General features: G+C 44.9%; 88 protein-coding genes, 1 pseudogene and 2 other annotated features. Of the genes and pseudogenes, 54 read left to right on the top strand and 35 right to left on the bottom strand.

Features of this window, described 5'->3' with window-relative positions; translation table 11 throughout:
• Positions 1 to 54 precede the first annotated feature (54 nt).
• The 10 genes from AB4503_RS21140 to AB4503_RS21095 all read left to right on the top strand — a co-directional run bounded on the left by AB4503_RS21140 (position 55) and on the right by AB4503_RS21095 (position 14,944).
• Positions 55 to 747 (top strand): cell division protein FtsQ/DivIB, encoded by a 693-nt coding sequence (locus AB4503_RS21140; RefSeq protein WP_017059290.1) that lies wholly within the window; start codon positions 55 to 57, stop codon positions 745 to 747.
• The gene (gene ftsA, locus AB4503_RS21135) at positions 740 to 2,008 is read left to right on the top strand and encodes a cell division protein FtsA (protein WP_010434747.1); all 1,269 of its coding nucleotides are present in this window, start codon (positions 740 to 742) and stop codon (positions 2,006 to 2,008) included. The genes AB4503_RS21140 and ftsA overlap by 8 nt, the downstream gene beginning before the upstream one ends.
• Positions 2,009 to 2,039: 31 nt before the next feature.
• Positions 2,040 to 3,269 (top strand): cell division protein FtsZ, encoded by a 1,230-nt coding sequence (gene ftsZ, locus AB4503_RS21130; RefSeq protein ID WP_017059291.1) that lies wholly within the window; start codon positions 2,040 to 2,042, stop codon positions 3,267 to 3,269.
• A gap of 96 nt (positions 3,270 to 3,365) precedes the next feature.
• Positions 3,366 to 4,283: a UDP-3-O-acyl-N-acetylglucosamine deacetylase gene (gene lpxC / locus AB4503_RS21125; RefSeq protein ID WP_010434751.1), complete on the top strand. Its 918-nt coding sequence runs from the start codon at positions 3,366 to 3,368 to the stop codon at positions 4,281 to 4,283.
• 390 nt (positions 4,284 to 4,673) lie between these two features.
• The gene (gene secA, locus AB4503_RS21120) at positions 4,674 to 7,400 is read left to right on the top strand and encodes a preprotein translocase subunit SecA (RefSeq protein ID WP_372057793.1); all 2,727 of its coding nucleotides are present in this window, start codon (positions 4,674 to 4,676) and stop codon (positions 7,398 to 7,400) included.
• Between the two features lie 348 nt (positions 7,401 to 7,748).
• A complete protein-coding gene (gene mutT / locus AB4503_RS21115; protein ID WP_017062897.1) occupies positions 7,749 to 8,147 on the top strand; it encodes an 8-oxo-dGTP diphosphatase MutT in 399 nt (132 codons plus the stop codon).
• Between the two features lie 92 nt (positions 8,148 to 8,239).
• Positions 8,240 to 9,064, top strand: a complete 825-nt coding sequence (dapB, locus tag AB4503_RS21110) for a 4-hydroxy-tetrahydrodipicolinate reductase (RefSeq protein ID WP_020628676.1) — start codon at positions 8,240 to 8,242, stop codon at positions 9,062 to 9,064.
• Between the two features lie 503 nt (positions 9,065 to 9,567).
• Entirely contained in the window at positions 9,568 to 10,722 is a 1,155-nt protein-coding gene (gene carA / locus AB4503_RS21105; RefSeq protein ID WP_010434758.1) for a glutamine-hydrolyzing carbamoyl-phosphate synthase small subunit, read from the top strand.
• Between the two features lie 16 nt (positions 10,723 to 10,738).
• Positions 10,739 to 13,969 (top strand): carbamoyl-phosphate synthase large subunit, encoded by a 3,231-nt coding sequence (carB, locus tag AB4503_RS21100; protein WP_017059294.1) that lies wholly within the window; start codon positions 10,739 to 10,741, stop codon positions 13,967 to 13,969.
• 195 nt (positions 13,970 to 14,164) lie between these two features.
• Positions 14,165 to 14,944, top strand: coding sequence for a TSUP family transporter (locus tag AB4503_RS21095; RefSeq protein WP_012603222.1), 780 nt, complete (start codon positions 14,165 to 14,167; stop codon positions 14,942 to 14,944).
• Here AB4503_RS21095 and AB4503_RS21090 read toward each other — a convergent pair.
• From AB4503_RS21090 to gltB (AB4503_RS21045), 10 genes are all read right to left on the bottom strand, one after another.
• Positions 14,895 to 15,740, bottom strand: a complete 846-nt coding sequence (locus AB4503_RS21090; protein ID WP_017059296.1) for a LysR family transcriptional regulator — start codon at positions 15,738 to 15,740, stop codon at positions 14,895 to 14,897. The two genes, AB4503_RS21095 and AB4503_RS21090, sit on opposite strands and share 50 nt — an antisense overlap.
• A 204-nt stretch (positions 15,741 to 15,944) precedes the next feature.
• Positions 15,945 to 16,562 (bottom strand): TRIC cation channel family protein, encoded by a 618-nt coding sequence (locus AB4503_RS21085; protein ID WP_017062893.1) that lies wholly within the window; start codon positions 16,560 to 16,562, stop codon positions 15,945 to 15,947.
• A gap of 74 nt (positions 16,563 to 16,636) precedes the next feature.
• Positions 16,637 to 17,506 (bottom strand): vitamin B12 ABC transporter substrate-binding protein BtuF, encoded by an 870-nt coding sequence (btuF, locus tag AB4503_RS21080; RefSeq protein ID WP_372115690.1) that lies wholly within the window; start codon positions 17,504 to 17,506, stop codon positions 16,637 to 16,639.
• Between the two features lies 1 nt (position 17,507).
• Entirely contained in the window at positions 17,508 to 18,461 is a 954-nt protein-coding gene (locus AB4503_RS21075) for a cobalamin biosynthesis family protein (protein ID WP_229647462.1), read from the bottom strand.
• A 10-nt stretch (positions 18,462 to 18,471) separates the two neighbouring features.
• Complete coding sequence (mtnN, locus tag AB4503_RS21070) at positions 18,472 to 19,167, bottom strand: 5'-methylthioadenosine/S-adenosylhomocysteine nucleosidase (protein ID WP_017059300.1); 696 nt, start codon at positions 19,165 to 19,167, stop codon at positions 18,472 to 18,474.
• 127 nt (positions 19,168 to 19,294) lie between these two features.
• Positions 19,295 to 19,723, bottom strand: a complete 429-nt coding sequence (locus tag AB4503_RS21065; RefSeq protein WP_017059301.1) for a DUF1499 domain-containing protein — start codon at positions 19,721 to 19,723, stop codon at positions 19,295 to 19,297.
• A gap of 172 nt (positions 19,724 to 19,895) precedes the next feature.
• Positions 19,896 to 21,308, bottom strand: coding sequence for an FAD-dependent oxidoreductase (locus AB4503_RS21060; protein WP_372100350.1), 1,413 nt, complete (start codon positions 21,306 to 21,308; stop codon positions 19,896 to 19,898).
• A gap of 16 nt (positions 21,309 to 21,324) precedes the next feature.
• Entirely contained in the window at positions 21,325 to 25,788 is a 4,464-nt protein-coding gene (gltB, locus tag AB4503_RS21055; protein WP_017072315.1) for a glutamate synthase large subunit, read from the bottom strand.
• Positions 25,789 to 26,216: 428 nt separating this feature from the next.
• Positions 26,217 to 27,686: a glutamate synthase subunit beta gene (locus tag AB4503_RS21050; RefSeq protein ID WP_136973921.1), complete on the bottom strand. Its 1,470-nt coding sequence runs from the start codon at positions 27,684 to 27,686 to the stop codon at positions 26,217 to 26,219.
• The gene (gene gltB / locus AB4503_RS21045) at positions 27,686 to 32,233 is read right to left on the bottom strand and encodes a glutamate synthase large subunit (protein ID WP_136981994.1); all 4,548 of its coding nucleotides are present in this window, start codon (positions 32,231 to 32,233) and stop codon (positions 27,686 to 27,688) included. The genes AB4503_RS21050 and gltB (AB4503_RS21045) overlap by 1 nt, the downstream gene beginning before the upstream one ends.
• Before the next feature lie 528 nt (positions 32,234 to 32,761).
• On the opposite strand from gltB (AB4503_RS21045), the gene AB4503_RS21040 reads away from it, so the two are divergent.
• From AB4503_RS21040 to AB4503_RS21025, 4 genes are all read left to right on the top strand, one after another.
• Positions 32,762 to 33,715 (top strand): TIGR01212 family radical SAM protein, encoded by a 954-nt coding sequence (locus AB4503_RS21040; RefSeq protein ID WP_017059306.1) that lies wholly within the window; start codon positions 32,762 to 32,764, stop codon positions 33,713 to 33,715.
• A 91-nt stretch (positions 33,716 to 33,806) separates the two neighbouring features.
• Positions 33,807 to 35,558 carry a diguanylate cyclase domain-containing protein gene (locus tag AB4503_RS21035; RefSeq protein WP_372115689.1) on the top strand — a complete coding sequence of 584 codons (1,752 nt, stop codon included), beginning with the start codon at positions 33,807 to 33,809 and terminating at the stop codon, positions 35,556 to 35,558.
• A 174-nt stretch (positions 35,559 to 35,732) separates the two neighbouring features.
• The gene (gene arcB, locus AB4503_RS21030) at positions 35,733 to 38,102 is read left to right on the top strand and encodes an aerobic respiration two-component sensor histidine kinase ArcB (RefSeq protein ID WP_017062885.1); all 2,370 of its coding nucleotides are present in this window, start codon (positions 35,733 to 35,735) and stop codon (positions 38,100 to 38,102) included.
• 7 nt (positions 38,103 to 38,109) lie between these two features.
• The gene (locus tag AB4503_RS21025) at positions 38,110 to 38,553 is read left to right on the top strand and encodes a hypothetical protein (protein ID WP_017062884.1); all 444 of its coding nucleotides are present in this window, start codon (positions 38,110 to 38,112) and stop codon (positions 38,551 to 38,553) included.
• Between the two features lie 136 nt (positions 38,554 to 38,689).
• Here AB4503_RS21025 and arcA read toward each other — a convergent pair whose 3' ends face one another.
• Positions 38,690 to 39,406 carry a two-component system response regulator ArcA gene (gene arcA, locus AB4503_RS21020; RefSeq protein ID WP_004741534.1) on the bottom strand — a complete coding sequence of 239 codons (717 nt, stop codon included), beginning with the start codon at positions 39,404 to 39,406 and terminating at the stop codon, positions 38,690 to 38,692.
• 429 nt (positions 39,407 to 39,835) lie between these two features.
• Positions 39,836 to 39,937, bottom strand: a pseudogene (locus tag AB4503_RS21015) (ribonuclease activity regulator protein RraA); the annotation flags it as partial.
• Between the two features lie 47 nt (positions 39,938 to 39,984).
• On the opposite strand from AB4503_RS21015, the gene AB4503_RS21010 reads away from it, so the two are divergent.
• Complete coding sequence (locus AB4503_RS21010; protein WP_017059310.1) at positions 39,985 to 40,470, top strand: putative 4-hydroxy-4-methyl-2-oxoglutarate aldolase; 486 nt, start codon at positions 39,985 to 39,987, stop codon at positions 40,468 to 40,470.
• A 112-nt stretch (positions 40,471 to 40,582) separates the two neighbouring features.
• On the opposite strand, the gene AB4503_RS21005 is transcribed toward AB4503_RS21010, so the two are convergent.
• Positions 40,583 to 41,041 (bottom strand): hypothetical protein, encoded by a 459-nt coding sequence (locus tag AB4503_RS21005; protein WP_017070076.1) that lies wholly within the window; start codon positions 41,039 to 41,041, stop codon positions 40,583 to 40,585.
• 317 nt (positions 41,042 to 41,358) lie between these two features.
• Positions 41,359 to 41,478: a sequence feature (Thr leader region), on the top strand.
• Between the two features lie 29 nt (positions 41,479 to 41,507).
• Between AB4503_RS21005 and thrA the strand changes: the two genes are divergently transcribed.
• The 3 genes from thrA to thrC are packed head-to-tail and all read left to right on the top strand — an operon-like array spanning position 41,508 to position 46,221.
• Positions 41,508 to 43,967, top strand: coding sequence for a bifunctional aspartate kinase/homoserine dehydrogenase I (thrA, locus tag AB4503_RS21000; RefSeq protein ID WP_372115688.1), 2,460 nt, complete (start codon positions 41,508 to 41,510; stop codon positions 43,965 to 43,967).
• A 17-nt stretch (positions 43,968 to 43,984) separates the two neighbouring features.
• Positions 43,985 to 44,941: a homoserine kinase gene (gene thrB, locus AB4503_RS20995; RefSeq protein WP_032545653.1), complete on the top strand. Its 957-nt coding sequence runs from the start codon at positions 43,985 to 43,987 to the stop codon at positions 44,939 to 44,941.
• The gene (thrC, locus tag AB4503_RS20990) at positions 44,938 to 46,221 is read left to right on the top strand and encodes a threonine synthase (RefSeq protein WP_017059314.1); all 1,284 of its coding nucleotides are present in this window, start codon (positions 44,938 to 44,940) and stop codon (positions 46,219 to 46,221) included. The genes thrB and thrC overlap by 4 nt, the downstream gene beginning before the upstream one ends.
• Before the next feature lie 77 nt (positions 46,222 to 46,298).
• Here thrC and grcA read toward each other — a convergent pair whose 3' ends face one another.
• Positions 46,299 to 46,676, bottom strand: coding sequence for an autonomous glycyl radical cofactor GrcA (gene grcA, locus AB4503_RS20985; RefSeq protein WP_017059315.1), 378 nt, complete (start codon positions 46,674 to 46,676; stop codon positions 46,299 to 46,301).
• Positions 46,677 to 47,002: 326 nt separating this feature from the next.
• Between grcA and nfo the strand changes: the two genes are divergently transcribed.
• The 3 genes from nfo to AB4503_RS20970 all read left to right on the top strand — a co-directional run bounded on the left by nfo (position 47,003) and on the right by AB4503_RS20970 (position 49,627).
• Positions 47,003 to 47,911: a deoxyribonuclease IV gene (gene nfo / locus AB4503_RS20980; protein ID WP_017062881.1), complete on the top strand. Its 909-nt coding sequence runs from the start codon at positions 47,003 to 47,005 to the stop codon at positions 47,909 to 47,911.
• A 397-nt stretch (positions 47,912 to 48,308) separates the two neighbouring features.
• Entirely contained in the window at positions 48,309 to 48,989 is a 681-nt protein-coding gene (ung, locus tag AB4503_RS20975) for a uracil-DNA glycosylase (protein ID WP_017059317.1), read from the top strand.
• 86 nt (positions 48,990 to 49,075) lie between these two features.
• Complete coding sequence (locus tag AB4503_RS20970; protein WP_017070073.1) at positions 49,076 to 49,627, top strand: hemerythrin domain-containing protein; 552 nt, start codon at positions 49,076 to 49,078, stop codon at positions 49,625 to 49,627.
• Between the two features lie 151 nt (positions 49,628 to 49,778).
• On the opposite strand, the gene AB4503_RS20965 is transcribed toward AB4503_RS20970, so the two are convergent.
• A complete protein-coding gene (locus tag AB4503_RS20965; protein ID WP_017059319.1) occupies positions 49,779 to 49,967 on the bottom strand; it encodes a DUF3545 family protein in 189 nt (62 codons plus the stop codon).
• Between the two features lie 709 nt (positions 49,968 to 50,676).
• On the opposite strand from AB4503_RS20965, the gene AB4503_RS20960 reads away from it, so the two are divergent.
• Both AB4503_RS20960 and yaaA read left to right on the top strand, forming a co-directional pair.
• Entirely contained in the window at positions 50,677 to 52,104 is a 1,428-nt protein-coding gene (locus tag AB4503_RS20960) for a sodium:alanine symporter family protein (protein ID WP_032545312.1), read from the top strand.
• 208 nt (positions 52,105 to 52,312) lie between these two features.
• Entirely contained in the window at positions 52,313 to 53,089 is a 777-nt protein-coding gene (gene yaaA / locus AB4503_RS20955; protein WP_017059322.1) for a peroxide stress protein YaaA, read from the top strand.
• 114 nt (positions 53,090 to 53,203) lie between these two features.
• Here yaaA and srmB read toward each other — a convergent pair whose 3' ends face one another.
• Both srmB and AB4503_RS20945 read right to left on the bottom strand, forming a co-directional pair.
• A complete protein-coding gene (srmB, locus tag AB4503_RS20950; protein WP_017059323.1) occupies positions 53,204 to 54,469 on the bottom strand; it encodes an ATP-dependent RNA helicase SrmB in 1,266 nt (421 codons plus the stop codon).
• A gap of 107 nt (positions 54,470 to 54,576) precedes the next feature.
• On the bottom strand, positions 54,577 to 55,305 hold the full coding sequence (locus AB4503_RS20945) for a tRNA1(Val) (adenine(37)-N6)-methyltransferase (RefSeq protein ID WP_017062876.1): 729 nt from the start codon (positions 55,303 to 55,305) through the stop codon (positions 54,577 to 54,579).
• 314 nt (positions 55,306 to 55,619) lie between these two features.
• On the opposite strand from AB4503_RS20945, the gene brnQ reads away from it, so the two are divergent.
• Entirely contained in the window at positions 55,620 to 56,933 is a 1,314-nt protein-coding gene (brnQ, locus tag AB4503_RS20940) for a branched-chain amino acid transport system II carrier protein (protein ID WP_372115687.1), read from the top strand.
• Positions 56,934 to 57,079: 146 nt separating this feature from the next.
• Here brnQ and fldB read toward each other — a convergent pair whose 3' ends face one another.
• A complete protein-coding gene (gene fldB / locus AB4503_RS20935) occupies positions 57,080 to 57,601 on the bottom strand; it encodes a flavodoxin FldB (protein WP_017062875.1) in 522 nt (173 codons plus the stop codon).
• A gap of 150 nt (positions 57,602 to 57,751) precedes the next feature.
• Between fldB and xerD the strand changes: the two genes are divergently transcribed.
• From xerD to AB4503_RS20895, 8 genes are all read left to right on the top strand, one after another.
• On the top strand, positions 57,752 to 58,666 hold the full coding sequence (gene xerD, locus AB4503_RS20930; RefSeq protein WP_017059327.1) for a site-specific tyrosine recombinase XerD: 915 nt from the start codon (positions 57,752 to 57,754) through the stop codon (positions 58,664 to 58,666).
• Positions 58,667 to 58,692: 26 nt separating this feature from the next.
• The gene (locus AB4503_RS20925) at positions 58,693 to 59,472 is read left to right on the top strand and encodes a thioredoxin fold domain-containing protein (protein ID WP_017062874.1); all 780 of its coding nucleotides are present in this window, start codon (positions 58,693 to 58,695) and stop codon (positions 59,470 to 59,472) included.
• Positions 59,473 to 59,551: 79 nt separating this feature from the next.
• On the top strand, positions 59,552 to 61,288 hold the full coding sequence (gene recJ, locus AB4503_RS20920; RefSeq protein WP_372115686.1) for a single-stranded-DNA-specific exonuclease RecJ: 1,737 nt from the start codon (positions 59,552 to 59,554) through the stop codon (positions 61,286 to 61,288).
• A gap of 235 nt (positions 61,289 to 61,523) precedes the next feature.
• Positions 61,524 to 62,622 (top strand): peptide chain release factor 2 gene (gene prfB / locus AB4503_RS20915; protein WP_100208942.1). Its coding sequence is split into 2 segments (ribosomal slippage): positions 61,524 to 61,598 and positions 61,600 to 62,622, totalling 1,098 coding nucleotides; the frame shifts between segments, so codons are not numbered across the junction.
• Between the two features lie 98 nt (positions 62,623 to 62,720).
• Positions 62,721 to 64,253, top strand: a complete 1,533-nt coding sequence (gene lysS, locus AB4503_RS20910; protein WP_017059330.1) for a lysine--tRNA ligase — start codon at positions 62,721 to 62,723, stop codon at positions 64,251 to 64,253.
• 271 nt (positions 64,254 to 64,524) lie between these two features.
• Positions 64,525 to 65,859 (top strand): cyclic-di-GMP-binding transcriptional regulator VpsR, encoded by a 1,335-nt coding sequence (gene vpsR, locus AB4503_RS20905; protein WP_372115685.1) that lies wholly within the window; start codon positions 64,525 to 64,527, stop codon positions 65,857 to 65,859.
• A gap of 609 nt (positions 65,860 to 66,468) precedes the next feature.
• A complete protein-coding gene (locus tag AB4503_RS20900; RefSeq protein WP_004735015.1) occupies positions 66,469 to 66,720 on the top strand; it encodes a hypothetical protein in 252 nt (83 codons plus the stop codon).
• Positions 66,721 to 66,934: 214 nt separating this feature from the next.
• Positions 66,935 to 67,246, top strand: coding sequence for a DUF6482 family protein (locus tag AB4503_RS20895; RefSeq protein WP_004735016.1), 312 nt, complete (start codon positions 66,935 to 66,937; stop codon positions 67,244 to 67,246).
• Between the two features lie 68 nt (positions 67,247 to 67,314).
• Here AB4503_RS20895 and mutH read toward each other — a convergent pair whose 3' ends face one another.
• On the bottom strand, positions 67,315 to 67,980 hold the full coding sequence (gene mutH, locus AB4503_RS20890; protein ID WP_102332791.1) for a DNA mismatch repair endonuclease MutH: 666 nt from the start codon (positions 67,978 to 67,980) through the stop codon (positions 67,315 to 67,317).
• Positions 67,981 to 68,596: 616 nt separating this feature from the next.
• Between mutH and rppH the strand changes: the two genes are divergently transcribed.
• Genes rppH through AB4503_RS20865 form a run of 5 tightly spaced genes read left to right on the top strand, consistent with a single transcriptional unit; the run spans position 68,597 to position 73,907 of the window.
• The gene (gene rppH / locus AB4503_RS20885; RefSeq protein ID WP_017059335.1) at positions 68,597 to 69,115 is read left to right on the top strand and encodes an RNA pyrophosphohydrolase; all 519 of its coding nucleotides are present in this window, start codon (positions 68,597 to 68,599) and stop codon (positions 69,113 to 69,115) included.
• A gap of 2 nt (positions 69,116 to 69,117) precedes the next feature.
• On the top strand, positions 69,118 to 71,367 hold the full coding sequence (ptsP, locus tag AB4503_RS20880) for a phosphoenolpyruvate--protein phosphotransferase (RefSeq protein ID WP_372115684.1): 2,250 nt from the start codon (positions 69,118 to 69,120) through the stop codon (positions 71,365 to 71,367).
• An 8-nt stretch (positions 71,368 to 71,375) separates the two neighbouring features.
• Positions 71,376 to 72,167 carry a sulfite exporter TauE/SafE family protein gene (locus AB4503_RS20875; protein ID WP_017059337.1) on the top strand — a complete coding sequence of 264 codons (792 nt, stop codon included), beginning with the start codon at positions 71,376 to 71,378 and terminating at the stop codon, positions 72,165 to 72,167.
• A 57-nt stretch (positions 72,168 to 72,224) separates the two neighbouring features.
• Positions 72,225 to 73,046, top strand: a complete 822-nt coding sequence (gene lgt, locus AB4503_RS20870) for a prolipoprotein diacylglyceryl transferase (RefSeq protein ID WP_017059338.1) — start codon at positions 72,225 to 72,227, stop codon at positions 73,044 to 73,046.
• A 9-nt stretch (positions 73,047 to 73,055) separates the two neighbouring features.
• A complete protein-coding gene (locus tag AB4503_RS20865) occupies positions 73,056 to 73,907 on the top strand; it encodes a thymidylate synthase (protein WP_017059339.1) in 852 nt (283 codons plus the stop codon).
• Between the two features lie 259 nt (positions 73,908 to 74,166).
• Here the strand turns inward: AB4503_RS20865 and AB4503_RS20860 are convergent, their stop codons facing one another.
• Complete coding sequence (locus AB4503_RS20860) at positions 74,167 to 75,312, bottom strand: Na/Pi symporter (protein WP_171732976.1); 1,146 nt, start codon at positions 75,310 to 75,312, stop codon at positions 74,167 to 74,169.
• 389 nt (positions 75,313 to 75,701) lie between these two features.
• On the opposite strand from AB4503_RS20860, the gene nhaR reads away from it, so the two are divergent.
• Both nhaR and AB4503_RS20850 read left to right on the top strand, forming a co-directional pair.
• Positions 75,702 to 76,592 carry a transcriptional activator NhaR gene (gene nhaR, locus AB4503_RS20855; protein ID WP_017062869.1) on the top strand — a complete coding sequence of 297 codons (891 nt, stop codon included), beginning with the start codon at positions 75,702 to 75,704 and terminating at the stop codon, positions 76,590 to 76,592.
• 100 nt (positions 76,593 to 76,692) lie between these two features.
• Positions 76,693 to 76,986, top strand: a complete 294-nt coding sequence (locus tag AB4503_RS20850; protein ID WP_017062868.1) for a metalloregulator ArsR/SmtB family transcription factor — start codon at positions 76,693 to 76,695, stop codon at positions 76,984 to 76,986.
• A 305-nt stretch (positions 76,987 to 77,291) separates the two neighbouring features.
• Here the strand turns inward: AB4503_RS20850 and rpsT are convergent, their stop codons facing one another.
• Positions 77,292 to 77,552, bottom strand: a complete 261-nt coding sequence (rpsT, locus tag AB4503_RS20845) for a 30S ribosomal protein S20 (protein ID WP_372115683.1) — start codon at positions 77,550 to 77,552, stop codon at positions 77,292 to 77,294.
• 251 nt (positions 77,553 to 77,803) lie between these two features.
• On the opposite strand from rpsT, the gene murJ reads away from it, so the two are divergent.
• The 6 genes from murJ to ispH all read left to right on the top strand — a co-directional run bounded on the left by murJ (position 77,804) and on the right by ispH (position 85,646).
• Entirely contained in the window at positions 77,804 to 79,366 is a 1,563-nt protein-coding gene (murJ, locus tag AB4503_RS20840) for a murein biosynthesis integral membrane protein MurJ (RefSeq protein ID WP_032545655.1), read from the top strand.
• 70 nt (positions 79,367 to 79,436) lie between these two features.
• Positions 79,437 to 80,372 carry a bifunctional riboflavin kinase/FAD synthetase gene (gene ribF / locus AB4503_RS20835; RefSeq protein ID WP_372057779.1) on the top strand — a complete coding sequence of 312 codons (936 nt, stop codon included), beginning with the start codon at positions 79,437 to 79,439 and terminating at the stop codon, positions 80,370 to 80,372.
• Positions 80,373 to 80,435: 63 nt separating this feature from the next.
• Positions 80,436 to 83,294 carry an isoleucine--tRNA ligase gene (gene ileS, locus AB4503_RS20830; protein ID WP_372115682.1) on the top strand — a complete coding sequence of 953 codons (2,859 nt, stop codon included), beginning with the start codon at positions 80,436 to 80,438 and terminating at the stop codon, positions 83,292 to 83,294.
• 157 nt (positions 83,295 to 83,451) lie between these two features.
• Entirely contained in the window at positions 83,452 to 83,952 is a 501-nt protein-coding gene (gene lspA, locus AB4503_RS20825) for a signal peptidase II (protein ID WP_004739521.1), read from the top strand.
• Positions 83,953 to 84,101: 149 nt separating this feature from the next.
• A complete protein-coding gene (gene fkpB, locus AB4503_RS20820; protein WP_017059345.1) occupies positions 84,102 to 84,533 on the top strand; it encodes an FKBP-type peptidyl-prolyl cis-trans isomerase in 432 nt (143 codons plus the stop codon).
• Positions 84,534 to 84,689: 156 nt separating this feature from the next.
• Positions 84,690 to 85,646 carry a 4-hydroxy-3-methylbut-2-enyl diphosphate reductase gene (gene ispH, locus AB4503_RS20815; protein ID WP_029235087.1) on the top strand — a complete coding sequence of 319 codons (957 nt, stop codon included), beginning with the start codon at positions 84,690 to 84,692 and terminating at the stop codon, positions 85,644 to 85,646.
• Between the two features lie 139 nt (positions 85,647 to 85,785).
• On the opposite strand, the gene btsR is transcribed toward ispH, so the two are convergent.
• From btsR to AB4503_RS20800, 3 genes are all read right to left on the bottom strand, one after another.
• Positions 85,786 to 86,517: a two-component system response regulator BtsR gene (btsR, locus tag AB4503_RS20810; protein ID WP_136973914.1), complete on the bottom strand. Its 732-nt coding sequence runs from the start codon at positions 86,515 to 86,517 to the stop codon at positions 85,786 to 85,788.
• A gap of 93 nt (positions 86,518 to 86,610) precedes the next feature.
• The gene (locus AB4503_RS20805) at positions 86,611 to 88,281 is read right to left on the bottom strand and encodes a LytS/YhcK type 5TM receptor domain-containing protein (protein ID WP_372115681.1); all 1,671 of its coding nucleotides are present in this window, start codon (positions 88,279 to 88,281) and stop codon (positions 86,611 to 86,613) included.
• Between the two features lie 264 nt (positions 88,282 to 88,545).
• Positions 88,546 to 90,036, bottom strand: a complete 1,491-nt coding sequence (locus AB4503_RS20800; RefSeq protein ID WP_017062863.1) for a carbon starvation protein A — start codon at positions 90,034 to 90,036, stop codon at positions 88,546 to 88,548.
• 354 nt (positions 90,037 to 90,390) lie between these two features.
• Here AB4503_RS20800 and AB4503_RS20795 point away from each other — a divergent pair, with 354 nt between their 5' ends.
• Positions 90,391 to 90,741 (top strand): DUF2799 domain-containing protein, encoded by a 351-nt coding sequence (locus AB4503_RS20795; protein ID WP_017059350.1) that lies wholly within the window; start codon positions 90,391 to 90,393, stop codon positions 90,739 to 90,741.
• Positions 90,742 to 90,858: 117 nt separating this feature from the next.
• Here the strand turns inward: AB4503_RS20795 and murQ are convergent, their stop codons facing one another.
• Both murQ and AB4503_RS20785 read right to left on the bottom strand, forming a co-directional pair.
• Positions 90,859 to 91,779, bottom strand: a complete 921-nt coding sequence (gene murQ / locus AB4503_RS20790) for an N-acetylmuramic acid 6-phosphate etherase (protein ID WP_032545650.1) — start codon at positions 91,777 to 91,779, stop codon at positions 90,859 to 90,861.
• A 45-nt stretch (positions 91,780 to 91,824) separates the two neighbouring features.
• A complete protein-coding gene (locus AB4503_RS20785; protein WP_065584725.1) occupies positions 91,825 to 92,940 on the bottom strand; it encodes an anhydro-N-acetylmuramic acid kinase in 1,116 nt (371 codons plus the stop codon).
• 121 nt (positions 92,941 to 93,061) lie between these two features.
• Between AB4503_RS20785 and nagZ the strand changes: the two genes are divergently transcribed.
• From nagZ to tyrA, 3 genes are all read left to right on the top strand, one after another.
• Positions 93,062 to 94,051 (top strand): beta-N-acetylhexosaminidase, encoded by a 990-nt coding sequence (gene nagZ / locus AB4503_RS20780; RefSeq protein ID WP_050654338.1) that lies wholly within the window; start codon positions 93,062 to 93,064, stop codon positions 94,049 to 94,051.
• Between the two features lie 246 nt (positions 94,052 to 94,297).
• Positions 94,298 to 95,371 (top strand): 3-deoxy-7-phosphoheptulonate synthase, encoded by a 1,074-nt coding sequence (locus tag AB4503_RS20775; protein WP_017059354.1) that lies wholly within the window; start codon positions 94,298 to 94,300, stop codon positions 95,369 to 95,371.
• Positions 95,372 to 95,488: 117 nt separating this feature from the next.
• Positions 95,489 to 96,616, top strand: coding sequence for a bifunctional chorismate mutase/prephenate dehydrogenase (gene tyrA, locus AB4503_RS20770; RefSeq protein ID WP_017056144.1), 1,128 nt, complete (start codon positions 95,489 to 95,491; stop codon positions 96,614 to 96,616).
• Between the two features lie 129 nt (positions 96,617 to 96,745).
• Here tyrA and AB4503_RS20765 read toward each other — a convergent pair whose 3' ends face one another.
• The 3 genes from AB4503_RS20765 to ettA all read right to left on the bottom strand — a co-directional run bounded on the left by AB4503_RS20765 (position 96,746) and on the right by ettA (position 99,953).
• On the bottom strand, positions 96,746 to 97,777 hold the full coding sequence (locus tag AB4503_RS20765; protein WP_372115680.1) for a M23 family metallopeptidase: 1,032 nt from the start codon (positions 97,775 to 97,777) through the stop codon (positions 96,746 to 96,748).
• 49 nt (positions 97,778 to 97,826) lie between these two features.
• Positions 97,827 to 98,195, bottom strand: a complete 369-nt coding sequence (locus AB4503_RS20760) for a PilZ domain-containing protein (protein WP_017059356.1) — start codon at positions 98,193 to 98,195, stop codon at positions 97,827 to 97,829.
• A 90-nt stretch (positions 98,196 to 98,285) separates the two neighbouring features.
• Entirely contained in the window at positions 98,286 to 99,953 is a 1,668-nt protein-coding gene (ettA, locus tag AB4503_RS20755) for an energy-dependent translational throttle protein EttA (RefSeq protein ID WP_017056147.1), read from the bottom strand.
• 263 nt (positions 99,954 to 100,216) lie between these two features.
• On the opposite strand from ettA, the gene sltY reads away from it, so the two are divergent.
• Positions 100,217 to 102,166, top strand: coding sequence for a murein transglycosylase (gene sltY / locus AB4503_RS20750; protein WP_102321444.1), 1,950 nt, complete (start codon positions 100,217 to 100,219; stop codon positions 102,164 to 102,166).
• Between the two features lie 172 nt (positions 102,167 to 102,338).
• The gene (trpR, locus tag AB4503_RS20745) at positions 102,339 to 102,632 is read left to right on the top strand and encodes a trp operon repressor (protein WP_017059358.1); all 294 of its coding nucleotides are present in this window, start codon (positions 102,339 to 102,341) and stop codon (positions 102,630 to 102,632) included.
• A 128-nt stretch (positions 102,633 to 102,760) separates the two neighbouring features.
• On the opposite strand, the gene yjjX is transcribed toward trpR, so the two are convergent.
• The 6 genes from yjjX to AB4503_RS20715 form a co-directional block, all read right to left on the bottom strand.
• The gene (gene yjjX / locus AB4503_RS20740) at positions 102,761 to 103,282 is read right to left on the bottom strand and encodes an inosine/xanthosine triphosphatase (RefSeq protein WP_017059359.1); all 522 of its coding nucleotides are present in this window, start codon (positions 103,280 to 103,282) and stop codon (positions 102,761 to 102,763) included.
• Complete coding sequence (locus AB4503_RS20735; protein WP_372115679.1) at positions 103,245 to 105,623, bottom strand: EAL domain-containing protein; 2,379 nt, start codon at positions 105,621 to 105,623, stop codon at positions 103,245 to 103,247. The genes yjjX and AB4503_RS20735 overlap by 38 nt, the downstream gene beginning before the upstream one ends.
• A gap of 333 nt (positions 105,624 to 105,956) precedes the next feature.
• Complete coding sequence (pheA, locus tag AB4503_RS20730; protein ID WP_017059361.1) at positions 105,957 to 107,132, bottom strand: prephenate dehydratase; 1,176 nt, start codon at positions 107,130 to 107,132, stop codon at positions 105,957 to 105,959.
• Between the two features lie 12 nt (positions 107,133 to 107,144).
• Positions 107,145 to 107,266, bottom strand: a sequence feature (Phe leader region).
• Positions 107,267 to 107,376: 110 nt separating this feature from the next.
• Positions 107,377 to 107,712 (bottom strand): ribosome hibernation-promoting factor, HPF/YfiA family, encoded by a 336-nt coding sequence (gene hpf / locus AB4503_RS20725; RefSeq protein ID WP_004735034.1) that lies wholly within the window; start codon positions 107,710 to 107,712, stop codon positions 107,377 to 107,379.
• 424 nt (positions 107,713 to 108,136) lie between these two features.
• Positions 108,137 to 109,561 carry a lytic transglycosylase F gene (locus tag AB4503_RS20720; protein ID WP_346393666.1) on the bottom strand — a complete coding sequence of 475 codons (1,425 nt, stop codon included), beginning with the start codon at positions 109,559 to 109,561 and terminating at the stop codon, positions 108,137 to 108,139.
• A gap of 141 nt (positions 109,562 to 109,702) precedes the next feature.
• Positions 109,703 to 110,431 carry an outer membrane protein assembly factor BamD gene (locus tag AB4503_RS20715; RefSeq protein ID WP_017059363.1) on the bottom strand — a complete coding sequence of 243 codons (729 nt, stop codon included), beginning with the start codon at positions 110,429 to 110,431 and terminating at the stop codon, positions 109,703 to 109,705.
• Positions 110,432 to 110,568: 137 nt separating this feature from the next.
• On the opposite strand from AB4503_RS20715, the gene rluD reads away from it, so the two are divergent.
• The 3 genes from rluD to clpB all read left to right on the top strand — a co-directional run bounded on the left by rluD (position 110,569) and on the right by clpB (position 115,002).
• Positions 110,569 to 111,543 carry a 23S rRNA pseudouridine(1911/1915/1917) synthase RluD gene (gene rluD, locus AB4503_RS20710; protein WP_017059364.1) on the top strand — a complete coding sequence of 325 codons (975 nt, stop codon included), beginning with the start codon at positions 110,569 to 110,571 and terminating at the stop codon, positions 111,541 to 111,543.
• 2 nt (positions 111,544 to 111,545) lie between these two features.
• Complete coding sequence (gene pgeF, locus AB4503_RS20705; protein ID WP_017065705.1) at positions 111,546 to 112,286, top strand: peptidoglycan editing factor PgeF; 741 nt, start codon at positions 111,546 to 111,548, stop codon at positions 112,284 to 112,286.
• 142 nt (positions 112,287 to 112,428) lie between these two features.
• Positions 112,429 to 115,002 carry an ATP-dependent chaperone ClpB gene (gene clpB, locus AB4503_RS20700; RefSeq protein ID WP_017062851.1) on the top strand — a complete coding sequence of 858 codons (2,574 nt, stop codon included), beginning with the start codon at positions 112,429 to 112,431 and terminating at the stop codon, positions 115,000 to 115,002.
• Positions 115,003 to 115,343: the final 341 nt, after the last annotated feature.

The raw sequence follows: 115,343 nt of genomic DNA, 5'->3' as shown, positions 1-115,343 counted from the left end.
CTATTCAGTTTACCGTCGCTCAAGAAACACGCCTTAGGCGGGTCTTTTTTTGTCATGGTATTGCTATTCATTGGGTTTCTTTTCTATACCACACTAACTTGGATGTGGGACGATCAGCGATTGCCTCTCTCCAAAATAGTACTTCAAGGCGACTTAACTTACGTAACCGCTGGTGATGTTCAACATGCCTTTAGCGAGCTAGAGCACATTGGAACCTTCATGTCGCAAGACATCGGTGTGTTGCAAGACAGTTTAGAAGCGTTACCTTGGGTTTCAGTGGTCTCCATTCGTAAGCAGTGGCCAGACACAATAAAAGTATTTTTGACTGAGTACCATGCGGCAGCAATCTGGAACGGTAACATGCTGCTGAATGACGATGGTCAGGTGTTTAATGGTGATATCGGCCTGTTGAAGGGCGATAGAGTTAAGCTTTACGGCCCAGACGGCACCAGCCAAGAAGTGATAGAAAAGTGGCGACAGATAACCCCTTTGATTAACAGTCTAGGGTTAACCGTTACCTCTCTCGTTCTCAATGAGCGTCGCGCTTGGCAAATAATCCTAGATAACGGTATCCGTTTAGAACTAGGTAAAGATTCTTTAGATGAGCGTGTTGAACGCTTCATTTCGCTTTACAACGAACTTGGTAGTAAAGCGAATCAAGTGAGCTACATCGACCTCAGGTATGATACGGGAGCCGCTGTAGGCTGGTTTCCAGAGCAAGAGTTAGAAGAGAGCACAGATGACTAAGACCGCAGATGACAACATAATCGTTGGTCTTGATATAGGCACTGCGACCATATCAGCTCTGGTTGGTGAAATATTGCCTGATGGTCAAATCAATATCATTGGTTCTGGGCAAAGCCCATCCAGAGGTATGGATAAAGGTGGTGTAAACGACCTAGAGTCGGTAGTTAAGTCGGTTCAGCGAGCTATTGATCAAGCAGAGTTGATGGCGGAATGCCAAATCAGCAATGTATTTATCTCGCTATCGGGTAAACATATCGCAAGCCGAATTGAAAAAGGCATGGGCACTATCTCTGATGAAGAGGTGTCTCAAGACGATATGGATCGAGCGATTCATACCGCGAAATCAATTAAAATAGGTGATGAGCAGAGAATTCTGCACGTGATCCCACAAGAATTTACCATTGATTATCAAGAAGGGATTAAGAACCCACTTGGCTTATCTGGTGTTCGAATGGAAGTCAGTGTTCACCTAATTTCTTGCCATAGCGACATGGCGAGAAACATTATTAAAGCTGTTGAACGATGTGGTCTCACAGTAGAACAAATCGTGTTTTCAGGACTTGCCTCAAGCAATGCGGTAATTACTGAAGACGAGAGAGAGCTTGGAGTATGTGTTGTCGATATCGGTGCGGGTACAATGGATATTTCCATTTGGACTGGCGGCGCACTTCGACACACAGAAGTCTTTTCCTACGCAGGAAATGCAGTAACCAGTGATATTGCCTTCGCTTTCGGCACGCCAGTGAGCGATGCTGAAGAGATAAAAGTAAACCATGGTTGCGCTCTGAGTGAACTCGTAAGCAAGGATGACTCTGTTAACGTCCCAAGTGTTGGTGGTCGCCCATCGAGAAGTTTGCAACGACAAACTTTGTCGGAAGTGATTGAACCACGTTACACTGAACTTATGGGTCTCGTTAACCAAACTATTGATACGGTTCAATTACAGCTACGAGATGAAGGTATTAAACACCACCTTGCAGCTGGCGTCGTTCTCACTGGTGGAGCGGCACAAATTGACGGATTGGTAGAGTGTGCGGAACGTGTTTTCCGCAATCAAGTTCGAGTTGGTAAGCCGTTAGAAGTTAGTGGCTTAACTGACTATGTTAAAGAGCCGTATCATTCTACGGCGGTTGGTTTACTTCATTACGCAAGAGATTGTCAGATCAGTGATGAAGGTGATTACAGCGAACCTAAGCGTTCAGCACCTTCTATGTCTGGTTTATTTGGCAAATTGCGTAATTGGATACAAAAAGAGTTTTAACCTGAGTTGCAGGAAAAAACGGAGATAACACATGTTTGAACCGATGATGGAAATGTCTGACGATGCAGTAATTAAAGTCGTTGGAGTTGGTGGCGGTGGCGGTAACGCTGTTGAGCACATGGTACGTGAATCAATCGAAGGCGTAGAATTCATCAGTGTTAACACTGATGCACAAGCACTTCGTAAAACAAGCGTGAGCAGCGTGATCCAAATTGGTGGTGATATCACTAAAGGTTTGGGCGCTGGTGCAAACCCACAAGTAGGCCGTGATGCAGCTCTCGAAGATCGAGAAAGAATTAAAGAAGTTCTAACTGGCGCCGATATGGTATTTATCGCAGCTGGTATGGGCGGTGGGACTGGTACAGGTGCTGCTCCAGTTATTGCTGAAGTTGCGAAAGAGTTGGGTGTGCTGACGGTTGCTGTTGTAACTAAGCCATTTAGCTTTGAAGGCAAAAAGCGTTTAGCGTTTGCTGAGCAAGGTATTGAAGAGCTTTCTAAACATGTGGATTCATTAATTACGATTCCAAATGAAAAGCTACTTAAAGTACTTGGCCGCGGCGTAACTCTGCTAGAAGCTTTCGCAAGTGCCAATGATGTACTTAAAAACGCTGTACAAGGTATCGCTGAGCTAATTACTCGCCCTGGTATGATTAACGTCGATTTCGCGGATGTTCGCACCGTAATGTCTGAGATGGGTCATGCAATGATGGGTAGCGGTATCGCAAAAGGTGAAGACCGTGCTGAAGAAGCTGCTGAAACGGCAATTTCTAGCCCACTACTAGAAGACATCGACCTAGCTGGCGCACGTGGCGTTCTTGTGAACATCACAGCAGGCCTAGATATGCGTCTAGATGAATTCGAAACAGTAGGTAATACAGTTAAGGCATTCGCATCTGATAACGCAACAGTTGTGATTGGTACTTCTCTAGACCCTGATATGACGGATGAAATCCGTGTAACTGTTGTAGCAACAGGTATCGGCACAGAGAAAAAACCAGACATTACATTAGTTGCTGGTGGTAAAGCTAAGGTTGCACCAACTCCTCAACCACAAGTTGCAGCTCAAACTGCACCAAAAGTGGAAGAGAAAGTGGCACAACCATTGCAAGAAAAAACTGAGGTTAAACCTCAAGTTAAGCCGCAGCCAACAACGTCACCTGTTTCTTCAGGTACAGGCGCTAGCCAAAGTGCAGCACCTAAGGCTGAGAAAGAGAGTGGATACTTAGATATTCCAGCATTCTTACGACGTCAGGCTGATTAACAAATACCCAAAATTTGACTATCGTCGAATTAATGGTAAAATTCGCGGTCGGTAAATACTGACCGTGATTTGTAGCACTGATAACGAGGCAAGCAGATGATCAGACAACGTACTCTGAAAGAAATTGTGAAAACAACTGGTGTGGGTCTCCACTCTGGTCGTAAAGTCACACTTACTCTTCGCCCGGCAGCTGCAAATACAGGTATTGTTTATCGTCGTACAGATGTAAATCCACCTGTAGATTTCCCAGCTGATCCAGCGTCAGTTCGTGACACTATGCTATGTACAGCTCTTGTTAATGACGAAGGCGTACGTATCTCTACAGTGGAACACCTTAACGCAGCTTTAGCGGGTATGGGCATCGACAACATTATTGTTGAAGTCGATGCACCTGAGATCCCAATTATGGATGGTAGCGCAAGCCCATTCGTATACTTGCTACAGCAAGCGGGTGTAGAAACACTGAATGCAGCGAAGCGTTTTATTCGTATCAAAAAGCCTATCCGTTTTGAAGATGGCGATAAGTGGGCAGAATTTGTTCCATTTAACGGCTTCCGTATGGACTTTGAGATCGACTTTAACCACCCAGCTATTGAATCTGATGAGCAACGTTTGTTGTTTGATTTCTCTTCACAAGGTTTTGTGAAAGAAATTTCTCGCGCTCGTACTTTCGGCTTCATGCGCGACATTGAGTATCTACAATCTCAAAACCTAGTACTTGGCGGTAGCTTTGATAATGCTATCGTACTGGACGAATACCGAATTCTTAATGAAGAAGGTCTACGTTTTGACAATGAGTTCGTAACTCATAAAGTACTAGACGCGATTGGTGACTTGTACATGTGTGGACACGCTATTATTGGTGAGTTCCGTGCATACAAATCAGGTCACGGCCTAAACAACCAACTACTACGTGCAGTACTTGCTGACGCAGAAGCTTGGGAATGGGCAACATTCGAAGAAGAAGTAGGCTCTCCTGTTGCATTTGCTGAGCCAGGAATGGTTCTAGCGTAATTGTTGTTTACAGCAATATAAGATTTCGAAAACCAGGTCATTGACCTGGTTTTTTTGTATCTATTTTCCAGATACAGTGTCGTCAACATCCGAAAGTTGTCTCCCAATGAGCTGCAGTCTGGCTAATCCATCAGCAATTAGAAAGAAAAGTTCCAAGCACATCAAACAAATGGGGTTATAAATGGTTGTTGGTGTGAAAATTACTTACACTAAAGGGCATTAATTTTAACTCAAGCCTTGAAAACTCTACTCTCAAGTACAATATCAAAGATACTAGATTTATCTCAGTATCCTTGGTTAGTAACTGAAGACTAGTTCATAGCTAGTAGAGACACTGACGGCATTTAAAATAGATCGCGGACGATCTGAGAACGAAGAGATTCCAAGCACATGATTACTAAGCTGCTGACAAAGGTAATTGGCAGTCGCAATGACAGAACACTGCGCCGCCTTAGAAAAATTGTAAAAGAAATTAATAACTACGAACCAACGTTTGAAGCTCTTTCAGACGAAGAGCTAAAAGCAAAAACGGTTGAGTTTCGTGAGCGCTTAGATAAAGGTGAATCGCTAGACCAACTTCTACCTGAAGCATTTGCTACGGTACGTGAAGCGTCTAAGCGTGTTTACGGCATGCGTCACTTTGACGTGCAAATGATTGGTGGCATGGTTCTAAATGCTGGCCAAATTGCAGAAATGCGTACTGGTGAAGGTAAGACTCTTACAGCAACCCTACCAGCTTATCTTAACGCCCTACCTAGCAAAGGTGTTCACGTAGTAACGGTGAACGACTACCTAGCGAAGCGTGATGCGGAAACAAACCGCCCATTATTTGAATTCCTTGGTATGACTGTTGGCGTAAACGTGCCAAACATGGCTCCACCAGAGAAGAAAGAAGCGTACCAAGCGGATATCCTATACGGAACAAACAACGAGTTTGGCTTCGATTACCTACGTGACAACATGGCTTTCCGTGCTGAAGATCGTGTTCAACGTGAGCGCTTCTTTGCTGTTGTCGATGAGGTTGACTCAATCTTAATCGATGAAGCTCGTACTCCACTTATTATCTCTGGCCCAGCTGAAGATAGTTCAGATCTTTACACGCGTATTAACACGTTGATCCCTAACCTTGAGCGCCAAGATAAAGAAGATTCTGAAGAGTACCGTGGTGAAGGTCACTACACCTTGGACGAGAAATCGAAACAGGTTCACCTGACTGAAAACGGTCAAGAATTTGTAGAAGAGCTAATGGTCAAAAACGGCCTGATGGAAGAGGGTGACACGCTTTACTCTCCAACTAATATCAGCCTATTGCACCATGTTAATGCAGCGCTGCGTGCACACGTACTGTTTGAGAAAGACGTCGACTACATCGTTACTGAAGAAGGCGAAGTGGTTATCGTTGATGAACATACTGGTCGTACTATGCCAGGTCGTCGTTGGTCTGAAGGTTTACACCAAGCTGTTGAAGCTAAAGAAGGTGTGAAGATTCAGAATGAAAACCAGACGCTAGCATCGATTACATTCCAGAACTTCTTCCGTCTATACGAAAAACTGTCAGGTATGACAGGTACAGCCGATACAGAAGCTTTCGAATTTCAGTCTATCTACGGCCTAGAAACAGTGGTTATCCCAACCAACAAGCCTATGGTTCGTAACGATATGCCAGATGTGGTTTATCGTACCGAAGAAGACAAGTTCAATGCGATCATTGAAGACATCAAAGACCGTGTAGCTGCTGGTCAGCCATCATTGGTTGGTACGGTTTCTATCGAGAAGTCTGAACTACTGTCTAACGCACTGAAAAAAGCAAAAATTAAGCACAGCGTTCTAAATGCTAAATTCCACGAAATGGAAGCAGAGATCGTTGCACAAGCTGGTATGCCGAGTGCGGTAACTATCGCAACTAACATGGCTGGTCGTGGTACCGATATCGTATTAGGTGGTAGCTGGCAGGCACAAGTTGAGAAGCTAGAGAATCCAACCAAAGAGCAGATCGAGAAGATCAAAGCTGACTGGAGAGTAATCCACGATAAAGTGCTTGAGTCAGGTGGTCTGCACATCATTGGTACTGAGCGTCATGAATCTCGCCGTATCGACAACCAGCTACGTGGTCGTTCTGGTCGTCAAGGTGATGCGGGTTCTTCTCGTTTCTACCTATCAATGGAAGATTCTCTGCTACGTATCTTCACATCGGATCGTATGGCTGGTCTTATCCAAAGTGGTATGGACGAAGGCGAAGCGATCGAATCTAAGATGCTTTCTCGCTCAATTGAAAAAGCACAACGTAAAGTTGAAGGTCGTAACTTCGATATTCGTAAGCAGCTTCTTGAGTACGATGATGTAGCCAATGACCAACGTAAAGTGGTTTATGAGCTTCGTGATGAACTGATGAGCTCTGACGATATCAGCGAGATGATCGAACACAACCGTGAAGATGTATTGGCATCAGTGATTGATGAATACATCGCACCTCAGTCTCTTGAAGATATGTGGGATATCGCGGGTCTGCAAGATCGTCTGAAGAATGACTTCGATCTAGACTTTGATATTCAAGGTTGGCTAGACGAAGACGACAAGCTTTATGAAGAAGCATTGCGTGAGCGTATTCTTGCTATGGCGGTTGATTCGTACAAACAGAAAGAAGAAGTGGTTGGTGCTCAAGTACTGCGTAACTTCGAGAAATCTGTGATGCTACAAACGCTAGACGGCCTTTGGAAAGAGCACTTGGCTGCGATGGATCACCTTCGTCAAGGTATCCACTTACGTGGTTATGCTCAGAAGAACCCGAAACAAGAGTACAAGCGCGAGTCGTTTGAACTGTTTGAAGGCCTACTAGATGTACTGAAAACAGACGTTGTTACCATCCTTTCTAAAGTGCGCGTTCAGCAACAAGAAGAAGTTGAAAAGATGGAAGCTCAACGTCAAGCTCAAGCTGAAGAAGCGGCGCGTCGTGCACAAGCGCAACATGCAACAGCTGAAAACCAGCTAGCTGACGATGAAGCTGAAGCGGCATCTCCACAAACGGTAGTGCGTGACGAGCGTAAAGTTGGCCGTAACGAGCCATGCCCATGTGGTAGCGGTAAGAAGTACAAGCAGTGTCACGGTAAAATCGCGTAAGTTTAATGAATCGTTGCTGTAGCGCATGATAGCTGCGTTGGTGGTACTCACTTACAGTCGTAAGCTCCGTGCCACCGCCTTGCTCTCATACACTACAACTTAGCTTCATAAAACTGACAAATAGAATATAAAGAGTCGCTTAGGCGGCTCTTTTTGTATGTAAATTTCATGGCTTACTTTGTTACGCAAGGAAGTTGTCATTCCCTATAGCGAGGAGTGAGCGTAGTAGGGAATCTTGTTTAGTTAGGCTCGCGTAGTTTTAGATCCCCAACTCAGTCGTTCCTCTTTCTTGAGGATGACGTATTTAGGGACTATGTGAGTTCAGCGTTTTATTAAGGAACACCATCAATGAAAAGAATCCATATCGTAGCGGGTATTATCTTCAATCAAGATAAGTCACAGGTCTTTATCACTAAGCGTCCAGATGACAAGCACAAAGGTGGCTTCTGGGAATTTCCAGGTGGCAAGGTTGAAGAGGGCGAAACTATTGAGCAAGCGATGACTCGCGAGCTTGATGAAGAGGTCGGTATCAAGGTGACCGAGCAGTCTCTGTTTGAGCATCTTGAATTTGATTACACGGATAAGTCACTTAAGTTCGATTTCATTCTCGTGACTGATTTTGAAGAGCAGCCTTATGGTAAAGAAGGTCAGCAAGGTGAATGGGTAAGCCTAGAATCATTGAATCAATACGCCTTCCCAGAGGCAAATGTGCCAATTTTAGAGCGAGTAATAAAAGAGTTTTCGTAATTGCTAGCCTGAGTTTGAGATTGTTGTTAGTTTAAAGAGATTAATCGATTGAACGTTGCTGCAAGAGATAAGTGGCAACGGTAACCAAAACAATGGAGATATTCGCAGTGGTAAGAATTGCAATTGCAGGAGCAGCGGGCCGCATGGGCCGCAACTTGGTGAAAGCCGCTCATCATAATTCAGAAGCAAGTGTTGGAGCTGGTTCAGAGCGTCCAGAGTCATCTTTGGTCGGCGTAGATGTCGGCGAGTTATGCGGTGAAGGTCGTTTTGATGTTGCTTTAGTCGATGATTTGTCTAAAGCCATCGAAGAGTTTGATGTGATTGTCGATTTTACTGCCCCTGTTAGCACATTAGCGAATATTGAACTTTGTAAACGTCACGGTAAAAAACTGATCATCGGTACAACGGGCTTCTCTGAAGAAGAGAAGCAGGTGATTGATGCTGCTTCAAAAGAGATGGCTATCGTAATGGCACCTAACTACAGCGTTGGTGTGAACCTGGTCTTTAAGCTGCTAGAGAAGGCCGCTAAAGTGATGGGCGATTACTGTGATGTCGAGATCGTTGAGGCTCATCACCGTCATAAAGTCGATGCACCGTCAGGTACTGCGATTGGTATGGGCGAAGCTATTGCGGGTGCTATGGGCAATGAGCTGAACGATGTAGCTGTATGGTCACGCGAGGGTATTACTGGCGAGCGCACTAAAGATGAGATTGGTTTCGCGACGATTCGTGCCGGTGACATTATTGGTGAACACACCGCTATGTTTGCTGATATCGGTGAACGAGTGGAAATTACCCATAAAGCTACTGATCGAATGACCTTTGCTAATGGCGCAATCAAGGCCGCGGTTTGGTTAAATGATAAACCAGCAGGCTTTTATACCATGACGGATGTGCTTGGTTTGAATGACCTATAAATAGATATTTATGCGCTGGCAATTGCCGGCGCTTTCTTTATTTGGTGCATTTTCCTTAGTAATCTCACTTCTCCGATCTTCCTTCTACTTTCTTCTTATCGCCTTTTTGACTCCATTTCTATGCTGTTTATGTGGTCTTTAGTGTGTTTTTTGTTTTAGATCTTTAAATTGTCATGTTTTCTCTTGGTGTTTATCGATTGCGTTTTGTTGCTGATATTTTTATCACTCTATGGTTGGCTAAAATGAGGAGTGAAAATTAGAAAATCGTAATATTCGAGCTAAATGCGCATGAAAGTTGAACTTTTGGAGCTTTGAGGGGGTAAATTGAATTAGTCCTTACAAATGTTTAATTTCTTTTGAGTTAAATGTTGACACCTATCACGCAGATCACTAAAATACCGCCAATTTGTCTAATTTCCATAAACACGCAGTTTTTGGTGTTGCAGGAAGGTAGATTTGCAAATTAAATCAATTTTAATGCATTTTTATTTCTGGAGGTTGTCTTGAAGAAGTCAGCACTACTCGTCCTAGAAGATGGGACAGTATTTCACGGTGAAGCCATTGGCGCTGTAGGTTCTGCAGTTGGTGAAGTCGTTTTTAATACCTCGATGACGGGGTACCAAGAAATCCTCACTGATCCTTCCTATTCTCAACAAATCGTTACCCTTACTTACCCTCACATTGGCAATACCGGAACCAATTCCGAAGACGAAGAATCTTCTTCAATCCACGCTCAAGGCCTTGTGATTCGCGATCTCCCTCTAATCGCTTCTAACTTCCGTAATGAACAATCCCTTTCTGATTACCTTAAGTCGCAAAACGTTGTTGGTATCGCTGATATCGATACTCGTAAGCTGACGCGTATTCTTCGTGAAAAAGGCGCACAGAACGGTTGTATCGTAGCTGGCTCTTCAGTAAACGATGGAAACCTAGACGAAGCTCTAGCTCTTGCTAAAGCAAAAGAATTCCCTGGCCTGAAAGGTATGGACCTTGCGAAAGAAGTTACAACAAAAGAAGCGTATCAATGGAAACAAGGTTCGTGGACGCTTACGGGTGGACTTCCTGAAGCGAAAGCAGACTCAGAATTGCCATACCACGTTGTTGCTTATGACTTCGGTGCAAAACGAAACATCCTACGAATGCTTGTTGACCGCGGCTGCCGCCTAACGGTTGTTCCTGCTGAGACTTCAGCTGAAGAAGTACTTGCTCTGAACCCAGACGGTGTTTTCCTTTCAAATGGCCCTGGTGACCCAGAACCATGTACTTACGCAATTGAAGCGACAAAAGTGTTCCTAGAAAAAGGCTTACCAATCTTCGGTATCTGTCTAGGTCACCAGATTCTTGCTCTTGCGTCAGGCGCTAAGACAGTGAAGATGAAGTTTGGTCACCACGGCGCAAACCACCCGGTTAAAGATTTAGATCGTGATGTTGTGATGATTACTTCGCAAAACCACGGCTTTGCTGCTGACGAAGAAACCCTTCCAGAGACACTACGTGCAACGCACAAATCACTATTTGATGGTTCTCTACAAGGTATTCACCGTACAGACAAACCAGCATTCAGCTTCCAAGGTCACCCTGAAGCAAGCCCAGGTCCAGAAGACGCAGCGCCGTTATTCGACCACTTTATTGAACTAATCAAACAGCACACAGCGTAATTCGGAGTAGTAGACAATGCCAAAACGTACTGACATTAAAAGTATTCTTATTCTAGGTGCTGGCCCGATCGTTATCGGCCAAGCATGTGAGTTCGATTACTCTGGTGCTCAAGCTTGTAAAGCGCTTCGCGAAGAAGGTTACCGAGTTATTCTTGTAAACTCGAACCCAGCGACAATCATGACTGACCCAGACATGGCAGATGCAACTTACATCGAGCCTATCCAATGGGAAGTTGTGCGTAACATCATCGCTAAAGAGAAGCCTGATGCAGTTCTACCTACTATGGGTGGCCAAACTGCATTGAACTGTGCTCTAGACCTAGAAAAGCACGGCGTTCTTGAAGAGTTCGGTGTTGAAATGATTGGTGCAACGGCTGACGCTATCGATAAAGCAGAAGACCGTTCACGCTTCGATAAAGCAATGAAAGCAATTGGCCTTGAGTGTCCAACTGCTGATACAGCGAAAACGATGGAAGAAGCTTACAAAGTTTTAGACATGGTTGGCTTCCCTTGTATCATTCGTCCATCGTTCACGATGGGTGGTACTGGTGGCGGTATCGCTTACAACAAAGAAGAATTTGAAGAAATCTGTCGTCGTGGTTTGGATCTATCTCCAACTAATGAACTTCTTATCGATGAATCACTTATCGGTTGGAAAGAGTACGAGATGGAAGTGGTTCGTGACAAAAACGACAACTGCATCATCGTATGTGCGATTGAAAACTTCGACCCAATGGGTATTCACACAGGTGACTCAATCACTGTGGCTCCAGCTCAAACGCTGACAGATAAAGAATACCAACTAATGCGTAACGCATCTCTAGCAGTACTGCGTGAGATTGGTGTTGAAACAGGTGGTTCAAACGTACAGTTTGGTATCAACCCGAAAGATGGCCGTATGGTTATCATCGAAATGAACCCACGTGTATCTCGCTCTTCTGCACTAGCATCTAAAGCAACAGGTTTCCCAATCGCTAAGATTGCAGCGAAACTGGCTGTTGGTTTCACGCTAGACGAGCTAATGAATGACATCACTGGCGGCGCAACTCCAGCATCATTCGAACCAACAATCGACTACGTAGTAACTAAGATTCCTCGTTTTAACTTCGAGAAGTTTGCAGGTGCTAACGACCGCCTAACGACGCAAATGAAGTCGGTTGGTGAAGTTATGGCTATCGGCCGTAACCAACAAGAATCTCTACAAAAAGCACTTCGCGGCCTAGAAGTTGGCGCGACTGGTTTTGACGAAATGGTAGACCTAGACGCACCAGATGCTCTAACGACTATCCGTCACGAACTTAAAGAAGCTGGCGCAGAGCGTATTTGGTACATCGCTGACGCATTCCGTGCTGGTATGTCGGTAGATGGTGTATTCAACCTAACGCAAATCGACCGTTGGTTCCTAGTTCAAATCGAAGACATCGTTAAGCTAGAGCAAGAACTTAAAGCGAAAGGCTTTGCTGGTCTAAATAAAGACGAGCTAAACAAGCTTAAGCGTAAAGGTTTTGCTGATGCGCGCCTATCTAAGATTCTAGGTGTAGCGGAAAGCGAAATCCGTCGTCTACGTGACCAATACGATATCCACCCGGTATACAAGCGTGTAGATACGTGTGCAGCTGAGTTCTCTTCAGATACGGCTTACATGTACTCATCTTACGATGACGAGTGTGAAGCAAACCCAACAGACAAAGAAAAAATCATGATTCTAGGCGGCGGTCCAAACCGTATCGGCCAAGGCATTGAATTTGACTACTGTTGTGTACACGCATCACTAGCGCTACGTGAAGATGGCTACGAAACTATCATGGTTAACTGTAACCCTGAGACAGTTTCTACAGACTACGATACGTCTGACCGTCTGTACTTCGAACCAGTAACTCTGGAAGACGTACTAGCAATCGCTCGTGTTGAGAAGCCAAAAGGCGTTATCGTTCAGTACGGTGGTCAAACGCCACTTAAACTGGCACGTGCTCTTGAAGCTGCTGGCGTACCAATCATCGGTACTAGCCCAGACGCAATCGACCGTGCAGAAGACCGTGAGCGTTTCCAAGTTGCTGTAGACCGTCTAGGCCTACTTCAACCAGAAAACGCGACAGTAACAACAATGGAGCAAGCGGTAGAGAAATCTCGTGAAATCGGCTTCCCACTGGTTGTACGTCCTTCTTACGTACTTGGTGGTCGTGCGATGGAAATCGTATACGACGAGCAAGACCTACGTCGCTACTTCAACGAAGCAGTTAGCGTATCAAACGAATCTCCAGTACTACTTGATAGCTTCCTAGATGACGCTGTTGAAGTAGACGTAGATGCGATTTGTGACGGTGAGCGCGTTGTAATCGGCGGTATTATGGAGCACATCGAGCAAGCGGGTGTTCACTCTGGTGACTCAGCATGTTCTCTTCCTGCATACACGCTAAGCCAAGAAATCCAAGACGTAATGCGCGAGCAAGTTGAAAAGCTAGCGTTCGAGTTGGGTGTTCGTGGTCTGATGAACACGCAGTTTGCTGTTAAGAACAATGAAGTGTACCTAATCGAGGTTAACCCTCGTGCAGCACGTACGGTTCCATTCGTATCTAAAGCAACTGGTGCGCCAATCGCTAAGATTGCCGCTCGTGTAATGGCGGGTCAATCTCTAGAGTCTCAAGGCTTTACGAAAGAAATCATCCCACCTTACTACTCAGTGAAAGAAGTTGTACTTCCATTCAACAAGTTCCCTGGTGTTGACCCACTGTTAGGCCCAGAAATGCGCTCTACTGGTGAAGTTATGGGTGTTGGTGCGACGTTCGCAGAAGCATACTCTAAAGCTGAATTGGGTTGTGGTAACATCTACCCAGAAGGCGGTCGTGCACTTCTTTCTGTTCGCGAAGGCGACAAAGAGCGTGTTGTTGACCTAGCATCTAAACTATCTAAGCTTGGTTACCAGCTAGACGCAACTCACGGTACTGCGGTTATCCTTGGCGAAGCGGGCATCAACCCACGTCTAGTAAACAAGGTACACGAAGGTCGTCCTCACATTCTTGACCGTATCAAGAACAACGAGTACACGTACATCGTGAACACTGCAGCTGGCCGTCAAGCGATTGAAGATTCTAAAGTTCTTCGTCGTGGTGCACTTGCTGAGAAAGTTAACTACACGACTACGCTAAACGCTGCATTCGCGACTTGTATGGCGCACACTGCAGACGCGAAAACGTCAGTAACTTCAGTTCAAGAGCTACACGCTCAGGTTAAAGCTTCTCAAGCTTAATCGCCTAAAGTGTATCGCTGATAAGCGGATATAAATGCTCAAAGCCCACTCTTCGGAGTGGGCTTTTTTATGTCTGTTATTCCGCGGTAACTTAATGATGAATATTTGGAATAGGTTAGAATCTTGTGTTTCGTTATTGCTCGTCTGCCGTGAGTGGTAACTTGTCGCTACACAGGACTTTAAGGCGTTGGGTATATGGAAATCACTCTAGAAATATTGGCTATCTTGTTTGTTGTTGCAACGGCAGCAGGCTTTATTGATGCAATGGCTGGCGGCGGTGGGTTACTGACTCTACCTGCATTGCTAGCGGCTGGAGTTCCACCGACGCAGGCATTGGCAACTAACAAACTCCAAAGCTCATTTGGCAGCTTCTCTGCGAGTTGGTATTTCGTGCGCAACGGTATCGTCAGCATCAAAGAGATGCGCCTTGCTATCTTTTGTACCTTTATTGGCTCTGCAATTGGCGCTGAGTTAGTCCAGCACATTGATGCGAGCCTACTGACCAGTGTTATCCCACTGCTGCTTATCGCTATCTCTCTCTATTTCCTGTTGGCCCCCCAAACTAGAGCGTCTGAAGGAAAACAGAAGATCTCTGAGGCCATGTTTGCTCTGTGTATTGGTGGCGGCGTGGGTTTCTATGATGGCTTTTTTGGCCCAGGAACAGGTTCTATCTTCACCGTCTGCTTTGTTGCTATTGGTCACTTCTCGTTAGTCGATGCTACGGCGCGTACTAAAGTACTTAACTTTACCTCGAATATCGCTGCCTTAATTTTCTTTATTTTGGCTGGTTTGCCTATTTGGGAGTTGGGATTAGTGATGGCGGTCGGTGGATTTATGGGCGCTCAGCTTGGCGCTAAAGTGGTGGTGACAAAAGGGCAAAAATGGATTCGCCCCCTTGTGATCGTGATGTCGATGCTAATGGCGTCTAAACTGCTTTGGGAACAGCATCAACAATGGATTCTATCAGTGTTTTAACTCGTGGAGACTGGTAACTATTTGGTCTGACACAGATATGAATCGGCCGAATCAAGCCTGCTAATTCGGTGAAGCTATACAGATATTGAGGCTCAATATTGAGTGTTTTTACGATAGAGAGCGGTATTAACGCTGGCCCAGTCCCGCCCAATGCAAGTTGAGCCGCTGCTGTGTAGGCATCCATCTCCATCAAGGGTTTGATACCAAACTTCTCTAATACAGAAAGTTGATAAGAATTGGCAGGGTTGGTCATGTCGTTAGTGATGACCATTGGAGGAAGCTCCGTTAGCGGTGACTTACTCACTATGTAAAACGGCTCATCAAATAGATGGAAGGTCATCAACCCATGATGCGGTGGCAGTAAGCCAGCACACAACCCCAAGGTCGCCTTACCAGATTGCACTCGCTCTATGATTCTCGGCGTGTGGTTGGTGGTAATGGTGATGTACTTATCTTGCTGGATGAACTGGCCCATCATCTCACCTAAATAACCGGCTATCAGAGACTTAGAGCTGTCTAGGGTGATGAGAGTAGTATCTTCCAACTCTTGCTGTTCATAAATAAGCCCGCGAAGTTCATTGAATGTCGGGCCAATACTCTCTATTAATGCTATCGCATCTGGCGTGAGTTTTATCTGTCGGCCACTCGGTTCAATGAGCTTTTTACCTAGCTTCTTTTCTAAATTCGCAATCCGTTTGCTGACCGCTGATTGGCTGATATAAAGCAAACTGCCTGTGCGGCTCATGGTCTTTGCTTTACTCAATACCAGTAGAGTTTCGATTCCTTCGAGTAGCATTGGGTTATATTCATGAAATTTGGGAATGATTGTTTCAACTTACCTCAAACAACATTCATTCTCTAGTCTTGAAACTAAAGCTTTGAACCAAGTTAGGTATTTTTAGCTATGCTCGCACGTGTAGCGCGAGAGCATAATAATTGTGTTGGGGAGCTCAAATTAAGAAAGGCTCCTTTACGGAGCCTTTCACTTTGTAACGTTAGCTTATTTGATGGCGAAGGTCGGCAATGATAAATGCCAACGAATAGCGCCAAGCCTTATCAATAGTGTTGAGAACACGCCGGCCAGAAATGCAGTTTCTGAATCGTGCCCCATGCTGATCGCCATGGTATGGAAAGTACCACCAATGATACAAGCGGTCGCGTAGACTTCACTTCTTAGAATCATAGGCACTTCACGGGCAAGTACGTCGCGGATAATACCGCCACCGCAGCCGGTGATGACACCCATGATGATCGCCACTAGTGCTGAATCTTGATAGATAAGTGCTTTTTCTACACCAATGCCAACAAACACCGCTAGGCCAATCGCATCACATACCGGCAATATCCACCAAGCCAGACGTTTCGGGCGTCTTACAATAATCATGGTCAGCAAACAGGTGATGATGATGACCCAAAGGTAGGTGGTATCGGTGATCCAAAACACGGGAGTTGCACCCAATGCCATGTCACGAATTGTGCCGCCGCCAATCGCGGTTACACTGCCTAGAACGGCGACGCCAAAGGGATCCATCTTAAGACGGCCAGCGACAAATACGCCTGAGACGGCAAAGATGGCAGTGCCAAATAAATCGATAATATAAAGCAGCATGGAGTCCATGATACTGGTGCTCTTATAGTTAAAATTGTAGGGACAGGTCGGTGGCGAATTGTACGAAAAAACGCAGCAAATAGTTAGTGATTTTGCCTAGCTCTATCAAAGAAATCGCACACTTGTTGGATCGCTTTCAAAGTTCTCGTTGTCGGGCGATTAATCCAGTCAGAATTGAGGGACAAAATCTGATTTTGAGCGACAGCTGGGATCTCATCTTCCCATGTTTGCCACATGGTTCCATTCTCAATCGCGTGCTGAGAAGTGAAGATTACTTGCGGTTTTCTTAATACAACTTGTTCAATACCAACTTGCGGATAGGGAGAGGCGCTGTCTTCAAAAATATTGTGGCCACCACAAAACTCAAACACCTCACTTGGCCAGTGTCCTTGAGCAACAGTGATGATCGGCTTTTCACTGAGCTGGTAGAAGTAGTTTACTGGCTCGGCATCTTTGTATTCTAGTCTCAACGCGTTGAGCTGCTCTCTGTATTGCTGAGCGTTATTTTCGCCAATGCTTGGATCGCTAGCGTATTCGCTCAGTTGTTCAATATTGGTTGCGATACTGTCTAGGCTTTTGGTCTTGGAGTAGTAAATATTAAAACCAAATTGCTCTAGTTTCGCGAGCTCTCTGGGCGGGTTTCCCGCTGGCCACGCAAGAATCAAATCAGGCTGAAGTGCGATGATCTTCTCAACCTTGATACCTTGATAGTTTGCCACTTTTTCAAGCTTATCGGCTTGTGGTGGGTAATCACTTCGTTCACTTACGGCAACAAGGTTGTTGCCTAAACCAGCGCTGTACGCGAGTTCAGTGGCATGAGGAGCAAGGCTGACCACGCGTTGAGCCGGCTGTACTTGTTCTTGAGTCAGTGGTACTTCTTCTGCAAATGATAAAGGCAGCCATAAGCTGGAAGACAAAATAGTAAGGCTTGTAACAAGTGCTGAAGATTCCACTCTAAATCCCTTGGTGAATAAATAGTAAGGCTAGGCTTTGTAAAAAGATCCAGATAGCGATGCGACCAAAGAGTAGTTTCTGAACCTGAGATAGATGCAGAGCTGACGGTGCGATTCTTCCGCCTAATTTTGCGCGAATGGCTTTAGTGTTGTCGTAAATCGCAGGGCCACCCAATGATAGTTCAAGCTTGTTGCCAACAGCCGTGATCAACCAGGCTGGGCCGGGTAGTGGCCAAGAGCGACTTTGGACTAACATCATCTTAAATGTGTGCGTTGCTTTATCACCACATACGATCATCAAAGCAAACAAACGCATCGGTATAAATTCGAGAATCGCGACTATCTTGATCGCCGTTGAGCCGAACGGAGAAAATTGCTTGCGACTTGGCGACCAAGCTCGAGCTAACTCGACCACAAGGCGATACATTAACGCAGCGATTCCACCACCAATGGCGTACCAGAAAAACACACAAACTACGTTACGAGCGTAACCCATGATGATGGTTTCTGTGGCGGCTTTGCCGAGGCCAAGTGACGAAAGTGATTCGGTTTGACGATTGACAATCGGAGCCAGTAACTGACGAGCGGCCGCTTTATCTTCTCGGCCAAGTGCTTTGATCAGTTGGTTAGCCAGCTTTTCATTATTGCGCCAATCAATCGCGAGTAATAACAGTGCCAATTCAAACAGTTGAGATTGCCAAACCAACGATTGCAGTGCCAAGAGAATAACCAGAGTTGGCAGTACCATTAACCCCCAAGCTAATGTACCTGAGATTAAGCTTTGGGAATAGTTGTGGTTGTTATTAACCTTGCTTGCTAAAAGCTCAGCAAACTTATGCCATAAGGTCGTGGGGTGTGCGGCATGGGGGATAGGTAAAATTAAATGAAAAAGCAGTGCTCCCCACATCACAAGGAGCACGCCATTTGCAAATACCTGATCAAACAGTGTTTGCATGTCTAGTCGCTTACTTTAGTAGGGCAACCATCTTGATAACCATTTCAGAAGAGCTTTGCGCTGCTAGTGGCAGGAACTCTTCGAAGCTCATTGGTGATTCTTTGTCTGCAACATCAGAGATTGCACGAACAACCACGAATGGTACTTGGAATTGGTGACAAGCTTGAGCGATAGCCGATGCTTCCATCTCTACAGCTACCACTGATGGGAAGTGCTTACGGATGAACTCTTGGCGTTCTGCTGTACAAACAAATGCGTCGCCAGTACAGATAAGACCGCGAACGGCATGCTTGTCTTCCATTTGTGCTAGTGCTTGTTCAGCAACAGCCATCAGTTTGTCGTCAGCTTTGAACGCTGCAGGTTGACCTGCCATTTGGCCGATTTCGTAACCGAAAGCTGTAACGTCTGCATCGTGGTGTCGAACTTCAGTTGAGATAACCACATCGCCAAGGTTCAGTGTTGAATCAAAACCGCCAGCAGAGCCCGTGTTCAGAACGGCATCTGGTTGGTATTCGCTTAGTAGGATTGAAGTACCAACAGCCGCTGCTACTTTACCAATGCCAGATTGAAGCAAAACAACGTCAACACCATTTAGCTGACCAGAGAAAAAGGTACAACCGCCTTTATTAACTTCAGTAATGTCTGAAATTGCTGCTTTTAGGATCGCAACTTCTTGCTCCATTGCGCCAATGATGCCGATTTTCATGTGTAGTCTCTTAATAAATAATATTTGAACAGTAGAGCGAAATTGTAGCATGGATAAGAAGTGTCGAGCGACTGCCCAGAGGCACTTCTCATCCGAATAGTAGCGATTTATCTGCGTATTCTTTTATCTATTTGATTAGGCCTTCGCTTTTCAAGCTAGCACGAAGTTGTTCAGCTCGTTTTCGGTTTACGCCAAAATCAGAATGGCCAGTACGAGACTCTGAACGCACGATCAGTTTGCCATCCGTGATTTTAAGTTCTAAGTCATCGACAAAACGCATGATGCGCGAAGTACATTCAACACGCAGATAATCTTCTGTTTTACTCGCGGTTTTTGATCCCGGTAAGGTTAGCGCAACCTGCTCAATCGCATCTAAGCTCGCTGAATCTGACAACTCAAACGCGGCCAATGCATGTTGCTCACGATCATCTTGAGTTGATACGCAGTTTGGTTTGTCTCCACAAGGTGATGAAGTTCTGTCTTTCATGTCCGTGATTCCTTGGCTGCAAGCGGTTAACGTTAAAAGTGATAACGAGAGGAGAGCTGCTTTTTTCATAATGTTTCCTATGGCGTTGTTTTAATTGTAGTTATAGGTATTGGCTTGTTTGCGATTGTTTTACGTATTTTTCGATATGCTTGTGATAAACGTATCTAATTCAAAAAAGGATCCATCATTGGATCCCTTTTTTATAGTAACGGCCTGAGTAATAAAGGAAACCTTAGATTAGTCACACTTCTAGGTAGTCCAAGATCCCTTCTGCGGCTTTACGGCCTTCATCGATAGCGGTCACCACTAAGTCAGATCCTCGAACCGCATCGCCACCTGCAAATATCTTGCTGTTGGTGGTTTGGTATTGAAACTCTTGTTTGTTAGGAGCCTTGATGCGACCCCACTGATCGAGCTCCACACCGAAAGGTTCTAGCCATTCCATCGTATGAGGTTGGAAACCAAATGCCATAATTACGGCATCAGCCTCAAGAACATGCTCACTGCCTTCGACAGGTTCTGGACGACGACGGCCTGCTTCATCAGGCTCACCCAAAGCGGTTTTCACGAATTTCACACCAACCACATGACCAGCGCTGTTAAGCTCTAAGCCGATAGGTTGTAGGTTGAACTTGAACTTCACCCCCTCTTCACGTGCATTTTTTACCTCACGGCGAGAACCTGGCATGTTGGCTTCATCTCGGCGGTAAGCACACACCACATCTGCCGCATTCTGACGAATAGAGGTTCGAACGCAGTCCATCGCCGTATCACCACCACCAAGCACGACGACTTTCTTACCTTGCATATCGATAAATGGGGTTGGGTTTTCCAGTTCCATGACCTTGTAGGTATTAGAAATCAAGAATGGCAGAGCATCATAAACGCCCGGTGCATCTTCGTTGTCTAAACCCGCACGCATGTTTTTATAGGTGCCGACACCAAGGAAAACAGCGTCGTAGTCATCGACGAGTTGCTGAAGTTGTACATCTTTGCCGACTTCGGTATTCATTTGGAACTCGACGCCCATCTCGCTAAAGATACGGCGACGATTTTCCATGATGCCTTTCTCAAGCTTGAACGATGGAATACCAAACGTCAGTAGGCCACCGATCTCCGGATAGCGGTCAAATACTACGGCCTTCACACCGTTTCGAACTAAGATATCAGCAGCAGCAAGACCTGCGGGGCCTGCACCGATGATTGCGACCTTTTTATCAGTCCATTCGACATGCGACATGTCTGGCTTCCAACCCATCTCAAACGCTTTGTCATTGATGTATTTTTCAATGTTGCCGATGGTTACTGCGCCGAAATCGTCGTTGAGGGTACAAGAGCCTTCACACAAACGGTCTTGAGGACAAACTCGTCCGCAAACCTCAGGCAAGCTGTTGGTTTGGTGGGACAGTTCAGCCGCTTCGATAATGCGCCCTTCATTGGCAAGCTTGAGCCATTGAGGGATGTAGTTGTGGACTGGGCACTTCCATTCACAGTAAGGATTACCACAGTCTAAACAGCGGTCAGCTTGCGCCTTAGCTTGTTGTTTAGTGAAAGGTTCGTAGATCTCTACAAACTCAATCTTACGAATTTTGATTGGTTTCTTCGCTGGATCTACGCGATTCACATCAATAAATTGGTATACATTCTGGCTCATTATTGGCTCCTTCCAATTATTGCGCTTGAACACGAAGTTCAGCTGAGCTGCGGCTTTGGTGGCCGAGCAAGGTGTTCAGATCCGCCGTCTTTGGCTTCACTAGGTAGAACTTTGGAATCCATTCATCAAAGTTCGCCAGAATAGCTTCAGCGTGTACTGAGCCAGTCTCTTCTAAGTGCTCTGCAATTAAGCCACGCAGATGTTCTTGGTGGATAAATAAGTCAGACAGAGAAAGTGCCTCGACCGACTCGTTATTTACTCGACCTTGGAAGTCTTCGTTCTTATCCATGACATAAGCGAAGCCACCTGTCATACCCGCACCGAAGTTGACGCCAGTTGCGCCAAGAATGGCAACAATACCGCCGGTCATGTATTCACAGGCGTTGTCACCAGCGCCTTCAATCACAGCAACCGTACCTGAGTTACGTACGCCAAATCGTTCGCCAGCCGTACCAGCTGCAAACAGCTTGCCTCCAGTTGCGCCATACAGACAGGTGTTGCCTATGATGGTCGCTTCGTTACAAGTAAATGCGGTGCCTTGGTGAGGCTTGATAACCACTTTGCCGCCAGCCATGCCTTTGCCAACATAGTCATTGGCATCGCCTGTTAGGTAAAGCTCAACGCCGCCTGCGTTCCAAACCGCAAAAGATTGGCCTGCTGTACCGTCGAGATATAACTTGATTGGTGAACCTGCCATCCCTTGGTTGCCGTATCGCTTAGCAATTTCACCAGAGATACGAGCACCAATCGAGCGGTCTGTGTTGATCACGTTGTAGTAAAGGCTGGTGGATTGACGTTTCTCAATTGCATCGAGTGCATCATCCAGAATCTGCTGGTTGAGCTGAGCTTTATCAAATGGTGCGTTTGGCTCGGTCCAAAACAGTGGGTGACCTTCTGGAGATACCGGAGCTTCGAGTATTGAAGAGAGATCGAGCTTGTTCTGTTTCGCGGTGAGGCCTTGAACGGCTTCAAGTAAGTCAGTACGACCAATCAGGTCCGTGAGTTTTTCTACGCCGAGTTCTGCAAGGTATTGGCGAACTTCATCGGCTAGGCCTGTAAAGTAGTTCACCACCATGTCTGGCAGGCCTTTGAAGTATTCGCGGCGTAGTGTTTCATCTTGAGTCGCAACACCCGTCGCACAGTTGTTTAGGTGACAAATTCGTAAGAACTTACAACCCATTGCGACCATTGGCGCGGTACCAAAACCAAAGCTTTCTGCACCGAGAATCGCACCTTTAATCACATCAAGGCCAGTTTTTAAACCACCATCGACTTGCAGGCGGATCTTATGACGAAGCCCGTTAGCAACCAGTGCTTGTTGAGTTTCTGCTAAGCCAAGCTCCCAAGGGCAACCTGCGTATTTTACCGAGGTTAGAGGGCTTGCCGCGGTACCGCCATCGTAGCCAGAAATGGTGATCAGATCGGCATAGGCTTTCGCTACACCAGTTGCAATCGTGCCTACACCCGGTTCCGATACTAACTTTACTGAAACCAAGGCTTTAGGGTTCACTTGTTTAAGGTCGAAAATCAGCTGCGCTAGATCCTCGATAGAATAAATATCGTGATGTGGAGGAGGGGAGATCAGTGTCACCCCTTGAACTGAATATCTCAGCTTAGCGATTTCTGCGGTAACTTTATGGCCGGGCAGTTGACCACCTTCTCCAGGCTTCGCACCTTGCGCGACCTTGATCTGCAAAACATCCGCATTGGTTAAGTAATGTGGCGTCACACCAAAACGACCGGAAGCTATCTGCTTGATACGAGAGTTACGGTCAGTACCAAAGCGTCGAGGGTCTTCACCACCTTCACCAGAGTTTGAGTAACCACCCAAGCGGTTCATCGCCATTGCTAATGCTTCATGCGCTTCTGGGCTCAAAGCACCGATCGACATTGCCGCAGAGTCGAAGCGTTTAAACAGATCGCTGTTAGGCTCGACTTGCTCTAGTGGTAGAGGCTGATCGGCTTTTTTGAGGCTCATTAAGTCGCGTAACATCGCAGCTGGACGAGCATTTACTTGCTTAGCAAAAGAGAGATAATCCGATGTCTCACCTGTTTTTACTGCAGTTTGCAGAGTGCCAACCACATCAGGGTTATAGGCGTGATATTCGCCGCCGTGTACGTATTTGAGTAAACCACCGTGCTCGATTGGCTTACGCTTAGTCCAGGCTTTACGCGATAAGTTATAGATATCTTGTTGGAAATCGCTAAAGCTTGCGCCTTGGATTCGAGTGGTAACTCCGCGGAAACAGAGCTCAACAACATCGGAATGAAGGCCAACGGCTTCGAAAAGCTGTGAACAGCGATAAGAGGCAATGGTTGAAATTCCCATCTTCGACATGATCTTGTACAGACCTTTGTTGATGCCGTTTTGGTAATTTTGCATTGCGGCACGATAATCTTTATCTAAAGAGCCATCATCCAACATTTTACCTAACGCTTCATAAGCGAGGTATGGGTAAACCGCGGTTGCACCGAAGCCAAGCAGCACAGCAAATTGGTGTGGGTCGCGCGCAGTTGCTGTCTCAACAACGATGTTGGCATCACAACGCAGGTTGGTATCAGCAAGCCTTGTTTGCACCGCACCAACCAACATGGCTGCAGGGATCGGTAGTTTTCCTTTCTCTAAACCTTTGTCCGACAGCACAACTAAAACCGCACCTTCGCTGACTTCTTGTTCGGCGCTATCACATACTGCTTTGATTGCTTGTTCTAGATCTTGGTTATTCGGGTCGTAGTGCATGCTGAGAATGACATGACGATAATGTTTTTGACTCAACTGCAGAAGCTGCTGCATGTCTGAGTAAAGCAGTACTGGTGAATCAAACGTGACACGATAGGCGTGACCGTCTGTTTCACAGAACACGTTCATCTCTTTCCCAATACTGGTCGCCAAAGACATCACGTGTTTTTCACGCAATGGATCAATCGGTGGGTTGGTGACTTGTGCAAACTTTTGACGGAAGTAATCAGTGACCAAGCGTTCTTTTGAAGAGAGCACAGCCATTGGCGTGTCGTCGCCCATTGAGCCTACTGCTTCTTGCCCCATATCACCAAGCACACGCAGCACTTGGTCGGACTCTTCGTTGCTCATCGCAAACTGTTTTTGGTAGGTCTTGAGCGTGTCATCGTCAAAGCTGCGCTTACCGACTTGCTCATCGGGCAGATCGGAAAACGGTGTGAGTTTGTGAACGTTCTTTTCCATCCACTCTTTATAAGGATGGCGACCTTTAAGGTCATTGTCGATCTCGTTAGATTGCCACAATTTACCGCGGCGCGTATCTATGACGAGCAATTCACCTGGGCCGACACGCCCTTTCTCTGCCACTTCATCTGGCGCGTAGTTCCAGATACCGACCTCAGATGCCAAGGTGATCAGGTTGTCTTTGGTGATGACATAACGCGCAGGACGCAGGCCATTTCTATCGAGGTTACACGCAGCGTAACGACCATCAGAAAGTACGATACCTGCAGGGCCATCCCACGGTTCCATGTGCTTGGAGTTGAAGTCGTAGAATGCACGTAGATCTGGGTCCATATCTGGGTGGTTTTGCCAAGCGGGCGGCACAAGCATGCGCATCGCTCGGAACACATCCATACCACCGGCAAGGAACAGGTCGAGCATGTTATCTAGGCTTGATGAATCTGAGCCTGTCTCATTCACAAAGGGTGCGGCGGTTTGTAAGTCTGGCAGCAACGGCGAAGAGAATTTATAGGCACGAGCCTTAGCCCACTGACGGTTACCTTCAATGGTATTGATCTCACCATTGTGTGCTAAATAGCGGAATGGTTGAGCCAGTGGCCAACGTGGTTGAGTATTGGTTGAGAAACGCTGGTGGAACAGACATATCGCCGATTCCATACGTAAGTCAGCAAGATCGAGGTAAAATCGCGGAAGATCGGCCGGCATACACAAGCCTTTGTAAACCATGACTTGTGTCGAAAGGCTACAAATATAGAAATCTTTGTCTTCGGTGATCTGCTTTTCAATTCTGCGACGAGCAATATATAGGCGGCGTTCGATGTCACGCTCACGCCAGCCTGCAGGTGCTGAGATAAAGACTTGTTGAATGTTTGGAACAGAATCTTTTGCGATTGGCCCCAAAACGTCGGTGTTAGTCGGCACGACACGCCAACCTGCAACCGTTAAGGTCTCTTGAGCGAGCTCTTTATTGACGATGTCTTGCGCGGATTGCGCTTTGATTGGATCTTGGCTGAAGAAAATCATGCCGACAGCGTATTGCTTGCCGAGCTTGAAGTTATTCTCTTCAGCAATAATTCTGAGATAAGAGTCAGGCTTCTGTAGTAATAAGCCACAGCCATCCCCGGTTTTACCATCCGCAGCGATACCACCACGGTGTGTCATGCGATCGAGGGCTGAAATAGCAGTTCTTACCAACTTATGACTAGGTTGGCCTTCCATTTGCGCTATTAAACCAAATCCACAGTTGTCTTTTTCAAGACTAGGATCATATAGAGCCATTGCAATTCTCCCTTTTGCTTCTCTGTCATCCAGACAGTAAATGACTAACTATTCATATACTTGTTGTTTTTTATAAACTGATAGTTTGCTTTAGCCAGTTAAAACGTTATTGGTTGTGTTAACAAAACCGATTGATTTTATTTTCATCAGCTTTACAACGTATAGCTAATTGTGTTTAAGGTCAAGTTCATGGTTAATTATCATGCATAAACGCGATTAGCCACTTAATAATCTAAAATAGTCGATGGATATCAATGAGATATATAAGGTGAATGTTAACGAGATTTAACATATACAACAGGATGATTTTGAAAACGACAAATGCCAGATAGAAAAAAGGCTAGCATCGAGTGCTAGCCAAATATAAAAGTTAGGAAGGGTATTGCTTTTCCTCTAGGCTAACGTAATTGACGTTAGCCCGAGAAATATTATGCGGAAAGCATGAGTGAATCAGCTTTCGCTTCTAAGTTTGAGTTACCCATTAAGAAGTCATCAATGGCAATTGCACATTCACGACCTTCATTAATACAACGTACAACTAGAGATTGACCAGTACGCATATCACCAGCAGCGAAAACGCCTTTCTGGTTCGTTGCAAAACCTTCAGAAGCGACGTTACCGCGCTCGTCCAGTTTAATGTCGAGTTGAGCAAGCACGCCGGTTGGCTCCGGGTGTAAGAAGCCCATTGCTAGGAATGCCATGTCACAAGGAATAACACGTTCAGAGTTCGCGACTTCATCAAAGCCTGGACGCTCACCTGGTTTCGCATCTTGCCAAACGATGTCAGCAATACGTAGACCCGTCACTTGACCTTGCTCGTTACCGATGAACTCTTTGGTTAAGATGTTCCAGTGACGTTCACAACCTTCTTCGTGAGAAGTGGTGGTTTTCATGATCATTGGGTATTGAGGCCAAGGCATGTTTGCAGGGCGCTTCTCTGGTGGGATCGGCATGATCTCAACCTGAGTAATGCTCGCTGCCTTATGACGGTTTGATGTGCCCACACAGTCAGAACCAGTATCACCACCACCGATAACCACAACGTGCTTATCTTTAGCGTGAATCTCTTCTGTTTTAAGATCTAGGTTGTTAGCACGGCGGTTGTTTTGACCAAGGAATTCCATGGCAAAGTGAACGCCTTTCAACTCACGACCAGGGATTGGCAAGTCACGTGGAACCGTAGAACCACCCGTTAGCAATACCACATCAAACTCTTGGCGTAGCTGCTGAGCGTTAACATCAACACCGATGTGTTGGTTAACTTTAAACTCAACGCCCGCTTCAGCCATTAGGTTGATCTTACGATCAATCACGTCCATACCCAGTTTGAAATCTGGGATACCGAAGCGAAGTAGACCACCGACTTTCTCGTCACGTTCAAATACCGTTACCGAGTGACCAGCGCTGTTTAGCTGCTCCGCTGCGGCTAAGCCAGCAGGACCTGAACCGATAACTGCGACAGTTTTACCTGTGCGAGAGCGTGGTGTTTTAGGTTTTGCGTACCCTTCACGGTACGCAGTTTCAACAATCGTTTTCTCGATATTACAGATAGTGATTGGGTCTTGGTTGATACCAAGAACACAGGCACTTTCACAAGGAGCAGGACAAACACGACCGGTAAACTCAGGGAAGTTGTTGGTAGAGCTTAGGATATTCCAAGCCTCTTCCCAGCTGTCACGGTAAACCGCATCATTGAATTCTGGGATGATGTTACCAATCGGACAGCCGTTGTGACAGAAAGGTACGCCACAGTCCATACAACGAGATGCTTGAGTATTGATCTTGTCACCAAACTCTTCGTTAAGTACGAACTCTTTGTTGTCTTCAATACGAACCGATGGATCGAGCTTCTTTGGAAGCTCGCGACCGTGTTCTAAAAATCCAGTAGGCTTACCCATTATACTGCCTCCACTTCTTCCGTTTGTGCCTGTTGTGCTTCAGCTTTACGCTTCTCAAGAACTGCTTTGTAGTCGCGTGGCATAACTTTAATCAGTGATGCAACACTTGCTTCAAAGTTGTCTAGGAAAGACTGAGCAACTTCACTTCCTGTGAATTCAACGTGCTTGGTTAGCATATCTAGTAGAAGATCTTTATCTTCTTGTTCAATTGGATCTAGGTCTACAAGTTCTGGGTTAAGCTTGGTTTCGAAGTCACCCGCTTTGTCCCAAACATAAGCGACACCGCCACTCATGCCCGCAGCAAAGTTACGACCTGTTGAACCAAGGATAATGGCAACACCACCAGTCATGTATTCACAACCGTGGTCACCAACGCCCTCAACAACAACCTTCGCACCTGAGTTACGAACACAGAAACGTTCGCCTGCCATACCGCGAATGAAAGATTCACCTGAGGTCGCACCGTAGAAACATACGTTACCAACCACGATGTTATCTTCAGCAACGATAGAAGATTTCGCATCTGGGTACAGTACCAAAGTACCGCCAGACAGACCTTTACCCCAGTAATCGTTCGCGTCGCCTTCTACTTCGAACTTAACGCCTTTCGCAAGGAACGCACCGAAAGATTGGCCAGCACTACCGTGGAACTTAACGTTCATTGGTTGTGGTAAACCTTGGTCTTTGTAAACCTTCGAGATTTCGTTCGACAGCATGGTACCAGCAGAGCGGTCCGTGTTGATGATAGGGAAGCTCGCATTCACGGCTTCGCCTTTCTCAAGAGCTGGAATCGCAGCTTGAATCAACTTGCGGTCTAGAACGTCTTCTAGGTTGTGGTTTTGTTGCGTCTGGTTGTAGATACCATCTTCTTCACGTGCCTGCTCAATGTGCAGTACAGGTGTTAGATCTAGGTTCTTGTACTTCCAGTGGCCGATGTCATCACGAACTTTAAGTTTGTGCGATTGACCTACCATCTCATCGATAGAGCGGAAGCCAAGTTCAGCCATTACTTCACGCAGACCTTCAGCCATGTATTGGAAGAAAGTCACTACGTCTTCTACGCGGCCGTCGAAACGTTCACGCAGAGTCTTGTTCTGTGTAGCGATACCAACAGGACATGTATTCTTGTGACACTTACGCATCATGATACAGCCTTCAACCACTAGAGCTGCTGTTGCTACGCCCCATTCTTCAGCGCCAAGTAACGTTGCTACTGCAAGATCACGTGGTGTTTTCATCTGACCATCAGATTGAACAACGATACGGTTACGTAGGCCGTTTTTCAGTAGTGTTTGGTGCGTTTCCGCTAGACCCAGCTCCCAAGGCAGACCGGTATGACGGATAGAAGACATCGGAGATGCACCCGTACCACCATCGAAACCTGCGATAAGTACTACGTCAGCTTTCGCTTTTGCTACACCTGATGCAATCGTACCTACGCCAGCTTCTGATACTAGCTTCACGTTGACACGGCCGTTACGGTTCGCGTTCTTCAGATCGTAGATTAGCTGAGCCAAATCTTCGATTGAGTAGATATCGTGGTGTGGCGGTGGCGAGATAAGACCTACGCCTGGAGTCGAGTGACGCGTTGCGCCGATCCAGTCATCAACCTTATCACCAGGTAGTTGACCACCTTCGCCCGGTTTCGCACCTTGAGCCATCTTGATTTGTAGCTCATCAGCGTTAGATAGGTAGTAAGACGTTACACCAAAGCGACCAGAAGCCACCTGTTTGATTGCTGAACGTTCCCAGTCGCCGTTTTCTTTACGTTCGAAACGTGCTGGATCTTCACCACCTTCACCTGAGTTTGATTTCGCGCCAATGCGGTTCATCGCAACAGCCAGTGTTGAGTGAGCCTCATGCGAGATTGAACCAAAGCTCATTGCGCCGGTTGCGAAACGCTTAAGAATGTTCTCGATTGGTTCTACTTCTGCTAGAGGAATAGAGCCTGCAGGGTTCTTGATGAAGTCCAGTTGGCTACGTAGCGTTGCTGCGTTGTCGCCTTGGTCATCAACTGCTTTTGCGTACTTCTTGAACTGACCGTAATCTTTGTTACGCGTCGATTCTTGAAGTAGAGAAATCGTTTCTGGGTTGAATAAGTGTTTCTCACCACGTTGTTTCCACTGGTAAACACCACCAACATCAAGGATCTGAGCTGGAATTTCACGAGCTGGGTAACCAACACGGTGACGAACCAATACTTCTCGCGCGATATCGTCGATCGTTAGACCTTGGATACGAGAAACAGTACCTGTGAAGTATTTTTCAACCACTGATTTGCTAACACCAAGTGCTTCAAAGATTTGTGCACCGTGGTAAGACTGCAGCGTAGAGATCCCCATCTTAGAGAAGATCTTAAGTAGACCGCCGTTAACACCTTTACGGTAGTTATCGAATAACTCACGTGGGTGTACGTTTGGATCTAGCTTCTTAGTACGTTGCAGTTCAACAATCGTTTCAATAACTAGGTATGGGTTAACTGCGTTTGCACCATAACCGATAAGCGTTGCAAAGTGGTGTGTCTCACGAGCGTCGCCCGTTTCAACAACGATGTCACACTTAGCACGTAGACCTTTACGGATTAGGTGGTGGTGAACCGCGCCAACCGCCAGCATTGCTGGAATAGCGGCATGGTTAGAGTTAACCGCACGGTCTGTCAGTAGGATGATAGAGTAGCCATCAATCACTGCGTCTTCTGCGTATTGGCAGATACGCTTAAGTGCGCGCTCTAACTTACCTTGGTCGCCATTTGCTTGGAATACGATATCCAGCGTCTTCGCCTGAAGGTGCTCGTTATCGATTGCACGCAGTTTTTCTAACTCAGAGTTAGACAGTACTGGAGACTCAAGTTCTACTTTTTGACAGTGCTCAGGTGTTTCAGCAAGTAAGTTCTGGTCTTTACCTAGGTAAGTGTTCAGAGACATAACCATGCGCTCACGAATCGGGTCGATCGGCGGGTTAGTTACTTGTGCAAACAACTGTTTGAAGTAGTTTGAAAGGTGCTGCGATTGGTGAGAAAGAATCGCTAGCGGCCAGTCAGCACCCATTGCAGAAAGTGGCTCGTAGCCTGTTTTCGCAAGAGGTAGAATGATTTCGTTTACTTCTTCAGAACTCACGCCAAACGATTGTTGTTTGTGTAGTAGTTTCTCTGGAGAAGGTTGGCTAAATTCGTTGCTCGCATCCGGTAGCTTTTTCAGGCTCAGAAGGTTCTCTTCAACCCACTTTTCGTAAGGTTGTGCTTTAGCAATGCTGTCTTTCACTTCTTCATCAGAAATGATGCGGCCTTGCTCAAGGTCAGCAACGAAGATACGACCTGGTTGTAGACGACCACGGTACTCAACGTTTTCAGGTGCAATCTCAACAACACCAGACTCAGACGCCATTACTAGGAAGTCGTCTTTAGTTACTGTGTAGCGAGAAGGACGCAGACCGTTACGGTCAAGTGTTGCACCTACTTGAACACCATCGGTGAAACATACTGATGCTGGGCCATCCCATGGTTCCATAACGTTCGCGTGGTACTGGTAGAACGCACGACGAGTTGGGTCCATGTTTTTGTTTTCTTGCCATGCTTCTGGGATCATCATCATCAACGCGTGTGGCAGAGTACGACCTGAAAGAACAAGTAGCTCAAGTGCCATATCGAAGTTTGATGAATCCGAACTACCTTCCTGACAGATAGGAAGCAGCATGTCGATTTCAGCTTGTGTAAACAGATCCGATTCTAGGATTGCTTCACGTGCTTTCATCCAGTTCAGGTTGCCGCGAACCGTATTGATTTCGCCATTGTGCGCGATGTAACGGAAAGGCTGAGCTAGACGCCAACGTGGGAATGTATTGGTAGAGAAGCGAGAGTGTACTAGTGCTAGAGCTGTCACCATGGTTGGGTTTTGCAGATCTAGGAAGTACTGAGGAACTTGTTCAGTTGTTAGCTGACCTTTGTACACCAATGTCTTGTAAGACATAGAGTTGATGTAGAAGTCATCACCGATATTTGAAACGCTTTCTAGGCATACACGAACCGTGTAGTTACGTAGAACATACAGTTTACGCTCAAGCTCTTCTGGTGTGATACCAGGGCCGCCAGAAATAAATACGTGTTCAAATTGAGGTTCAGTGCTTAGTGGGTCAGCACCAATCATTGAATTGTCCGTTGGAAGTTCACGGTAACCGATTACTTCTAACTCAAGGCGTTGTGCATTGCGTTCTAGAATGTCACGACACTGTGCACGTTTGTGTTCATCTTTAGGGAAAAGTACAACACCAACACCATATTTTTCAAAAGATGGCAGCTTAATTCCAAGCTTTACGGCTTCTTCTAGTAAGAATTCGTGCGGCTTCTGTAGCAGGATACCTGCACCATCACCAGAACACGGATCGCAGCCTTGGCCGCCACGGTGTTCCATACGTGCAAGCATATCGAGTGCTTGAGTTACTACATCATGAGATTTGCGATTCTTTAGATGCGCAACAAAACCGATACCACAAGCGTCATGCTCCAATTCAGGAGTATACAGACCCTGTGAGTTCTGCTCTTGATCTACCATAGATACATCCTTCCAGTTAAATCTAGGCGCAACTTATTTGTATAAAGTCAGCCTTGTCCTTTTATATTTATGGGTCTAAACCTGCCTATGCTGGCGGTTTGAATCCTTTCCGTATCTCGCAGAAAAGTATTGCGAGAAAAACAATCCTTAGTGATACCTGTTTATTTTTAACCACAAACTAGTGGTTTATATAGGTGGGAGTTAGATATCACCGACTTATTAGCAAGTTTTCGTTGTAAGTAAATACTCAAAAATAGCCAATATGTGTAAGTATCCTACAATTTTGTCTAGGCGAATTGCAATGAAAGTTGACCCATGTAGACCATTTTTTTCGTTTTATTTTGAATTTAATGCCTAACAAATGTGCAACATTAGGCAAATAGAGCCGATTTTTTGCATGTTTATTGATATTTGTTAGGTTGCTCGCAAAAAGCCTTGAGTAAACTAATTGGTCGAATTTTGCAGGGATGTAATTTTTTTTCAAAAAAGACTGATATTCATTCTTATTTACTTGAGTGCTTTGAAAATATGCAATTACACGAGTTGGTCAATACTATCGGCCAAGACCTTCAACGCCGTTATGGCGAGAAGGTTCACAAGCTGACGCTTCATGGTGGTTTCAGCTGCCCAAACCGAGACGGGACAATTGGCCGTGGAGGTTGCACGTTTTGTAACGTGGCTTCCTTTGCCGATGAACAAACTCAAATTCAAAGTATTGCTGACCAGCTAAAAGATCGTGCGGGTGAGATTGCTCGTGCCAAGAAGTACCTGGCTTACTTTCAGGCGTACACCAGCACTTATGCTGAGGTGCAAGTGCTCAAGAATATGTATGAAGAGGCGCTAAAAGCACCCGGTGCAGAGATCGTCGGCCTTTGTGTTGGTACGCGACCAGACTGTGTGCCTGATGCGGTGTTGGATCTGTTAGCGGGCTACGTTAAACAAGGCTATGAGATTTGGCTCGAGCTTGGCCTGCAAACCGCCAATGATAAAACCCTCAAGCGAATTAACCGCGGCCACGATTTTGCGGTGTATGAAACGATCACCCAACGCGCACGCGCTTTAGGTATCAAGGTGTGTACTCACCTGATTGTTGGTCTACCAAAAGAAACTAAAGCGGATAACCTTGAAACCTTAGACAAGGTATTAGCCGTTGGCACCGATGGTATTAAGCTGCACGGCCTTCATATAGTAGAGGGCAGTACCATGGCTAAGGCGTGGAAGGCAGGAAAGCTAGAAGCCCCAAGCCTTGAAGAGTACATCGATATCGCGAGTGAGATCATTCAACGCACGCCTGCGGACGTGGTTTATCACCGTGTTTCTTCAGCGGCGAGACGCCCAACCTTACTTTCTCCTTTATGGTGTGAGAACCGCTGGTTAGCGATGACTGAAATAGGTCGTTCGTTGGATAAAACCGGTGCTCAAGGCATCAAAACGGGCTCTGCATTCGAGTACACGTTGCCTGTTTTAAACGCGGCCAATTAATAGAAATGGGTGACTGTAGGTAACAGCAGATAAAACCAATAAATAGTGGTAACATTTCCCTAGCAGATTTTATGGTATAGATTGAGAGTAAATGGAACTGGTAATGACTTGGTTGTGGGACAGGGCGTATGGCTACGGTATTTATATCGTTGTTGTATTGCTGATTGCTCTCATCTGCTGGCATCTCTATTCTCGTTATCAGTCGCATATCGAAACGCTTCTACTTGCTACCCCGTCGCCACTCTACTTTGTTGATGTTCGAAGTGGCGAAATACTCTATGCCAATCGCCAAGCCATGCAGTTGCTTGGTATCCGCCAAATCGGTGTTAATTTTCGCTTTCCTACTGTGGAAAGCGAGAACAGCTTTCGTCACTACTTAACCAACCACATCAACTCTCGAGCCTTCGAGCAGGTCTCCCTGTGGGCGCTTTCTGAATTTGAGTCGTTCAAGATCAACTTGATCGGTCGTAAGATCCATTTTAGAAATAAGCAGGCTTGGATGATTCACGCCTCACCTTATAAAAACACTAACGAAGAACTGTCCCAAGAAGTTCGAGAACTGAATGTTGCTCGTACCGCTTTGGATTCTTTGTCTGAGCTGATCTACGTGAAAGATCAGAAAGGTCAGTTAGTGACGAGTAATCGCTCGTTTAAAAAGTTTTGGCATGGTCGTGCTGAAGAGGGCACCCTGAGTGTTTCTGGTGGAGTATTAAAAGGTCGTGTAAGTGAACGCTCTTGGACTACAGATCAAGATGGAAAAAGCTGCTTGCTTGAAACCTACCAAAGTGTGCTGCTTTCCCAAGATGGAGAAACCATCGGCACGCTCTCTATTAGTCATGATGTGACCGATTGGCATGACATGCAGCAGAAACTGCGTGGCGAGATGGAGAAGCGAAAAGATACCGAAGTGGCACTTGCGCAGCGTGACACCATCTTGCAAAACCTCCTGGAGGCCAGCCCAGACTCGATTGGTATCTTTAATGAAAACATGATTTATCAAGCGTGTAATAAACCATTTGTGGCTGCGCTGGGTATCTCTGAAGTCAGTGACTTGATCGGTAAACGTTTACAAGATGTGGTGCCACATAGCATCTATACGCGAATATCAGAAACCGATCATCAAGTGCTTCATCAAAGTAAATCACTGCGTTATATCGACAAAGTGGTCTCAAGTGATGGAACATTTACTTGGTATGATGTAGTCAAATCACCGTTTAGAGATCCAGCATCGAGCACTAATGGTGTGTTGATCATGGCGCGTGATATTACAGAGCGTTATCTAGCAGAACAAAAGCTTGAAGAAGCCAACCTTGAACTTGAACGCCTCAGCTTTATGGATAGCCTGACTAAAGTGTCTAACCGACGTCGTTTCGATGAACAGCTCTCTACACTGTGGCATTATCATGTGCGTGAGAAGCTGCCACTGACGATCATGCTATGTGATATCGACTTCTTTAAAGGCTACAACGACTTTTACGGACACCAACAAGGCGATGATGCTTTGATTCAGGTTTCTCAGGCATTTAAGCAGGTGTTGAATCGTTCATCTGATTGTGTGGCTCGTTATGGTGGTGAAGAGTTCGGCTTTATTCTGCCAAATACAACGACCGAAGGTGCTCAGCTGGTGGCGCAGCGTATTCATGATGAAGTCCTAAAATTGGAACTTGCGCATGAGAAGTCGACAGTCTCTGAATTCATCACGGTGAGTATTGGTATTATCTCTTACATTCCTACACCTGATGATGAAATGGAATCGGCTGTTGCCTTGGCTGATAGTGCGTTGTATCAAGCGAAATCAGACGGTCGCAACCGTTCAATGGTGCATCCATACTCAATTCGCTAACGCTATAAAATTGGCAATTTGATTATCCCCGGCTATTTTTGCTTAGTTAGTATTTGTATTGGTTAATTAACCTTCGAAATTACCGCTGAACACTTGCTGCGTGTGATGTAGCTAGCTTACCTCCCATCTTCAAACAGGGTAGAATGTTGCTAGTCTTATCGCATGGAGCGCTAAATGAAACCCATGAAAAATCTTGCCCAGTATTACGTGGATCTACTCGTAAAACTGGGGATTGTCCGCTTTTCTATCTTACTCGCCCTAGCGCTTGTTGCCCTCGCTGTTGTTGTGCAAGTCGGTATCACCCTTGCACTCAAAGGCAATGTTGATGACATCGACATTGTCCGTTCAGTTTTCTTCGGTTTAGTGATCACGCCTTGGGCGGTTTATTTTCTGTCAGTGGTCGTGGACCAGTTGGAAGAATCACGTCAAAGGTTAGCGAAATTGGTCTCTAAACTTGGCGACATGCGTGAGCGAGACCAAGAACTCAACAATAAAATGCAGCTCAATATCGAGAAGCTTAATCAAGAAATTGAAGAGCGTGAAAAAGCGGAAGAAGCGCGCGCAGAAGCAATGCAAGATCTCGAAAACGAGGTGTTCCAGCGCGAGCGCACTCAGCTTGAACTCGCAGAACGTACTGCACTGTTACGCTCGTTTATCGATGCCTCGCCTGACCTTATTTACTACCGTAATGAAGATGGTGTGTTCTCTGGTTGTAACCGTGCGGTTGAAGAGCTCACTGGTAAAACAGAAAAAGAGCTAGTTGGTTTAACTCCTTGGGATGTTTACAGTAAAGAGGTCGCTCAGCAAGTTGTTGAAACCGATAAGAAAGTATTTGCTGACAACCAAGCACTGACTTATGACCAATGGCTTGAATACCCAGATGGCCGCAAGAGTTACTTCGAACTGCGTAAAGTGCCTTTCTACAGCAAAGATGGTCGTCACTTGGGCTTGGTTGGTTTTGGCCGCGATATTACTGAACGTAAAGAGCATCAAGAGTCGTTAGAAAAAGCCAGCCGCGATAAGACCACCTTTATCTCAACTATTAGCCACGAGTTAAGAACGCCGCTCAACGGCATCATTGGCTTGAGTCGCATGCTGCTTGATAGCCAACTGACCACCGAACAGCGCAAGCAGATGCAAACCATCAAGGTGAGCGCGGTGACACTGGGTAATATCTTCAACGATATTATTGATATGGATAAGTTCGACCGCCGTAAGCTTGAACTCTTCCCTACGCCTATTAACTTTGAAGATTTCGTTGTCGAGATCGAAAGTATCTCTGCGTTGATGGCTGAGCAGAAAGGGTTAAGGTTCGATCTAGAAAGATTGTCTGATCTTCCAGCTGCTGTTGAGGTGGATGGTACTCGTCTTAGACAGGTACTGTGGAACCTTGTTAGTAACGCGATGAAGTTCACCAAAGATGGTGGAGTGGTGATGACAGTCAGCGCCGACATTGATGGTGACTTTGCCAACATTACGATGGAAGTGGAAGATACTGGTATTGGTATCCCTGAAAGTGAAATCGAGAAGATCTTCGCGATGTACTATCAGGTGAAATCGGGCACGGACAACTTGCACGCTGTCGGCACGGGTATTGGTCTCGCTGTCTCTCAACAGCTAATTAATATGATGGATGGCCACATTGAAGTCATCAGTGAAGAGGGCTTTGGCAGTACCTTTACGGTTTCGATTCGAGTTCCAGTGAATCACGATACTCAGGCTCTGATCAAAACGCCAAGAAAACAGTCGAATCTTAAGATCTTTATGGTCGAAGACATTGAACTCAATATCACAGTAGCTCGCTCTCTACTTGAAAGCCTTGGCCATGAAGTGACAGTCGTGATGACGGGTAAAGAGGCGCAAATTGCTTTCAATCCTGAAGACTATGATTTGGTGTTGTTGGATATCCAACTGCCAGATATGACGGGTTTCGATATTGCTCAATACTACCGCGAGAAATACAGCCAGCTACCGCCTTTGGTGGCGTTAACTGCGAACGTATTAAACAACAAGCAAGAGTACTTCCAGAAAGGCATGGACGAAGCGATCAGTAAACCTTTGTCGGTTCGAGCTATCCAAGATGTCATCAGTGAACTTATCGAAGATGCACCAGAGGTAATTGAGAAGGTAGCGGGCACCGATAAGGTTGAGAGCATTGATAAAGTCGACGCGAGTAAGCCTGTTCTTTCAGAAATTGATACCACTTTGCTTGATATTGATATGCTAGAGTCTTATGTTGATATTGTTGGACCGAAACCGGTTTTGGATAGCATCGCGATGTTCGAAGATATGATGCCGGAGTATATGGAAATATTGAACTCCAACATGGTCGCGAAAGATAAAGCCAGTATCGTTTCTGAGGCACATAAGATTAAAGGTGCTGCAGGTTCTATTGGTCTGAAACGCATCCAACAAGTTGCCCAGAAAGCTCAATCTCCAGATTTGCCTGCGTGGTGGGAGAACATTTCAGATTGGGTTGATGAGATAAATAACGAATACCAGAATGACATTGAAGTTTTAAAGAGTTGGTTAAATCAAAGGTAGAAGAATAATGAAAAAATTAGCATTCGCCGCATGTGTAGTGGCATTAGCGGGTTGTTCTGCGCCACAAGTAGAATGGCAGCAAGATAATCAAGTCGAAGTATCTGCAGCAACAGTTACCATGAAAAGCAACCTTTGGCACAACAAGATGCCAACGATTGGCGAGACTCAAGATAAGACCCTACATGGTGCTATCTACCTAGAGTCAGACTCACAACTGCCAGCAACGCTTGCGGTTGAAAGTGTTACGGTTAAACAGGGTGCAGACACCTTGTTGGTAACGGCTGACGATCTTGATTTAAGAACACACAGTGAAACTCAATGGGAAGTCGCGTTTGTATGGCAGCTAGAAATCGACAGTGACAAGCCTGTTGATGTGGCGGTGGAACTTAAAGATGGCGAAACCGTGAAGTGGTTAGTAGAGAAAGACGTTAAGGTGGATACGGTTTACTAAAATCTTATCCAATTAAGAACAATAAAAAAGGGAGAATGCGTTGGCATTCTCCCTTTTTAATAACTATTGATGACGCTTCTAGTGTTCAAAACACTTACTGGTGAGTAGTGCTAAATGGTAAGAGGCGCGAATCGAATTAGTCTTCTAGGTCACCACAAAAGCGGTAGCCTTCACCGTGAATCGTTGCGATGATTTCTGGCGTACCAGAAACAGATTCAAAGTGCTTACGAATACGACGGATTGTTACGTCTACAGTACGATCGTGTGGCTTAAGCTCACGGCCAGTCATCTTCTTAAGAAGGTCAGCACGTGTTTGGATCTTACCTGGGTTCTCACAGAAGTGAAGTAGAGCACGGAACTCTGAACGAGGTAGCTTGTAGCCTTCGCCATCTGGGCTAACCAGAGAACGACTGTTGATATCTAGTACCCAACCGTTGAACTCATACTTCTCAACGCTACGCTTCTCTTCTTGAACAGAGCTTGTGCTCATTGAACGGTTCAGAAGGTTGCGTGCACGGATAGTCAGTTCACGAGGGTTGAAAGGCTTAGTGATGTAGTCATCAGCGCCGATCTCTAGGCCAAGGATCTTATCAACTTCATTATCACGACCAGTTAAGAACATAAGCGCTACGTTTGCTTGCTCACGTAGTTCACGCGCAAGTAGTAGGCCATTCTTACCTGGAAGGTTGATGTCCATAATTACAAGGTTAACTTGGTTGTCAGATAGCACTTGGTGCATCTCTTCACCGTCGCTAGCCTCAAAAACAGCATATCCCTCTGCTTCAAAAATACTCTTTAGAGTGTTACGAGTTACTTGCTCATCTTCAACGATAAGAATCTGCGGGGTTTGCATTTGGCGGTACCTAAATTTGTGACGAAACTGTGCTAATAGAATAAATTCTAGGCAAAAACATAACATACAGGTAATGTATTTTTGATGATAACTTAAAGTTTTCAAAAAAACACTTACTTCCAGCTATCTGCCTTCCTTGAAGTATTGCCCAATAACGTAGATCCAGTACGCCTTTCAATCATTCTTTTAGTGATTGGAGTGGATTCTATAATGTTAACAGCATGCTAACAACGCGAGAATGTTAATTCCATTCACTTTGTTGATTTACATCAATTGCCGTATCGCAACAAACGTTAATAGTATGGCTACAACTTAACCAATGTTATGGTGACTATTTAGCACCAAAACAAGAATGATTATTCGAGATGCTTCGCACATCTTGCCTGCTAAAGACCGGATTATGAACCAAGGAAGCTGAAAGCTGTCTTAAGAGTCTAGTAGATAAATATGCTCAATCAACTTTTATTGAGTAATAAATTGAGCATAGAACAATGAAAACAAAGGATTAATTTTAATAACATATAAAAGCATAGAGGCTAGCCTGAAATAACCGGTAACGCCTTACTCACGGAGGATATATGCACGATATAACACCCGACTTGTGTGATGAGTTTGAAAGCGAAGTCACCCTACTGAACATGCCATTGCAGAACTTCGGCCAACGTGGTGCGTTCTTTGGAAAAATTGTAACAGTTCGTTGTTATCACGATAATTCCAAGGTTCGCGAGGTTTTAGAGACCGACGGCTGTGGCAAAGTGCTTGTCGTTGACGGAAATGGCTCATGCCAGAAGGCGCTGCTTGGCGATCAACTCGCTATTCTCGCGATAGAAAACGGTTGGGAAGGCGTGATTGTAAACGGTGCGGTGCGTGATGTAGGCATGATGTCGCAAATGGACCTTGGCGTTCAGGCGTTAGGTGCATCGCCATTCAAAACAGAGAAACGCGGTGTCGGCCAAGTGAATGTGACACTCTCTATACATAATCAACTGATTCAGCCTGGTGACTATATTTATGCCGATTGGAATGGCGTGTTAATTTCATCTGAGCTGTTAATTGAATCGTAACTGACTCAAATTGAATGCCGTTGATAGATTAGAACGGGGAATGGTTTGTGATGTACTAAAAGTTTGGATCTCAATCCGCACTAATCTGTTAATAAAGAACAAGCTAAAGAGACTAAAAGCGAAACCCTAGTCCCACTTCAACACCTTGCTGCCACTCTTCATAATCAAGGGTGGCATGCAAATCTAGGTTATCTGTTAGTTGCACTCGGCTGGAAACCTCTGCGGCTACCGATTTCTCATTGTCTTCGGTCTCGTCTTTATAGGTGTGTAGAGAACTGTTAAAAGAGACTCTTTCTGAGAACTGATAACTGACACCACTCAAGAATCCACTTTCCTGTTTCAGTGCCGCACTATTGATACGTGTACCGACGTAAAGATCCACATCTGAAAACAAGCTATAAGAGTAGCCACTGTCTATCTTCCAAGTATCGAAGCTTTCACTCGACGCGTTTTGTGTGGAGATAAAGAATTTATGAGAAGAACTATCGATCTGGCTGGGTAGTAGAGGCAAGCTATTCGCTGAACAAACAACAGGCATAGCAAAAGCCAAAAGAATAAGTAATCTCTTCATTTCCCACTCCTGATGTCATTATTATTGTTCTTCGAACGTTATCGTTCAATTAAAGCACAGAACTTGTACGTTCGCTGCACAATCGATATAGCATTTTGTTATGACTATATATGCGATTGATCACTCTTGCCTGTTCAATGAGTAAATCCAGTATCTTAAGTGAAGGTTTATACAGGGTGTTTTATCCCTTAAATGACGGTTTGCTCTGAAAAACGGTGCGAATGTAAAAAAAACGCAACTTTTCATTGACGTCCAGTGGTAAAAATTGATACACGTAGAGTAAAGCACAAGCAGAGAATTTGATATGCAGCACGTAAGCCACCTAGTAATGACCACAACCATTATTATTACCGACATTAACATTGTTGGGGCAGGCTGCTAAGTAACGGATTTTAAAAAAAAAGGCCTGTATCCAACAAGATACAGGCCTTTTTTTGTACCATTTTTATGACTTATGGAGAAAGGGATGCGCGTTTTAAAGTTTGGAGGTTCATCATTAGCTGATGCAGATCGTTTTTTACGAGCGGCTGATATCATCGCTAATAATGCCCAGCAAGAAGAGCTAGCCGTTGTACTATCGGCTCCAGGAAAAACAACCAATAAGTTGGTCGCTGTTATTGAAGCTGCACTGAAAAATGGTGAAGCTGACGCACAGATTACAGAGATCGAATCTTCATTTAACACACTGTTTGCAGAGATCAAAGCGGTCGTGCCTTCTATCGATGGTGCCGCGTTTCAAGAGCAGGTGGATACCTCTCTTGCTCAGCTAAAGCAGTTCGTGAATGGCATCAACCTACTTGGTATGTGCCCGAACCACGTTAATGCTCGCATCATCAGTAAAGGTGAGCGAATCTCTATCCAGTTAATGAAAGCGGTACTGGAAGCGAAAGGCCAACCAGCAAGCCTGATTGACCCTGTCCAATACCTATACGCTAAAGGCGATCACCTTGAAGCTATGGTCGATGTGGATGTCTCTACTCAGAACTTCCAACAATCTCCACTTCCTAAAGGTCACGTTAACATCATGCCTGGCTTTACTGCGGGTAATGAAAAAGGTGAGCTAGTCACACTAGGTCGTAATGGTTCTGACTACTCAGCGGCTGTGTTAGCGGCGTGTCTACGTGCTGATTGCTGTGAAATCTGGACTGATGTCGATGGCGTTTACAACTGTGACCCACGCTTAGTTGATGATGCTCGTCTGCTCAAGTCTCTTAGCTACCAAGAGGCGATGGAGCTTTCTTACTTTGGTGCTTCGGTTCTACACCCGAAAACCATTGCTCCTATTGCGCAATTCCACATTCCTTGTCTGATCAAAAACAGCTTCAACCCACAAGGCGCAGGTACTTTGATTGGCCAAGACACTGGCGAAGATAACCTAGCAATCAAAGGTATTACGACGCTAAGTGACCTAACCATGGTTAACGTATCAGGCCCAGGCATGAAGGGCATGGTAGGTATGGCGAGTCGTGTATTCGGCGCGATGTCTTCTGCTGGCGTTTCTATTGTCCTTATTACTCAATCTTCTTCTGAGTACAGCATCAGCTTCTGTATTGAATCGGCTGATAAGGTGAAAGCGAAACAAGTGTTGTCAGACGCGTTTGAACTTGAACTTAAAGATGGCCTGTTAGAGCCGGTTGAGTTCATGGATGACGTTGCGATTGTAACGCTGGTGGGTGACGGTATGCGCACTTCACGTGGCGTAGCATCTCAGTTCTTCTCTTCTTTAGCTGAAGTGAACGTCAACATTGTTGCTATTGCTCAAGGTTCTTCAGAGCGCGCTATTTCAGCGGTTATCCCTGAAGACAAAATCTCTGAAGCAATCAAAGCGTGTCACGAGAACCTATTTAACTCTAAGCACTTCCTAGATGTATTCGTTGTGGGTGTCGGCGGTGTTGGTGGCGAGCTTGTTGACCAGATCCAACGTCAGCAAGGCAAACTGGCTGAAAAAGGCATCGTGATTCGCGTATGTGGTTTAGCAAACAGTAAAGGTTTGTTGCTAGACAGCGATGGTCTACCGTTAGAGCAGTGGCGTGACCGTATGTCGAGTGCGACTGAAGAGTTCAGCCTAGCGCGTTTAGCGGCTTTGGTTCAACGTAACCACATCATCAACCCAGTATTGGTTGATTGTACGTCTAGCGAAGGTATTGCGGCGCAGTACGCTGATTTCCTAGCGGCTGGTTTCCACGTAGTAACACCAAACAAGAAAGCAAACACAGCAAGCATGGCTTACTACCATCAGCTTCGTGAAGTTGCACGCAACTCACGTCGTAAGCTGATGTACGAGACAACAGTAGGTGCAGGTCTACCGGTCATCGAAAACCTACAGAACCTTATCTCTGCAGGTGATGAACTTGAGAAGTTCAACGGCATTCTTTCAGGTTCACTGTCTTACATCTTCGGTAAACTTGATGAAGGTATGACACTAAGCCAAGCAACCAATATTGCTAAAGATAACGGCTTTACTGAACCGGATCCTCGTGACGATTTATCTGGTATGGATGTGGCGCGTAAGCTGCTTATTCTTGCTCGTGAAGCAGGCATGGCGCTTGAACTTGAAGATGTTGAAGTTGACCAAGCTCTGCCACCAGGTTTTGATGACTCAGGCACGGTTGAAGAGTTTATGGCTCGCCTACCAGAAGCGGATGCTTACTTCCAAGAGCAGTCGGCTATCGCAGCAGAGGAAGGCAAAGTACTTCGTTATGTTGGCGAAATCGCTGAAGGTAAGTGTAAGGTTCGTATCGCTGCTGTTGATGGCGATGACCCAATGTTCAAGATTAAAGATGGCGAGAACGCATTAGCATTCTACAGCCGTTACTACCAACCAATCCCTCTAGTACTACGTGGCTACGGCGCGGGTACTGAAGTAACAGCAGCTGGCGTATTCTCTGATGTGATGCGTACTCTTGGTTGGAAATTAGGAGTTTAGGAATGAGTTCAAGTGATATGGATGTTGTCGTTTATGCTCCTGCATCAATCGGTAATGTCAGTGTAGGGTTTGATGTGCTGGGGGCCGCTGTGTCTCCAGTGGATGGCACGCTGCTAGGTGACCGAGTTATGGTTAAAGCCGGTGATGAACCATTCTCACTTAAAACTGCAGGCAGCTTTGTTTCTAAGCTGCCAACTGAAGCAAAAGAAAACATCGTTTACGACTGCTGGGTGGTGTTCTCGAGAGAGCTTGATAAAAAAGGCGTTACGCTAAAGCCTTTAGAAATGACACTAGAAAAGAACATGCCTATCGGTTCAGGTTTGGGTTCTAGTGCATGTTCAATCGTCGCGGCACTGGATGCGCTAAACCGTTTTCACGGTCAGCCCCTGAATGAAACTGAACTGCTTGCTCTGATGGGTGAAATGGAAGGCAAGATTTCAGGTGGTATCCACTACGATAACGTTGCGCCATGTTACCTTGGTGGTGTGCAGCTCATGCTTGAAGAGCTAGGCATCATCAGCCAAGAAGTACCGTGTTTTGACGACTGGTACTGGGTAATGGCTTATCCGGGTATTAAGGTTTCAACGGCTGAAGCGAGAGAGATCCTACCATCTCAATATCGTCGTCAGGATATTATTGCTCATGGTCGTCACTTAGCGGGCTTTATCCACGCGTGTCATTCAGGTCAACCTGAACTGGCGGCGAAGATGATCAAAGACGTGATCGCTGAACCATATCGTGAGAAACTGCTTCCAGGGTTTGCTGATGCTCGTAAATACGCGCTGTCAGCTGGGGCACTGGCTACTGGTATTTCTGGTAGTGGTCCAACTCTATTTAGCATTTGCAAAGAACAAGATGTCGCCGAGCGTGTTGCACGCTGGTTAGAACAAAATTACGTACAAAATGAAGAAGGATTCGTTCACGTTTGTCGCCTAGATAAGCAGGGTTCGATCGTTACAGGAAGTGAGTTATGAAACTGTACAACATCAAAGAAAATGATGAACAAGTCTCTTTTGGCCAAGCCGTTCGTCAAGGCTTAGGCCGTAATCAAGGTCTATTTTTCCCATCTGAACTGCCAAAGTTTGATGATATCGATGCGCTGCTAGCAGAGGACTTTGTCCCTCGTAGCTCAAAGATTCTGTCAGCATTGATTGGTGATGAATTACCAAAAGAACAGATCGACCAAATGGTGGATGCAGCGTTCCAATTCCCTGCACCAATCAACCAAGTAAAAGACGGCGTTTACGCGCTTGAGCTTTTCCACGGTCCAACACTGGCGTTTAAAGATTTCGGTGGCCGCTTTATGGCTCAATCTTTAGCAGCTGTTTCTGATGGTGGTCAAATCACTATCTTAACGGCAACATCAGGTGATACTGGTGCGGCGGTTGCGCATGCTTTCTACGGCATGGAAGACATCAATGTTGTGATTCTTTACCCGAAAGGCAAGATCAGCCCACTGCAAGAGAAGCTGTTCTGTACGCTTGGCAAGAACATCCACACTGTGGCGATTGATGGTGACTTTGATGCGTGTCAGGCTCTAGTTAAAGACTCATTTGATGACGCAGAACTGCGTAAAGAGATCGGTCTTAATTCGGCAAACTCGATCAACATCAGCCGTTTAATGGCTCAGATCTGTTACTACTTTGAGGCGGCTTCTCAGCTGACTAAAGAGCAACGTGAAAACCTCGTTATCTCTGTACCAAGTGGTAACTTTGGTAACCTAACGGCTGGTCTATTGGCTAAAGCGCTAGGTCTACCTGTTAAGCGTTTTATCGCAGCAACTAACGAAAATGACACTGTTCCTCGTTACCTAGAAACAGGTCAATGGGATCCAAAACCGACTGTTGCGACAACATCGAACGCGATGGACGTAAGCCAACCAAACAACTGGCCTCGTATCGAAGAGCTTTGCCAACTGAAAGGTTGGGGCTTAGATACACTAGGCAAAGGTAAAGTATCTGACGAGCAGAGCGCTGAGTCAGTTCGCGACCTAAAAGCACAAGGTTACCTATGTGAACCACATGGTGCGATTGCTTACCGTCTACTGGAAGAGCAACTGCAAGAGAACGAAACTGGCTTGTTCCTGTGTACAGCACACCCAGCGAAATTCAAAGAAGTGGTTGATGACATCCTAGGTTCTGATATCGAACTGCCTGGCCCGCTAGCAAAACACGCGGCGATGGAATTGTTGTCTGAAGATCTTGATAACGATTTTGAAGCGCTAAAAGCTGTGCTTCGTCGAGTTCAACCGTAACGTCCATTTGTTTTTCGAACAAATAAAAACGGCGCTCAATGAGCGCCGTTTTTGTATTCTAATTTAAGCTCTAAAAATTATAGAGACTCAGTGAACGTACGTGCGATAACGTCACGTTGCTGTTCAGTTGTTAGAGAGTTGAAACGTACAGCGTAACCCGATACACGGATAGTTAGCTGTGGGTAGTTCTCTGGGTGAGCAACTGCATCTTCTAGCGTTTCACGCTTAAGAACGTTAACGTTTAGGTGTTGGCCACCTTCGATGCGTGGTGCTGCTTCGATTGCAACTTCACGGCTTTCGTACTCGCCTAGGTCTGCAGCTGAGATAACTTGGTCAGCTTCGAAACCTGCAGTAGCAACAACACAACGAGCTTCATTCTTCTCGCTATCTAGTAGCCAGATTGAGTTTAGTAGGTCATCGTTTGCTGCTTTAGTAATTTGAATACCTTGGATCATAACTATCTCCTAGTCCACTGAATGTGGTTTGATTATGGTGTTAACTTTCGATTTTTATTGAGCTGGGTAATATATACCTAATATTAGTAAGGTTAACATTGATTTAAGTCAAAAAACAACCAAAAACCATATTTTTACAAAGGTGATTATATTGAGGTAAATCAATAAAACCTTTGAAAACAAAGTAATTACAAAATATTTTAAAGTATAAAAAATATTTAACAGTCATATTTGTTGTAAGTTTACTACATTTGTTGTGTTTTTATTGAACTACAACCGATACGACCCTTTATTTATTAAGCATTCTGAAAGTGTAAAGTGATTTAATGACAAACAATAATTCATCCTCAAAACCGGAAACAAATATTAAGTTTATTGGCGCTCATGTCTCGGCTGCTGGTGGAGTTGATCAGGCGCCTATGCGTGCACGTGAAATTGGCGCCAATGCGTTTGCACTGTTTACCAAGAACCAGAGACAGTGGGCGGCAAAACCGCTAGAAGCGAAAACCATTAGTGCCTTTAAAGCTAATTGCAAAATGTTGGGCTTCGGTGCTGAGCACATTCTTCCTCATGACTCCTACCTGATTAACCTAGGAGCACCAGAAGAAGAGAAGCTAGAGAAATCACGCGCGGCTTTTATTGATGAAATGGAGCGTTGTAATCAACTTGGATTAACGCTTTTGAATTTTCATCCTGGGAGTCATTTAAAGAAAATCTCAGAAAGCGAATGTTTGGCGAAGATCGCTGAATCGATCAACCTAGCTCATCAAGCGGTACCAGACGTAATCGCAGTGATCGAGAATACGTCTGGGCAGGGCACTAATCTGGGTTGGAAGTTTGAACATCTAGCCGAGATTATCGAGCAGGTAGAAGATAAGTCACGTGTGGGTGTGTGCTTAGACACCTGCCATACGTTTACTGCTGGCTATGACTTACGTACAAAAGAGGCGTGTGAGCATACTTTTGCTGAGTTCGACCGCATCGTGGGTATGCACTATCTAAGAGCAATGCACATCAATGATTCAAAAGCTGAGTTCGCGAGCCGAGTCGATCGACACCATTCTTTAGGAAAAGGCGAAATTGGCTGGGATTGTTTTGAGTATATTGCCTCTGATTCTCGCTTTAATGGTATCCCTCTTATCTTGGAAACCATTGATTCGACGATCTGGAAAGAGGAAATTCAACAACTTAGAATGTTTCATCGCTCAGCAACGCTAGCGAGCGAACAAGCGTAATAATAGAGGGGGAAATTTATTTCCGTCTATTTCTAAAAATTGGCACCTTTCTTTCATAGTATTAAAGTGAATATGTAGTTCACGATGTCTTAGAGGAGGTGCCTTTATGTATTCAATCACCCAAACTTCAACTATTGCTGTCGCACGCCGTTTACCTACACCAAACCGTCACGTGCATAACCACGGCCACCATCGTACACAGCAGAAAAGTGGTTAATCGAGATAAGCACAACTTGAACTGATTATTATGATTCATCAACAAGTGAACCCTACACATCATGTTTATTGATAGCTGTATGAGGTATAACTAGAGCCTTATTTAGGACAGTTAGCCGATACAGCTATTTTTTTGTCTGGCGAAAGCCGCTAGAAACCTTGATGATTGGGAAGTAAAACGATGACCGCACCAAAGACTTGGGAATCCATTATTAATGATGAACGTGATAAAGAGTACTTTCAGAGTGTCCTCGCGTTTGTTGAACAGCAACGTAATAGTGGTAAAACCGTCTACCCGCCACAAGAACAGGTGTTCAGTGCCTTTGATATGACGCCTTTCGAATCCGTGCGAGTGGTTATCTTAGGGCAAGATCCTTATCACGGTGCTAACCAAGCTCACGGCTTAGCATTCTCAGTGCTTCCTGGTGTGAAAATCCCACCTTCTCTACGCAATATGTATAAAGAGCTTGCACAAGATATAGAGGGCTTTGAGATTCCTAGTCATGGTTATCTCGATTCTTGGGCATCGCAAGGGGTGTTGATGTTGAACACAGTCCTTACAGTCGAAGAGGCAAAAGCACACTCACATGCTAAGTGTGGCTGGGAAACCTTTACCGATGCCATTATTGCTGAGCTCAATCAGCGCTCTGAACCGATCATCTTTTTGTTGTGGGGCGCACACGCCCAGAAGAAAGGTCAAGCGATTGATGACGACAAGCATCATGTGTTGGTTGCACCTCACCCATCGCCATTATCGGCACGCCGTGGATTCTTCGGTTGTCAGCATTTCTCTACAACCAACAAGCTGCTTTCTTCTATGGATCAACAACCTATTGACTGGCGTTTACCAACAGAAGTGTAGGTTGGTGGTTTTCTGAGCAGGGTCAAATCATAAATCAGCATATTCGTATACACTTATAAATAGTAGGTGTAATGGAGTGCAATACTATGATGATTGAAAGGATAAGACGAGAGCATGGCTATATGGCTCGTTTACTCGCGATACTCAACAGTAAGTTAGAGTTTCTGAAACAGGAGCGAGAAATAAACTATAGCCTGATCGCAGAGGTGGTTCATTACCTTATGAACCATTCAGACAAAGTGCATCACCCTAAAGAAGACGTCATTTATCGCTACTATCTTAAGCAATATGGCAGCGAGCAAGCGATTGAAGACTTGGAGTTAGAGCATCAATTGCTTTCTGAGAAAACGGCGGACTTTTTAGGTTTGGTCGATATGATCCTTCAAGATGCGGTGGTTCCTCAGCAAGTCTTTATTGAGCAGCTTGAAGCGTTTGTTAAGGCTCAGCGAAAGCACATGGAATATGAAGAGAAGCATGTGCTACCCATGATTGTTGAGGCGTTCACGGTGAAAGATTGGCAAGAAGTGGAGTCTCAATGGCTTCAACCGGAAGATGACCCTGTTTTTGGAGAGACCATCGCCGATCAATATCGCCAACTCGCGGCTCGGGTTCGACAAAATGAACAAGAGTGTGTTTAGCCCGTTGTAATGTTGAGGTGCACCTATTTTAGGTGTCCTCTATATTAGAGGGTTGGTTTCCAAATGGCGCTTTGAGCGGATTAACTACCTCAAAAAATAAAAAAGGCACCTATATAGGTGCCTTTTGCTATCTGATTTCTTATCGTGCTGATTAAAGTTTTATATCGTCAAGGCTAAAATCAAGACCTAGGTTCATCTCTCTCAGCTCTTTCTCAAGCTGCCTACGATCGTTGATGGCTTCGATTTCACGCCACTTACGCTTGAGTGGTTTCGAGCGTGATTTTTGAGTTACACGAGGCATTTCTAGTTCTGATACTTCATCGAATTGAAAGCTATCCATAAGCCATATCTCCTTCCGTGGGACTAGTTCTTACGAACCAATAAATATCATATTTCGGTTCACAATAACTTTGATTTGTTTCTCATTTGTTTCAAATCCATGAAGCTTTTGTTCTATTTTCTTATGCATGCTCACACATTGTGATAATTATTATGTATAAAAAACAGGCAAACAAACCTAAGTAAACGATTAAATTGGGGGTTATTGAATGTTAATTCATTGTGCGAATGGAATAGCGTTTTGACTACAATGCATTGAAGTGCACATGGTACCGTGCGGTATAGGGATCTCATTGGCCTAGAAAAAAACGAAGATCTTCACTATACCTTGTAAAACCTAGGCTGACGTCATTTTTATGGGATGGTGTTCTTACTGGGGTAGTGCCGTGGCTGTTGTTGATATTATGTCCCGATAATGTGACTTTTATTGGGCTGCATTGTTGAAAGTTGTGTTAACAAAAGGTGTGTTATTAGTGAAATGTCATTTTAATATAAGTGTATTTGCATATTGATTTTTAGGCCGTCTCGCTGCATTATCCGCCCGTCAAAAAATACACTGATACGTAAAATGGATGCATGAAGCGACATTTACAGTCTCAATCGCCGCAAGAATATAACAAGAGTGCCGACACAACATTGACAGAGGCATAGGCGGTTAAGAGGAAGGCTAGGAAGCATGATCGGTGCTTAAACTCAATTACGAGGTTCACGTGACAGACTTAATCAATTTGATGAACGATCTCCTTTGGGGATCTATCTTAGTTTACTTACTGGTTGGTGTGGGTATCTACTTCACTGTACGACTAGGCTTCATTCAATTCCGCCATTTCGGCCACATGTTCTCTGTTCTTAGAAACAGCCGTAAAGCAGACAGTGCTGGTATCTCTTCTTTCCAAGCTCTTTGTACTAGTCTCGCTGCTCGTGTAGGTACGGGTAACATGGCAGGTGTTGCTGTAGCACTAACCGCTGGTGGCCCTGGTGCTATCTTCTGGATGTGGCTAATCGCAATGCTAGGTATGGCAACATCGTTTGCAGAAAGCACACTGGCACAGCTATACAAAACGCGTGATAACGACGGTAACTACCGCGGCGGCCCTGCATACTACATGGAGAAAGGCCTAGGCATGCGTTGGATGGGGGTTCTATTCTCTATCTTCCTCATCATTGCATTTGGTCTTGTATTCAACGCGGTTCAAGCGAACGCGATTGCAAGCGCAATGAATACGGCATTCGACCTTGAGCGTAGCTACGTTGGTGTTGGTATCGTAATCATCTCTGCGTTCGTTATCTTCGGTGGTATCCGTAAGATTGCACGCACAGCAGAAATCATCGTTCCAATCATGGCATTGGCTTACCTAGCGATCGCTATGTACGTGATGTTCGCGAACATCGAGAAAGTGCCTGAAGTACTGGCTCTTATCTTCAAGAGTGCATTCGGTCTGCAAGAAGCAGCAGCGGGTGGCCTAGGTTACGCAATCGCACAAGCGATGATTAACGGCATCAAACGTGGTTTGTTCTCGAACGAAGCGGGTATGGGTTCTGCGCCAAACGCAGCAGCTTCTGCTACGCCTTACCCACCGCACCCAGCATCACAAGGTTACGTGCAAATGCTAGGCGTGTTCATGGATACCATTGTTATCTGTTCAGCAACAGTCGCAATCATCCTGATGTCTGGTGAGTATGTACCACACGGTGAAGTAACGGGTATCGAACTAACGCAACGTGCACTAACAGCACAAGTGGGCGAATGGGGCGGCATTTTTGTAGCGGTAGCGATTTTCTTCTTCGCTTTCACTTCAATCATTGCAAACTACTCGTACGCTGAAACGAACCTTATCTTCCTTGAGCACAACAACAAGAAGGGCCTAGTGCTGTTCCGTATCGTTGTTCTGGGTATGGTTATGTTCGGTTCTCTAGCGACGTTACCAACGGTATGGGCACTGGCTGACGTATCGATGGGCCTAATGGCGATTGTTAACTTGGTGGCGATTATCCTGCTATCAGGTATCGTGATTAAGCTAGCGAAAGACTACAACCGCCAACTAGACGCGGGTAAAGTACCAACATTCGATTCGAATGACTTCCCAGAGCTTAAGTCTCAGCTGGAAGACGGTATTTGGGACAACAACAAGAAGTAATCTTGTTGGAGCGATAAACGGCTCATCCTAAAGTGATTAGAAAGGCTAAGGTTTCGACCTTAGCCTTTTTGTTTGCCTGTCATTTGTCTCATTCTGTCTATCGAAGCTCATTCTCCCTATCGAAGTAATAGGAAGAGTCATAAAGACAAGTTGATGTTTTTTCTATACTCTAGCAGCATCCAGTTAGATAACCGATTAGGGTAAAGTTATGTTAGTTGTCGTTTCTCCAGCCAAAACACTTGATTACGAATCACCATTAGCGACGGAACGCTTTAGTCAGCCTGAGTTTGTTGAACACTCTGCTGAGCTGATTGAAGAGTGCCGCAAACTGACGCCAGTCGATATTTCTGCACTGATGAAAGTCAGCGATAAAATCGCAGGGTTGAACGTAGCGCGCTTTGAGCAGTGGAGCGAGACCTTTACCCAAGACAACGCACGCCAAGCAATCCTAGCCTTTAAAGGTGATGTATACACTGGCCTAGACGCTGAAACGCTATCGGATGAAGATTTTGACTACGCACAAGACCACCTGCGCATGCTTTCTGGGTTATATGGCTTGCTTAAGCCATTAGATTTGATGCAGCCATACCGCCTAGAGATGGGTACACGCTTAGCCAATGCTCGTGGTACTAACTTGTACCAGTTCTGGGGCAACATAATCACAGACAAGCTGAATGAAGCGTTGAATGCTCAAGGCGACAATGTGTTGATCAACTTGGCGTCTAACGAATACTTTAAAGCCGTGAAGCCGAAGAACTTGGATGGCCAAGTGATTACCCCTGTATTCAAAGACTGCAAGAACGGTCAGTACAAGGTGATCAGTTTCTACGCGAAGAAAGCGCGTGGCATGATGGCTCGCTACATCATCGAGAACAAGATCGACTCGGTTGAGGCGCTGACCCAGTTTGATACGGCGGGCTATTACTTCGTTGAAGAAGAGTCGAACGCGAAAGAGCTTGTCTTTAAGCGCGAAGAGCAAAACTAGTAGTCCTTGGCTAACGAGTAGCTCTCGGTTTAGCCTGATAACAGACCAGATAGAGAAAAGCCCCATGCAGCGAACTGCATGGGGCTTTTTTATTGAATCGTTGAAGCTGGTAGATTACTTCTTCTTTGCTGCTTTCTTTTTCTTCGCGATTTTTTTCTTCTTCGCGATTTTTTGTTTCTCTACCGCTTTCTTATCTTCTTTCTTCGGCTTCTTCTTCTTAGTCACGGCCGCTTTCTTATGCGTAGGGCGCATGCCTTCAATAAAGCGTTCTTTGATTGGTTCGTCTGTGTAACGAGCCACACGCTCAATCATTAGTTGATCGTGCGCTTCAATGATAGAAACCGCGTTACCTTTTTTACCAGCACGAGCAGTACGGCCAATACGGTGTAGGTATACGTCAGCAGTACGTGGCATGTCGTAGTTGATTACGTGGCTTACGTCTGGAAGGTCGATACCACGAGCAGCAACGTCAGTCGCTAGTAGTACGTTTACAGAGCCGTCACGGAAACGAGCAATCGCGTTGTTACGACGATCTTGAGGCATTTCACCTTGGATCCACGCACATGGGATTTGCGCGCTTTCAAGTTGAGCTCGTAGATCACCTAGACGATCACGCGTCTTCAAGAATACGATGCTGCGCTCAGCTTGCTCTGTGATGACGTGCTTTAGGATGTTTAGCTTGTGCTCTGCCGTGTCTGCACGGTGGTACCACTGAGTGATCTTCTTACGCTCACGAAGTGATGATTTCGCATCGATCTCCGCTGGGTTTTTCAGTAGATCTTCAGTGAAGCCTTCAATGCCTTTACCTTCTAGTGTTGCTGAGAACAGTAAAGTTTGTTTACGCCAGCGACACTCTGCAGACAGACGGTCAACAACAGGACCAAAGCCCATGTCTAGCATGCGGTCGGCTTCATCTAGAACCAGCCATTCAATCGCACGACAGTCAAAACGCTCGCCTTCAATGTATTCCATCAAACGGCCAGGTGTTGCTACTACGATATCTTGAGTTGTACTTAAGATATCTGCGTGCTCTTGGTACATAACACCGCCCGTGATCGTGAAGATATTTAGGCTGGTGTATTTAGCAAGCTCACGTGCTTGTTCGGTGATCTGCATTGCTAGCTCACGCGTTGGCGTCAGGATAAGCATACGTGCAGGGCCAGATTTCTTACGTGGGAAATCCAGTAGGTATTGCAGTGCTGGCAATACAAATGATGCTGTTTTACCAGTACCTGTTGGCGCAGAAGCCAAAACGTCTCTTCCATCTAACGCTTGTGGGATTGCTTCAGCTTGTATCTGTGTTGGACGTTCGTAGCCCATTTCGTCAATTGCTTTAAGCAGCTCTTGGTTTAGATCGAGTTCTGCAAAGGTTCTGATCACTGTTGTTTCTCCACAAGCAATAAATGTTTCTGCCTCAAAAAGCAGACGATAAAAAAGAGTAGTCGGACATTATAGAAGCATTAGTGATTAGGATCACATGGTATTTGCTACATCTTGAGATAAAAATCTTTAGTGAGCGCAATAAATGCTTCGCTATAACCACCTTGATGGTGAATTGTAAGCGATTCGCGCTGCAAATCTTGCTCGCAAGCAGGATCTTTAGATAACTCGAATAAAATTCGGCTAGCTGGCTTTTTATCTGTTGTTTTTACATCAAGGCGTTTTGCTAGATACCAACCACATTGCTCGGCAAGCTTGATAAAACCTTCCCCCTCAGGCGTCGGTAGGATGAAACTGGCAGTCGCGGCGTCGGTTGTTATCTCGAAACAACGCTGGGCAAGCGCTAAATGATCCAAGCTGTCGGTGTGCCTGGCGGTGGCTCTTTGGCTTTGCTGCGCCTGTTCTCCAGAGTTGAAGTAGGGCGGGTTACAGATGATCGCATCAAACCTTTGTGGAAAGTCGGTTGTTAACACGCTGCCGTGATCAAGGGAGATACGATTTTGCCAAGGCGACTGCTCAATATTGACAGTGGCAGCATCAATAGCGTGTTGATCAATATCTATCGCAGAGATTGAAGCATCTTCAAAACGCTGCGCAGCCATCAAAGCCAGCAGACCTGTCCCGGTTCCAATATCGAGTACACATGATCTTTGTGGCAGGCTTACCCAAGCGCCAAGTAATACGCCATCGGTACTGACTGGCATACCGCTTTTCCCGCCGTAAATTGAGAATTGCTTAAAATTGAAGCTTTTAGTTTGCACTGTTTTGTCTTTCATTAATGTTCTGAGTATCGAGATATTTTAAGTGATTAGCTCTAATGTTAACCGCTTGTATGAATCAATGTTCTGCTTGGAAGAATATTGTTGTGCATTATGGTTAGTTTATAATTGTGGCTATTTTTCTATAGCTAGTGGAATCCACTGCTTTTTGTTCTCATATGCAAATTTATATGGTGTTTTTGTGTGGTGACTTGCAGCTAGCCAGTTGTTTCGTCATTATGCGCGACTATTTTATAGATTGATTGGCAGCTTTGAGCTGTAACATTCATGTAAGCACAACATAAATTCATAAATATAATTAAGGATTATCTGTGAAACAGAGTCTAAAACTAACAGATATAATGGCATTGGGCTTTATGCTTTTTGCGTTTTTCTTGGGTGCGGGTAACATCATCTTCCCACCTCTAGCTGGCCAATTAGCCGGTGATCACTTCCTTCCAGCGATGTCTGGTTTTCTGCTGACTGCCGTTGGTCTGCCGTTAATCACTATCGTCGCGGTCGCAGTGGCTGGTGGCTCTTGGGGTCACTTAACTAAAGATCTTCCTAAGAAAGCAGCAACCATCATGGCTGTACTGATCTTTATCATTATCGGTCCTGCATTTGCTGCACCGCGTACTGGCCTTGTTGCCTATGAGATGGCGGTGAAACCGTTCTTCATCGATGCCTCTCAAGCTCACCTAACTCTCTTTTCGATTGCATTTTTTGCAGTAGCGATGTTCTTCTCATGGTCGCAAGGTAAGCTTATTGACGTCATTGGTAAGGTGCTAACACCTGCACTGTTCGTTGGTTTGGTTGTGCTGGCGGTTGCTGTATTCGTTAACCCTCAAGGCGATATTCTTGCGGCTCACGGTGAGTACATCACTCAACCACTAACCAAAGGTTTCCTTGAAGGCTACAACACCATGGATACTTTTGCTTCTTTGATGTTTGGTATGCTGATTGTTGATGCGATTCGTAGCAAGGGCATTACTGACCGTGCAGCGACGACTAAGTACCTAATTAGCGCGGGTTGTATTGCCGCATCGGGTCTGGCGTTTGTTTACATCTCTCTATTTTTCCTAGGCGCAACAAGTGCAACAGTCGCAGCTGGTGCAGACAATGGCGGTGCTATTTTAAGCCTATACGTTCAATCGTTGTTTGGTCCTTCTGGTCAGCTAGTGCTTTCTGTGATCGTACTATTAGCATGTCTAACTACGGCGATTGGCCTTGTGTCAGCATGTTCTGATTACTTCAGCTCGCTAACGCCTCTGTCTTACAAGACTTGGGTAATCATCAATGGTGTAGCTTGTGCAACCGTTGCGAACGTTGGTCTTTCTCAACTGATTTCTCTGTCTGTTCCAGTACTGTTTGCACTGTACCCAGTCGCTATCGCGTTGGTTGCTCTGACATTCTTACGTAGCCGTTTCCCTAATCCAAAAGTGGCTTACCGCGTAGTAGTATTAGTGTCACTGCTGTTTGCTCTTATTGATGGCGCTAAAGTAGCGGGTGTAGACGTGTCTGCACTTAAGATGCTGCCACTGTTTGAGATCGGTATGGGTTGGTTGCTTCCAACGACTGCTGCAATCATCTGTATGTTCTTCGTTGGTAAATCAACAGAGCAAGAGATGGCTGAGGAGACTGTTTAATCTTCCGTTGAGATTAGATTGTCCTTCGAGATGAAATAGAAAAGGCCTCATTACTTCGCAGTAATGAGGCCTTTTTGTATTCTGTGGTCTTTTTATATCCAGCTAGTTACTTGGTTAGCTACTTAGCCGGGAGTACTTCTGTTTGGTTATAGCTTTTCGCTGTACTCAACCAGTACTTGCTCAACCCAGCTTGCGATACGGTCGTCGCTTAGCTCGTATTGTGAATCTTCATCAAGCGCCAAACCAACGAATTGAGATTTGTCTTCGGTTAACGCTTTAGACGCTTCGAACTCGTAGCTGTCATCGTTTGGCCAGAAGCCAACAAACTCTGCACCCGCGGTTTTCAGTTCATCATGCAATAGACCCATCGCATCTAGGAACCATTCGCCGTAGCCTTCTTGGTCACCCAAACCAAACAGAGCCACAACCTTGCCTTTCATAGGCGTGGTTGCGATGTCTTCCCACAGTTCATTCCAATCTTCTTGGATTTCACCGAAGTCCCAAGTCGAGATGCCCAGCAATAAAAGGTCGTAGTCCGCCATCAATGAAAGAGGGCTTTCTTTCACGTTATGGATATCAACTAGGTCTTCACCAATAATGCCGCGAATTTTCTCTGCTGCCATTTCTGTGTAGCAGGTGGTTGAGCCGTAAAATAATCCAATTTTCATAGCAAACGTTCGATTTTAATTTCAGATGGCGAATTCTAACCATAAATCGACTTCGATTGCAGCGATTATCCGCTCAAGTCGTAATTTTTATGGCATTCATATTTGCTCTGGCATACTCTCAAAACAGTTTCCAATATTGTGAGTAACACTATGCAGTCGCCTCAAGGGCAGAGCGCAGACCACGGTCTCGTTGAGCAGTTTTTAGATGCTATGTGGATGGAGCGAGGATTATCGGAGAATACGCTTGTCTCGTACCGTACCGATTTGTCCAAGTTATTAGCGTGGATGGAAAAGAACAATTACCGCCTCGACTTCATTAGCCTTTCAGGTTTACAGGATTATCAAGGCTGGTTAGCCGACGCCGATTTTAAGCAGACCTCTCGTGCCCGTATGTTGTCGGCGATTCGTCGCTTGTTCCAATATTTGCACCGCGAGAAAATCAGAGGCGATGATCCAAGTGCCTTGTTGATCAGCCCGAAGCTGCCGCAACGCTTGCCGAAAGATTTGAGCGAAGAGCAGGTTGATGCTTTGCTCGATGCGCCAGATCCGAACGATCCGATTGAGCTTCGCGATAAGGCGATGCTTGAGTTACTCTATGCAACCGGTTTGCGTGTGACAGAACTGGTTAGCTTGACGATGGAAAACATCAGCCTAAGACAGGGCGTGGTGCGTGTTATTGGTAAGGGTGGCAAAGAGCGCTTAGTACCAATGGGCGAAAATGCGGTGGATTGGATAGAGACTTTTATTGAACAAGGTCGTCCACATCTACTTGGCGAAAACAGTTCTGATGTGGTTTTTCCGAGTAAACGCGCCAAGCAAATGACCCGTCAGACGTTCTGGTATCGTATTAAGCACTACTCGGTCGTCGCTGGGATCGATACAGAGCTGTTGTCACCACACGTATTGAGACACGCTTTTGCGACGCATTTACTGAACTATGGCGCAGATCTCAGGGTCGTACAGATGTTACTTGGGCATAGTGACTTATCGACAACCCAAATTTATACTCACGTGGCGACTGAAAGGCTGAAGCAAATTCACGCGCAGCATCACCCACGTGCTTAAATCCATTTATTTTTAAGGTGAACTTAATGAGCGTATTACGCCGTCTTCCTCTACTAGCGCTTCCTCTTATGATTACTGCATGTAATGCATCAGAAGCGAAAGTAGAAACAACATCAACAGCCGTAGAAGCTGCTCCAGCTCAAGCTATTGATACAGCTGCGTTAACTAAGCGTTTTGAAAAAATCGGTATTAAGGTCGATAAGATTGTGCCTTCGGATATCGATGGTCTTTTAGAAGTTCAAACCAACAGCGGCATTATCTTTTCTTCTCCAGAGGGCGATCACTTTCTAGCCGGTACACTTTACTCTTTGGATGAAAACGGAAAGTTCAGTGATGTTTTGGCTGAGCGTCAAGCTCCGTTGAATGCTGAAAAAGTAGCAGCAATGTCGGATACGGTTATCGAATATAAAGCTGATAACGAAAAGTACGTTGTGACGGTATTTACGGATATTACCTGTGGCTACTGTGTTCGTCTGCACAGCCAAATGCAGGGCTACAACGATCTGGGTATTACCGTTCGTTACATGGCTTACCCGCGTCAAGGTGCGACAGGACAAGTTGCTGATCAAATGGCGGCAATCTGGGCGTCAGATGATCCAAAAACAGCGATGCATGACGCTAAAGTAAATCGTCAAATGCCAGCGTCTGGTAAAGACCTAGCAGAGCAGAAGCAGATCATTGCTAAACAATACCAATTGGGTCGTGAGCTTGGCATCAATGGTACACCGGCTATCGTACTAGCAAGTGGTGAGTTGGTGAGTGGTTACTTGCCGCCAGCACAACTTCTTCAACGTTTAGAGCAATAATCTCGTTTTCTGTATTGCCATTTATCCCCCATGTTTTTGATTTAAGGAGAGGCCTGATTGATATCGGGCCCATTTTTATATGATAGAGATCCAACGCCGTCTAGAGGTCGACATTTCAGTCTTACCTGCTCACTTACCTGACTTATTAAAGCGTATTTATGTGAGTCGTGGAATCGACAGTGCTGACCAACTAGAGACAGCAGCGAAAGGCTTGCACTCTTATCAAAAACTGGGTGGCATTGATGCTGCGGTTGAACTGTTGTTCAAGGCCATTCAGCAGCAAAAACGCATCATCATTGTTGGTGACTTTGATGCCGATGGCGCAACCAGTTCAGCGTTGTCCGTACTTGCTCTACGTATGTTGGGCAGTTCTAACGTCGATTATCTGGTACCAAACCGTTTTGAAGATGGTTATGGCTTGAGCCCTGAGGTTGTCGAACAGGCAATCGAGCTTGGCGCCGAAGTGATCATGACGGTTGATAACGGTGTCTCTTCTATTGAAGGTGTTCGCTTCGCTAAAGAGAAAGGACTAGAGGTTCTGGTTACCGACCATCACTTGCCGGGCAATGAACTGCCAATGGTCGATGCGATGGTTAACCCAAACCTTGAGAGCTGTGCTTTTCCTTCGAAAGCCCTAGCGGGGGTTGGTGTCGCTTTTTACCTGATGATGGCATTGTGTGTTCACATGCGTAAATTGGGTTGGTTTGCAGAGCGCGGCATGACAGAACCTAAGTTGATGGAACTGATTGACCTTGTGGCGCTAGGTACGGTTGCCGACGTGGTTCCACTCGATGAAAACAACCGAATTTTAGTTCATCAAGGTTTGCAACGTATTCGTGCGGGTAAAGCTCGTCCGGGCATTCAAGCCTTGATCGAAATTGCTAAGCGAGACGCTAAGCGTTTGGTGGCGTCTGACTTTGGCTTTGCTCTTGGTCCTCGTATCAATGCAGCTGGTCGATTAGACGACATGTCTTTTGGTGTTGAGCTGCTAATGAGTAACAACATCCATGCGGCTCGTCGAATGGCGAGTGAGTTAGATGGCTTGAACCAAACACGTAAAGAGATCGAAGAGGGTATGAAGCAAGAAGCGATGGCTTTTTGTGATCGCCTTGAATTTGGTAAAGACGACCTACCTTCTGGCTTGGCACTATTCCAACGTGATTGGCACCAAGGTGTGATTGGTATTTTGGCTTCGCGTATCAAAGACAAATACCACCGCCCAGTGATTGCGTTTGCAGATGGCGGCGAAGGCAGTATCAAAGGTTCATGTCGTTCAATTCCGGGTCTGCACATGCGTGATGCATTGGACCGAATTGATACTCAAAACCCTGGCTTGATTCTTAAATTTGGTGGCCACGCAATGGCGGCTGGTTTAACCATCATGGAAAAGGACTTTGAACGCTTCAGCAAGCTGTTCAATGATGTGGTGAAGAATGAACTTGGAGAAACAGCACTGAAGGGCATTATCTTGTCTGATGGTGAGCTGTTACCAGAAGAGTTCTCGATGCACACCGCTGAAACGCTGCGTTCAGGTGGCCCGTGGGGACAAGCTTTCCCTGAGCCAATCTTCGATGGTGAGTTTAAAGTGCTGCACCAAAAGCTGGTGGGTGAAAAGCACCTTAAGCTGATGCTTGAGCCGCTCTACAAAGGCCACCCAACCAATGTGATGATTGACGGTATTGCCTTTAACGTCGACCTACGTCGCTGGCCTGATGCATCAGTAAAAACCGTTCATCTTGCATTTAAGCTCGATATCAACGAATTTCGCGGCAACCAATCGTTGCAGCTGATGATTGATCATATCGAAGCCAAATAGTGATTTTGGGCTCAATAATGCTCATCATATAGTGCCAAATTCAACAAGCTCTGTTCAAAAACAGGGCTTGTTTTCCTTCCTGCCCTTACAAAATTTACGTGTTTTTTATGCCTGTCAATTTTATATCCCATTAAGTTGTTGAATCTTGGTTCAGCACTCTAAAAAATTCTGTATCTCCGTCACACTTTTGAGTACAATTCTTCGGTTAAATTCTACTCATAAATGATGAGCTAAAATGTTTGAAATCAATCCTATAAAAAACCGTCTGCAGGATGTGTCTGAGCGCACAAATATCCTGAGGGGGTATCTTTGACTATGACGCTAAGAAAGAGCGTCTAGAAGAAGTAAACGCAGAATTAGAACAACCGGATGTATGGAACGAACCTGAGCGTGCTCAAGCGCTAGGTAAAGAACGTTCTGCATTGGAAGCGGTAGTAGAAACGATCGACCAACTTGACCAAGGTGTTGAGGATGTTGATGGCCTATTAGAGCTTGCGGTTGAAGAAGAAGATCAAGAAACGTTCGATGAAATTGAACCAGAACTGGCCGAGCTTGAAGCTAAGCTAGAGAAGCTGGAATTCCGTCGTATGTTCTCTGGTGATCACGATGCATCAGATTGCTACATCGATTTACAGTCAGGTTCGGGCGGTACAGAAGCTCAAGACTGGACTTCAATGATGTTGCGCATGTACTTACGTTGGGCAGATTCGAAAGGCTTCAAGACTGAAGTTATCGAAGTGTCGGATGGCGATGTTGCTGGCCTTAAAGGCGCAACGGTACGTATTTCTGGTGAGTATGCTTACGGTTGGTTACGCACAGAGACTGGTGTTCACCGTCTAGTTCGTAAGTCACCATTTGATTCAAGTGGTCGTCGTCATACTTCATTTGCATCTGCGTTTATCTATCCTGAGATTGATGACAACATTACGATCGACATTAATCCTTCTGACCTACGTATTGACGTATACCGTGCCTCTGGCGCTGGTGGTCAGCACGTAAACACCACGGAATCAGCGGTACGTATTACTCACGTTCCGACTAACACTGTGGTTCAGTGTCAGAATGACCGTTCGCAGCATAAGAACAAAGATCAAGCGATGAAGCAGCTACGTGCTAAGCTTTTTGAACTTGAGATTCAAAAACAAAATGCTGAAAAACAAGCGAGCGAAGAGACGAAATCAGACATCGGTTGGGGCAGTCAAATCCGCTCTTACGTGCTGGATGATTCTCGTATCAAAGATTTACGCACCGGCATCGAAAACCGTAATACTCAAGCGGTTCTTGACGGTGACTTAGACAAGTTTATTGAAGCTAGCCTGAAATCAGGTCTGTAAGCTTTATCAACTATTAAGCTTTACCAATAATATTGGTAAAAATGCCTATATTTGCAAAAATATAGCGGTCCAAATTTTAAAAGCAGGGTACATCTCTAATGACTGATGCTGTTCAAAACGAAAACGCACAAGAAGCTTCTTCACCTGAAGAGAACAAACTAATCGCTGAGCGCCGCAGCAAGCTGGATCACATCCGCCAAAACTGCAAAGCTAACGGTCACCCAAATGACTTCCGTCGTGAGCACCTAGCTGGCGATCTTCAAGCGGAGTTCGGTGAGAAGACTAAGGAAGAGCTAGAAGAGCTTAACCACATCGTTGCGATCGCTGGTCGTGTTATGGCGAAGCGTGGTCCATTCCTTGCGATTCAAGAAACTTCTGGTCGTATCCAAGCATACGCAGCGAAAGACGTTCAAAAAGTACTGAAAGAGAAGTACCAAGGCCTAGATATCGGTGACATCATCGGTGTTAAAGGTGCGCTTCACAAATCAGGTAAAGGCGACCTTTACGTGAACATGGAAGAGTTTGAATTGCTGACTAAAGCACTTCGTCCTCTACCAGAGAAGTTCCACGGTCTAACTGACCAAGAGATGCGTTACCGTCAGCGTTACGTTGACCTAATCGTGAACGAAGATTCTCGTAATGCATTCATCGTGCGTTCTAAGCTTGTATCTTCAATCCGTAACTTCATGAGCGCGAAAGGCTACCTAGAAGTTGAAACGCCAATGATGCACGTGATCCCGGGTGGCGCAACTGCACGTCCGTTCATCACTCATCACAATGCACTAGACATCGACATGTACCTACGTGTTGCACCAGAGCTTTACCTTAAGCGTCTAGTGGTGGGTGGTTTTGACCGTGTATTCGAGATCAACCGTAACTTCCGTAACGAAGGTCTATCTCCACGTCACAACCCAGAATTCACAATGATGGAATTCTACCAAGCGTACTCTGACTACAAAGACCTTATGGATCTGACAGAAGAGATGCTAAGCACGGCAGCAATGGACGTTCTTGGTTCTACTTCTATGCCTTACGGTGACGAAACGGTTGAGTTCGGTGGCACTTACGCTCGCATGAGCATGTTCGATGCAATCAAACACTACAACCCTGAGCACGCTGAGATTCAAGCGCTAACAGAAGCAGACCTACAAGACCGTGAAAAGATGGTTGCTATCGCAAAATCTGTACACGTAGACGTAGAAACGTTCTGGACATGTGGTCAGCTTCTAGAAGAGATCTTTGGTGAAACGGCTGAGCCTCAGCTAATTCAACCAACGTTCATCACTGGCTACCCAGCGGACATCTCTCCTCTAGCTCGTCGTAGCGATGACAACCCGTTCTTCACAGACCGTTTTGAGTTCTTCATCGGTGGCCGTGAAGTTGCGAATGGTTTCTCTGAGCTTAACGATGCACAAGACCAAGACGAGCGTTTCAAAGCGCAAGTTAACGCGAAAGACGCGGGTGATGACGAAGCGATGTACTACGATGCAGACTACATTACTGCACTAGAGCACGGCCTACCGCCAACAGCGGGTCAAGGTATCGGTATCGACCGTCTAGCAATGCTATTTACAAACACGCACACAATCCGTGACGTGATCTTGTTCCCGGCAATGCGTCCACAGGCGTAATTCTCGCTTATAGGGCGTAACAGCCTATGTAATTAAAAAGCCACCTTCGGGTGGCTTTTTCTGTTTTGGGGCTTCAAAACCTAGTCTGTACCGCACTCTTGATTCGAAAAATCGTTATTTCTGACATAGTCTTACTATTGAGACATAAAATCTAAGATAGTCTCACTACTATACGTCTCTGCGCTGAATACGCTCTCGCGGCATTTTGTCGAACGATGAAGCAGTGACTCGTATTAGTCTGATTTAAATAAAAATAGAATAAGGAAGAAGGATGGGAACTCAATTTAAGATGGATTCCTTACCAGGTTCTCTTATCGTCGTTGGTGGTGCGTACGAACCCTGGTTATCAGTGTTAGAACAAGTGGGTTGGCAGTGTACCCAGTGTGCAGATTTACGAAAAGCCGATGCCTTGATTGCTGATATTGGCCCATGTATTGGTATTGTCGATCTTAGTCATGATGAGTTCAGTCTCAACGGTATTGCTAACCTTGTGAGCAATAACAAGCAGGTGAGATGGCTCGCCTTTATCCGTGAATCTCAATTAAGCTCTGATACGATCTGCCAGTTTATCGTCAACTTCTGTATCGACTTTTTCACGGCACCAATCCCAGATGCTCAATTGCTGAGTACCATTGGTCACCAACTGGGTATGCTTAAGCTTGAGCAGAAGGTATGGCCAAACTACGGCATCAATAACAACATGGGACTGCTAGGCGATTCTGTGGCCGTGAAGCGCTTGAGAGACCAAGTAAAGCGTATTGGGCCGACTGATGTCAGTATCTTGATTTATGGCGAGAGTGGGGCTGGTAAAGAGACGATTGCACGCTCGATTCATCAAAATTCGTCGCGAGCACAGAAACCATTTTTAACGGTTAACTGTCGTGCCTTGTCTGAAATGAGAATAGAGGCCGAGGTGTTTGGCATATCAGCACAGTCAGCGACTGCGCCTTGTATGTTGGAAGAAGCCGATGGCGGAACCATCTTGCTTAATGATGTTTTAGCGATGCCACGCAATCAACAACTGAACCTGTTGCGCTTTCTACAAGAAGGTAAGATTGAAACTGCGAATGGACCTAAATCTGTCGATGTGCGTATTCTGGCCGCGAACTCCTCTGATATCGAGAAGGCGTTGATCGAGGGCGACTTCAATGAAGAGCTTTATCACTATATCAATGTTCTGCGTATTCATGTTCCAAGCTTAAAAGAACGTGTGAGCGATATTTCAGTACTGGCGAATCATTTTCTGCGTGAGTACTCGAAAGAGTTTAATGCTCAAGCGAAGAGCTTCTCAGACGATGCTATCCGTTCGATGAATCGATACCATTGGCCTGGAAATGTGCGTGAGCTGATGAATCAGATTAAGCGTGTTGTGTTGATGTCTGATGCTGTGATCATTGAGGATCACCAACTGGATTTACCAAAACAGAATGATGAGCGCCGCAGTCTCAAAAGTATCCGTGAGCGTTCAGAGCGAGATGCGTTGCTGATTGTTCTGGAATCTTATAGTGGTCAAGTATCGTTGGCCGCTAAGGAGCTTGGAGTTTCGCGTGCAACCATGTACCGATTGCTGAACAAACATAGCCTGATTTCTGAAGGTGTTGTTTAGAGCTCTCTATTCATTGATTCTATCCCGTTAGTGTCAATCTAAGAGCCACGCATGATGCGTGGTTTTTTTATATCCATTGCTACAACTTCTCGTTGATCGTTGATCGTTGACTGCTGACAGATTGAGCTATTAGAGGCTCGGTCTTTAAGAGAGATGTTCTGTGATTTTATATAATCATAGTGAATATGTTATATATAAAGTAATATGCAACTAATATTTTGGGTGAATCATTTGTTTTGAAATTGTTAATCAATTATCGGTTGAATAATATACTCACTTGGTTAGACTTTAACCGTGAAAGCAATGGTTTAACAAAGACTTATTTGCTTTTATTATCTCATTTCTTTTTGGATTTTTTAGTTAGTTTGGAGGCGCAAATGAAACATTTCGATTTTATACAGCATATTTGCGCGTCGTTTGATCCGTGTACTGACATGGTGACTGTTATGTCACAAACATCAGCCATGGCCGATCGAAACACCCAAGATAAACCTAACTAATAGATCCGTACCCTTATTTGGCTGCGGAAAAATAGCAGCTAAGTGAGAAGCCCTCATACTATTTAACACGCTATTTTTCCTCAGTTTATTTTACAACTGGAGAGTTATTATGCGTCACTCAGTATACTTAAAACTAGCAACAGTCCTTATCCGTGCAGACCTTCGTCGTGAAGAACGTGAATGGCAACGAAAAGTTCGTCGTAGTTCATACGATCTACCATGGAACAATACTCATTTATTGAGAGATATTGGCCTTGAAGCCGATGGTCGACCAATTGGTTTTTCTGAACCTGAAGTCGTTACGATTGAACGTCGAGTTCGTCACCTTCGTCGAGTCTTAAGCGCGCGAATACCGACGTAATCTTGTGGGGTGATAGCGCCTTTCACCCCTTAAGATAAATATCAGCGATAGTTGTGGCGTCGGAAGTGCAAGCTTTTGAACTAGAACTGGCCAAAAAAGAGAAGCACTTGCTTCTCTTTTTTGCTTTTTTAAGCCGTTATGTGTGCTTTTTTAAGTCGTTATCTAGTAAAGAAAAAGAGTTCTACTACGCTTTATAGAGCAAGGGAGGCTGGCTATGCAAAAGCATCAATTAGACATGTGGTTACATGGAGAGCACAAAGACTCGTATCAAACACCAAAGGTATACGTTATTGGCTGTTCCGATATCTCGGAATATCTATTAGCAGTGGAATATAAACACAAGCTAGAACCGGTAAAGCAAGACGGTGAGCCGCTTCACTTTGGATCCTTGGATCAAGTGAAAGAAGAGTTACTCCGGCTCGGCTTTGAAAAGGCGTATCTTCGCTTACACAACGCCTATGATGAGTTTGGTAATGAGCCAAGCCAAAGCTACTGTGATATTGAACTGGCGCTCAAACCTCATTAGAACTCGTTTCTTACTACCGACGGTTGATAACACACTGATCATCCTATCTTTGAAGTGCGTTAAGCGACCTATGCGTAGTGTGTCGTCAGCAATTTGTGGGTGAATTGAGTTCTTAGGTAAAAACCACGCGGTTTAGTCTTGATGGGCTTTCCACTTGCACCGTAGGCTTCCGTTAACACTCGGCTGTTGGCGGCTTTTGGTCGTAGATGCAGCGCTTCACCGTGCCTTGCTGTTATTTGTTCAACATTGCCTAACACGATCAATTCCATCAGTTCTTCCCAATCCCTTTTTAGAAGCTCGTTTTCAGCCTCGCTTGGTGTCCATAGCAAAGGGGATCCTACATGCCTCTCTGCTAGCGGGATCTCTCTTTCTCCCTCGACAGGGATCCACAACACCTTAGACAGCTTGTTTCGAACGTGGCTGGTTTCCCAAGTTATGCCTTGCACACCCATCAAAGGAGCAACACACACAAAGGTGGTTTCGAGTGGCTTGCCAGAGTAGCTAATCGGAATGCTTTTTAGCTCGATACCGAGCTTGGCAAAATCTTGTTCTGGCTTACTGCCTGCAGGTGCACCCAAGTGCCATTCCAATAGCTGCCCAACCCAGCCTTTATCACGCTTAAGGTCGTTTGGCATCACCATCTCAGCTTCGTCAGCGAGCTCTTTAAAGGTCATTCCGGCGATGGCATACGCGCGCTCTAACAGCTCTTGTTGTGTTTGTGGTTCTGGTTTCATAATAAAAGGCATGATCAAAAAAATGATTTTATCAGAAGTTATCACCAAATGACGACTGGTTAAGAAATGATCTCCTTGCGATAGAAGGGATCAAACTCAGGGTTATCCACAGGACATAAAGGTAATTAATTGAAATATTAATTTAGTGGATAAATAAACAGGGGTTTATGGTGGATAAAATGCTTGCCAAATGGGGTTCAAAATGAATCTTTCACTTAGTAGTGTGGATAAACATCGGAGTGGTTGATCTTTAACCATGTCAGGTTTCTGAAAGATCTTTTACATTTCTAATGTTTTTTAAAACTAGAATGTTGTTTTAATTTACTGATTTATATAATAATAAAATTATTTTGACTGATTTGTTGTTTTTGGTGTTGATGAATCTATGGATTAAAAAAAACGATTGCGGGTAATTCTTCACATAGTTATTCACAGAAAAGGTGAATAAATGTGGTCTATGTCTCACTATTGTGTGGGTAACTAGAATTTGAGCAAAACTTATCCATATTCCTAGTTATTATTCATAAATATAGCGCTTATCACGTCACTAAGTTTGCTCCGATTGGGGATATGTGGAAAAATCAGAGTAATTAAAAATTTAGATAGAGGTTGGCCAGTGATAGATGGCGATGGTTACCGATTAAATGTTGGTATTGTAATCTGTAACAACCATGGTCAGGTCTTCTGGGCTAAACGATACGGGCAACATTCATGGCAATTCCCTCAAGGGGGAATAGATGAAGGTGAGACTCCGGAACAGGCAATGTACCGCGAGTTGTATGAAGAGGTTGGCCTTACTAAAAAGGATGTAAAGATCGTCGCGACAAGTCGTCATTGGTTACGCTACAAGCTACCCAAACGACTGGTTCGGTGGGATTCTAAACCTGTCTGTATTGGACAAAAACAGAAGTGGTTCCTTTTGCGCTTAGATTGCGATGAATCGCATATCAATATGCAGCGTGGAAGTACACCTGAGTTTGATGGTTGGCGTTGGGTGAGTTACTGGTACCCAGTTCGACAAGTTGTTTCTTTCAAGCGAGATGTTTACCGTCGAGCGATGAAAGAGTTCGCATCTTTAGCAATGCCGTTTAAAGAGCGAAAAATAAAAGGAAAGCGCAAATTGCGTAGAGGTTAAGCATGCTCAGTCAACTAAGGGAAATAGTTGAACACGTATCAAGAGTTGAAGATGTGTCGACGGCTCTTGATATTTTGGTTAAAGAGACATGCAGTGCGATGCAGACGGAATGTTGCACCGTGTATTTGGCAAATAATGATATGCAGCGCCTTGAGTTGATGGCAACTCAAGGCCTGATCTTCAAAGGCAATAGCATTCACATTGGTTTTGACGAAGGTCTGGTTGGCCTTGTTAAAAGAAGTGCTGAACCTATCAACCTTGCACAAGCGTCTGCTCACCCTGCTTATAAGTTTTTTCCAGAGCTTGGAGAAAACGTCTATCACTCTTTTCTCGGTACTCCGATTATCCACCGCAAGCAAGTGCTCGGTGTATTGGTCATTCAACAGAAGACCCCACGTTTATTTAGTGAGATGGAAGAATCCTTCCTTGTAACGCTCTCTGCACAACTTGCCGTTATTGTGGCGCACGCCCAAACTCAAGGCCATTGGCTGTTAGAGCAACAGAAGCTACCGGCTACTAAAGGTATTGCAGCTTCATCGGGCGTGGCGATTGGTGACTTATGGTGGGACAACACTCAGCCTGAACTCACCGATGTTTATCCTGCTTCGACGCTCAATATAGAGAGAGAGCATGAGTTGTTGGCGGTAGCGGTTGAAAACGCCCTCAATGACTTTAAGCGCATGCGAAAGCGCTTAGATAGCGAAATCAATAAAGATGCGTTGGCGATCTTTGACCTGTTTACTCACTTACTCAACGATCCTATGCTGCGTAAGGATCTAAAAAGCCAAATCCAGAAAGGCGATAAAGCCGATTGGGCACTAAGACAGGTTGTAGAGAGTTATTCTAATCGCTTTGCTCGTATGTCGGACGTGTATCTTCGTGAGAGAGCACAAGACATCCGAGAGCTCGGACAAAGGCTGCTCTATTTCCTCCACAACTCTGAACATGAACTTCGCACGTTAGATAAGCCGATTATCCTAGTGGTTCGTGAGTTAACCGCTTCGGTATTAGCGTCTATTCCCAAAGAAAAGCTCTTAGCGGTGATTTCCTTGGAAGGGGCGGCGAACTCGCACGCAGCGATTTTATCTCGAGCGCTTGGCATACCTTCCGTCATGGGGGTAAACCTCAACCTAGCTCAAGCTAATGGCAAGCGAGCGATTGTTGATGGGTATAGCGGTGAGATCTTTATTGAGCCGACTAAAAGCCTGCTCAAAGAGTATCGAGGGCTGATTCTAGAAGAGAGTGAGCTCTCCTCTATGGTCAATCGCGAGCTGTACCTACCGGCAAAAACGCAAGACAACAAGCAAGTCGAGATTCTGCTTAATGCGGGTTTAAGTGCAGACACTAACATCGCTATCAACCAAGGCGTTGATGGCGTAGGGCTGTATCGAACTGAAATTTCTTTCTTGTTGCAGCAAAGATTCCCGTCAGAGGATGAACAATTCAAGCAGTATCGTTCTGTACTGGCAAGCTACCCAGAGAAACAAGTGGTGATGCGTACACTCGATATCGGTGGTGATAAGGCCTTACCGTATTTTCCTATCGAAGAGGACAATCCATTCCTTGGTTGGCGTGGTATTCGGTTTACGCTCGATCATCCTGACATCTTTATTATTCAGTTACGTGCCATGCTACGTGCGAGCTGTGAAAGCCATAACTTGAGTATTTTGCTGCCGATGATCTCTGGTGCACAGGAGTTGGATGACGCGCTACAGTTGATTGAACAAGCGTATGATGAAGTGCATGAGCTTGATAACCGAGTGCGTATGCCTCGCGTTGGTATCATGATTGAAGTGCCATCCATGCTGTACATACTGCCGCTGATTGCGCATAAGGTCGACTTTGTTTCCGTCGGTACCAACGACTTAACCCAATATTTATTAGCGGTTGATCGGAACAATTCACGAGTATCCGATGTCTATGAATCAATGCACCCTGCGGTGATCATGGCATTAAAACAAATTCATGATACTTGTAAGCAATATCAATTACCTGTTTGTATTTGTGGCGAGCTAGCCGGTGATCCTATGGGCGCGTTGTTACTGATTGGGTTGGGGTATGAGACGTTAAGTATGAATACCTCGAATGTCGCGAGGACTAAATATTTGATTCGCCAATCTAACTTGAGTGAATTACAGGATTTGGCAAATAGAGCGCTTTCAAAACCATATGGTAGTGACATCTATAGTATGATGCTGAACTATTTCGAAGAGCGTGAATTTACAGGCTTCATTCGAGCAGGTAAAAAATAGGATTTAACGTGTCATATGAACTGATAGGCTTGTTAGCAGGCCTTGGTGCTATTGTTGGTGTTTTAGCAGGCTTGCTAGGCATTGGTGGTGGTTTGCTGGTTGTTCCTGCCTTACTGTTTTTGCTTCCTAAAGCGGGTATCCCCCAAGAGTTTGCGATGCAAATGGCATTGGCTACTTCGCTATCAACCATCATCGTTACGTCGGGATCGTCTGCGATTAACCATCTAAAGTTGGGTAACGTAGAGATGTTTGTCGTTAAATGGTTGATGCCAGGTGTGGTGATAGGTGGCTTCCTCGGCTCTTTCGTGGCCGATGTAATTCCAGCTCAATACTTACCAAAAGTCTTTGGTGTGATTGTTTTGGTGTTGGCGTTGCAAATGCTATTGTCGATTCGCTCCAAGAGCCAAAAATCGATGCCGGGTTCAGCTAAAACCGTGTTGTGTGGCGGCGGGATTGGTTTGGTATCAAGCTTAGCGGGCATTGGCGGTGGGTCTTTATCGGTACCTTTCCTTAACCATCACGGTGTGGAAATGCGTAAAGCCGTCGGCTCATCTTCGGTATGCGGTTGTGTTATCGCGATTTCGGGAATGCTAGGTTTCATTTGGCATGGATCTTCTGTCGATGATCTTCCTGCGTATAGCTTGGGTTATGTTTATCTACCGGCTTTGATCGCGATATCTTGTACCTCAGTTTTGACCACTCGAGTGGGTGCGAAACTGGCCACTCAATTGCCAACCCCTGTGCTGAAGAAATTCTTTGCGGTATTTTTAATGTTTATAGCAGCCACAATGCTGCTGTAGTGTCTTTTCTGTTAGTCATTGAGCTAACCGTTAATCAATTTAGATAGAGAGCCAAGTATGTCTCAGGGTTTTATCGAATTCCCAAATATCGATCCTGTTCTTATTGAACTAGGACCAATCTCAGTTCGTTGGTACGGCCTAATGTACCTTGTCGGTTTTATGTTTGCTCTTTGGTTAGCAAATCGCCGAGCTGATCAACCGGGTAGTGGTTGGACTCGAGAGCAAGTATCAGACTTACTGTTTGCTGGCTTTCTAGGTGTGGTGTTGGGTGGTCGTATTGGCTACGTACTTTTCTACAACTTTGACCTTTTCCTAGCAGACCCACTGTACCTATTTAAGGTATGGACTGGCGGTATGTCTTTCCACGGTGGCTTGCTGGGTGTTATCACCGCAATGTTCTGGTATGCGAAAAAGAATGGTCGCACCTTCTTTGGCGTGGCAGACATGATTGCACCACTCGTCCCATTTGGTTTAGGTATGGGCCGTCTAGGTAACTTCATGAACAGCGAGCTTTGGGGCCGTGTGACTGATGTGCCATGGGCGATTGTGTTCCCTAACGGTGGTCCACTTCCTCGTCACCCATCTCAACTTTACGAGATGGCGCTTGAAGGTATCGTGCTGTTCTTCATCTTGAACTGGTTTATCAAAAAGCCGCGTCCTCTTGGTTCTGTATCAGGGTTATTCCTAGCTGGATATGGTACATTCCGCTTCTTAGTAGAATACGTACGTGAACCTGATGCTCACCTAGGTTTGTTCGGTGGATTTATCTCTATGGGACAAATTTTGTCACTGCCAATGGTTATCATCGGTGTGCTGATGATGGTGTGGGCATACAAGCGTGGTCACTACAAAGACGAATTACCACAACAAACGAAGTAAGGAATTGGTGTGAAACAGTATTTAGATCTCTGTCAGCGTATCGTTGATGACGGTACTTGGATTGAAAATGAACGCACGGGCAAGCGTTGCCTAACCGTGATCAATGCTGACCTTGAATATGATGTTGGTAATAACCAATTCCCACTGGTAACAACGCGTAAGAGTTTTTGGAAAGCCGCAGTTGCTGAGCTGCTTGGCTATATCCGTGGTTACGACAATGCTGAAGATTTTCGTAAGCTAGGGACTAAAACTTGGGATGCGAATTCTAACCTGAATGAAGCATGGCTGAATAACCCTTACCGCAAGGGTGAAGATGACATGGGCCGTGTTTATGGCGTTCAAGGACGTGCATGGGCAAAACCTGACGGCGGTCATATCGACCAACTGAAGAAGATTGTTGATGATCTAACTAACGGTATTGATGACCGCGGCGAGATCTTAAACTTCTACAACCCAGGTGAGTTCCACATGGGATGTTTGCGTCCGTGTATGTACAGCCATCACTTCTCACTACTTGGTGATACTCTGTACCTAAACAGCACTCAGCGCTCTTGCGATGTACCCCTTGGCCTGAACTTCAACATGGTTCAAGTGTATGTCTTCCTAGCTATCATGGCGCAAATCACGGGTAAGAAAGCTGGCGTGGCTTACCATAAGCTAGTAAATGCTCATATTTACGAAGATCAACTTGCACCTATGCGTGATATCCAGTTAAAGCGTGAGCCGTTAGCTGGCCCAACATTCCATATCAATCCTCAGATTAAGTCTCTAGAAGATTTGGAAACATGGGTAACGATGGATGACTTCTGGGTTGAAGGTTACGAATGCCACGAAGCGATTAAGTACCCATTCTCGGTTTAATCTCACTCGCTTTGTTTGATTGAAAGGCTGCCTCTGTGCAGCCTTTTTTGTATCTAAGTTACAGTGACGAGTAATCGAGATTCGAAGAGCAGAGAAATCATATGCTGTGTGATGCTTTATGTTACTCGTATACTCTCAACGCGCATTGGCTCTTTCTCTTCGATACTCGTTTACCCGAATCCCGTATCTGCTCTTAAAAAGAAAAAGCCCGCAACCTAGGAGGTAGCGGGCTTTGCTATAAGCGATGTTTATTTTGCTATTAAGCGGTAAGAGCTAACACGCTACCAGGCAGTACAAGGAATACCGCAACAAGGTAACCAGCCACTACAGATTTGTTCTTCACAGCCATGTCAGAAATAATATCAGCGGCTTTTACTGGTAGTTCACGTAGGAACGGAATACCAAAGATGAATACCGTTGCCATGATGTTGAACACCAAGTGTACTAGAGCAATCTGCAGTGCAAATACTGCGAACTCACCAGATACTGCTGTCGCGGCTAATAGAGCGGTAATACACGTACCGATGTTTGCACCCAGAGTGAATGGGTAAACGTCACGTACTTTAAGAACACCTGAACCTACTAGTGGAACCATCAAGCTTGTTGTCGTTGAAGAAGACTGAACAAGGATAGTAACGATAGAGCCAGAAGCGATACCGTGGATAGGACCACGACCAATTGCATTCTTTAGAATCTCACGAGCACGACCCACCATCAGGCTCTTCATTAGCTTACCCATTACCGTGATAGCTACGAAGATAGTCGCGATACCTAGAACGATAAGCATGATACCGCCAACAGTGTCGCCAAATGTCGATAGTGGCTCTTTAATCGCACTGACTACTGGTTTAGTGATTGGCTTGATGAAGTTAAGACCACCCATGCTCATATCACCTGTTGCTAGCATCGGTGATACTAACCAGTGAGAAATTTTCTCTAGAATTCCAAACGCCATCTCTAGTGGTAGGAAGATAGCAACGGCTAATAGGTTAAAGAAGTCGTGGATTGTCGCACTTGCGAATGCACGTTTGAACTCTTCTTTACAACGAACGTGACCAAGGCTAACTAGCGTATTGGTTACCGTAGTACCAATGTTAGCACCCATGATCATAGGAATTGCTAGCTCAACAGGTAAACCACCTGCCACAAGGCCAACGATAATTGAAGTAACTGTACTTGATGATTGAATAAGCGCTGTTGCTACTAAACCAATCATTAAGCCTGCAACTGGGTGTGAAGCAAATTCGAAAAGAACCTTTGCTTGCTCGCCTGTTGCCCATTTGAAGCCTGTACCAACCATTGAAACTGAAAGTAATAGTAGGTAAAGCATGAATGCCAAGTTAGCCCAGCGTAGCCAACGAGTAGTGCTCGAGATAGGCGCTGCTGCAGTAGTAGCTTGGTTCATAATGTTTTCTCCATTGGACCGTTTAAGTCTGTGTTTGGTCTGTTTGTTTAATCTGAGCGTGATGTTAGAGGGGAAATATTTCAGTAATATTACATTTTGGTTTAGGTGCGACTTTTTTGTGATGATTTACTCTTTAAATATTCCAATTGCTAATGTGGTTTTTTTAAGTTGTTGTTTTAAATTGTTTTTTAATGGAAATTCTATAGGTGATATAGATCTTAAAAGTTAGAAAAAAATTGAAAATAATCGATGAAATATTACATTATGAAATCAGACGCTTCGAAAAAATAAGTGGTAAATCTATGTTTGGTTAGGTTTTTCCGAGTTTGTTGAGTGGCGGTGTCATATTTGATATAAAAGGGTATCTACTCTTTTATTACGGCACATCTATGTCGCATCTCAACTACAACCATCTGTATTACTTCTGGATGGTTTGCAAGCAAGGCTCTGTTACTAAAGCTGCAGAAGCCCTATTCCTAACACCACAAACGGTAACGGGGCAGATAAAAGCCTTAGAAGAACGCATGGATGGCAAGTTGACCAAGCGTAATGGCCGAAGTGTTGAGCCTACAGAGCTTGGGCAACTGGTCTTTAAATATGCCGATCGTATGTTTGGCCTGAGTTACGAGATGCTGGACATCGTGAATTACAGCCAACACTCCAATATTCTGTTTGATGTTGGCGTCGCGGATGCGCTCTCTAAAAGACTCGTCAGTAAGATACTGATGTCGACCATCCCTCCAGATAACAGCATTCACTTGCGCTGTTTTGAATCGACCCATGAAATGCTACTTGAGCAACTCTCTCAACATAAGCTCGATATGATTTTGTCTGACTGTCCGGTGGACTCTAGTCAAAGCCCGGGCCTGTTCAGTAAAAAGCTGGGTGAGAGTGGAATGAGCTTTTTTAGTTCAGGTCAGGTTGAAGGGGTTAATTTCCCTGCTGTATTGGAGCAAAGAAAGCTTTTGATCCCTGGCAGCCGAACCTCAATGGGTCGTAAAGTGCTGCAATGGTTTGATAGACAAGGGCTTAAGCCAGATATTTTAGGTGAGTTTGATGATGCCGCATTGATGAAGGCTTTTGCTCGTTACCATCATGACGCAATATTTTTAGCACCGACGCTTTATATGTCTGAAGTGGAAGACGACACATCACTGCAACTATTAGGCGGTATTGAAGAGTTAAAAGAAGAGTACTACGTCATATTTGCTGAGAGGATGATCCAACATCCAGCAGTTAAAAACGTATGTGACGCAGATTTTAGCAAATTGTTCGAGTGAGATAGTTTGTTAATGAATTGATATCGATTATCATAACTCCGCAATATGCCGGAAATACTGATAGCCCGTAGTTGGCGAAAAGGTTGTAGGGAGCCAAACTATGAACTTAAAAGATATGGAGAAGAACTCAGCACAAGCTGTGATTCTACTCAAAGCCATGGCCAACGAGCGTCGCTTACAGATCTTATGCCTATTACATGGTACTGAACTGTCGGTTGGGGAGTTGTGCGGCAAGTTGGAACTGAGTCAGTCTGCTTTATCTCAACATCTTGCTTGGTTGAGAAGAGATGGTTTGGTCGAAACTCGCAAAGAAGCTCAAACTGTGTATTACACATTGAGTAGTGAAGAAGTAAAAGCGATGATTAACCTACTGCATGGTATTTACTGCAAGTAGCTTATTGCTGGTGGGAGGGGGATTTCTTATCAGCGATAGAATGACACAAGGAAGTGTTAGCATTTCACATTGAACGTTAGTGTTTACCTATCTATCTATCTATCTATCTATCTATCTACCTATCTACGTACCAATTTGCTTCTCTATTTATTTTTCTGATTGTTTGTTTTATCTATCTGCTTAAATTGTTTATCGGTCAGAAAAACGGCTGTTAGCACGTAAAATAAAAGCGTTACTCAAAATTTAGATATAAAAAAACCGGCCTAGGCCGGTTTTTTTCGTTTTGCGTTGTAATCAAATTTCTATTAAAGAGATTTGATTGCAGCAGCGAAACGAGACTTATGACGTGCAGCTTTATTCTTATGAATAAGGCCTTTAGTCGCCATACGGTCAAGAAGTGGTGTAACTTCTACAAGAGCAGCAGTTGCAGCTTCTTTATCACCAGCTGCGATAGCTGCGATAGTCTTTTTCATGTAAGTGCGCATCATAGAACGACGGCTAGCATTGTGCTGGCGACGTTTCTCAGCTTGGATAGCGCGCTTCTTAGCAGATTTACTGTTTGCCAAGGGTCTAACTCCCAAAAACTTAGTTCGGTGACAATTTAAGGGCGAGGACTATCCCTCATTAGCGCTTAATTGTCAAATGATTTGTGCAAAAACCAATCGTAGCCAAACAAACTTTGGTATGGAAAGGTCATCGCGGTTAAGATGGCGGGGATTCTAACAGCATTTTTAGACCAATGCTAATAAATATGCTTCTTAGGACAGGATAGTATTTATCCTCGCTTGAAAGTAATCAACCAGTGTCAGAGGTTTCTGTGAGTAAACGACTATTAAAGTCAGGCCTGATTGTCAGCGCAATGACTTTTGTTTCCCGTGTATTGGGGCTAGTACGTGATGTAGTAGTAGCAAATTTGATGGGGGCAGGAGCGAGTGCCGACGTATTTTTCTTCGCTAATAAAATTCCTAATTTCTTACGTCGACTTTTTGCAGAAGGTGCGTTTTCTCAAGCGTTTGTTCCTGTATTAACGGAATATCACGCCGCAGGTGATAAAGATAAGACACGAGATTTAATTGCTAAGGTGTCGGGGACGCTCGGGGTTTTAGTTTCTATTGTCACCGTCATCGGGGTATTGGGCTCTGGCGTGATCACCGCGATGTTTGGTGCGGGTTGGTTTATCGACTGGCTAAATGATGGCCCATCAGCACCCAAATTTGAGCTAGCGAGCTTTATGCTCAAGATTACCTTTCCTTATTTATGGTTTATCACCTTCGTCGCTTTATCTGGTGCCATTCTTAATACATTAGGTAAATTTGCGGTCTCTTCTTTTACTCCTGTGTTCTTGAACGTGATGATCATAGGCGCTGCATGGTTTATCTCACCTAATTTAGAACAACCAGAAATTGGTTTGGCTATTGGTGTGTTTCTTGGTGGCTTAGTCCAATTCCTTTTCCAAATGCCTTTCTTGATCAAAGCGGGTGTGTTGGTTAAGCCGAAGTGGGGATGGAGAGACCCGGGTGTGGTTAAGATCCGCACATTAATGATCCCTGCTCTGTTCGGTGTATCGGTCAGCCAAATCAACTTATTGTTTGATACCTTTATTGCCAGCTTCCTCGCAACAGGCTCTATCAGTTGGTTGTACTACTCAGACCGACTGCTTGAATTTCCTCTCGGTTTATTCGGTATCGCGATTGCGACTGTGATTCTTCCTGCTTTGTCTCGTAAACACGTAGATGCTCAAGGGGAAGGGTTCGCGCATACCATGGATTGGGGCGTGCGCATGGTGTTGCTGCTTGGTATTCCTGCGATGTTAGGTCTTATCGTTTTAGCTAAACCCATGTTGATGGTGCTATTTATGCGTGGTGAGTTCTCTCCACACGATGTACAGCAAGCATCGATGTCATTGGTAGCTTACGCATCAGGCTTGCTTAATTTCATGCTGATTAAAGTTTTAGCTCCGGGCTATTACTCTCGCCAAGATACCAAAACACCGGTTAAGTACGGCATTATCGCTATGGTGACCAATATGGTGTTTAACGCGATCTTTGCTTATTTTTATGGCTATGTGGGTTTGGCGATTGCGACGGCACTGTCTGCCTTTGTGAATATGGCCTTGTTATATCGAGGATTGCACCTTGCGGGTGTGTATCAATTAACTAAGACAACCTTGTTGTTCAGTGCCAAATTAATTATCTCAGGTGTGGTGATGGTAGCGGCTATTTTATGGCAGCTGGATAATATGCAACATTGGCTTGAATGGAGCTTTAGCCAGAGAGCGCTGACATTAACTGGCTTGATTGGACTTGGTGGCTTTGTTTATATTGTTTCGGTACTGATTTTAGGTATCCGAGTAAAACATTTAAAAGCAGCGACAGATTAATACTGATTAGTATATAATCCGTCGGTTTCACACAATAAATGATGCAAATAACAGGTTTTAGCTGATCATAATGGAACTGATCCGAGGTATACACAATATTAAAGCGCAGCATCATGGCTGTGTATTAACCATAGGTAACTTCGATGGTGTTCATTTAGGACATCAAGAGGTTTTGAGTCAGGTTTCTAAACAAGCTGCAGCATTAGGGCTACCTTCTGTTGTTATGACGTTTGAACCGCAGCCTATGGAGCTGTTTGCCCGAGATAGAGCGCCAGCACGTTTAACTCGTTTACGAGACAAATACGTGCAACTGAGTAAGCTAGATATCAGTCGCTTATTGTGTGTTAATTTTAATCAGTATTTTGCAAGTTTATCCGCGGAAGCATTCATTAAGGATCTTTTGGTTGATAAGCTTGGTGTGAAGTTCTTGGTGGTTGGTGACGATTTTTGCTTTGGTAAAGGTCGTACCGGTAATTTCGCTATGCTCAGAGAGGCGGGCGAGAAGTACGGTTTTGAGGTGGTCAGCACCCAAAGCTATTGCTTAAACCAATTACGAGTAAGCAGTACTGAGATACGAAATGCATTAGCGGTCGATGACTTGGCTGCAAGTGCTACCATGTTAGGACGTGATTACAGTATTAGTGGTCGAGTGTCCCATGGTCGAAAACTAGGGAGAACTATCGGTTTCCCTACCGCTAATATTCCATTAAAGCGTTGTGTTTCTCCTGTATCGGGAGTGTATGTTGTTGAAGCTTTGGATATCGACGGTGTTCCTGTCGGTGGCGTTGCTAATATTGGACAACGACCAACAGTTAATGGGGTAAGGCAGCAATTGGAAGTGCATTTTTTTGACTTTAAAGCCAATTTATATGGTAAACAGTTAGAAGTACGACTTTTGCACAAACTGCGCGACGAGATAAAATTTGAATCGTTCGACGCACTAAAGAATCAAATAGAATTGGATGCTGAAGCCGCAAGGGTGTGGCTGCTTCAGCTAAAGAATTAATCGGATGATTCCACCGATTAACATAATGTCTAACTTCGCCCAATATAACGGAATTAAGAATCGATGAGTGATTATAAAGATACCCTGAACTTACCAGAAACAGGGTTCCCAATGCGCGGCAATCTGGCAAATCGTGAGCCAGAAATGCTGAAGCGTTGGTACAAAGAAGATCTTTACGGCGAAATCCGTAAGGCAAAGAAAGGTAAAAAATCTTTCGTACTGCATGATGGCCCTCCATACGCGAACGGCGATATTCACATTGGCCACGCGCTGAATAAGATTCTTAAAGACATTATTATCAAATCTAAGACCCTTTCTGGTTTTGATGCACCGTACATCCCTGGTTGGGACTGTCACGGTCTTCCAATCGAGCTAATGGTTGAGAAGAAGAAAGGTAAGCCTGGTCAGAAGATTTCGGCGGCTGAATTCCGCGAAGAGTGTCGAAAGTACGCTGCGGGTCAAGTTGAAGGTCAGAAAGAGAGCTTCAAACGTCTTGGCATCATGGGCGAGTGGGACAAACCTTATCGCACTATGGATTTTGGCACAGAAGCGAACATCATTCGTTCTCTTGGCAAAATCGCAGACAAAGGTCACCTTCTTAAAGGTTTCAAACCCGTTCACTGGTGTACTGATTGTGGTTCTGCTCTGGCTGAAGCTGAAGTTGAATACAAAGATAAAGTTTCTCCATCTATCGATGTGAAATTTACAGCAGCTGACGAAGCGGCGCTTCTAGAGAAATTTACTCTAGCTGAAGGTCATGCGGGTCAAGGCGAAATTTCTATCGTTATCTGGACAACAACACCATGGACTCTGCCTGCTAACCGCGCAGTATGTCTACGTGATGATCTTGAATACGTGCTTATCCAAGTTGAAGCGAATGGCGACCAGCCTGCTCAACGTATCGTTGTTGCTTCTGAACTAGCAAAAGACGTAATGGATCGTGCAGGTATCGAGCACTTCCACAACCTTGGTTTTGCTACAGGTGCTGATCTTGAGCTTTCTCAGTTCAACCACCCGTTCTACGACTTTACTGTTCCTGCAGTTCTTGGCGATCACGTAACAACAGATTCAGGTACTGGTGTGGTTCACACTGCGCCTGGTCACGGTCAAGAAGATTTCGTGGTTGGTAAAAAGTACAACCTAGAAATCGCTAACCCAGTTGGTTCTAACGGCGTTTACCTGCCAGATACAGAGCTATTTGCTGGTCAGCACGTATTCAAAGCGAACGACTCTGTTTTAGAAGTTCTAAAAGAGAAAGGTGCACTTCTGCATCACCACGCTTACGAGCACAGCTACCCACACTGTTGGAGACACAAAACTCCAATCATCTTCCGCGCAACACCACAATGGTTCATCTCTATGGATCAAGCTGGCCTACGTGCTAAAGCACTAGAGTCAATCAAGAGTGTTGAGTGGTTGCCTGAATGGGGTCAAAGCCGTATCGAAGGCATGGTTGAAGGTCGTCCTGAGTGGTGTATCTCTCGTCAACGTACTTGGGGTGTGCCAATTGCTTTGTTTGTTCATAAAGAAACAGCAGAACTTCACCCAGAAAGCCCAGCGCTTATTGAAAAAGTTGCGAAGCTAGTTGAAGAGAAAGGCATTCAAGCTTGGTGGGATGTAGACGCTGCTGAACTTATGGGCGCAGAAGACGCTGATAAGTACGAAAAAGTAATGGATACGCTAGACGTATGGTTCGACTCAGGTGTTACGCACTTCTCTGTTGTTGATTCTCGTGAAGAGTACAACTTCCCGAACGAAGAGCGCACTCACAGTGCTGATCTTTACCTTGAAGGTTCAGACCAACACCGTGGCTGGTTCCAGTCTTCTCTAATTTCATCTATCGCGATGAAAGACGAAGCACCGTACAAGCAAGTACTAACGCACGGTTTCGTAGTGGATGGTAACGGCCGTAAGATGTCTAAATCTATCGGTAACGTTGTTGCTCCTAAAGACGTAACCAACAAGCTAGGTGCAGATATCCTGCGTCTATGGGTTGCTTCTACAGACTACACGGGTGAAGTTGCGGTTTCTGATGAAATCCTGAAGCGTTCAGCGGATGCTTACCGTCGTATTCGTAACACGGCTCGTTTCTTCCTAGCGAACTTGAACGGTTTCAACCCTGAAACTGACCTAGTTCCTGCTGAAGAGATGGTTGCACTTGATCGCTGGGCTGTTGGCCGTGCTCAAGCTGCACAAGAAGAGATCGTTAAAGCATACGGCGAGTACAACACTCACGGTGTAACTCAGCGTCTAATGCAGTTCTGTTCTATCGAAATGGGTTCTTTCTACCTAGACGTAATTAAAGACCGTCAGTACACAGCGAAGCAGGGCAGTCATGCTCAACGTAGCTGTCAGACTGCGCTTTACTATATCGTAGAAGCTCTAGTTCGTTGGATGGCACCTATCATGTCGTTCACTGCAGATGAAATCTGGAACGAGATGCCTGGTCAACGTGACAAGTTCGTATTCACTGGTGAGTGGTTCGAAGGTCTATTTGGTCTTGCTGAAGGCGAAGAGCTAAGCAACGAGTTCTGGGCTGAAATCCAAACCGTTCGTGGCGCAGTGAACAAGCTTCTTGAAGACGCTCGTAAAGAGAAAACAATCGGTGGTGCATTGCAAGCTGAAGTTACTCTATACGCTGACGACGCACTAGCGGCTAAGATCAACAAGCTAGAAGATGAGCTACGTTTCGTACTTATCACTTCTGCTGCGGTTGTTAAGCCACTGAGCGAGAAGTCTGATGCGGCTCAAGCGACAGACGTTGAAGGTCTATTCGTTGAAGTAGCGGCGACTGAAGCTGAGAAGTGTGACCGTTGCTGGCACCACACTCCAGATGTAGGCACTATCGAAGGTCACGAGAAAGTTTGTGGTCGTTGTGTGTCGAACATTGACGGTGAAGGCGAAGTGCGTAAATTCGCATAACGACTCAGAGAAAGACTGAACTTTTTGTAAAAATCATAGCCCCAGTATCAACTGGGGTTATTTTTAGTTATAGGAAATGTGTTTAACCAAGTTGGTAATCAAGGTCACGTAAGGTGACTAACAATGAATACCAACTTCGTAAATACTAGGAATAGAAATGAGTGAAGTTTCGTTAAAACAATCTGGTGTACGTTGGTTATGGCTGGCTCTATTGGTCTTCTTGGCTGATATCGGCATTAAACTCTTTGTCATGGACAATATGGGTTATGGTTGGGCAAACCGTATTGAGGTGCTGCCATTCTTTAACTTTTTGTACGTGCATAACTACGGTGCAGCGTTTAGCTTCTTGAGTGATCAAAGTGGTTGGCAGCGTTGGTTATTTACGGGTATCGCATTTGCGGTAACAGGTATGCTGACGTACTGGATGAGCAAACTACCAGCAACAGAGAAGTGGAATAACATTGCTTATGCGATCATCATTGGTGGTGCAGTAGGTAATGTGTTTGACCGAGTCGTACATGGCTTTGTTGTCGATTACTTAGACTTCTACTGGGGCACTTACCACTGGCCTGCATTTAACTTAGCGGATATGGGAATCTGTATCGGTGCTGCGATGATCATCTTAGATGGTTTCCGTAAGAAAGACGAAAGCAAATAGCTTGCTTCAAAGTCAGTCTATGACTCACAGAATAGAATAGCCCTAAGCGCTGTCGGTTGATTCCGACGGCGCTTTTTTTTATGCTTCAGTCAACAAGGAAGCAAAGCACAGCGCATCCTCAAATAATAAAGAAGTCTAAGGAAAGTAACGTGGCAGCAATTAAAAATGATTCAGCAGTAACTCTACATTTTACGATTAAAATGAAGGATGGTTCAGTTGCCGATAGTACGGAGAACATGGGCAAACCAGCGAAGTTCGTCATGGGTGATGGCAGCCTAAGTGAGAACTTTGAAGCGTGCTTACTTGGACTTGAAGCCGGCACTGAAAAGTCTATCGAACTGAAGGCGGAAGACGCGTTTGGTATGCCAAACCCAGATCATATTCACTATATGGATCGTGCTAAGTTTGTTGGCGACTCTGAAGTTGAAGTGGGCACTATCATGGCATTTTCAGGTCCTGACGGTATGGAAATTCCAGGTATTATTACTGAGATCGCAGGTGATTCAGTGACGGTTGATTTTAATCACCCACTCGCTGGTCAAGACGTTAGCTTTGACGTCAATATCTTAACGGTAGAATAACTCTCTTAACGTTAGAATTGCTGTCTTCACGCTAGAATAAGATAGCCTTACAGCTGTGATCTCACCCAGAGCTTCACTGTCTAGACGCTTCACTGTAGAATGCGAACCTCGCTGACGGCGAACTCTATAGAAGCAACCTTAGTACCGCGGTAAATGATGAGCAATGAAATGAAAATAATGTTAGCTAACCCTCGTGGCTTTTGTGCCGGTGTCGATCGTGCGATCAGCATCGTAGAGCGTGCACTCGAAATGTATCAGCCACCGATCTATGTTCGCCATGAAGTGGTACACAACCGCTTTGTTGTTGAGGGGCTCAAGCAGCGTGGTGCTATTTTTGTCGAAGAACTGAGTGAAGTGCCAGACGACAACATCGTGATCTTCTCGGCTCACGGTGTTTCTCAAGCGGTTCGTAAAGAAGCGAAAGAGCGTGAGTTAACGGTATTTGATGCGACGTGTCCTTTGGTGACTAAAGTTCATATGGAGGTTGCTCGTGCGAGCCGCAAACATATGGAAGTGGTACTGATTGGCCACGCAGGTCACCCTGAAGTGGAAGGCACTATGGGTCAGTACGCGAGCCAAACTGGTGGTATGTACTTGGTTGAAAGACCAGAGGACGTACAGAACCTAGTGGTGAATGATCCAAGTAACCTGCACTATGTTAGCCAAACTACGCTATCAGTAGATGAAACTGCAGATGTGATTGAAGAGCTACGTCGAGTGTTCCCTGAGATTCAAGGCCCACGTAAAGACGACATCTGTTACGCGACTCAAAACCGTCAAGACGCTGTGCGTGAGATGGCGAATGACGTTGATGTGGTGATAGTGGTTGGTTCTAAGAACTCATCGAATTCAACTCGTCTAAAAGAGTTAGCTGAGAAACTAGGCACACCAGGCTACCTAACTGACTGTCCTGAAGACATTCAAACCGAGTGGGTTGAAGGGAAAAAGAAAATCGGTGTAACAGCCGGTGCTTCTGCTCCTGAAGAGCTGGTAAACCAAATTCTAGATCGTATTCGTGAGCTAGGTGCGACTGACGTTGAAGAGATTCAAGGTCGTGAAGAGAACATGTTCTTTGAAGTACCAAAAGAGCTACAGATTAAGCAAGTCGACTAATCTCTATTGATTGGTGACAAGATCGATGCGTAACACTATCGATTTGCAAACACTATTGATTTGTAAACAGCAGGAAGCCAACGTTGATACGTTGGCTTTTTTGATCGTGCTTTGGAACAAGGCGTCTAATTCTAACGCGTTACTGGAGACCGAGTTGCTCTTTTAAAGTCTTTAAATAACGACGACTCACCGGGACTTCAAAGCCAGTTAGGGTAATGATCTCTGCTAATCCATTTTCTAGCAGTTTGATCTCTTGGATCGATTTTATGTTGATCAAATACTGTCGATGACAGCGGATCAAATCGGTCTTTTCTTCCAAGATCTTAAGCGTTAGTTGCGAGGTTGCCGTTTGTGATGAGCTACGAACGTGCACGCCGCTGATATCAGAATAAGCGCACTCGACCGTTTGGCTTGCCATGATCACAATGCGGTTATGACCAATGCACGGAATCTGCTCTAAGTGGCAAGGAGCAATCGCAGAGATGTCTTGCTCCGGTGTTTTCTGGTTTTGCTTGATGACTTTATTCAGGCGGCAAACACTCTTATTTAATCGACAAGGTTCAACGGGTTTGAGTAGGTAGTCAAAGGCATTGTCTTCAAAGGCTTGAATCGCATATTGATCGTAGGCGGTCACAAATACCACGTAGGGCATGGTTTCTGGGTCAAGCATGCTCAGCAATTCAATCCCAGTGACCTGAGGCATTTGAATGTCCAAATACACCACATCAGGCTTTAGAAGGTTGATCTGCTTAAGCCCTTCAATTGCGTTACTTGCTTGGCCAATGACTTCCACTTCTCCAGTTTCAGTCAGCAGCTCAATCAACTCTTCGCGAGCAAAAAGCTCATCATCGACAACTAGTGCTTTTAACATCCTACAATCTTCATCTTGTTACTATCCCTGCTTGTTTTCTATATATGTCTTTTAAATATGCTTACCGAGAAGCTATCACCTGCGAAAAGACCGTTATTTTAGTATAGGTATGATAAAGCTCATTCGAGTAAATTGCTGTGGTTGAGATTCTATTTTTAGTGCTGAGTCTTGTCCAAAGAAATTAGTGAGTCGTTTATCAACAATCTCCATACCTAATCCGACATGATCTTGAGATGGTTTCTGATAGTTGCCTGCATTGTCTTCGACGATCAGTTTGAATCCACCTTGGAAAGCCTCGCTGTAGATCTTCACTGTGCCGCCTTCTAGCATGTTTGAAATACCATGTTTGATGGCGTTTTCTACCAGCGGTTGCAGGGTAAAGCTCGGCAATTGAGATTCATATAACTGCGGGTCGATATCCCATTCCACTTCTAGTCGATCGGTAAAGCGTGCTTTCTCTATGGTCAGGTAAGCGTTGACGTGTGCCAGTTCGTCTTTGAGCTTCACGGTGTTGATGTTCTGCTTTAGGTTGCTTCTAAAGAAGTGAGACAGGTGTTGAATCAACTCTCGTGCTTTATCAGGGTCACGGCGTGTAACAGCACTAATGGTGTTGAGCGCATTGAACAAGAAGTGCGGGTTAACCTGAGCGTGCAACAGCTTGATCTCTGCTTGGGTGAGTAACGTTTGCTGCTGCTGATAGTTGCTGAACAGGATCTGGCTCGATAATAGTTGAGCGATACCTTCACCCATCGACATATTGATAGTTGAGAATAGTTTCAGCTTTGGCTCATAGAGCTTGATGGTGCCGACCACTTCGTTACCCGCGCGCAATGGAATAATCAACGCAGAACCCAATTTACAATCCTGCGACAAGGAGCATTGGTATGGGTTCTCTTTGCCATCAAGGTAGATGATGTCGTTCTGTTCCATCGAAGTGAGCGTGCTTTGCGATGAAATCGGGGTGTTCGGAATATGGTGTTCATCACCAATACCAACGAACGCGAGGATTTTCTCTCGGTCGGTAATCGCTACCGCCCCTACGTTGGTCTCTTCATAAACGATACGTACGATTTTTTGTGCGTTATCGGAATTGAACCCACCATGCAAAATACCCACCGAACGTTCGGCAATGGTCAGTGCGCGGCGTGAGAAGGTAGCCGAGTACTTTTCGAAGATGGTTTTTCTGTCTTGGATGATGCTCATGAACAGTGCTGCACCGACCGAGTTAGCGATGATCATTGGCGCCGCAATATCGGAGACCAGAGCATAGGATTGTTCGAAGGGTTTGGCGACTGCAAGCAGAATCAACATTTGAATAATTTCTGCAAATAGGGTGACAGAGAACACTACCAGCGGATTAAACAGCTGACTGGCTTTGTTCTTTCTGACTAAGTACACATGCAGCAGGCCACCAATCAAGCCTTCTGCTGTCGTTGAGATAGCACAAGCTAAGTCCGTAAATCCACCCAATGAATAGCGATGAATCCCGCCAGTAAAGCCGACCGCAAAGCCAACTACAGGACCACCAAACAAACCGCCCATTACCGCGCCCATCGCTCGCGTGTTGGCGATGGCATCATTGATTTGCAGTCCGAAATAGGTGCCCATAATACAGAATAGGGAGAACAGAACGTAGCAGCTGATCTTATGGCCTAAGCGTGAAGAGATGCTCAACAAAGGGAGAATCAGTGGGGTTTTACTCAGCATGTAAGCAATCACTAAGTAGACGCAGGTTTGTTGCAGCAGAGAGAGAATGAGTTCCATATTTTCACCTATTGAGACGCTTGTTAAGTGTAAAGCTCATTGCTTGGTAACGGTAGCTTTGCTTGTGTTTTAGTAGCCTATATTCGCTTCCCAGAGTCGAAAGCACTAACGCCTACAAACAATAAAGCCCATCACAGTGGACGGGCTTTAGTCTTAGGTTCCACGAATCACTGAGTGATTACGGGAGCAAGCGAAGTTGTGTTTGGCTGTTCTTTTATCTCTTTCTATGAAGATTGGTCTCTTGTTCCCAAGAGCCTTAAAGAACTAGGCTGTTTTGGTGACGCCTTTTGCTTCTTTCTCTTCTTCATCAGCTAGGTCGATATCGCCTTTGCCTTTTGAAATTTTAATAACGTAAGCCGCAACACCTAGCGCACTCACCACACCAATGATGGTTGAGATTTGCATTGGTAGACCGAAGCCCAGTTGGCTGTTGTTCAGGATGAATGTGATACACACAGACGTCATGAAGATAGCTGGAACAGTTGTTACCCAGTGCAGTTTGTTGTGGCGAAGTAGGTAAGCTGAAGCTGTCCACAGCATCATTACGGCTGTTGATTGGTTAGCAAAACCGAAGTAGCGCCAGATGATACCGAAATCAACTTGAGTCAGGATGCCACCGATAACGAACAGTGGTAACGCCATTAGTAGACGGTTACGCAGTGTTTTCTGTTCCATGTTGAAGTATTCAGCAAGGATAAGACGGCTTGAACGGAACGCTGTGTCACCAGAAGTGATTGGTAGGATAACCACGCCAAGGAAAGCAAGGATACCGCCAAATACACCCAGTAGACCAAATGAAGCGCTGTATACTACGTTACCTGGGCCGCCGTTTGCAATTGCGTCAGACAGAGACTCAACCGAACCGAAGAAAGACAGAGCAAGTGCACACCAGATTAGAGCGATGATGCCTTCACCAATCATTGCGCCGTAGAATACGAAGCGACCGTTCTTCTCGTTTTCCATACAACGCGCCATCAGAGGAGACTGAGTGGCGTGGAAGCCAGAGATAGCACCACATGCGATAGTGATGAAGAGAGCAGGCCAAAGTGGTAGGTCATTCGGGTTCATGTTGGTGAACATGTCGCTGATCTCAAAGCCCCCCATGATTTGGTGTTCGTCAGATAGACCAATCGCAGTGATTAGGCCAACAGACATAAAGATAAGCAGTGCACCGAACAGTGGGTAGAAGCGACCAATGATTTTATCGACAGGGACAATCGTTGCGATGATGTAGTAAGCAAAGATGATAACAACCATCGTAGTTGCAGACATCGCGAAATCAGTTTGGTCGTTCACTAGGTTAGTGATCATACCTGCTGGAGCAGATACGAATACCACACCAACAAGAAGCAGTAGAACAATGGCAAAGATGTTCATAAAGTGTTTTGCGCCATTGCCTAGGTAACGTCCAGTGATGGTTGGAACCGAAGCTCCGCCATTACGGATAGATAACATACCTGAGAAGTAGTCGTGTACTGCACCTGCGAAGATACAACCTAGAACGATCCAAAGCATTGCTGCTGGACCATAAAGGGCACCCATGATAGGGCCGAAGATTGGACCTACACCTGCGATGTTAAGCAGCTGAACTAGGTAAACCTTTGGTGTCGACATTGGAACGTAGTCCACGCCATCTTGCTTAGTGTGAGCAGGTGTTTGGCGTTTTTCATTGATACCGAAAATCTTCTCGATAAAGGTACCGTAAATAAAGTAGCCACCAATGAGTGCTGCGACACAGGTAAGAAACCACATCATAATTTGTTATCCCTGAATGTATTAATTAAGTCAGGGTGTATAATAAAGGAGTCGATGAGAAGAAACTTCCGCTACGAGAGTGAGTGGTCGAATAGCCAATTTAGCGGTGTTATAACTGATTTAGTGGTTTGTTCACTGTGCTGAGTGGCCGATATTTCTATCGAGAGGCCTATTAGCTCTATAGAGAGGTTGTTTGAGTTGGCTTAACGGCGACTATTGATTCTGAGTGGTCGGAATGAACCTAAAGTGGCGAACATTAGACAATAAGTGGACATCGATAGGCGTTCAGCGGAGAATCACCACAAAGGCAGCGCTTCGTCAGAAAGTGGTGAAGTAACAATATAAAGGATTGAAATGAAAAAAATAATCGTACTATTCGCCGTGGCATTTAGCCTTGCAGGATGCAGCGCCAATGTTCAAGATTTAGCAGCTGAAGGCAATTGGCAAGAGATTGGCTATCGTGATGGTATCAAAGGCCACACTCAGCGTTCGTATTCAGAGATGACTGAGCTTGGCGCAGTCGATCAAGCGAGTTACACAGAAGGTTATCACCTAGGTGTGACTGAATATTGTAATCCGAACCATGCTTATCAGATTGGTTTATCTGGTCAGGTGTATGAAGGCGTGTGTTCTGGTACGGAAGACGCTCAACGTTTCCGTATGGAATGGCAACGCGGCTGGGACGAGTTCTCAAACGACTATTAAGCCCAAGCTAGCCATAAAAAATTAAAACTAAAAAAAGACCAGTACCGCGTGTGTGCTGGTCTTTTTGTATGTCGTTGAAGTAGCTGTCTAAATGAGAAGCTACAAGCCAAATTAAGATTACTGATTATTCTCGACGGCTTTTCTCAAGAAGCCATTTTGCTTATCAAGCTGAGCCTTGGCTAACTCTAAATCTAGCCCTGTTAGAATCATCAAAATCGATAACTTCACATCGTAATCAGTCGCTTTAAGTGTCGACACCGCCAGTGCTTTATCGCACTCCGTTGCTTGGATAACGATACGAGCGGCGCGGGCAACCAACTTTTCATTGGTCGCTTTTACGTCGACCATAAGGTTTTGGTAGCTCTTACCAATGCGAATCATGCTGGCAGTGGTCAGCATATTAAGCACCAGCTTTTGTGCTGTACCTGATTTGAGTCGTGTTGAACCAGTCAATGCTTCTGGGCCAACCACCGGGCTAATTGCGATTTGAGCGATTTCAGCAATTGGAGAGTCAGGGTTACAAGATAATGCAACCGTTACTGCGCCAAGCTGATTGGCATAGTTGAGTGCACCAATCACGTAAGGTGTGCGACCGCTCGCAGCAATACCTACCACGACATCATTTTCTGAAAACTGAATCGCTTTCAGATCTTCAATGCCGAGAGTTAGCGAGTCTTCTGCACCTTCTTTGGCTTTTAAAATCGCCTCTGGTCCGCCTGCAATTAAGCCGATAACCATTTTGTCCGAAACACCGAAAGTCGGTGGGCATTCTGAGGCGTCTAACACACCTAATCGACCACTGGTGCCTGCGCCCATATAAATCAGTCGACCACCGTTTTGAAAGACATGAGCAATTTTATCGACCGCTTTCGCGATCTGTGGCAGTTCCGCTTCAATCGCCAGCGGGACTTGCTTGTCTTGTTGGTTAATCTTTTCAACCACTTCGAGAGAGGTGAGCAGATCAATATCCATAGTGTCAGGGTTTCTCCCCTCCGAAACGAGGTGCGAGAGCGCTGATATGAGAGCGTCGTTACTCATAATGATCCTTAAATGGTGATTCTAAAATGATGGTTCTAAAGTTGTTTAGTCAGCACGATAGAGAACGCCTAGAGAGGCCGCTCTGCTTGCGCCAGTCACTTCTGGTAAATTGCTTGGCAGTTGATGAATATGACGTTGAGCAAGCCACGCAAAAGCCATCGCTTCCATGTAATCGGCGTCCACGCCTTTACTGGTGGTTGAGTCAACCTCCCAACTTGGAAGCAGTTCAGACAGCCTCTTCATCAACAATGGATTTCGTGTACCACCGCCACACACATACAGTGCAGGCTGGTCACCCAAGCGATAAGTCTCCACTTCATTGGCTATCGTCAATGCGGTGTATTCACAAAGCGTGCGCTGAACATCTTCTACTGCAAGATCTTTAAATTCTGTTAATTGTTGCTCTAGCCAAGGTAGGTTGAATAGTTCTCTACCAGTACTTTTCGGTGGCATTTGAGATAGATAAGACTCATTTAACAACTGTTCGAGTAAAGCTTGATTGAGTTGACCTTTTAGCGCAAATTGCGCATCACGGTCAAACTTCTCACCCGTGTGTTTATCAACCCAAGCGTCCATCAACATATTGCCCGGACCTGTATCATAACCAAGCGTTGGCTGATTAGGGCGCAGCACTGAAATATTCGAGATACCACCAATATTCAACACCACAACCGAGCTGTCTTGCGGGTGGAAAATCGTATGGTGGAAGGCGGGGACTAATGGCGCACCTTGTCCGCCTAATGCCATGTCTTTACGTCGAAAATCGGCAACCGTTTGAATCTGTGTTTTAGCGGCAATGATGTTGGCATCACCCAACTGCATGGTAAATGGCGAATCGCCTGTTGGCTGGTGGAACACTGTTTGACCATGATTACCTATCGCAGTTACAGAAGGTGCTGGTGTGCCTGACTTTTCGAGAAGTTGCAGAACCGCATCAGCAAACAGATGGCCAAGCTGGTGGTCGAGTTCGCCAATGGCAATCAAATCGGTTTTCTGACCAATACAGACTTCAAGTAGACGCGCTTTGAGATCATCAGGCATTGGGAACTCATCATGAGCAAGCAATATTATACGTGTATCTTCAATCGACACTAAGGCCGTATCAACACCGTCCATACTCGTCCCTGACATCACACCGATATACAGTTCTTTATGATCCATTTCTAAGCTCTTGCACTGCATTCTTAAAGTCTTCCACAGATTGGTTTAAAAACATTGTAAAGCAAATTTAAAGAGAATAATCTCGGGAAGTTTATGAAATTAGGTTTAATAAGGGATAAATATGGGACCGTTGTGGGTTGATGTTGCAGGCTACGAGCTGACAGCTGAAGACAGAGAAATTTTAGAGCACCCAACTGTTGGTGGTCTCATCTTATTTGCTCGAAACTACCACGATAGCAAACAGTTATCGGCGTTAAACAAAGAAATTCGTAAGGTAGCGAAACGTCCTATTTTGATTGGTGTTGACCAAGAAGGTGGTCGAGTTCAGCGCTTCCGCGATGGCTTTTCAATTATCCCAGCTGCTCAAGAATTCGCGACTAAGAATAACGGTGAACATTTAGCAGAACAGGCTGGCTGGCTGATGGCGGCAGAATTGATTGCCCACGATATCGATCTGAGCTTTGCGCCAGTATTAGACAAAGGCCATGACTGTAAAGCGATTGGTAGCCGAGCGTTTGGCGAAGATATTGATACTATTGTTCGTCATAGCAGCGCTTTCATCAAAGGCATGAAGTCGGTTGGCATGGCGACGACAGGCAAGCACTTCCCTGGACACGGTGGCGTGATTGCTGACTCACACTTAGAGACGCCATATGACCCTAGAGACGACATCTTTGAAACAGACATGGCAATCTTCAAGGCGCAAATTGAAGCTGGAATATTGGATGCCATGATGCCAGCTCACGTGGTTTTCTCTCACTATGATGATCAACCTGCGAGCGGTTCACAGTATTGGCTGCAGAAAGTATTGAAGCAGCAGCTTGGGTTTAAAGGCTTGGTATTCTCTGACGATTTAACGATGGAAGGCGCTGCCATTATGGGCGGACCAGCCGACAGAGCGAAAGCGGCCTTGAATGCAGGTTGTGACATGGTGTTGATGTGTAATAAACGAGATGCACAAATTGAAGCTCTGGATCACTTAGCGATTCAAGAGGTGCCTTTAGCCAACTCATTGCTTAAAAAACACAGCTTTGATTTGTCGACACTTCACTCGGATGCTAGGTGGAAAGAGACCTCAGAGACGATTAAGCGAATGCTAGGCAGTGAGTGATAAATAAACACATAATAATTTTAGATAAGGCGATATGATAAATATCGCCTTTTTTGTATGTGTGATCCATGGTTTAAACCTATTTATCTCTTAGAGTGAGCTAAATTCAATGTGTAAAATAAAATTTACAGTTAATGTTTTTTATTGTTTACACTTGCAATCGTTTTTTTAGCTGTTATTGTGTTTTTAAAGATTGTTAGCCCAAATGGAAATGTTGGGTGTAAAAATAAATATACAGGTTGAGTTATGCAGAAAAGTGAATTAAGCAATGTCAATATCATCGACGAACAGGTACTGATTACTCCTGAGGAGTTAAAAGCAAAACTGCCTTTGAGTGATAATGCTCGTCGTTTCATTCAAGAGTCTCGTCAAACTATCGCAAACATCATTCATAAGAAAGATCATCGCATGCTTGTTGTATGTGGCCCATGTTCTATCCATGACATTGAAGCTGCGAAAGAGTACGCGAAACGCCTAAAAGCCTTATCTGAGCAACTTAGCGATCAACTGTATATTGTTATGCGTGTTTACTTTGAGAAACCTCGTACCACTGTCGGTTGGAAAGGTTTGATCAATGACCCACATCTAGACGGCACTTTCGATATTGAGCATGGTCTGCATGTTGGTCGTGAACTACTTGTTGAACTCGCTGAGATGGAAATCCCACTAGCGACTGAAGCATTAGACCCAATTAGCCCGCAATACCTAGCAGATACCTTCAGCTGGGCGGCTATTGGCGCTCGTACGACTGAATCTCAAACTCACCGTGAGATGGCAAGTGGTCTTTCAATGCCAATCGGTTTTAAAAACGGCACCGATGGCAACCTAGGCACTGCAATCAACGCAATGCAGGCGGCTTCTTCTAGCCACCGTTTCATGGGTATCAGCCGCGAAGGTCAGGTTGCACTACTAACAACGCAAGGTAACCCAAATGGTCACGTGATTTTACGTGGCGGTAAGCAGACGAACTACGATTCAGTATCGGTACACGAATGTGAGCAAGAGCTGGGTAAATCTGGTTTAGAGGCAGCGCTAATGGTCGACTGTAGCCACGCGAACTCTCGTAAAGATTTCCGTCGCCAACCTTTAGTTGCAGAAGATGTGATTCACCAAATTCGTGAAGGCAACAAGTCGATTATCGGCCTGATGATTGAAAGCCATATTAACGAAGGAAACCAATCTTCGGATATACCTCTCAATGAGATGAAATACGGCGTTTCTATTACCGACGCGTGTATCAATTGGGATTCAACTGAGGCACTATTAAAACATGCACATACGGAATTAGTCCCGTTCTTAGAGAACCGCTTGAAAGGTTAGTCAGAGTTTAAATTTAAGTGCCTCATCTAATGAGGCATTTTAAGATCTGTTGCTAGCGAACCTGCATGATTGTGGGCTTATAGATTGGCACGGGCTTATAGATTAGTAAGGAATAAAATGGCCGTTGAACTGAACGAATTACGCGACCAAATCGATGCTGTCGATAAACAAATGTTGGATTTACTGGCTCAACGCCTTGCTCTAGTAGAGAAAGTAGGCGAAGTAAAAAGTGAACATGGTTTACCTATTTATGTACCAGAGCGTGAAGCTGCGATGCTGGCATCTCGTCGTCAAGAAGCTGAGAAAATAGGGGTTCCACCACAGTTAATCGAAGATATTTTGCGTCGTACTATGCGTGAGTCTTATGCCAGCGAGAAAGATTCTGGCTTTAAGTGTCTTAACCCAGAGTTACGTTCAGTGGTTATCGTTGGTGGTAATGGTCAACTTGGTGGCTTGTTTGGTCGTATGTTCAAACTGTCTGGCTACGAAGTAAAAATCCTTGGCAGCCAAGATTGGGATAAGGCCGACGAAATCTTAGATAATGCTGGGCTTGTGGTTGTTACGGTTCCAATTCACCTAACGGAAGGTGTGATTGCGAAGCTAGGTAATCTACCAAGCGATTGTATTCTATGTGATTTGACGTCAATTAAATCTAAACCTCTACAAGCAATGATGAACATGCATCAAGGCCCAGTAGTTGGATTGCACCCAATGTTTGGCCCTGATGTTCCTAGCCTTGCTAAGCAGGTGATTGTTTACAGTGATGGTCGTGGTTCTGAAAGTTACCAATGGCTACTGAATCAATTTGGTATTTGGGGCGCGAGCCTTTGCCAGATGGATGCAGCTGAACACGATCACGGCATGACCTTGATTCAAGCACTTCGTCACTTCACCTCTTTTGCTTACGGCTTGCACCTGAGTAAAGAGAACCCGAACATTGATCAACTTCTGAAACTAAGCTCGCCAATCTACCGACTTGAGATTGCGATGGTTGGTCGTCTGTTTGCTCAAGACCCGAACTTGTACGGCGATATCATTCTTTCTTCGGATGAGAATATTGAGATGATTCGACGCTTCCATAGCTGTTTCGGAGAAGCGTTAGAAATTCTAGATGGCAAAGATAAGGCTAAGTTTGTTGAGAGCTTCAACCAAGTGAGTGATTGGTTTGGTGACTACTCACAACAATTTTTACAAGAGAGCCAAAGCCTGTTAAAACAAGCACATGACTCGATTCATCGCGGTTAATAGTGTGGTTTGAAAAATAAAAAAGAGCGACCATTTGGTCGCTCTTTTTGTTTGTGTTGAATGCCGATATTGCATCTGGCCTATAGTAGGCGAAATGCATTTGGATCATCATGGGCCAAACGAACAAACCTAGTTAGTCACGATAGGCTCTTTGTTATTCTCGTTCGATACTCGGTTATCATCGCTGGATACTGTGTCGATAGTTGAACTGATGTAAGGCACGTTAGTTAGGTTGATCTGCAAGCGAACCACGTTATCAATCAGCTGAACGAGTGGGCCCCATTTCACCTTTTTCTCTTTCTCAAACACGTAATTGAAGTTTTCTGGTGTCCAATCCATCAAGTATTGAGGGTTCAATGAGCGACCAAGGAAGCGTACTTCATAATGCAGATGTGGCCCAGTTGAGTTACCTGAGTTACCACAGCTCGCAATCACATCACCTTTACTGACAAACTGACCGCTGCGAACTTTGAATTTTTGCAGATGCGCGTAAGAGCTCATGAAGCCAAATGAATGGCGCATGGTGATAAAGTTACCAAAGCCTTTCTTGCTTGGGCGTACGGTTTCAATCACACCATCTGCCGGTGCTAAGATATCTTCACCACGCTTACAAGTAAGGTCGATACCAGTATGGTTGTGGCGTTTGCCTGTAATTGGGTTAGTACGGCGACCGTATGAAGACGAGATGCGTTGATAAGCCATCGGACTATCATTAGGAATTAAGCGGAACATGGTAGCTCTTACCGCGGAATCGACGGCTGCAGCATCAATACGGTCTTCTAGTGAAACCTCATCGGTGTGTAACTCTTCATCAGCCAGGCCTAGAACGGATTCCACATCGAATACACGCTTACCCAGTAATTGAATCGTACCTTCTTTCTCAGTTAAGGCTTGAGATAGGGTGTGGTTGGTTTCAACTTGTTCCGCGTATAAGAACTCGGTCTGCTCTTTTTCAACAATCAGAGTTTCAATTAACTGTTGTGCATCACCGGCTTGTGCAGCTAGCTTGTTTTTACTCTCAAGGTGCATGTAGGTTGCACCACCAATCAACATCGGTACTGAGAGCAGGGTTGTCATGCATAAGAGTACGGCTTTTCGACCGAAGTAAAACGTCTGTTCCCCCTGACTAGAGGGAATAGTAATGGACACTTTTTTAGACATGGTTCTGTATTAACTAAATGCTTCTAATAGAAAAAGGGTAATGGAGATATTATTCCTTACCTAAGTCGGTAAGGTGTTCAATCTCTCTATAAAGCAGGTCATCGTCACCAACATTAAGCTCAACAAGGCGCTTAAGGTGGCTGATACTATCAATATCTAAATGCTCTATGCGTAAACGCATTGAGGTATTGATGGTAGAGACTATCGTTGCTTCTAACTGAATATTGATATCACTGTTTTCGAGTTTAAAGCTCACTTGAACAGGGACATCATGGCTAAGTTGTTTTGATTCATTGCATTGAATGAGTAAACCATGGAGTGATAAGTCTTGCACTGAGCCTGATACCTTTACTTGTCCTTGTGAGATCTCAGTCGGGACTTGATAAATAACTCGTGAAAATTGACGTCTTTCAACCATAAGTAATCTCTCTATATCGATGCATTACACGTAAGCCAGATATATCAAAGGCCGCTATTATCGCGGCCTTTGTTCAAAATACAAGCTTATTTACTTAGCTATACGCTTGTACTTGATACGGTGCGGCTCTGCCGCTTGTGCGCCTAGAGTCTGCTTAAGCCACTCAGTGTACTCAGTATAGTTACCTTCGTAGAAGTTAACTTGACCTTCATCACGGTAGTCTAAGATATGGGTCGCAATACGGTCAAGGAACCAACGGTCATGCGAGATAACCATTGCACAGCCCGGGAATTCAAGCAGTGCTTCTTCAAGAGCACGTAGCGTTTCAACGTCAAGGTCGTTGGTAGGCTCATCGAGTAGCAGTACGTTACCGCCCGCTTTTAGCAGTTTCGCTAAGTGAACACGGTTACGTTCACCACCAGAAAGCTCACCGATGATCTTCTGTTGGTCGTTGCCTTTAAAGTTGAAACGAGAACAGTAAGCACGCGCAGGGATTTCGAAGTTGTTGATCTTAATGATATCAGCGCCTTCAGAGATCTCTTGGAATACTGTCTTAGTGTCGTCCATGCTGTCACGGAACTGATCAACAGAAGCAAGCTTAACGGTTTCGCCTAGTTCAACTGTACCTGAATCTGGCTGTTCTGCACCGCTTAGCATCTTGAATAGTGTTGATTTACCTGCACCGTTGGCACCAACGATACCGACGATTGCGCCCTTAGGCATGCTGAACGATAGGTCGTCGATAAGAACGCGATCACCAAACGATTTAGTCAGGTTGTTCACTTCAAGAACTTTATCACCTAGACGCTCACCTGGCGGGATGAACAGTTCGTTGGTTTCGTTACGCTTCTGGTATTGGCCAGTTGTCAATTCTTCAAAACGAGCCATACGAGCTTTAGACTTAGCTTGACGGCCTTTAGGGTTTTGACGAACCCATTCAAGTTCTTTCTCGATTGTCTTTTGACGTGCGCTTTCGCCCGCTTTTTCTTGCTTAAGACGCTCGTCTTTTTGCTCTAGCCAAGACGTGTAGTTACCTTCCCATGGGATACCTTCACCACGGTCAAGTTCTAGAATCCAGCCAGCTGCGTTGTCTAGGAAGTAACGGTCGTGGGTAATCGCCACAACAGTACCACTGTAATCAACAAGGAAGTGCTCAAGCCATGCTACTGATTCTGCATCCAAGTGGTTGGTTGGTTCATCAAGAAGCAGCATGTCTGGCTTTTCAAGAAGTAGACGACAGATAGCAACACGACGACGCTCACCACCTGATAGGAATTCAATTTTCGCATCCCACTCAGGAAGACGAAGTGCATCAGCAGCACGCTCTAGAGCAGTCTCTAAGTTGTGACCGTCTTTTGCTTGAATCAGAGCTTCTAGTTCGCCTTGCTCTTTTGCCAGTGCATCGAAGTCTGCATCTGGTTCTGCGTAAGCTGCGTAAACCGCATCAATACGCTTAAGTGCGTCAGCAACGTCAGAAACCGCTTCTTCTACGATTTCACGAACAGTTTTTGATTCGTCTAGCACAGGCTCTTGTGGTAGATAACCTACTTTAAGGCCTTGTTGTGCACGTGCTTCACCATCAATATCAGTATCAATACCAGCCATGATACGTAGTAGGGTAGATTTACCTGAACCATTTAGACCCAAAACACCGATTTTAGCGCCAGGAAAAAAGCTAAGAGAAATGTCTTTAAGAATTTGACGCTTAGGTGGAACAGTTTTGCTCACCCGAGACATGGTATATACGTATTCAGCCATTGCCGATAGATCCTAATTATTGTTCAAAATTGTCTGCTATTTTATACCAATATCCTCAAAGATGTTACTCCTAGGGCAGAAAAGCCACTCTTGAACTAATCCTTACCTATTATTGTCACATTGGTCATTAAAACTATATTTAATGGGCTTCTGAGGCGAAGTGTTAAATATTAATAATATTTACACTCAAATCCTTTACATTTGATGTGATGTCGGGCGTAAATAGACTTCACGTATTCATACACGCACTAAGGAAAGAGCGAATGTTTTTCCGCATTGGTAATACGAAAATTGCTGTGGCTGCATCGGCAATTTTGTCTTCGGTTTCACTGGCTCCGGTCGCTATGGCTAGCAATGCATCCGAGCTTGAAATGCAGCGTGACGTTTATGATAAAGCGCAAGAGGTTTTAGACAGCCGTGATCTAAAAGCTTACTCCGCGCTGCGTAACAAAATTCAAACATACCCTTTAACACCTTACACCGATTATCGGGCCTTTCTGATTGGCTTAGGTGATCGCACACCTGCTGAGGTCGATGCTTTCATTGAAGAGAACAAGGCATTGCCTTTCTCCAATCGAATGCGCGCACCTTATTTGGACTCATTGGCTTCTCAAAAACAGTGGAAGACGATCCTTGAGTTTCAAACCAAAGAGCCTGTCGGTGAAAAATACCAATGTATTTATTATCGAGCGCATTACGAGCAAGGTAACCAAGAGCTTGCCTTTAAAGGAGCTAAACAACTTTGGTTGAGTGGTAGTGGTGTTGATGACGCTTGTGACCCTTTATTTAAAAGCTGGGATCAAGCTGGGCTAAGAACTGATGAGCTGATTCTGGATAGAATGCTGCTAGCGTTCGAGGGCCGTAACGGTAAGTTAATGAGCTATCTGATTAAGCAATTGGATCATGATGAGTCAATTGCTCAAGCGAAGCAGATGAAGGCGTTGTACAACAAGCCTGAAAATGTACTCGCGTTTGCTAAAAAACATCCAGCGAATGAATTCTACCAAGCTCAAACCGAGTTTGCTTTCGAGAAGCTAGCAAGGAAATCATCAAGCAGTGCTCAAAAGGTGTTTGATGATGTCATCAAGGCTCAGAAGTTTTCGAAAGAGAAATCTCAAGAGCTCGCTGATTACCTAACGTTTCGTCTGATCAACACCGACTCTGAAGAGTTAATGGTGTGGCGCGACAAAATGCTCGCGAGTTCATCAAAGCAAGTTCTGCTGGAACGACGTGCTCGCTTAGCAATTCAACATGCCGATTGGACGGGTTTGAAAGAGTGGATAGCGCGCTTGGATGATAAACATCAGGCTTCGCTTCGTTGGCAATATTGGCAGGGCAGAGCTGAAATCGCGACGGGCGATACTGACAAAGGCAATAAGCGACTGTCAGATATCTTGGGTCAGCGTAATTTCTACAGTGTGGCTGCGGCTAAGCAGCTAGGTAAGCCAGTTCAATATCCAACATCGACACTTAAATACAATGCTGAAACAGTGAAGCCATTCGACACCTCTTTGGTGCGTATTGGTGAACTGATTGACCGAGACAAAATTGCGGCAGCGAAAAGTGAATGGCGCTGGTTACTGACCAATGCAGATAAAGAGCAAAAAGAGATGCTTGCCGCTTACGCTGCGACACAGCGTTGGAATCACTTTACCGTAACAGCGAGTATCTCTGCGAAGATGTGGGATAACATTGCGCTGCGCTTCCCTGTTGCTCATAAGTGGTGGTTTAACTTCTACGCTGAAAAGCACGATCTCGATCCAATCACTTTGATGTCTTTAGCAAGACAAGAGAGTGCGATGGATTCAGAAGCTCGCTCTCCAGTTGGCGCGCGTGGCATTATGCAAATTATGCCCAAGACGGCGCAATACACAGCGAACAAACATAAGATTAAGTATCAGGGCAGCGATGATCTTTATGATGTCGGCAAAAACATTGAGATTGGCAGTCACTACTTAGATGGTTTACTCGCTCAATATGATGACAACCGTATCTTTGCGTTTGCGGCTTATAATGCTGGACCTAGCCGTGTGAAACAGTGGCGTTCACGCAGCGATGAAAAGCTCGATGCCTTTGCATTTATCGAAATGATCCCATTCAAAGAGACACGTGGCTACGTTCAGAATATCTTGATGTTTGAGACCTACTATCGAGATATCTTGGGTGAGAAAGGGACGTTTTTAGCGCCCCATGAGGCAAAAACGAAATACTAAGCCTTCGGCATTTGGCCCGAAACTGAGTAAGAATAAAGGCAGTGAGTGCGAACCATTTCCACTTACTGCCTTTTTACATTGGATCGCATCAAGTGTTTCGGTATAAAGTGTTAAACGCTTTCAATCGTTAAGCGACTCTTTAAAGTCAGAATTTAAAAGTAAGTGTAGAGATATGGCATCACAACCTGAATATGATAATTGGCAACAACTGATGGACTTGGTAAAGACGGCTGTCGAAAAAGATCAGCACGAGCTGTTGTTGACTATGATGATGACACCAGACGAGCGAGATGCTCTGGTTGCTCGAATTAATATCTTCTGTGAGCTGATGAAAGGCGATATGTCTCAACGACAGGTGAGTCAAATGCTGGGCGTAGGCGTAGCGACGATAACCAGAGGCTCAAATGAGCTAAAGGCCAAATCTGAGCAAGAGAAAGTCGTGATCGCCGACCTATTGCTAAAGTAATAATGGAATTAAGCTATCACGCGATAGTATGAATACGAATTCGATAAAAAACGCTAACTGGATGTTAGCGTTTTTTGTTTCTGAAGATTGTTCTTGGAATCTTTTGAAGTTTAAGGAAGCCTCAAATACTAAATAGGAAAGTGTTCAGGATTCACAAATGGGATCAGAGCCAAAATTAAAGCTTGATGATAGACCGAACTGCGTGACAATTGGTTATGTGTCAGTAGGCCAATGGCACCACCTTTCTGTTTGATATTGTCGGTACCAAACACTTCATCCATCACATCCCCTAACTCGTTTGCATGCTCTAGTTTCTCAAGCACGGCTGGTGGCAGCATCAGACTTGCTGAACGAGACTCGCCACGTTGGCCATTCGTTTCGATCACCATCCAGGCAAAGGTGACGTTTGTTTCTATTCCCGCTTCTAGACCAACATAGAAGTCTGCATCAGGCTGAGCTTGAGTTGCGTTGTGAACTCGATTCACGGCACCTTGATAGGTTTCATCATTGCTCATCGGTTGATCGGCGACACCACTAGGGACGCTGATGCCTTTGAAATCAAATTCAGTATCAGGAAAAGCAGATAAGAACGCACTTTTAACGGCGTTTATTTTAGCTGGGTTCAGCGATGCGATGATTACAGATTTCATGTGTCGGATTCTTTTTGTTGTCGATTAGATTGAGTTGATGTTGTCGGTACCAGTCACTCAACTCTTCTAGTGGCATGGGTTTACCAAAGTAATAGCCTTGCAGCATATCGCACTGTGCATCCTGTAACCACTGGTGCATGTCTTGAGTTTCAATCCCTTCGGCGGTGACCTTTTTCCCCTGAGCATGACACAACCCGATAACTGGTTTTACGATGTTCTGGTTATTGGTCTCAATCAAGGTATCCAAAAACGCTTTATCCAATTTAATTTTCTGAGTTGGATACTGCACCAGTTGAGTGATAGAGGTGTAACCGGAACCAAAATCATCAATCGCAAGTCGATAGCCCATGCATGCCAGTTCGTTCAGCAATGGAAAACCTTCTGAATTTGAGTAAAAGGTTTCAGTGATTTCAAAATCGATTAGGCTTGGTGGAATTCGATTTAACTCCGCGTGTTCTTTAATGAAACCCGCAAGATGAGTGGTTTCAATGCCAGCAGAAGATAGGTTGATCGACAATTGAATTGAGTGATCAAATTGAGCCTGAAGTCGATGGAATGAAGCAAACGCATTCTGTATTACCCAGCGGTCAACATGTTCGAACAGCCCGGTTTGTTCGGCTATTGGAATGAACTCATCCGGTGGAACCAAACCAAGTTGCTTTGAATTCCAACGTAATAACACCTCAACGCCAATAACATCAGTCCCGGTAGAATCCATGTAGGGCATGTAAACGAGCCTGAATTCATCATCAAAATTCTTACCTCTGAGCGCACGTTCAATGTCTGCTTGGCGCTGAATGGCTTTGTCTAAATCCCGTGAATAGTCAGCAAATTGGTTTTTACCGGCACGCTTGGCTTGGTACATCGCGGTATCCGCGTTGGACAGAAGCTTCTCGATTGAGTTGCCATCATTAGGGTAGGTCGCAATACCAATACTGACCGTGATCGGAAAGCTGCCTGATTCGGTGACAAAGCCTTTTTGCAGTGGAGTGAGCAAATCGTTCGAGAATCGATGCGCGACATTTCCTCGGTGACTAGGAGCGTTAATGTAGACAACGAACTCGTCTCCAGAAAGTCGGGCTGGCATACAATGAGCGTCGAATTCCTCTTTATAATGACGACAAATATCTGAAATACGCTGAGCAAAAGAAACCAGAATCGAGTCGCCGATTTGATGCCCGTATTTGTCGTTCACAAACTTGAAGTTGTCCAAGTCAAAATAGAGAACCCAGGTTTCGGTATTCGAACTCGGTTTTGGCAACGATTGCTGAACGAAGGTTTGAAACTGATGCCTATTGGCTATTTGGGTTAACTGATCATTTTCGGCCAAGAGCTTGGTTTGCTGGTAGGTGTTGTCTAGCTCTTGGTACATGTCATAAAAACGCTGTGATAAGCGGCCAAGTTCATCACGAGTGCCTAAGCGTTCAATGTTCTTACGTTGTTTTTTTTCGACTTGCTGTAGCTGTCGATCGAGCCGTGTTATTGGAGTAATCACAGTGCGAGACAGAAGCATGAGTAGCAGAGCGACAGTCACAAACGCAGACAGTGCAAACGACAAACTCAGCTTGTTCCAAATCGAATCGAGCTTGTTTTCCAACAGGAATTGCGCCGGGTCGACCGTGGCGTACAGTTCTGGTGCAAGCTTGACTGAGTGGGTGACATCATTTTCCAAAGAAACCGCTATGGATGTGAAGAACAAACTGGTTTGGTAGTCGAACTCTATTTGTTTTCGCAGCGCATTAAATTTGTCGAGAGAGACAGAGACAACAACAAAGAACACATCGTCGGGTTGATTGCTTGCGGTTGGGAAAATTGCTTTTCTGTCTACCTTGTCATAGTGAACCAACATCCCTTCGCCTTGGGAGTTTTGAATATAGTTGGTACTCGATGTTGCTAGGGTGTCTTGATAGTGCTGGTCAACATACTCCAATATCTTACTGTCAATCTGAGTGCGTGAGTCATTGCTATTATCCGCGTAATAACGCAGTTTTCGATCACCATTAAGAAGCGCTAAACCTGTATAGCTTTCATCGTCATCTTGCAGGAAATGAATGGCTTCTCGAAGATTACTGACCAGTTCAAGATCGCGAGATAGATTTTGATCAGTGAGAAAATAACGCTTCACCATATCACTCTGGGTCAAGGTGTAAGAGTAGCTATTGAGGAACGAACGAGATTGGCGAAAGTATCCGGCTAGTTTTTCCATGTTCAGTTGAAGTGCGTTGTCTTCGCGTTTGATGAAACTGCTTTTTTGCGTCGAATAAATAATATAGCTAGAAGCCGCGGTACTGATCAGTATCACAGGGGCTATTAGTAGTAAGATTTTAGTACTTAGCTTCATAGTTAATGACAACACTATTTATAAATTAAGCGCATAAGTTTATGTTACTTAATGCTTACTCGCTATTAATTATACGTAGTTCGATGATTTCCTGTGAAGGGGGTAAGGTTTTGTCTTTATTGATAAAAAAAGCCACTAATGAGTTTTTGTTAGAAAGGCTCAAGTAGTGGAGAGAGTAAGCGTGCCGAATGTGCGAAACAAGTGAATTGTGTTTCAGGCATGCTAGGGTGAGTTTTCTTAGCGAGAATAGTACTCGACTAGAGGGTGATTTAAGTATTTGGCCTGCTGTAGGCCAAATACTTATGTTAGCTAAAAGCTGATACTCACTTTCAGCTATGACAACTTAACTTGAGTCGCTTTGATGTTCTCACTTGGGTAGCAACCCAACACCTTAAGGTGGCGAGTAATGGCTGTTAGTTCCGTTATCGCTTGTTGCATATTATCTGAATCCAGATGCGCCTCTAAATCGACATAGAACATCTCTTCCCAAGGGTTACCCATGATAGGACGAGATTCTAGCTTAGTCATGTTGATGCCTAAGCGTTGCAGGATCAGTAGTGTTTCTACCAAAGAACCCGCCTCTTGAGATGTCGACATGATGAGCGTTGTTTTCGCTGGTATTTGAGTCGATACTTCAACAGGCTTACGCGCCACAACGATGAAACGAGTGTGGTTCTCTGTTTGGTTTGCAATATTGCTCTGAATTGGCTGCAGTCCATAAAGCTTACCGCTCGATGCATTACCAATAGCAGCTACGTCATTACCACCCAATTCTTTAACTTTTTTCATTGCATCAGCGGTGCTTGCGCAAGACTCAAGGTTGACACCCTTAAGGCGGCTCAAGAACTCACTGCATTGTTGATGAGGTTGTGGGTGCGAGTAGAGTGTTTTGATGTCTTCTAAACGGATATCACTTTTAGCAACAAGGCAGTGCTCAATCGGTTGAGAAAGTTCGCCAACAATGTATAGAGTCGTATGCTGTAACAGGTCGTAGACCTCGTTAATTGACCCTGAACTGGTGTTCTCAATCGGCAGGACACCGTAGTCGGCATGGCCAGACTCTACTGTTGATGCGACTTCTTTGAAGTGATTACAGTTCAGCTCAATCAATTCCATATTCTTGCGGCTGAAGTATTCGCGGCTCGCAAGGTGAGAATACGATCCCTTAGAACCTAAGAATGCAACGCGAGCCAATGGTTTACGGCTTTGCGGGTTCGCTAGGTTTTGTAAGTATGACTGTTGTAGTAAAACGGAATCTTCGATGATGGTGTGAAACAGCTTGGTAATGTACTGCGCATCAAGTTCGTATTTATCTTTGCCGTTGTTGATCAGCTTAACTAATAGTTGTTGTTCTCGTACTGCATCACGAACTGGTTTTGATGTCTCTACTTTGCTTTTAGCGACTTCGATACTTAGCTTGCGACGCTCTGAAAGTAACTTCAGGAGTTCGTCGTCTAAATCATTAAGACGAAGGCGGATATCATCCAGTGAAATTGAGCGGTCAGTCATAAATGTGTCCTTATAAAAAAGCCTCCCTAGTGTGGGAGGCTTCTTGTTCGTTTTTGACTTGTTTTTCTAAAACGACTTAGCCTCCGATTTACGGAAGAAAAAAGAAGTCAAAAATAAACAAAGATTGAGTGTGCATAAAAAGTGATTGTCTTATGAATGTTTAAACACAATAAGCAAGCGAGCTACGAGCGTCAAGCAAAAAAATAGCGCCCTGAGGCGCTATTTTTTAATCTGTTCTCTTTCCTTATTCTACTTCAGCTTCTAGCTCTTCGATTTCAGGCTTTTCAGCGCGGCGCGCTTCTGGTTTATGGCGTAGCTTGTTGAGTTGACGCTCTAGTTTTTGTTCTACTTCGTTGATCGCTACGTAGAGGTCGTCATGGATTGATGAAGCAACAAGTTGGCCTTTTGGTACGGTTAGTACCGCTTCAAATTTCTTCTTCTTGTTTGGTTCTTCGCTAAAGCTCGCTTGGCAGCCAATGATGTCTACTTGCCATTTATCTAGCTTTTTAAATTTGCTTTCTATGTGATCACGGATTGCAGAGGTAATGTCGATGTTTTTACCAGTGATGTTCATTTTCATAGAAGTTTTCCTCTGTTGTATCCCTCATGGGTTAACTTCAGATTACGACTTTTAGGAATAAAGAATGTGATCTAGATCTTGTTTTGGTTGGGTGGGATAAGCATTAAAATCAAATGTGATCTTACGCAAGTCTTAGTATCTTTTTGGCGAAAAATGCTTGTTATCCTTATGAAAAACGATAACTTGGAGGCAAGGCTTCGCTAAAAATTAAATCAGTTTTTAGGGGTGTCCTACAGCCTATGGAAAGTACTTGATTGAAATTTACTCAATAGTGTTTTGTGATATAGGTCTTGTAATATAGGTCGCTACATAAGCTTCTTCAGAATTAGATAAACAAAAGCCGCATAAGTATTCTTATGCGGCTTTTGTGTTTTTTAGCTTTACCTAATACCTTTGGCTCCCCAGCTCTGGGATGGAGGCGATCCTAGTCGTTAGTGTTCAGTAATCTCGCTGTGCCGTCCTCTCGGATAGCATTGATAGCTTGTAATTGTTTATAGATTACGAAGTAACGATTGATGTTGGCAACATAGGTTACGGGTTCTTTACTCACGTATTTGCGAGTGATGATTTCTACGTTTTTAAACCAGATGTTTGGGTTGTAACCTTTCTGCTTGGCAATGCTCCTCATCTTTCTGATCTTAGCAGGACCAGCGTTGTAAGAAGCCAAGGTAAAGTAGATTTGATTGTCGGGTGATATTGCCGGGTCGTCAAAATATCGGTCTTTGATAAAGCGCATATACTTCACACCCGCATGGATGTTGTTATCCACCTTATGGATGTTCTTGATGTTGACGTTTTTATCTTTGGCGGTACTCGGTAATACCTGCATCACACCAATAGCCCCGCGATGAGAAATCCGGCTCTGATCCAGTCCTGATTCTTGGAAACCTTGAGCTGACATCATCAAAGGATCAAATTCATACTTGCTCGAATACTTTTCAAAGACATCTGAGAGTTTAGCTACTCGGTCTACTTTATTGGGGTTGAGTGCTCGGCCTAACCAGCGAGTATTGTCGATGTATTTCTGGTAGATGACATTCCCAAGCAGGGTGCCTGTTCGTGCGGTCTTGACGTATTTGTTTATCTCTTTCTTCAGTTGAGGGCTGTCTTTTCTTAAAGCCCAAGCAATACGACCATTTTCTCGTAAAGGTAAGTCGTTATGGACTTGAATGTTTTCCATTACATCGATCCAGAGCTTGGCTTTATGGTTATCCAGAATTGTGCCTTGTATATAACCTTGGTTAACCAGTTCTATCAGCTCGTAGTCTTGTAATGACTCCTCGATAAAGTGGACATGCAGTGGTGGTAAACCTAGCTCGTTAAGCTCCTTATTAACTCTTTGTACACTCTCGAAGTAACTCGAGCTTGCTCGTATCCACACCTCTTTGCCACTCAATTGCTTGATTTCGGTGATAGGTTCGGCCTTTTTCCCTGTGATAATGAGTTCTTTACCATCTTTAATCATCGGATCCGAAAAATCGATGGTTCGTAATCGTTTATCGGTGATCGTTAGGTTAGCGACAGCGACATCACCATAGCCAGACTCTAAAGAGGGAAGTAGATCATCTCGTTGCACGGGGATGATTTGAACATTGAGATAGGGATGTTTCTTACGAAGGCTTTTCTCAAAGTGGTAGAGCATTTCTGCCACGATGCCTTTTGGCTTGCCATCCTCGATGTAATAGAAACCAAGATCGGCAGACACTAGCACTCTAACCGTTCCTTTGGTTTTGAGCACATCCAAGTCACCCATGTAAGGCTTATTGCTTAATGGAGACAGTTCTAATGCGTAGGATAAGTGGCTAAATAGCGATATCCAGATAAATAATAACAACCTACTCACATCCACACTCCATGTTGATGTTTTGTTAAAAGTTATCTTTTGAAGATACCGTGTATTATGCGATCCATCAAGTTTGCGATATGTAGATGAAAAAAAAACGCGCTAGTAAATTAGCGCGCTTTTAGGATTGAGATGTAAGAGGTTTGATTAAGGTAGTGGGTTTAACTCAATCAACTTTTCTGTTCTTAACACAGCGTCATCTAGGCCGAGTTGTTGATAAGCTTTTAGCTGGATATCTAAAGACTTACGCGCAGCAATGGTGTCTGGGTAAGTTTTTTGCAGCTCTTGCGTTCTGTTGATCGCAGCAATCCAAGCTTCGCGGCGTAGGTAGAAATCAGCGGTTGCTAAGTCATACTCTGCTAGGCGGTTCTTAAGTGCGAACATGCGTTTTTGTGCATCTTCAGCATAAGGGCTACTAGGGAAACGTTCGAGTAGTCGCTTGAAGTCAGCAAACGCAAGTTTCACTGGTTCAGGATCTCGGTCACTACGGTCGATATTAAAAATATCGTGCATGAAGTTTCGGTCTTGCGCCATGTGCGTTAAGCCGCGCATGTAAAGAACCCAGTCTTGTTTCTCATGCGTTGGGTTCAAACGTAGGAAACGTGAAATGGTAGCGAGGCCAAGTGCCAAGTCATCATTTTTGTAGTAAGCGTAAATCAGATCGAGCTGTACTTGCTCAGAATAGGCGCCGAATGGGTAACGTGAGTCTAGGGCTTCTAGCTTTTCTATTGCTGAAAGCCAGCTACCGCTCTGCAGTGATTCTTGAGCGTCAGAGTAGAGAACCGATGGTGGTACATCTGGCACTATCTCTTCACTACTTGAACAACCAACCAAGAGTGATACGGCTAATAGACCCGATAAAGTAAGGTGTTTCATGTCAGGCGTCGATTCCTTGAATTAAATATTTCGTAAGCTTCCGTTACTTTCTAACCAGTAACAGATACAATGATGCAATTATTCTATTTTATCCATACTAATGGGTATTAGTCTCACGGTTTTTAAAAAAGTTCGATATGGCTCAGCAGATCACATTAACAGACACAGTAAAAAGCAGCCAGTTAGGTCAACGTTTAGACCAAGCTGTCGCTGAACTATTTACCGATTTTTCTCGCTCTCGCATTAAAGAGTGGCTTCTTGACGGCAAAATCCAAGTGGATGGCGAAGTTATTACAAAGCCGCGCGTTAAGGTTTTGGGCGGTGAAGAGATCATCTTGCAAGCTGAACTTGCAGATGAAGAGCGCTGGGAAGCACAAGATATTCCTCTAAACATTGTCTACGAAGATGATGACTTATTGGTTATCAATAAGCCTCGCGATCTGGTTGTACACCCAGGCGCAGGCACACCGGATGGAACCATACTAAACGCATTGCTTTTCCATTACCCACAGATTGCAGAAGTGCCTCGTGCAGGTATTGTGCACCGTCTTGATAAAGACACAACAGGTCTTATGGTTGTGGCTAAAACGGTTCCAGCTCAAACTCGTCTTGTGCGTGCTCTTGCTAAGCGTCGTATTACTCGTGAATATGAAGCAATTGCAATTGGCAAAATGACCGCTGGTGGTGTGGTAGAGAAAGGCATTAGCCGTCATGCAACTAAGCGTACCTTGATGGATGTAAATGAATTAGGAAAGCCAGCGGTAACTCACTACCGTGTTGCTGAGCACTTCCGCGAGCATACTCGTATTCGTCTACGCCTAGAAACGGGTCGTACTCACCAAATTCGTGTTCACATGTCATACCTTCAGCATCCGCTGCTAGGTGACGTTGCATACGGTGGTCGTGCTCGTATTCCAAAAGGTGCATCTGAAGAACTAACAACAATGATTCGTTCTTTTGATCGCCAAGCACTGCACGCCGTTATGCTTAAATTTGTTCACCCAATTACAGGTGAAGAAGTTGAGTTCCACGCTCCTGTGCCAAATGACATGGTCGTGATGGCTGAAGCGTTACGTGTTGATGCGCGCGAAAACTTGGAAGACGACATATAATCATGTCGATGATCATCCCTAACTGGAATGCACCAAAAAACGTGAAAGCATTTGCTTCGACACGTTTTGATGGTTTTTCTACTGGTGCGTATCAAGGATTAAACCTAGGTACGCATGTTGGGGATGATGCTTCGCTTGTTGAAAACAACAGAGCCTGGCTCAAGCAACACGCTAATATGCCTGCCGCTCCGGTATGGCTACATCAAACTCACTCAACAGATGTCGTTACGGTTTTACACCCTACGGCAGATATTCTTGATGCTGACGGTACGTTTACCACAGCTAAAGGTGTTGTTTGTTCTGCGATGACAGCCGATTGCTTACCTGTAATCCTTACTGATACCAAAGGCACTCAAGTTGCAGCTGTTCATGCTGGTTGGCGTGGTCTTGCTGGTGGAATTCTTGAAAATGCCGTCGCAAAGTTTTCAAACTTAGGTTCAGAGAATAAGATCATTGCTTGGCTTGGTCCTGCAATAGGCAAACAAGCTTTTGAAGTAGGCGATGATGTGTTGGAAGCTTTCGTTAGTTTTGACTCTCAAGCTAAGCTTGCATTTGAAGCCAAAGCTGAACCGGGCAAATGGCTAGCGAATATGTCTCAGCTTGCAACGCAACGACTGAACAAAGTTGGTGTAACTTCTGTGACAGACTCTAATCTATGTACCTTCGCTGATGCCGATGCGTTCTATTCTTATCGTCGTGATGGTATTACTGGACGCCAAGCTACTTTTATTTGGTTAGAGTAACCTTTAGCTAGTGCAACCAGTCATCCAGCACAACTATATTTTTATATAAACTCTATTCTTCATTCCTATCCCTTGAAAATCCGCGTTACCGTATCCATCTTCTAACCATAAGATAAACATATCTAAGAGTAGGAAGGTTGGCATGCGTCTCGATCGATTCACTAGTAAATTCCAAATTGCGATATCTGATGCTCAGTCGCTCGCATTAGGTCGTGATCACCAATATATAGAGCCTGTGCACCTAATGGTGTCTTTGCTTAATCAAGATGGTAGTGCAATTCGTCCATTGCTCACCATGCTGAATATTGATGTGGTTCAATTGCGTTCAAAGCTAAGCGAAATATTAGACCGTGTACCGAAAGTAAGTGGTATCGGTGGTGATGTTCAACTGTCGAATGCAATGGGTACTTTGTTCAACCTATGTGACAAGGTCGCACAAAAGCGTCAAGACACATACATTTCTTCGGAAGTCTTCCTACTTGCCGCAATTGAAGATAAAGGCCCTTTAGGTAACCTGCTTAAAGAGCTAGGTCTTACTGAGCAAAAATTATCTCAAGCTATCGAGCAGGTTCGTGGCGGTCAAAAAGTTGATGACCCAAATGCCGAAGACCGACGCCAAGCGTTAGAGAAGTTCACCATCGATCTGACTGAAAGAGCGGAGCAAGGCAAGCTGGATCCGGTAATTGGCCGAGATGACGAAATCCGCCGTACTATCCAAGTACTTCAGCGTCGTACTAAGAACAACCCAGTCATTATCGGTGAACCTGGTGTTGGTAAGACAGCTATCGTTGAAGGTTTGGCTCAGCGCATTATTAACAATGAAGTGCCAGAAGGTTTAAGAGGCCGACGCGTACTTTCATTAGACATGGGTGCTTTGGTAGCTGGCGCTAAATATCGTGGTGAGTTTGAAGAGCGTTTGAAGTCAGTCCTCAATGAATTGTCTAAAGAAGAGGGCAATATCATTCTCTTCATCGATGAAATTCATACTATGGTCGGCGCTGGTAAAGGTGAAGGCTCTATGGATGCCGGTAACATGCTAAAACCAGCGTTGGCTCGTGGTGAACTCCACTGTGTTGGCGCAACGACTCTTGATGAATACCGTCAATACATAGAGAAAGATCCAGCGTTAGAGCGCCGCTTCCAAAAAGTGCTTGTCGATGAACCAACGGTTGAAGACACGGTGGCGATTCTTCGTGGTTTGAAAGAGCGCTATGAACTTCATCATCATGTAGAAATTACCGACCCAGCAATCGTGGCTGCAGCAACACTATCTCATCGATACGTTTCTGATCGTCAACTGCCGGATAAAGCGATTGATCTGATTGATGAAGCGGCTTCGAGTATCCGTATGCAGATCGACTCAAAACCTGAGTCGCTAGATAAGCTCGAGCGTAAAATCATTCAATTGAAGATCGAGCAGCAAGCTCTTACCAATGAAAATGATGAAGCCAGTGAAAAACGCCTTCGAACATTACAAGAAGAGCTTTCTGACAAAGAACGAGATTTCGCAGAGCTTGAAGAAGTGTGGAATGCAGAGAAAGCCGCGCTTTCTGGCACGCAACACATCAAGTCAGAGCTAGAACAAGCTCGTATGGATATGGATTTTGCGAGACGTGCTGGTGATCTTAACCGAATGTCTGAATTGCAATACGGTCGAATCCCAGAATTAGAGAAGCAGTTAGATCTTGCGACTCAAGCTGAAATGCAAGAAATGACGCTGCTGCGTAATAAGGTCACTGATGCAGAAATTGCAGACGTGCTATCGAAGCAAACAGGCATACCTGTTTCTAAAATGCTAGAAGCCGAGAAAGAGAAGCTTCTTAACATGGAAGGTGTTCTACATAAGCGAGTTATTGGCCAAGCGGAAGCAGTCGAAGTGGTATCGAATGCGATTCGTCGTAGCCGTGCAGGTTTATCTGATCCAAACAAGCCGATTGGATCTTTCTTATTCCTTGGTCCAACTGGCGTTGGTAAAACGGAGTTGTGTAAAACACTCGCGAACTTCATGTTTGATAGTGACGATGCAATGGTGCGTATCGACATGTCTGAGTTTATGGAGAAACACTCTGTTGCTCGTTTGGTTGGTGCTCCTCCGGGTTACGTTGGATATGAAGAAGGTGGTTACTTAACAGAAGCAGTGCGTCGCAAGCCTTATTCAGTGATTTTGCTAGATGAAGTAGAGAAAGCGCATCCTGATGTTTTCAATATCTTATTGCAGGTGCTTGATGATGGACGCTTAACTGATGGACAAGGTCGTACAGTCGATTTTAGAAACACGGTAGTGATCATGACATCCAACCTTGGCTCTTCGAGAATTCAAGAGAACTTCAATACGCTCGACTACCAAGGAATAAAGAATGAAGTGATGGAAGTGGTAGGTAAACATTTCCGTCCTGAGTTTTTGAACCGAGTTGATGAAAGCGTGGTGTTCCATCCATTGGGTCAAGAGCACATTCAGTCGATAGCCGCTATTCAGCTTGAGCACCTTAAGAAGAGAATGGAAGACAATGGTTATGAGCTTGAAGTTTCGGATAAAGCACTCAAGTTAATTTCTCAAGTTGGTTTTGATCCAGTATATGGTGCACGACCTTTGAAAAGAGCGATTCAACAAAGTGTCGAGAACCCGTTAGCGAAAGCGATACTGGCAGGAAAAATTAATCCAGATAAGAAAGTGCAGCTATTAGTAAACAACGACCGCATTATTGCTCACCAATAGTTGAAGTAAGAACGGTAGGTACGATTGGCCGAAATTAAGGCTTAATCGTACCTATTTTAAACGCTTTGTGTGAATAGTGTTCGAACGGTCGCCGGTGGCGGCTTTTTTTCGTTTTTAGCCTTGTACAAAGGATTATTCTCTCTATAATGCGCCTCCGTTGCCAAGGATAACCAAGCGGTTTGAACTGAGTAACAAGACGGTGATAAGCATTTAAGATGCTTTGAAAAATTAGCTGGAAAAAGTGTTTGACACTGGAATCTAATCCGCTAGAATGGCCGTCCACTTCGAGAGGCTCCTTACTAAAAGGAAGGCTCAACAAGTAAAGCTCTTTAACAATTTAA

It is taken from the genome of Vibrio sp. 10N.222.55.B11 (assembly GCF_041473705.1).
GTDB lineage: Bacteria > Pseudomonadota > Gammaproteobacteria > Enterobacterales > Vibrionaceae > Vibrio > Vibrio crassostreae_C.
This window is presented reverse-complemented; position numbering and strand designations above follow the sequence as displayed.

Coding starts and splice junctions, on each gene's coding strand:
- AB4503_RS21140 (WP_017059290.1), top strand. CDS start 55: ATGGTATTGCTATTCATTGGGTTTCTTTTCTATACCACACTAACTTGG.
- ftsA (WP_010434747.1), top strand. CDS start 740: ATGACTAAGACCGCAGATGACAACATAATCGTTGGTCTTGATATAGGC.
- ftsZ (WP_017059291.1), top strand. CDS start 2,040: ATGTTTGAACCGATGATGGAAATGTCTGACGATGCAGTAATTAAAGTC.
- lpxC (WP_010434751.1), top strand. CDS start 3,366: ATGATCAGACAACGTACTCTGAAAGAAATTGTGAAAACAACTGGTGTG.
- secA (WP_372057793.1), top strand. CDS start 4,674: ATGATTACTAAGCTGCTGACAAAGGTAATTGGCAGTCGCAATGACAGA.
- mutT (WP_017062897.1), top strand. CDS start 7,749: ATGAAAAGAATCCATATCGTAGCGGGTATTATCTTCAATCAAGATAAG.
- dapB (WP_020628676.1), top strand. CDS start 8,240: ATGGAGATATTCGCAGTGGTAAGAATTGCAATTGCAGGAGCAGCGGGC.
- carB (WP_017059294.1), top strand. CDS start 10,739: ATGCCAAAACGTACTGACATTAAAAGTATTCTTATTCTAGGTGCTGGC.
- AB4503_RS21095 (WP_012603222.1), top strand. CDS start 14,165: ATGGAAATCACTCTAGAAATATTGGCTATCTTGTTTGTTGTTGCAACG.
- AB4503_RS21090 (WP_017059296.1), bottom strand. CDS start 15,740: ATGCTACTCGAAGGAATCGAAACTCTACTGGTATTGAGTAAAGCAAAG.
- AB4503_RS21085 (WP_017062893.1), bottom strand. CDS start 16,562: ATGGACTCCATGCTGCTTTATATTATCGATTTATTTGGCACTGCCATC.
- AB4503_RS21075 (WP_229647462.1), bottom strand. CDS start 18,461: ATGCAAACACTGTTTGATCAGGTATTTGCAAATGGCGTGCTCCTTGTG.
- mtnN (WP_017059300.1), bottom strand. CDS start 19,167: ATGAAAATCGGCATCATTGGCGCAATGGAGCAAGAAGTTGCGATCCTA.
- AB4503_RS21065 (WP_017059301.1), bottom strand. CDS start 19,723: ATGAAAAAAGCAGCTCTCCTCTCGTTATCACTTTTAACGTTAACCGCT.
- AB4503_RS21060 (WP_372100350.1), bottom strand. CDS start 21,308: ATGAGCCAGAATGTATACCAATTTATTGATGTGAATCGCGTAGATCCA.
- gltB (WP_017072315.1), bottom strand. CDS start 25,788: ATGGCTCTATATGATCCTAGTCTTGAAAAAGACAACTGTGGATTTGGT.
- AB4503_RS21050 (WP_136973921.1), bottom strand. CDS start 27,686: ATGGGTAAGCCTACTGGATTTTTAGAACACGGTCGCGAGCTTCCAAAG.
- gltB (WP_136981994.1), bottom strand. CDS start 32,233: ATGGTAGATCAAGAGCAGAACTCACAGGGTCTGTATACTCCTGAATTG.
- AB4503_RS21040 (WP_017059306.1), top strand. CDS start 32,762: ATGCAATTACACGAGTTGGTCAATACTATCGGCCAAGACCTTCAACGC.
- AB4503_RS21035 (WP_372115689.1), top strand. CDS start 33,807: ATGGAACTGGTAATGACTTGGTTGTGGGACAGGGCGTATGGCTACGGT.
- arcB (WP_017062885.1), top strand. CDS start 35,733: ATGAAACCCATGAAAAATCTTGCCCAGTATTACGTGGATCTACTCGTA.
- AB4503_RS21025 (WP_017062884.1), top strand. CDS start 38,110: ATGAAAAAATTAGCATTCGCCGCATGTGTAGTGGCATTAGCGGGTTGT.
- arcA (WP_004741534.1), bottom strand. CDS start 39,406: ATGCAAACCCCGCAGATTCTTATCGTTGAAGATGAGCAAGTAACTCGT.
- AB4503_RS21010 (WP_017059310.1), top strand. CDS start 39,985: ATGCACGATATAACACCCGACTTGTGTGATGAGTTTGAAAGCGAAGTC.
- AB4503_RS21005 (WP_017070076.1), bottom strand. CDS start 41,041: ATGAAGAGATTACTTATTCTTTTGGCTTTTGCTATGCCTGTTGTTTGT.
- thrA (WP_372115688.1), top strand. CDS start 41,508: ATGCGCGTTTTAAAGTTTGGAGGTTCATCATTAGCTGATGCAGATCGT.
- thrB (WP_032545653.1), top strand. CDS start 43,985: ATGGATGTTGTCGTTTATGCTCCTGCATCAATCGGTAATGTCAGTGTA.
- thrC (WP_017059314.1), top strand. CDS start 44,938: ATGAAACTGTACAACATCAAAGAAAATGATGAACAAGTCTCTTTTGGC.
- grcA (WP_017059315.1), bottom strand. CDS start 46,676: ATGATCCAAGGTATTCAAATTACTAAAGCAGCAAACGATGACCTACTA.
- nfo (WP_017062881.1), top strand. CDS start 47,003: ATGACAAACAATAATTCATCCTCAAAACCGGAAACAAATATTAAGTTT.
- ung (WP_017059317.1), top strand. CDS start 48,309: ATGACCGCACCAAAGACTTGGGAATCCATTATTAATGATGAACGTGAT.
- AB4503_RS20970 (WP_017070073.1), top strand. CDS start 49,076: ATGATGATTGAAAGGATAAGACGAGAGCATGGCTATATGGCTCGTTTA.
- AB4503_RS20965 (WP_017059319.1), bottom strand. CDS start 49,967: ATGGATAGCTTTCAATTCGATGAAGTATCAGAACTAGAAATGCCTCGT.
- yaaA (WP_017059322.1), top strand. CDS start 52,313: ATGTTAGTTGTCGTTTCTCCAGCCAAAACACTTGATTACGAATCACCA.
- AB4503_RS20945 (WP_017062876.1), bottom strand. CDS start 55,305: ATGAAAGACAAAACAGTGCAAACTAAAAGCTTCAATTTTAAGCAATTC.
- fldB (WP_017062875.1), bottom strand. CDS start 57,601: ATGAAAATTGGATTATTTTACGGCTCAACCACCTGCTACACAGAAATG.
- xerD (WP_017059327.1), top strand. CDS start 57,752: ATGCAGTCGCCTCAAGGGCAGAGCGCAGACCACGGTCTCGTTGAGCAG.
- AB4503_RS20925 (WP_017062874.1), top strand. CDS start 58,693: ATGAGCGTATTACGCCGTCTTCCTCTACTAGCGCTTCCTCTTATGATT.
- recJ (WP_372115686.1), top strand. CDS start 59,552: ATGATAGAGATCCAACGCCGTCTAGAGGTCGACATTTCAGTCTTACCT.
- lysS (WP_017059330.1), top strand. CDS start 62,721: ATGACTGATGCTGTTCAAAACGAAAACGCACAAGAAGCTTCTTCACCT.
- vpsR (WP_372115685.1), top strand. CDS start 64,525: ATGGGAACTCAATTTAAGATGGATTCCTTACCAGGTTCTCTTATCGTC.
- AB4503_RS20900 (WP_004735015.1), top strand. CDS start 66,469: ATGCGTCACTCAGTATACTTAAAACTAGCAACAGTCCTTATCCGTGCA.
- AB4503_RS20895 (WP_004735016.1), top strand. CDS start 66,935: ATGCAAAAGCATCAATTAGACATGTGGTTACATGGAGAGCACAAAGAC.
- mutH (WP_102332791.1), bottom strand. CDS start 67,980: ATGAAACCAGAACCACAAACACAACAAGAGCTGTTAGAGCGCGCGTAT.
- ptsP (WP_372115684.1), top strand. CDS start 69,118: ATGCTCAGTCAACTAAGGGAAATAGTTGAACACGTATCAAGAGTTGAA.
- lgt (WP_017059338.1), top strand. CDS start 72,225: ATGTCTCAGGGTTTTATCGAATTCCCAAATATCGATCCTGTTCTTATT.
- AB4503_RS20860 (WP_171732976.1), bottom strand. CDS start 75,312: ATGAACCAAGCTACTACTGCAGCAGCGCCTATCTCGAGCACTACTCGT.
- nhaR (WP_017062869.1), top strand. CDS start 75,702: ATGTCGCATCTCAACTACAACCATCTGTATTACTTCTGGATGGTTTGC.
- AB4503_RS20850 (WP_017062868.1), top strand. CDS start 76,693: ATGAACTTAAAAGATATGGAGAAGAACTCAGCACAAGCTGTGATTCTA.
- ribF (WP_372057779.1), top strand. CDS start 79,437: ATGGAACTGATCCGAGGTATACACAATATTAAAGCGCAGCATCATGGC.
- ileS (WP_372115682.1), top strand. CDS start 80,436: ATGAGTGATTATAAAGATACCCTGAACTTACCAGAAACAGGGTTCCCA.
- lspA (WP_004739521.1), top strand. CDS start 83,452: ATGAGTGAAGTTTCGTTAAAACAATCTGGTGTACGTTGGTTATGGCTG.
- ispH (WP_029235087.1), top strand. CDS start 84,690: ATGAGCAATGAAATGAAAATAATGTTAGCTAACCCTCGTGGCTTTTGT.
- btsR (WP_136973914.1), bottom strand. CDS start 86,517: ATGTTAAAAGCACTAGTTGTCGATGATGAGCTTTTTGCTCGCGAAGAG.
- AB4503_RS20805 (WP_372115681.1), bottom strand. CDS start 88,281: ATGGAACTCATTCTCTCTCTGCTGCAACAAACCTGCGTCTACTTAGTG.
- AB4503_RS20800 (WP_017062863.1), bottom strand. CDS start 90,036: ATGATGTGGTTTCTTACCTGTGTCGCAGCACTCATTGGTGGCTACTTT.
- AB4503_RS20795 (WP_017059350.1), top strand. CDS start 90,391: ATGAAAAAAATAATCGTACTATTCGCCGTGGCATTTAGCCTTGCAGGA.
- murQ (WP_032545650.1), bottom strand. CDS start 91,779: ATGAGTAACGACGCTCTCATATCAGCGCTCTCGCACCTCGTTTCGGAG.
- AB4503_RS20785 (WP_065584725.1), bottom strand. CDS start 92,940: ATGGATCATAAAGAACTGTATATCGGTGTGATGTCAGGGACGAGTATG.
- nagZ (WP_050654338.1), top strand. CDS start 93,062: ATGGGACCGTTGTGGGTTGATGTTGCAGGCTACGAGCTGACAGCTGAA.
- AB4503_RS20775 (WP_017059354.1), top strand. CDS start 94,298: ATGCAGAAAAGTGAATTAAGCAATGTCAATATCATCGACGAACAGGTA.
- tyrA (WP_017056144.1), top strand. CDS start 95,489: ATGGCCGTTGAACTGAACGAATTACGCGACCAAATCGATGCTGTCGAT.
- AB4503_RS20765 (WP_372115680.1), bottom strand. CDS start 97,777: ATGTCTAAAAAAGTGTCCATTACTATTCCCTCTAGTCAGGGGGAACAG.
- AB4503_RS20760 (WP_017059356.1), bottom strand. CDS start 98,195: ATGGTTGAAAGACGTCAATTTTCACGAGTTATTTATCAAGTCCCGACT.
- ettA (WP_017056147.1), bottom strand. CDS start 99,953: ATGGCTGAATACGTATATACCATGTCTCGGGTGAGCAAAACTGTTCCA.
- sltY (WP_102321444.1), top strand. CDS start 100,217: ATGTTTTTCCGCATTGGTAATACGAAAATTGCTGTGGCTGCATCGGCA.
- trpR (WP_017059358.1), top strand. CDS start 102,339: ATGGCATCACAACCTGAATATGATAATTGGCAACAACTGATGGACTTG.
- yjjX (WP_017059359.1), bottom strand. CDS start 103,282: ATGAAATCTGTAATCATCGCATCGCTGAACCCAGCTAAAATAAACGCC.
- AB4503_RS20735 (WP_372115679.1), bottom strand. CDS start 105,623: ATGAAGCTAAGTACTAAAATCTTACTACTAATAGCCCCTGTGATACTG.
- pheA (WP_017059361.1), bottom strand. CDS start 107,132: ATGACTGACCGCTCAATTTCACTGGATGATATCCGCCTTCGTCTTAAT.
- hpf (WP_004735034.1), bottom strand. CDS start 107,712: ATGAAAATGAACATCACTGGTAAAAACATCGACATTACCTCTGCAATC.
- AB4503_RS20715 (WP_017059363.1), bottom strand. CDS start 110,431: ATGAAACACCTTACTTTATCGGGTCTATTAGCCGTATCACTCTTGGTT.
- rluD (WP_017059364.1), top strand. CDS start 110,569: ATGGCTCAGCAGATCACATTAACAGACACAGTAAAAAGCAGCCAGTTA.
- pgeF (WP_017065705.1), top strand. CDS start 111,546: ATGTCGATGATCATCCCTAACTGGAATGCACCAAAAAACGTGAAAGCA.
- clpB (WP_017062851.1), top strand. CDS start 112,429: ATGCGTCTCGATCGATTCACTAGTAAATTCCAAATTGCGATATCTGAT.